Raw genomic sequence first — 115,343 nt, forward strand, 5'->3', positions numbered from 1 at the left:
GGCAAATTCATTGATATGTGGGAACGTGTTTTTGACTTTGGCAAAGCCCATACAGGGCCCTATATGTTCATGACACGGAATCTGCGCGGGACTCTTTTCGCCGAGGCAGATCTGGCTGTAGATCCGGGGAGAGGCTTTGTGCGAGATGAGTGGATGCACATAGCCATGTCCGTGTTCGGTACAAAAGGCGGTACATTAAGCAGTGCGGGTCCGGTTGTGTATGTGAACGGCGAGGTCGTAGCGGATGGCTCCATCAGCCAAACCTCCAGCGGCAACTATGCCAAGCTGCGCAGATGGTTTGAGACGTTTACAGATTCGTCCAACTACAGCAACAATTTTATCGGTCGTTCCCAGCATGCAGCGGATGTGGATTTTTCCGGTTTCCTATCGGACTTTCGCGTGTACAAAGCGGGTTTATCAGCAGACGAAGTCATTGAAGTCATGTGCGAGTCATTGACAGACGAAGAGGTTGTGAAGCTCGCCAAAGATAAATATTTGTCCTTCCCAACGACGATTGTAACCAAGGACTTGTCCCTGCCAACGGTCCTCATGGGTGGTAGAGTAGAAGTGACCTGGAAATCCAGCCATCCTGAGACACTCTCTGACAACGGTCAGGTTCAGGCAATTACCTCCGCACAGGGGGTGACCATTACAGCCTTTTTGACGAAGGGCCTAAGCCGTATTGAAAAAAGCTTTGAAGTATCCGTCCTTCCAGAACAGCTACCTCCTTACACTATGACCATTCATGGAAATAGGGAAGTCATGGATATCAGTGAAGTGATGTACGGCTTGTTCTACGAAGATATCAATAATGCAGCGGATGGCGGAATTTATGCGGAGCTTGTTCAGAATCGTTCCTTCGAGTCCTTCGTGTTTGATACCTATTCCCATGCTTCCGGTGAATGCGGCTGCTCTACGGGGCGTAACCGTAACCCTTTGTTTGCCTGGTCTGGTGATACGGACAAGATGACTCCGCAAAATAGCGGCGGATTAAATGAATTTTTAGGTGCTAAAGACAAAGATGTGAACTCTTATTATGTGACGGTAGCGGATGGTGCGACTATTCGGAATAAGGGCTTTTCGGATTCTAACCAGAATTGCGCCATGTCTATCCAAGCGGGTGACAAGTATGATTTCACCATCTGGGCGAAGGCCGAGTCGGCAGGCACGATCACGTTACAACTGCAAGATGCGAATGAGAAGGGGATTAGTGATTCGGTAAATGTACAGGTGGAAGGCGGCAACACGTGGAAGAAGTACGGCATAGATTCCAGGCTTGTGCTGACAGGCACGGCTACGGTGCTGGGGCAACTGGCGCTGACGTTTGACGGGGACATTTCGATGGATATGGTTTCCTTGTTCCCACAGGATGTGTGGGGTGCAGGGGAGGAGACGCGATCCTCATCGGCACACGCCAACTTCCAAGGGAATCCCAACTATAGACTGAGAAAAGATCTGGTGAACGCGCTGGTCGATATGCATCCAAAGTTCCTGCGTTTTCCGGGCGGTTGTATCTCTGAAGGTTCGTTTATTTGGGAAAACGTATACGACTGGAAGGAATCTATTGGTGATATCGAGCTGCGCAAGGAAAACTTTAATGTATGGGGCTATATGATGACCATGGGCCTTGGTTATATGGAGTATTTCCAGTTGGCCGAAGATCTGAATGCAGCTCCGCTTCCGGTTATGGCCTGCGGCGTTCTCTGCCAAGCTCGTTCCGATTATGCTCATCCGGCTGGAGGCGCATTAAGAGAGTACTATATCAAGAACTTCACAGACCTGATCGACTTTGCGATTAATGTGGATTTCGAGAACAATGAATGGGCCGCCATGCGTAAAAAAATGGGCCATGCAGCTCCGTTCGATCTGCACTATCTGGGTGTAGGGAACGAAAATTGGGGCGTCGAGTTCTTTGCCAACTTTGAAGTGTTCAAAACGTCTATTGATGCGTACATGGAGGAAAACTATCCAGGCTATGAGCTGCATATCATCTCCACGGTTGGCGCTCAAGCAGACGACGATGCATATCAGCAGGGCTGGAAGTTCCTGAGCGGTAATATCACCGGTTCGGCTAAGGTCGCTTTTGCAGATGGTGCCCAAGTGACCGAAGAAACCGTGACCTGGTATGAGAAGCAAAAAAATTACATGGACACCATTGCAGATGAGCACTACTACCGTTCCAACGAGTACCTGCTTCATAACGCGGACCGATATAATTATTACTATAGAGCGTATAACGCAGACGGCAGCATAGACTGGAAGGAAACGTCCAAGGTGTTCGTGGGTGAGTATGCGTCCACGGATAAAAATACATTGGCAGGTGCAGTAGCAGAGGCAGCGGTGATGACGGGCTTCGAAAATAATGCCGATGTCGTTCTGTTGGCTGCCTATGCGCCCTTGTTCAACAAGGTGCTGACGGACGGAACCTATAGATGGACCCCGGACTGCATCTGGTTCGATGACGAAACGGTGTGGTTTACGCCAAACTACTATGTACAGCAAATGTATGCTAAATATTTAGGTAATAAAGTACTGGCGACCTCTTTTTCCACTTACAAAAACGGCAAGCCAATAGACCTCATTCCGCAGGGTGGAATCGAAATTGCGACAGGCAACGCCGAGGTGATCGTTAAGCGTGTGACAGTCACGTCCAACAAGGATGGTTGCGTGCTGCTGGATCAGGACTTTTCCCAGGAGTTGAATCCAGCTTGGCAGGTCATTCCGGGCTCCGTGGGATCTACGGTGGAGGCAGGCAAGGGGCTTGTCCTCCAAGCTCAAGCCAGCGGTCTGAACGGCCTGTACATTTTGGACGACCAATGGACGGATTATAAGGTGGAGGTTGTGGCTTCCCGCATTTCTGGCACGGACGGTTTTTATGTGGGTGCGGGTCTTACGGATATTTCCGCAGAGAAAAAGGACGTGGTCGAATATGCCGTTGGCTATGGCGGCAAGGCAACGGGCGTGAAGGTGTACAAGCAAGGGGTGGAAGGCTATACCTTAGGTGACTACTCTTCCAGTACAGCGGCAGGCAACCTGAGAGCGGCCAGCTATGAAGAGCTTGCTGATCATACCGATTACACCATAACGGTGAACTACGGTGGCGAAACGGGCAACAGCCTGATCTGCTCTTACACCGACGGAGAGACTACCAGCAAAGTGCTGGACTACAAGCTGGAGGCTTACAACAGAGATGTGTTCAACTCGGTGACCAAAGATGCGGAGCATGTATATGTGAAGCTTGTGAATGCCGATAACGTGGGTAAGGCAATGCAGTTGAACCTTCAGGAATTGAGTGTGGAGTCCAGCGCCAAGCTGATTACATTAACTGGCGATGCTTCTCTGGTTCATGTACCTAATGTGAATAAAAAGAATGATGAGAAGGTTGTGCCTACTGAGCAGCAGGTTTCGCTCAGTAATAACGCGATCCTTCTGCAATTACCTGCTAATTCGGTGAATGTACTGATGCTGGATCTTAAAGCATAGGCAAACTGAGGCACGTAATCATGTGTAGAAAATTTGAAAAACCCGCTCACTGAGCGGGTTTTCTTTGGGTGAAACTAGTGTTAAAAAAGTCCTAGACCCCCGTGGTTTTAACGATGTAATCAAACGAGTTCATTATTCTAGCAGACGCTATATCCAAATATCATTGGCTGCCGTTAATTCGGACTCAGTCCCGCCAGTGTTAACTAAACCTCTAGGCTCCACCAGCATGATATGGCATTCCTTTTCGGCGAAAGGCTTGTGCTCGACTCCCCTTGGGACAATAAACATTTCGCCCTGGCAGATTTTCACCTGACCATCGCGGAAATCAATGAACATCTCCCCTTCGAGCACGATAAACACCTCGTCGGTATCTTGATGATCGTGCCATACAAAATCCCCAACAATCTTGACGAGCTTAAATTGATAGTCATTCATTTCGCCAATAACTTTCGGAGACCAATGATCGTTGAACTTAGATAATTTCTCATTCAGGTTAATAGCTTGGTAATGGATACTAATCCCTCCGATTCTTTTACCTCCATTATACCATTAACGAGGTTTAGGTATTATGAAGATAATGCAGTCAGAATGTTGTCAGAAGAAAATAAAGTCCTGGACTGTCGCTGTTTTATTGAACTAACGTTCCCCGTTAAATTAATAACTCTATCTGCAATTTCCCTTACTGTCCATCATGTATTATGATTCTATAAAAAGGGAAGGGACTCTTCTGCCATGGAATTATCGAGGTCTCAGCAATTAGCTCAAGAGTATATAACAAATTACGCAAGAAGCCGCAAAAATGAGGTGGAGCAAGCAATTAGGGAAATCCTTCAAATGTCCAGCATCGAGCTGAAGACATTTGAAGATGCTATCACTAAACTAAAATCTCATGCAAGAATTGCGCTGCACTTTCACCCAGATCGATTAGATCCGACCATGAAAAGCGTTGCTGAAGCACTACTTGAGCAGGGAATTTATAAAAGCCAGTTTGAGACTTTCCTATCGAATGGAAGTGTATCAGCATTTCCAGGTGGTGAACGTGACGTTTGGGAGAATAAAATGTTTGGCGGAGCGTACCAAATAAATGGCTCGACCAATAGCGAACGGCCCAAGTATGGGGCACTCAATGTCATGTTACATCCCGATGGACCTGCTCCACGTTTTGGATCATGCTATTTCCTTTTATCCACTGAGGTCTCTCATCGTTGCACTTATACTTATTTGGATTCTCACCAAGACCCCAAGGAAAAGGGGACGTATGAGGAATTTGACCTCATTTTGGCTGCTCTCATGAGGGATGCGTTCTATAGTGATTTTGCCATTGGTGAAAGAAATCTGACGGTTCGAAAGTTAATCGACCATATGCTCGTCAATCTTGAGAAACCATTCCAAAATCCATCAAACAAAGAGCCAAACCGAAATCTTAACCACTATATCGAAGCTCAGGTTCATGGTGACATTTTTCTTAAAGAAGACGTAACGATGCTTGTTGCCGATCCATCATTTAAGGGCACCCATACAGGACGAATCTTAGAACAGATATGTTTAAAGTATTCAGTTGATCTTTACTGGCACATGGGCTTTACACTTTTGGTTGATGAGGTTCCTATGAATTTTAGAGGTCCTTCAATGCCTTCACTAGCCAAAAGAATTGCGCAAAGTGATTTTATTGATGTAAATATGATTGGCTCTGCAGCTATGGACTTGAAACGAAATCCAAGTAATTGGAGCGATAGAGGAGCCTACAGAGAAGTTCTGCAAGAATTAAAATTACTCTGGCATGTTTTAGTGAGATATGGAAAGCCAATGGAAAAGTGAACAATTTTCCGTAAAGATGGAGCAATTCTTACCCTTCTCTGTTCACCAATTCACGCGGGTTGATGCCGTCGTCTATGGTTAGCGGGATGCGTGCACCCTTGGCGATCTGCTCCCAAGGTACCATTTTAAAATTCTGATTCAGCTTTTTGCCGTTTTGAAGATTTTCATCATCTTGTACAACGAAGATACCGTGCGGGAAATTCTTGCCTAATCCATAGCCCAGAACATCAATACCGTCTGTAACAGAAGTACCGTCGACTGTAGGGCTGGCGCTGATCGTAAAGTTGCTTATATAAGCATTGTCGCCTTGCCGTTCATAGATCGCGTAGCTGCTGTTTCCTTGGCTGGAGGCCAAAAGGTACCCCTTGCCGTCTTGGCCGTAATACAGCGTAAGTCCCTCTATATCGTCCTGGAGTCTACGTCCGTCTGCAATATCCACACGTCGCAGCGGCTCGGAAGAACCGTCTGGCTCGGCATTATACTTCCAAATCGCGTGATCCTCTTCAGCGATGTAGACTGTGCCATATTCATCATCAGCCACCATGCCCTCGGATTGGGTAGCGAGCTTGAACTGACGGACCAGCTTACCAGCTATTTTTCCATTTCCGTTGTCTGTCAGCTCATATTGTTCAAATTCCCCCTCTTTGCCCAACACGAGAGCGTAAAACTTGTCTGTCTTGAGGCTATGGTACAAGCTGAATCCGTACACTTCTTTCATAGATGATTTAATAGGCTGGCCAACCACGTTGGTTAACGTTCCTGATACCCCGTCAATAGCAAAGATATCAACGGTGTTGTTGGTGCGATTGGTTGCTCCTGCAATATCAATCTTTTTGCCGCCCAGTGTAAAACCGTACCGGATATCCACATTGTTCATTTTGCCGACCTTATAGTTCTGTAATTGCTTACCTTGCAGATCATAGACCAAAATTCCGCCGCCTTTATTGGTCGCTACAAGTCTGCTTTTCTCCGGGTCGGTCGGATTCAGCCAAATCGCAGGATCGTCGGCAGCGTCATCTCCATCCTCCACGGCTTCTGTCTCGGCAGTAGGGGTAACCTTATATGTAGGAACTGCGTCTTTGGGATCCGTATATTTGCTGTTTTCTGTCTCAAGCGTGGTAAGAAGTTTTGTAGGAAGATAAATATTTCCACCGACCATCTTAATTGCACGATCTGCTTCCCCCGTTTGGCCAGCTAGGCGATATTGCTTCTCACCGACTGTAAAGGTTCCGACGATGCCATTTTTCAGCTTTACCAAAGCAGATTTGTCGTCACTGTCCCAGGTAATGGCTGCCCCCATTTTGTCTGCCTGTGTTCGTAGCGGTGCATACCCGGATGGTTGAACCTCTGCCGCACTGGTCATTCCGGTAGGTAATACCAAACCCCCTGTCAAAATCGTCAATAAAGCTAGTTTACTTGTCTTCATATGTATACCCCTTTTCATGAAGTAGAATCTTATAACTGATTTAGTGTAAAGGAGTAACATAAGAAGAGTACGATGAAAATGTAAAGGAAATGTAATGTAATGCCTATACATTTTACGATTTAATTCGTCGGCTTCCAGTATTGTTGTCTATAGTTTTTCGGGGACATCCCAAATTTTTGTTTAAAGCATTTGGAAAAATAGCTGGCTTGGGAGAACCCCGTTTCCTCTGTAATTTGCTGGACGGACCAGTCGGTTTGCAGCAAAAGACTGCGCCCCTGATCCAGCCGGTAATCCATTAAATATTCAAGCGGCGTACGGTGAAAAGCGACCTTCATGCATCTGGCGAGATAGTTCTGATGTACGTGAAAATGAGCCTCCAGGTCTTTATTAGTGATCGTATTTTTGTAATTTTGCTTTAAGTATATTTCGATCTGTTCTGCTAACTTGGAGGAACTGCTTTTATAATTCTCATCATATTCCAAACTCTGAAAAATATTCACAAACGTCTGTTGGGCCTCCCATAGGGCCAGCTTTCTGGGTTTTAAGGTAGAGGCTAGTAAGTAGTCTAATTTAGAAAACAGCTCATGGGGATTGATTAGTTTTTGAAATTTGGGTAAATGGATAGTTGTGTGCTCGGAATGAAAATGCAGCTCGGGTATGGGTGAGCTTGGTGTAATCAGATTGGGTGAGGCTTGCGCGCACCACATACTACTGGCTTGAAAATGAAACCAGTAAAAGGAGGTTTGTTCTGTACATGCCTCAATGGGAAAATGGTGTTTATCCGGTTCAAGAATCAGTGCGTAATTTTCAGCTACCTTCCATGCTTCATCCTCTTCGCCAATGTGCAGCAGTCCTTCTTTGATGATAATAACGTCAAAATAGCCCAGGTTATAACGATTCGGGTGCCAGTCCCCTTTTTGGTATGTAGTAAAATTCCCCTCAATGAAATAAGGCAATGGAGGGACAAGGAAAGATAGAAAGTTTGTTTTGCTCATGGAAGTCAGCTCCTTTGTGTGTGAAATCGTATAACTTTTAGTTAAAGATTGCGATTTTTTTTATAAATTCAGGTTGATAAAATAAGGACTGTAGCAAGGGAAGCTCAGGTTAGCTTGGTCGGGTATGTATCATTACTTTATCCTTATTTTTTTAAAAATGAAAGCGTTCTATTTTTGGGAAGGGATGTTTATCCAATGAAAACAGCTAAGCCAGTAAAACATGTCGTCGTTGAGGATTCATTTTGGAAAAAGTATAAGCAGGTTGTGGCGGAAGAGGTCATTCCTTATCAGTGGAAAGCATTAAATGATGAGTTGCCAGATACAGAACCCAGTCATGCGATTGAAAACTTTAAAATTGCGGCTGGTGAATCCAGCGGAGAGTATTATGGAACCGTTTTCCAAGATAGTGATATTGCAAAATGGCTGGAAACGGTGGCGTTTAGTTTAAGGGATCATCCGAACCCTGCACTTGAAGAACGGGCGGATGAAGTGATTGCGCTGTTGGGAAGAGCTCAAGCTGAAGATGGCTATTTGAATACGTATTATTTGCTGAAAGAGCCCAACAATCGTTGGACCAACTTGCGCGATAACCATGAGCTATATTGTGCGGGACATTTTATAGAAGCGGCGGTTGCCTATTACGAAACGACAGGCAAAACGAAGTTTCTGCACATTATGGAGAAATACGTGGACCTGATTCAGCAGATTTTTGGTACGGAAGAGGGAAAACGAAAAGGCTACCCTGGGCATGAAGAAATCGAGTTGGCTTTGATCAAATTATACGACGTAACTGAAAAGGATCAATATCTCAAATTAGCGCAATATTTTATCGAACAGCGAGGGCAGCACCCGATTTATTTTGAAGAGGAACGAGAAAACAGAAAACAAATTCAAACAGAGCCTACCTGGAATGACGATAACAACATTAATTTTGGCTTAGGTTTCGAATACCAGCAGGCACACCAACCTGTCCGGGAACAAACGGAGGCTGTGGGTCATGCGGTAAGAGCTGTGTATTTATATATTGCGATGGCAGATTTGGCTGCGAAAACAGGAGATGCCTCCCTTTTAAAAGCCTGTGAAACGCTGTGGGATGATGTGACGAGCCGAAAAATGTACATTACCGCTGGCATCGGATCTTCTGTAAACGCGGAAGCGTTCACTTGCAACCATGATCTTCCGAATGACAGCATGTACTGTGAAACCTGTGCTTCTGTAGGGCTGGCCTTTTGGGCCAATCGTATGCTGCGCTTAGCACCAGACCGCAAATATGCCGATGTGCTGGAGCGTGCGCTGTACAATGGAACAATTAGTGGGATGGATCTGGATGGTAAACGATTTTTCTACGTCAATCCACTGGAAGTGAATCCTTTTCAAAAATCCAGAAAAGATCAGGAGCACGTGAAAACAGAACGGCAAAAATGGTTCTTCTGCGCGTGCTGTCCCCCTAATTTGGCGCGTATGATCGCATCGGTCGAAGACAATATATACACCCAAACCAAGGATACATTGTATACACATCTGTATATTGCAGGCAAAGTGAACCTTACATTGTCCGGTCAAGAGGTGGAAATTACACAGACTCATCATTATCCATGGGATGCGGACCTGAACTTTTCGCTTCATGTAGCAGAGCCGACTTCCTTTACATGGGCACTTCGGATTCCGGGGTGGTGCAAGCAGGCAGAGGTGAAGGTGAATGGCGAAACCATTTCATTACACCAGCTTGAAAAAGGCTATGTAGAGATTCAGCGTACCTGGAATGATGGTGATGTGGTAACCCTGCATCTGGCTATGCCCGTTGAACGGATTCGGAGCAATCCTCTTGTCTCCATGAATCAGCAGCAGGTCGCTCTCCAACGTGGTCCAATCGTGTTTTGTCTGGAAGAAGTGGATAACGGGGAGAACCTGGCGGGATTAAGATTGCCCAAGGACAGTCTCATTACGGAAGAGTTTAGCGAAAACCTGCTTGGTGGAATTGTAAAGCTGACGACAGAGGGTTATCGGGTGAAAAGCTCGACTGCATTATATAGCTCGGAGCCCCCAGAATTGGTTTATCAACAAATCACTGCAATTCCTTACTACGCCTGGTGCAACCGGGATAAAGGAGAAATGCGTGTGTGGGTTTATGAATCATAATTCATTCTTATGGGGAGAGAAGAGATCATGAGCACGAGAATTGTGAGTACGGAACCACCCGAGAAAATAGCCAGCACCGTTCCTTTTCATCGTAAAATCAGCTATTCATTAACGGATACAGCGGGCAATCTTTTATACTGTGTTATTTCCAGCTATCTATTGTATTTTTATACGGATGTATTCGGTCTTTCTATTGGGATTGCCGGGACGCTGCTTTTTATCACCCGCTTTATTGATGCCATTGATGCCCCGATCTGGGGCATCCTGATTGACCGGACCAAGTCAAAATACGGGCAAAGCCGACCTTATTTTCTATGGTTATGTATTCCGTTTGCGGTGTTCATGGTTCTTACGTTCACAACACCCAACTGGAGTGAGTCTGGAAAAATTGCGTACGCGGCGATCACTTATATCATAGCCGGTATCCTGTATACAGGGATCAGTACACCCATTACGTCCATTCTGCCTAACCTGAGTACGAACTCTAACGAACGCGTCGTATTGAACTCCTTCCGTATGGTCGGGGGGAATGTGGGCTTCTTCATAGCTACGACGTTTACGTTGCCTCTGGTGGCCTTCTTTGGACAGGGGAATGATCAAAAAGGTTTTTCGTTAACGCTCGTTTTATTTGGAATCATGGCCGTTATCATGTTTTTGATAGCGTTTGCCGATTTGCGTGAAAATGCAGCGGTTAAAACCAAGTCGGTTCCAATTGCCAAGAACTTTGCGGCTATTAAACGAAACTGGCCCTGGATGCTCGTCGTAGCTGCTAACCTGTGCTATTGGATTGGCTTGAATATCCGTTCAGCAACGCTTATCTTTTATCTGCAATACAACCTGGACAGCAAGGACCTGGTTCCTTTAATCAACGGACTGACCTCTTTACAATTGATCTCGATGGTTCTGATTCCGTTTTTCGCCAGAAAATTAAGTAAAAACAGCATCATGATTATTGGATTGATTTTGGCTGCACTTGGTCAGGTTGTGATTTTAATGGGCAGTACAGACTTAACCCTCATTATTATCGGTTGGATTATTGGTGCGTTAGGATCAGGCTTTGCATGTTCTATGCCGTTTGCAATGTTATCAGATACAGTCGATTACGGGGAATGGAAGAATGGCATTCGGGCAAGTGGTTTCCTGACTTCTATTGGAAGCGCATTCTGTATTAAAGCGGGTAGTGGAATCGGCGGATTATTACCAGCATGGATCATGGGCAGCACGGGCTATATCGCCGGGAAAGTTCAAACCCCTACTGCGTTGTCCGGAATTCAGTTCAGCTTTATCTGGCTACCGTTTATCATCTTCCTGATCGGCATCATTCCTATGTTCTTTTATAAAAAATTTGAAAAGAACGAAGTCTCCATTCAACAGGATTTAATTGCAAGAAGATAATTTAAATACATGTAACAAGGATTTAATAACCTTATGAAAGGGATTTAATTTCACTTAAAAACCTGTTCACTGAGCTGAGCAGGTTTTTGTGTTTTTTCTATTTTAAATGTGAGTAAAACTATTGACAGGATTTTCTTTTGGAGTGATACTTCTATGAAAGCTCTTCTGTTGAAGGGTTTTTTTCAATTTGATAAAAAGAATGTGATGATATGAGTCAACTGAGTGTAAGAACGAGAACCCATGGCTTTCTGAACAGGTATTTTTCGGGCGAGTCTATTGATTATCGACAAATTATTGCTTTATTTATTCCTCTATTGATCGATCAGGCTTTTATAGTGGGCCTTAATTTGGTAAATACGGCCATGATTAGCTCGTCGGGTATGGCGGCGGTCAGTGCGGTGAATATGATTGACTCCCTGAATATTTTTCTGATAAATGTGTTTGTTGCCGTGTCCACCGGGGGGACGGTTGTGGTTGCGCAGTATAAGGGGAGCGGTAACGACCTCATGGTCTCTAAGGCTGCATCCGGCACCATTTCCTCCGTTTCCTTGCTGGCCCTGGCTATCAGTTTGTTTATGATCGTGTTGTACAATCCGATTTTAAGTGTTCTGTTTGGCTCCGCCTCGCCGGATGTATTAGCTAACGGCAAGGTGTATCTGCTGGGAAGCTGTATGTCTTTCGTTGGGATTGCAATCGTTGAGGCGGTGTGTGGAGCGCTGAGGGGAATAGGCAAGACGAGGGCATCGCTGGCGCTTTCTCTGATCATGAACCTTTCGTACGTTCTTTTAAATGTAGTATTCATTAATGTATTGGACATGGGTGTGCTGGGCATGACTATTGCAGTCAATGTGTCCAGATACGCAGGGGCAGTTTGTGCATTAATCTATTTGGTCAGGGTAGATGATGACCTGCGTGTTCAGCTTAGAGATATGCTTTATTTTAATCTAGCCATGCTTAAAAAAATTTTGTTCATCGGGCTTCCATTTGCAGCAGAGCAGATGTTTTTCAATGGGGGTAAAATTTTAACCCAAATTTTCATTGTGAGCCTGGGAACAAATGCGTTGGCGACGAATGCCATTTGCTCATCACTGGCTAATGTGTTCCAAATTCCTGCGAATGCCCTGGCTCTTACGATTGTGACTGTAGTCGGTCAATGTATGGGGCGTCGAAATGTCGAGGATGCCCGCAGGTTTACCAAATCCTTTATTTGGCTATCGTCTTTTTCTTTTATTGTAATGGGCCTCATTCTTATGCCTTTGTTCAAGCCAATGGTGGGGCTATTTCATCCGCCTGCTGAAATCGTAGATGACATTTTCATTGTCATACTGATTAATACGTTAGCCCAGATCCCGCTCTGGTCCATTGCCTTTATCATACCCTCTGCGCTTAGAGCAGCAGGTGATTCGAAATTTACGTCTCTCACCTCGATGCTGTCCATGTGGTTGTGCAGGGTGGTGCTTGGGTATATTTTGGGCATTGTGTTCAATCTGGGGATTGTTGGTGTCTGGCTGGCTATGGATATTGAATGGGGCGTGCGGGGGATCGTTTTCCTTTGGCGCTTCCGTGGCAATAAATGGGTCCAGCATCGTTTGATCGACTGAATAGGTCCACTACCATAAAATTGACTTCTGGATGAAGGCATTTTATAGTAGTGGATTTTTTTCTTCCTGTACTTCGTTCAGGCTCTTACTTCATCCTGATCCCTATATTACCTAACTGTGCTCCCTGCTGCATACGGTGGAAGGCTTGCGCCGTGTCTTGTAAAGGGAAAACGCTATCTATAATTGGATGGAGTGCATGGCGCTCCATGAATTGAAGCATATCTGCGAATTCCTCGCCACTGCCCATGGAGGTGCCGATGATGCTGATTTGAGGGAAAAATATAGACCGCAGCGGAATCTCTATTCGATCTCCTGAGCTTGCGCCAAATGTAACGATTCGACCGTTCGGTTTGAGGATTTCCAGGTATTTATCGAACGTAGCAGGGCCGATACTGTCAAGGATCAGATCCACGGCGTCTCCGTTCACACTTTCTTTCCAATCGCCATGGCTGTCAAATGCATGATTAGCGCCATGGGCGAGGGCAGCTTGTCTTTTCGCTTCGCTACGTGATGTGACGCTGACCCGTGCGCCCGCCGCTAAAGCCATAAGCATGGCATACGTGGCTACACCGCCGCCAATGCCGGGAATGAGGACATGCTCACCCTGCTGTAATTGGCCTCTGGTAAAGAGAGCGCGGTAAGCGGTTAAAGCAGACAAAGGTAGCACCCCTGCTTCGTCCCAAGATAGGTAAGCTGGCTTGCGGACGGCATTTTGGAAGGGGATGATAACCGATTCAGCGAATGTCCCGTCTGAGGGTCCGCCCAGAATGGTTGGAACCAAGGGAATGTGGTGCGTATGCTCCCATCCGATACATGGATTAATGATTACATCGGTGCCTACCAGCGAGATTGGGACGCCATCGCCCACAGCCTCGATCACGCCTGCGCCATCCGACCCGAGAATGAGTGGGGCATCGTTGGCGGTTCGATCCGCCATGAGGAACAGATCTCGGTGGTTCAAGCCTGCGGCTTGGAGCCTTACCTTCACTTCGTCGTGCCCCGGCTGTCTGTCCGTAACTTCTTTATACATAAGGCCCTCAAGGCCGTTTTTGCTGGCATGTATCATGGCTTTCATTGTAAAACCTCCCGTGGTTCGAATTGAGATGCATTTGCATGTATATTGAATTGTACAGAGCGATAAGCATCCGGTAAAATGAACAAAATCGAACGTGAGTATCATAAATGATCATACCAAGCAGGTGACGTATATATGGAAAGCAGTGATTTGAAAATATTTCAGGCTGTCGCTCGCGAGGGCAGTATCACGAAGGCTGCGCAGGTTTTGAACTATGTACAGTCCAATGTGACCTCCCGGATTCAGCAGCTTGAGGCACAATTGAACGTACCGCTTTTTCGTCGATCTAATCGGGGAATGACGCTAACGCCGGCAGGAGAGAATCTGCTGGGATATGCGGATACAATCCTGACCTTGCTGGACGAGGCTGTAAAGTCCACTCAATATTCGGACCATCCTACGGGACCTTTGCGATTGGGCTCGATTGAGACAGCGGCGGTCACGCATTTGACTTCATTATTGGCGGAATACCACTCACAATACCCGGATGTCCAGCTATCCCTTTTGACAGGCGGAACGCATGATCTCGTACAAAAGGTATTAAATTATGAATTAGATGGAGCCTTCGTCTATGGGCCTGTCGATGATCCGCATATAGACCATGTTGCGGCCTTTGAAGAGGAATTGGTGCTTATTTCGGAACCGGGGAACAAGGAGATGGGCGAGCTACTTGCCAAGCCTATGCTGTTTTTCGACGTGGGCTGCACACACCGGGCAAGAGCGGAAGGTTTTTTGAGCGAAACAGGTATTAATGCCTATCAGATTATGGAATTTGGAACATTGGAAGTAATTCTGGGTGGTGTAGCTTCTGGTCTGGGAGTGTCCATGCTGCCACAATCCTCGATTGCGAAGGCGGAGAAAACGGGAAGTATTGCTTCACATCGTCTGCCTGAAAAATATCGGAAATTGGAGGTGTGGTTTGTTCATCGGCGGGATTCCGTTTGCTCCAGTGCGCTGTCAGGCTTGCTTCACTGGATGAAAAGGGATGCTATACTGAATGAGGATTTAATGAAACATCCATCCATCGTAGTACCGGGTGAGCATGTAGTCAATGGGAGCTATATTCGAGCAAGAATTGCGCAAGATTAGAAACAGCTTTCGTGAAGTTAAACATTAGGCTTTACCTATGATGTTAAGCTATACAGCGCGCAGTAAGCAGAAAAAGCAGACGGCTCACAGGAGCGTCTGCTTTTCTTGTATATAAGTCATTTTATCATGCAATAGAATGTCTGATCACTCGCAATCCTGCGACCTTCGCAACCTTGCCTTGTGGATGGGCTGTGAATTGAATCGTAACTTCATTCTTTTGGCTCGTCACAGACAGTGGAAGCTCATAGGCGAACGTTGCAAATTTATTCATTTCCTCCGACTCCAGCTTGCCTTCTCCTAACCTCTGACCATCTGCGGTGATAACAAAGTCATGATGAGAGCGATCCGAATCTTTCAGATAAGTCACCGCTAATTGGACAGGCTCATCCGGGAGCACCTTCATGACAAAAGAGAACCAGCCTCCAGGCCAGGTATCACGATATTTACGGTTATAGATGGACCCCAGACTCACATGTTCGCCCGTAAAGGCATGATCCCGTTCTGGCTGCATTTCAGCAGGCTGCACAGCATCCACCGTACGTCGCTCCAGCTCCAACTGGTACGCTAACGCGGTACGGTATTCCGCCTCTGTTGAGGCCCATTCTTCCTTGGAAAAGAGATCCCAATAGACGGTATAGGAACGATCATACATTTGATAAAACGGGCGAAGCTCTAAATCACCGACATAGCCTACATCGTTCATCCGGAATACATTTGGCTTGTTCCCGCCAGGAACCAGCTTCGAGGTCAGCGAATCGGTCTCCCCGATCAGAACAGACGCCAGCAGGCGCTCCTCGTTGGAATCCTGCGCGACAGGACCAAGGTCACCAGCCAGCACAAGCGGACCGTACATAAAAGCAATCCGGCGCGGGTTATCCGGCATTTCCTCGACTCTTACTGTCATGGGAATGTCGTACTCGACCGTATCCCCATCGTTCCATTCCCGTTCGATTACAACGTAGCTGGTAGGGCAAGCCTCTGCGGCAAACGCTTGCCCGTTGATTTTAATGATCATGCCTTGTTCCGCCCAATGCGGGCATCTCAGCTTGATCGTGAACCATTTGGATTCCTTGCTGATGACACGCAGCGTTCCCCGACCATTTTGCGGAAAGAGAGTCTCTTGTTTTAACTGTACGCCCATCTCATCCCACGTCACGGTCGAAGGGACATATTGATTGACATAGATTGTTTTTGGCGTGTGAAAATAAATCGCAGTGCCGTACATGGAATGGCTTTCCATCCCGGACCCGACACAGCAGGTAAAATCGTCATATTGAGAATTGAAGGACTTGTGCCCACCCATTTCCAGCGATACAAAATAGCATACTCGTCCATCGACAGGCTGCTGTGAAGCCAGAATATGATTGAACATTGCCCGTTCATAGTAGTCCGCATACGCTGCATATGCGTCCCATTCGAACATATGCCTCGTTAATTTCAGCATGTTGTAAGTGTTGCAGGTTTCGCAGGTACCTTCGCCCAAACGGTCATTCAGCTTTCCTGGTTCCCCAAAATGCTCGTTATAGCTATTGCCGCCAATAACGTAGGAATGCTTGTGAACAACCCGATCCCAGAAAAAGCGGGAGAGATCCGCATATTGCGGTTTTCCGGTCATTTCATATTGCCGTGCAGCGCCAATGATTTTGGGGATTTGGGTATTGGCATGTCGTCCTGCCAGCGTATCGTGGTTTACTGCAAGATCGTTCAGCACTTCCCCATGATAAAAGCGTTCCGCCAGCTTCAAGAAGCGCTCTTCCCCGGAATGCTCCGCCAGATCCGTCAGCACCTCGTTCATGCCGCCAAATTCGCAATGAAGTACCTGCTGTACCTGATCATCGTTCAGTTCCTGGAGTACATCCTCCAGCCAGTTGCCAAGTTTGATTTCCATTTGCAAAGCCTTGGGATGATGCGCGAGCAGATAGGCATCCCGCAAGCCTGCGAAGAGTTTATGCATGGTGTATAGCGGCACCCAGCCTCCGTTCAGATCAAAGCCTTGCGAGCGTATATCGCCAGCCTTCACTTCCTCGAAAAGCTCTTTCCCACGCGGAATACCGGAAATGTATCCGTTTCCATGATTGTTTTGGCATATTTCCAGCTCGTCGATGACATAATGTACTCGTTCAAGCAGTTTTTCGTCACCCGTTGAGGCAAACATCAGCGAGCAGCCGGACAGATAGTGACCGAGGGTATGCCCGCTGATGCCACGGGATTCCCAGCCCTCATAGTGAGCCGCTTTGGGCTCCAGTCCTGCATATTCACGAAAGCGCGATAATAGACGATCGGGTTCCAAGCTCAGCAGATAGGCCGCATTCAGCTCCATCGCATGGTAAAGTGGGCCGGAATCAATGCTTACGTTATGCAAGTCAAAAGCTTTTGCTTTCAAAATCATCGCTCCTTAGCTAAGATGAAAGTGTATATTTCTCCACTACATTAGCATTGCCATCACGGTATGTCAGTAGCTTAACCATACAATGGGTGGACAAATCCGAACATGAAGCTAAAGAGGCGATAAAATGACTTATCTGAAAGTTAATGTAGATACTCCCATTCAACTGATCTCGGCAGGCGAGTTTATTTCCGAGGTGCCCTGGAAGCATATGAGTCGTTCTATAGAGAACTTTGAGCTGATCCTTGGTGTGCGGGAGACGGTATATATACGGGAGGAACAGGAGCATTTTGAGATCGGGGAAGGAGATATTGTGTTGCTTTATCCCGGTCGTACACATGGAGGATATCAGGAATCATTGCCGGGGGTTACCTTTTACTGGTTTCACTTCGATGTTCCTACGACCCCAAATGTATTATCCTATGAAGAAATGAAGCAGGAGACCCGTGCTATGGATGCTCAATTGCAGCGCCATGGCTTTGTACGGGATATCTATATACCGCAATGCGTGCGTGCGGGCAACGGAGACCGCATTCATATTATCGTTAATCAGATTTTGCATGTAGCCAATTCGCATTATCTTACGCATCACAGTGCAAATTATCTGTTCACCTCGCTGCTGATTGAGATATCCGAGCTGGCTCTCAGCCGCTTGATCTCCAGCCCCGCCAGCCCACAGGGGAATGTGAGCTTTAACAAAATTATCGAGTGGACCCGTATTCATGCGGAAGAACCGATAACCGTGACGGATTTAGCCCGAAAATTCAACTACAACAAGGATTATATATCCCGTTTGTTCAAGCAAAATACAGGTATGCGCCCCTTGGAGTTCATTCACAGCATCCGCATCAATAAAGCCAAGGAGCTGATTTCCCGTACCGATATGAGCATTAGGCAGGTTGCGGAAGAATCGGGATATACGGATGAGAAGTACTTTATGCGTATGTTTAAAAAAATAGTGAATATGACCCCTTCCCAGTACCGGAATGCCTATCACAAAACATTTATGAACAAAGTCTGACGGCAAGCCAAAGCGCCTAGTGCGCTTTTTTTCTTTTCCATTCCCAAAAATTAACTCTAATGCATTTCCGCTTGGATCGGGAAATTTTATAGGTAAAACATTAGAGGAGAGTCGGCTAGAATGAACTTGTAAGCGTTTCACTTATAGATAGAAGGGAGGAGAGACATCCACCATGATTACTAGAGAACAGATTTATCTGGATGAGAAGCTGGAGACAAAATCGGCTGTATTTGAATTTATTGCCCAAGAGGCTGAGAAGCTGGGTGTCACCGTCCATAGAGAGCAGCTGGTGCAGGATTTGTGGGAAAGGGAGAAGGTATATTCGACGGGCCTTCAGGATCAGTTTGCCATACCTCATACGCAGAGCGAAGCAGTCACAAGACCAGCAGTTTTGGTTATCCGATTACAAGATAGTATTGATTGGGCATCTCATGACGGTAAGCCTGTCCAATATATTTTCAGTATTTTGGTGCCCAAAGGCTCCGTGGATGTATCCCATTTGCAAATTATTTCCTCACTCGCAACCTTGCTATTGGAGGATTCCTTCAAGGAAGCGGTAGCGAGCGCCAAGAGTGGCGACGATGTGTATCATTTGCTCGAACAATATACAGAAGGGTTGGTGTCATAAAATGAAAATTGTAGGCGTTACATCGTGTATAGCAGGTTTGGCTCATACCCCCATGGCGGCAAAAGCACTGGAAAAAGCAGCAGCCCAGCTCGGTCACAACATTAAAGTGGAGCAGCAGGGTGCGCTAGGCCAGGTGAACAAGCTTACGGAGGAAGAGATTGCAGCAGCAGACTTTGTACTGATTGCCTCGGACCAGACGGTGAAGGATGCGGAGCGTTTTGAGGATAAACGAATCGTTCGTGTCAAAATCGGTCATGCGGTCAATAATGCGGAAGCGGTTCTCACCAAAGCGGTGGAAGCCATCTCGGCTCAAAAATAAGGCTAAGGCAGAGGAACAGCAACATGTAGTAAAAAAGAAAAGCAGCAGCGTGGCTGCCTTGAATGACAACCGAGTAGCCTTTGGACAACAGTAGTATTCAAGATAGGAGAGAACATGATGAAAAAATGGCTGAGTGAAGCTAAAAAGCATCTGATGACAGGCATATCCTACCTTTTGCCAGTTATTATTGCAGGTTCCCTGATTGTTGCAGTATGTAAGATTATTGGGCTGACGATGGGTGTCACCGACTTTGGTCCCTATGCAGATAAAAGCGGCTTTCTTCATATTTTATACTTGATCGAAAATGTAGGCTGGCGCGGAATCGGGCTGCTGAACATGGTGCTGGCCGGATATATCGCCTACTCGATTGCCGACAAGCCTGCGCTTGCCGCGGGGTTGATCGGTGGCGTACTGGCACAGGAAACGAACGCCGGTTTTCTGGGTGCTCTCGTTGCCGGGTTCTTTGCCGGATACCTCACCTTATGGGTGAAAAACAAAGTGAAAATCACTGGACCGGCCGCAGGTTCTGTTCCACTGATTATTTTACCGCTCATTACCGTAGGCTTAACAGGCATTCTTATGTCTGTCATTCTGGGTGGACCGCTCAGTGCCATTAACGAAGGACTTGTGAACTGGATCAAGCATATGAGTGAAAGCGGAACCAGTACCCTGGTGCTTGCCCTGATTTTGGGCGCCATGATCGGGTTCGACCTTGGCGGTCCTGTCAATAAAGCGGCCTGGATGGCGGGAAATGCATTATTCCTGTCAGGTGTGTATTTGCCTAATATTTTCGTAAACATTGCCATCTGTATTCCACCATTGGGCTATGGACTTGCCACTCTGATTCTGAAACGTCGTTTTTCCAAAACGTATCGGGAAGCTGGAAAAGGCTCGGTCATCATGGGCATTATCGGAATCACCGAAGGGGCTATTCCCTTTACATTGCGCAACCCTGCCAAGCTGATTCCGTTGAACATGATTGCCTGTGCGGCAGGTGCTGCATTGACAGCCTTGCTGGGCGCACACGTCATCATGCCTCCAATCGGCGGCTTGTATGGCGCGGTATCTGTAGGTGCTCCGTTTGCTTATCTGGCTGGAGGGATTGTGGGGGCTTTAATCATTGTAGCGGGAACCCTGCTCGTCAACTTCCGTGAGGAAGAAAAGCAACAGACTGATACGAAGGAAGCGTCCGTCAAGAAAAATGGAGAAGACATCGAACTGGTATTTGACTAAATTTTTCCTAAACTTCACTAGATAAGTTGAATTCAAAAAATGCACATTAAAACGAAGTAGACGGAATGGTGCTGTACAAGCGAAGCGGTGGCGATGGGAAGCATCATCCGACTGAGCAGTGACACAATATGAAACTTTTAAGTTCAGCTTATATAAATAGAAGATAGACAACATGGAGGGAGATAGAGATATGAACCGTACGAAAGTGCATGTCATTCCACATACTCACTGGGATCGGGAGTGGTATTTTACCACTTCCAGATCCAAAGTTTACTTGGTAAAGCATGTGAAAGAAGTGCTGGATGCGTTAGAAAATGTGGCCGACTTCAAATATTACCTGCTGGATGCCCAAGGATCCCTGTTGGATGATTACATCAAATGGTGTCCCGAAGACGAGGAACGCATTCGCAGCCTTGTAACGGACAAGCGACTAATGACCGGGCCGTGGTATACGCAGACGGATCAGCTAGTCATTTCCGGTGAATCCATGGTTCGCAATCTGTATTATGGCATGGAGACAGCGCAGAAATATGGTCACGCGATGAAGGTCGGTTATGTGCCGGATGCTTTCGGTCAGTCGGCGCAGATGCCGCAGATTTATCAGGAGTTCGGCATTCGCCATTTTCTGTTCTGGCGCGGTGTATCAGACAATACGAACCCGAAAACTGAATTTTTGTGGAAGGGCTCGGATGGGAGTCAGGTATTTGCGGTTCAAATACCGTTCGGGTACTACTATGGCGGTAATATTCCGGAGGAACCCGGAGAACTTGAAGCATATCTGGACAGCCAAATCGGTGCGCTGGAGGAAAAAGCGTCCACTCGTCATGTTTATTTTCCAAACGGCTTCGACCAAGCGCCTGTACGCCTGAATCTGCCGGAGCTGATCCGCAAGTTCAATGAGCTTGACCCGGAACGAGAATATGTGATGAATGAGCCGGAGCGTTTCCTTGAAGAAATTGAAAAGGACAGCAGCGATCTTCCTGTGCTGGAGGGAGAGCTTATGGAAGCAAAGCATATGCGTATCCATAAGTCGATCTTTTCTACGCGAGCTGACCTCAAGCAGCAAAATAACTATATTGAAAATTTAATTGTAAATACGCTGGAGCCAGTCCTGTCAATCAGTCATGCGCTGGGACATGAATATCCGCATCATATCGTGAAGGATATCTGGAAGCTGATGTTTGAAAATGCTGCCCATGACAGCATCGGTGGCTGCAACAGTGACACGACGAACCGGGATGTGGCTTTTCGCTACAAACAGGCGCGCGATATCGCGGAAAATCTGTTGGAGCTGCATAAACGCATGATTGCTTCAAAGATTAAGCAGGAGGAAACTTTTGCCTTCACCATCTTTAACACATTGCCTTATCCGCGTAAGGGCGTTACAGAGATTGATGCTTATTTACCGGAAGGAAGCTTTGTCATTCGGGATACGAACGGACAGCAGCTTGCGTATACGATTACCGAAAAAGTGGAACAGACAGACTATGTGCTGGGTCAGCATATTTACCTGAATCCGAGCAAAAAGGTGTATCTGCCTGAACGTGTATTCCGTGCGAAGCTGCTGGTAGAGCTTCAGGAAGTACCTGCTATGGGATATACGCAGATTGTATTTGATTTCAGTTCGGCCGGGGATGCCACGGCAGAACGCAGTAACGGAAACCGTATTGAAAACGAATTTTATAGTGTAGCTGTTCAGGAGAACGGGGCATTGAGCATTACGGATAAAATCTCGGGACGTGTGTACGCGGATCAGATGGTGTTTGAGGAAAACGGGGATGACGGTGATTCCTACAACTATTCTCCGCCGGAACGTGACCTTACCATTTCTTCGCTCGGTGCTGATGTGGAGACGGTGACATCCAAAGGTCCGGTAGCCGAGGAATTGTCCCTTCGATTGAAGCTAAAGGTTCCGTATGACTTAAACGAACGCACCGCTGCCGTAACCTCTGCGGAATTGCCGTTACAGGCATTGGTCTCCTTGCGTAAAGGTGAGCGCCTGATTCGTTTCTCGGTAGATGTGGACAATCGCGTGCTGAGTCACCGTCTGCGGGTGCTTTTTGACACCGGAATTGCCTCCAGGCTTTCTATTGCGGATCAACCGTTCGGGGTCATTGCGCGTCCGACAACGCTGGAAGAAGTAGAGGTGTGGGAACGTGAGCAGTGGACGGAAAAACCGATCACAATTGAGGCTCTGCAAAGCTATGCTGCGCTGAACGATGGTTCCCGTGGAATAGCGGTACTGACCGGAGGAGTACGAGAATATGAGGTCATTGGCAAAGAACATGATACAATAGCGCTGACGTTATTCCGTACTTTCGGGTTTATGGGCAAGGAAAATCTGTTGTACCGCCCGGGTCGCGCTTCGGGAGAAAAGATCGTAGAAACGCCGGATGCGCAGCTCATTGGCGAGCTTTCATTCACTTTTGCCCTGCATGTGCACGAGTCCGGTTTTGATGAAGCCAATATAGCTAAAGCGGCCAAGGAATATTTAACGCCATTGACCAGCTACCAGCTGTCTGACTTCCTGAATGGTCGTTTGATTTTCGCCTTCCGTGACGAAGAAAGAATATTCGAGCAAAGCTACAGCCTGCTATCCTTTGGCGAGGATTCAAATGTGATCCTGAGTGCCTTCAAGAAAGCAGAGCATAATGATGGATATATTGTGCGTGTATTTAATCCTTATTTGGAGAAGAATGCAGTCGGACGCATCGCATTCGGTGTATCGGCTCACTATGAGCTGGCTTCGCTGGATGAGCGCTCCAAGGAAGAAGCGTTGGCCTCGTCCGATGCCGAAGGCGCACCATTGCCAGAGTTGGGGCATTGCAAGCTGTTAACGGTACTGGTTACGCCTGAATCGAAGTAACACGGAAACAAAACATGGTTTATCGGAAAGGAGGTCTTGAAGCTACATGAATTTTCCCTACAAACGCTTGAAAAAGCTGTACCAGCTCGTCAGTGGAAACGATCAGGGCTGGTCTTGGACCACTAAAGCACTGTCTGAGCGGCTGGAGGTCACAGAGCGGACGATCCGCGATGATCTCAAAAAGCTGGGCGGTATTCTGAATGAATATGGAGCGCGTCTGGAATCCAAGAGGGGTAGCGGCTATACAATCATGGTCGTTGATCCCGAAAGATACCGTTTTTTCGCTGAGGAAGGTCAGGAAGAAACGGAGGGAAGCGGGCGGCTGCCGGGAGCACCGGAAGAGCGCATACGGTATGAGCTGTTCAAGCTGCTGAATGCGGGAGAATACGTGAAGATGGAAGACCTCGCCGACGAGCTGTATATTAGCCGGGCGACCATGAATAACGATTTTAAAATCATTCGGCGGATTCTGGATGATTATGCTCTCACCCTGCGCACCAAGCCGGGATATGGGGTGAAGGTGGTTGGGGAAGAGAAAAGTATCCGTTACTGTCTCGCTGAGTATGCCGATGTACGCGATGAAGAAGGACAACGCAGCGGTATGCCTTTGGAACAGCAACAGCTATTTCAGGGGCAGGATTTACCACGAATCCGTGCAATTATTTTGAAGCATCTGCGACCCAATGGCATCAAGATGGCGGATTTGGCGTTGAAGGACCTGATCACCCATCTGGCGGTTATGGTACTGCGAGTGAAGGAAGGACATGGATTGGAGCGCTTTGAAAAGGTGGCAGGCGGTCAGCGGGATATTGAACTGGCTACTACCATTCTGAGTGAGATGGAAGAGGCTTTTGGCATCACCTGCCCTTTAGGAGAGCTGGATTATGTCCTGCTGCATATCGTCAGCAAAAAGATGGCCGAAACCGAGTGGGAGCGTCTCCAGTCTGACCGACTCTTCCTGGCTGTGCGCGAGATGCTGACATTTGTCTACGAGCGCTTCACCTATGATTTGCGTGACGATGAACGGCTGTCCCGGGATTTGTTTGTGCATCTGAAACCGATGCTGACCCGGCTGGAGCATGGCATGAACATGCGTAATCCGTTGCTTGGACATATCCGCAAATATTACCCGCTTGCTTATGAAATCACGGTTGGTGCGGTAAAAGAACTGCAAAAATCGTTCCCGTATGACATCAACGATAACGAAATCGGATATTTGGCGCTTCATATCGGAGCTGCATTGGAACGCAAATACAATATTCCCCATCGGCGTCGTAAAACTGTGTTGCTGGTGTGTGGCTCCGGCTACGGAACCGCCCGGATTTTGGAATCCAGATTGCGTTCGCTGTTCGCCGAGCTGGATGTATCCCGAGTGGTTTCACTTCGGGAATACGAGGAAATGCCTACTGTCGACGAGGATTTGATCGTATCGACCATCCACTTGCAGCAGCGTAAGGATAAACCGTCGGCGGTGATCAGCCCGATTCCTTCGGAACGGGATATGGAGACGATCACACGGATGGTGCGTGCCAGCGATGAGGAGCAGGAAATTTCGCTGCTGCGGTATTTTGACGAGGACTTGTTTATGACCCGAACCGATCAGCCGAAAAAGGATGCTCTGATTGAAGAAATGAGCGGTATTTTGAGGCAAAAAGGAGTTGTGACTGACAAGTTCCTGCCAGCAGTCATGGAGAGGGAGAAGCTGGGATCTACGGCTCTGGATCGAGGTATGGCGATTCCCCATCCTTTGGAGCTTAGCTCTAACCGGACGGTCGTAAGCGTGTGTTTGCTGGAAAAGCCGATTCAATGGGATGCCAACCATGAGGTCCATGTTGTATTCCTGCTTTCGATCTGTAAAGAGGATTACGAGCAGGCGATGGGGATTTACGATCTGTTCGTAGAACTGATCCGTCAGGAAGAAACGCTAGAACGGTTAAAGCATTGCCATTCCTTTGATGCCTTCATGCTAATCGCCCGTCAGGTGCTTTCAGTCAAGAGCAATGATCTTCATTGAGGGCTGACCATTTCATCCTACTCTCATATGAAACGAAAAAAGAGACCATAGGGTCTCTTTTTAGCATGTGGCACAGTAGGTTTGTTTTGCCCGAGCGTCGGGAATCGAACAATCCATAATAGGTGGTCCTATATAGGGCTGCCTTTTTTCGATGTAAATGAACGATTGTGCTTTATTATTAGTCTTAATAGATGAGACCACAACAAGGGAGGTGCACGTATATGACTGACAGAGAGCTGTTTGAACTATATAAGGAACAGATATATTATTTTTGTTATTATCTGATGCAAAATCAAGCAGATGCAGAAGATGTTTGCCAGGAAGTGTTTGTCAAAGCACTCTTGGCCGATAGGTCCAAAGTACAAGATCTCAAATCGTGGATTTTACGAATTGCTTCCAATGAGTGCAACAATGTACTTAGAAGGCGGAAAATTGGGCTGATGAAGGAAATACGAACTTTTTTATTGTCACGTCCTCATTCATTTAATCCGGTGGAAGAGAGTTTATATCATCGAGAAACGAAGACAGAGCTACACAAGCTATATAACAAGCTTCCAGATAAAATTCGAATGGTCGTAGTCCTTCGTTATGTAAACGAATTGACTGTGCCGGAGATCTCTAGAGTTATAAATATACCCGAAGGAACAGCTAAATCCAGATTAAATCGGGGGCTTAAACTGCTAAAAAAAATGATGGTATCCCAAGTAAAGGAGATGAGTAGCAGTGAGTCGATATTATGAAAAAGAACAGCACATTCCTCAACCTGAATATGATGCAATGTGGGTAAATATAGAACAGGAAGCAACCAAACGAAAAGCAGCTTTGCAACAGTCACAGGAAGCACCTATGCATCGAGCAAAAATTGTTCCTGCGAGTATCGTATTCTCATGTTTTCTGCTCGTTGCCATCCCTGTATTCGCTGGTGTGGCTATCAATTGGGATAGAATAGGCGGACGTAATGTAACCATTGCGCTAAATAATGGTATTGGCCAGCGGTATGATCTAAAAGCATCCAGTGCAGGCATTACGATGAATTTGAATGGTGTTGTAACGGATGGCGAAAAAATGAAAATGCTGATCTCTTTGGATCCAGGAACCGATCCAACCAGTTATATTGGGTTTGCTATAGAGAAAACTATGGTAACTAGCAATTCTGATACCAAGGAACGAGCACACGGATATTTAAATTACGATCCTAAAAGCCAGAAACTCCTCGGCATTTATGAAACGGTTGATACTTTAAAGGATCGTAAAAAAGATTACACACTTGAGGCACAGAATCTAATTTTTTATCGTAACCAGGATATTCCCTTAAAGACGGATCATCAGGCCGGGGATACCCTCGTTACCGGGAGCAAGCAGTATCCTAACATTTATATAGAATCCGTTCGACAAACCAACAACAAGACTGTTGTCCGCTTTAGAGTTGCTGCGGCTCCATCCGATTTAGGACGTGGGAACCCGCATTTGGTAATGAAAGTGGGCGACAAAGAGATAGACGCAATCCCAACCATTCTACCTAGCGACAGCCCAGACTTGCATATTGAGCAGGTATTCAACATGACTGCACAGGATTGGAAAAAGGCAAACCTTCATTTTCGTTACATTGAGGAAGCAAAACGAATTGAAGGTACTTGGAAGTTCGAATTTGAAGCGGATGGAAAAAAAGCAAGTGAAGCGATTTATTCCAAGAAGCTGCATACCAGCGCCGAATTCCAAGAAAATACAGGCACTACCTTAGACCAACTGATTGTTACCCCCTTGGATATTGAAATTCTAGTAACAGAGCGTGATTCCCTTAAAAAAGGAAATGTTCATTATAAAACTGCTCAGCTGGTTATAGGGGATAAAAAAATTAGCGGAGGATGGAATATTAAAGGAGCTGGTCCTGAAAATTATCAACACTTATATCAATTTGAATCTCCAGAGTGGTATAAGGACTGGTCTGATGTTCCAATGAAACTTATATTGAAAGATGCTGTCATCGAGAAACGTGATACGTCCAAGAATTGGATCACTCTTCATAAACCTAAAGAAGAAAAACAGTTCGCTGAGCTTAATACGGACGGTTATCAAATTGATTTCACATACTATACAGAGGGAAAAGATTTGATTGTCGAATCGAAATCCGGTTCCCCTGGCTTCAAAGGCGTCAACCAAACAACGATGCGAATTAACGGTAAAGAAGTAGTGCCTGAGATCATTGCGAAGGGTATGGTATCCACAGGAGTTAATGTTGACCGTTACAAAGATATTGAATTAGACGGAAAATTGGAACTAAATCCTGGCATCTACAAGTACAGCGATCCTAGACGTGATATTGAAGTTATTTTGAAATAGATATGGCCCTTCCAGCTTTAGCTTCTCATGAGGGAAGCAGTGGAAGGGCTTTTGTTATATCTACTTGTCTATACGGTGAACGTGCTTATTTACACCCGTTGCACGGTAAACTCAAACTCCAGCTTCTGATCGGCTGGTATTTGGTATTCCTCGTGTACGGGAGCGCCCCAGCTATCGTCGCCGCCGACACCCATTTGCTTGCCAGCCACCGTGACGACGGTGTAGTAGACGTTGGGCAGCTCATACTGATGGTATGCGCTTTCCAGCTCAAACGCTGTGTATGGTGAAATATTGCATTCCACAGGCGCGGTTGCAGGTGCAGTAATGCGAATACCTCGCTGAGAATCGTCGGTAATATCGACACGACGTACGCCTGTACGATTACCGGATTCCTGTGGCACGGCATAACCGGATACGTTGTCCGCTGCTTCGTTGTGGAATACGCCGAGTCTTGCACCGAAGGCCCGGTCGATATAGTTTTCATCCGGTCCCATGGCGTACCAGTCCAGATGGCGGTAGTCTGCCGGAACCTTGAACGAGAGCGCGAAGATCGGCAAGTTAGGCAACCCCGAGACGCCTTCATAAGTGGATTTCACTTTCAGGCTGCCGTCGGCAAAGACGGTATACGCCACTGCCACCTGTACGTCTGCATGAATGCTTAGTGTATAGCGAAATGTAACCGTTACGTGATCAGTTTGCTCTTCCCTGACTTCAATTCCCACGCATTTGCGTGTCAGACTTGCAGCAAACCAACCGCCTGCTTCAAACCCAAGCGCTACACCTCTGTCATTGTCCGTGGTTGCACGCCAGAACAATGGGGCAGGAGGAATGGCGATCATCTCGCGTCCAGCGTAGCGCAGCGAAGTCAGGCTGCCTGCTCCTTTGGAGAACATGATACTAAAATCCGCACCGTGAACGCCGATGTTTACATCGCCATGCACAACTCGAATGCTGCCAGCAGGAACAGTCTGTGGACGTGTATCCTCCACGATGAAAATATGCTGTCCAAAGGCTACTTCATATCCAGCCTCCGCCCAGAGCGTAGCTTCTTTCAAGACCAGAGACGTGTGAATGACGTATTCACCAGGCGCGTTTACTCCAACCGTGTCCGCCAGCGTCAACGGAATATGAGCTTCTGTCTGTGCCGCTACATCCACATGAATTACGTTCCGTGCGATTTCGTGGCCTTCATGAAGCAGGCTGTATACCAGCTCGTAGTCATCTGTTCCCTCGAACAGATTTTCATTGCGAATCGTCACACCGCCCCGATCCGGGATCAGCTTCAGATTTTGGTACAGGAATTTGACCTCCTGCATCTTCGGTGAAACCTTCCGGTCCGCATAGACGATCCCATCCGTACAGAAGCCATAGTCTGTGGCCCGGTCGTCAAAGTCGCCGCCGATCGCGAGGTACTCGCGTCCATAGCGATCTTTTTTCATAACCGCCTGATCAATGTAATCCCAAATAAAGCCGCCCTGATACAGCTCGTATTTGTTCTCCAGCTCTGTATATTTGTGCATACCGCCTACGGAATTACCCATCGCATGCATGTATTCACAACTGATATACGGTTTTTGCGGATTGTCGTTCAAATACTGCTCGATATCTGCGGGCTTGGCGTACATCCGGCTCTCCATATCGCTGGTATCATCGTACGTGCGGTTGTGGAATACGCCTTCGTAGTGCACCAGTCGGCTCGGGTCGGTGGCTCGGAAATAGTTGGCTACATTGCGCAGCACTTCACCCGCATAGGACTCATTACCGCAGGACCAGATCAGAATGGACGCATGGTTTTTGTCCCGCTCCAGCATGGAAATGGCGCGATCCATCACGATATCCTGCCACTCTGGAAGATTGGCTGGAATATTCCAAGAAGGCTCGACTGCGCCAAGCTTTTGCCAGGAGCCGTGTGTTTCCAGGTTCATTTCGTCGATCACATACACCCCGTACTCATCACACAGCTCATACCACAGGGTCTGATTCGGATAGTGAGAGGTGCGAACCGCGTTCATATTGTTTTGCTTGAGCGTGCGAATATCCCATAGCATATCTTCACGAGAAATCGCACGTCCAGTACGAGCGTTGAATTCATGGCGGTTCACGCCTTTGAAGACGATCCGCTTGCCGTTCAGATGCATCACCTTGTTGATCAGCTCAAATTTGCGGAAGCCGATCTTCTGCGGAATGACCTCCACCAGTGTCCCGTCCGGCTCGTGAATTTGGATGAACAACGTGTACAGGTAGGGCTTTTCGGCACTCCAGCGCTGGACTTGATCCAGTGTTGCTGACAGCGAAGCCTTGCCATCTGTAAAATCTGCCTTCAAAGAAGCTACAATCTGGCCCGCAGCATCTTTGATATCGACGGCTGCATAGGCTGCTACTGCTTTTTCCAAGGTCAGCTCCAGCTCCAGAAGGCCCTTCGTATACGAGGCGTCCAGACCGGCCTTGGCATGCAGGTCACGTACGTGAACAGATGGGATGGTGTACAGATATACGTCTCTGAAGATACCGGAAAAACGCCAGAAATCCTGATCCTCCAGCCATGCCCCTGTACTTCTCTGATATACCTCAACCGCCAGCTTGTTTTCGCCTGCTTGCAGGAACGGTGTCAATTCAAAATCAGACGGTGTAAAGCTGTCCTCACTGTACCCGACAAATTGCCCGTTCAACCACACATAGAAAGCCGACTCGACGCCCTGAAAAGAAATGAACACAGGCTGACCGTCAGAAGCCATATGTTCCGGCAAAACAAAGCTTTTGATATAGCTCCCGACCGGGTTGTGATCTTCGGGAATATGGGGCGGGCGAACGTCCGAATGTCCGTCCCACGGGTACATCGTATTCACGTACTGCATTTGGCCGAAGCCTTGCGTCTGAATATGACCCGGTACCTGAATGTCGCTCCAGCCGCCGTATTCAAAATCAGGGGCATGGAACTCAACCGGACGGCTGGATGGATTCGTAGCATAGTTGAACTTCCAGCTACCGTTCAGGCTATGACGCCAAGCCATATCGGCATAACGCTCCGCTTCCTGAAGTGTAGCGTAATATTTATGATCGGAATAGGCTGGCAGCCGATGTACTGCAAACTTGGTTACGTTGGTTAGCCAATCCAGGCTAGGGGTGTGGATGGTCAAGGCGAACACTCCTTATTGTTAAATTAAAATGAAAGGATTTCACAACAGCGAATCCGTTATTTTACCGAGCCTACCATACCCGCTACAAAATGCTTCTGCATCAGGAAAAATACCAGTGCAGTCGGCAACGTGGACAGGACGATAGCAATCATAATCACACCATAATCTGGTGCATAGCCAGAGCCGAGGTTCGAAATCAACAACGGAATCGTTTGATTTTCAGGCGTTTGCAGCACGATCAGAGGCCAGAGATAGTTATTCCAACTCGACATGAACGTGATGATCGCGGCAGCGGCATAGGTTGTTTTCATCGTAGGCATATACACCCGGAAGAACAGACCCAGCTCGGACAATCCGTCCATACGACCAGCTTCCAGCAAGTCCTTCGGAAACATCTTGGTGCTTTGACGGAAAAAGAAGATCAGAAACGCCGTAGTCACCGTCGGAATGACGACAGACGAAAGTGTATCAATACCGATCCAAGGCAGTGTATTGGAGATACTGCCGAACATCCGATAGAGCGGGATCATGATCGCCGCAAAAGGAATCATCATAGACATCAGCAGGATATTGAATACAACGTCCTTGGCTTTACTTCTGTAAATTTCAAAGCCATAGCCTGCCAGTGATGCAATCAGCATCGCCAGCAGTGTCGTGGAAATCGAGATTTTCGCTGAATTACTCAGCGCGGTAACGATATCCACTTTTTCCAGTAGATTGTGCATATTATCCATCAGATGAGAGCCAGGCAGGAGTCTGCCCTTCGTCACATCAACCGACAAGTTGGTGGCGCTGGACAGCATCCACAGGAACGGAAAAATCGAAACGAACGATATAATGATCAGAAAGGCATACGTAAATAATCTTTTCGTTTTCATCATTTTTTCTCACCTGCCACTTTGAACTGGATGATCGCCAAGATAATGATCATAATGACGATGGAGTAGGATACGGTCGCCGCATAACCAAAGTCGGATGAATACTTGAAGGACAGGTTGTAGATATATTGCGAAATAGAAGATGTCGCGTTCCCCGGCCCACCCTTGGTAATATTCATGATTTCATCAAAGAGCTGGAGTGTACCAATCGTCGATGTAATCGAGGTGAACAGGATAATCGGCTTAAGCAGTGGAACGGTAATGCTGAAAAACTGTCGAATAGGGGAAGCACCGTCAATACGGGCCGCTTCATAGATGGAGCTGTCAATATTCTGGAGACCGGACAAGTAAAAGATCATATTGTAGCCAGTCCAGCGCCATGTGATCGCAATAATAATCGTAACCTTGGCCCAGAAAGGATCTGTAATCCATTGGATCGGCGTGCCAATCACATGCAGATTCAGCAATAAGGAGTTTACCAGACCGTCAGCCGAGAACAAATACTTGAACACAACGGAATAGGCGACCAGCGATGTAATACAAGGCAAGAAGATGGCTGTGCGGAAAAAGCCCTTGAATTTAAGATTTTTATCATTGAGCAATACCGAAATGAACAGAGCCAGAATCACCATTAATGGCACCTGGAAAATCAAATAGATAAACGTGTTCTTCACGGCGGTTATAAACATGCTATCTGTGAACAGACGCTTGTAGTTATCAATGCCGTTGAAGGTCAGATTAGACCCTGTACCTGTCTTGAAGGACAAGATAAGCGCCTGAATCATCGGGTAGAAATAAAAGGCTGCAATCATGATCACTGCGATGGAAATGAACAACCATCCTGTCATACCTGCCTTAAAACGTGATGTCGTCATTTTGGGTGCGGCTGTCTTCATAACCATATCAACTCCCTATGCAGCATTAAAACCTTGAACTCGCAAGCCCAAGGTTTTAAGTGCTTATCGTTTTATTGTTTAGCCTTGGCTAGATGGACCGTCTTATTTAAGCTGTGCTTCTGCTTGTCCTTGAGCATCTTTCAGAACTGTGTCTACATCTTTGCCGTTCAGGTAGTTTTGAATTTCAACGGTCATGATGTCCTCAATGGCATAAGTGTGCATACCATAATTGACTTTTGGAACTTGTTTGGTCCATTCTGCGAATTTCTTGTAGACTTTGTCGCCACCGAAGTACGGATCTGACTCGTCATAAGCTTTACCGCTGGAAGCTGCGTTTAATGAACCGACAATTCCAATTTTGCTCAGCATATCTTGATATAGCTCTTGATCTGAACCGAATGTTTCTTTCAGGAAATCAGCAGCGGTATCTTGACCTTCTGTATTCAGCACATACCAGGAGCTGCCGCCGAGGCTGGAAGCATTCACGGATTCAGGTACATTTTTCAATTTAGGGAAAGGAACAACCGCCCATTTACCCGATTGTGAAGCTTCTGCTTTGATTGAAGGCGTAATCCAGTTACCTGTAGGAACGGAAGCAACTGCACCGCTATTGAAGGCTGCCAGGAATTGACTCCAGTCGGCATTCATTTTAACAATGTTCGCATCGAACAAGGATTTGTACGTCAAGAGCGCTTCTTTCAGAGCTGCATTACCTGCCAGGTTTGGTGTTTTACCGTCTTCTTTCAGGTACCATGAACCTGCGGATTGGATCATACCACGGATCAGACCGAGGTCGTTCGGATCTTGAGTCAGCATATCTTTACCTGTTTTTTGTTTTACGGCTTTACCAATTTCAATGAATTTGTCCCAATCAATGTTGGTCAGGTCAGCTACTTTGTAGCCAGCTTGTTCCAAATAATCTGTTCTTACATACAGACCCATAACACCGGAGTCGAATGGAACACCGTATTGCTTGCCGTTGTAGCTGGTCGGTCCGATTTTATAATCCGCGAAGTCCGATGCTTTGATCGAGCTGCTCATATCATGGAAGGAATCAGGATAGGCTTGCAGGAAATTTTGTGCCCGGTAATCCTCGATTAGAACCACGTTAGGTAATCCTTTGGTAGAACCGGAGTTAAGACCGGCATTCATTTTTTGCACGATATCATTTTGAGCATATTCAACAATGTTTACGTTTACATCAGGATGTTTGGCAACGTAGCGATCCTTTGCCAGCTTTAGGGCTGCGATATTGAAGTTCGGGTCCCAAGCCCAGACGGTGATTTCTTTCTTACCGGAATCTGTGGTAGTAGCTGCTTTCTCAGAATTGCTGGAACACGCAGATAGCAAGATTAAGCTTGCGATCAACAAAAGAAAAGACATTTTTTTCATTTCGTTCAACCCCTACTCTTTTTTTATAATCATTTAAAACTTATTGAAAGCGGTTACCTTGTTTATGAATCTAGTTTATCATCCTTGCTTTGCTGGCAGTTAGGAATATCTTTATACGGATTTGTCTTATTATTATGATTTATCAAAAAAGGTATCGCTTACATTTGTACTTTTTTTGGAATTAGGTATTTTTTATAGACTGAGTTAAAGTTGTACACGAAGCGCCACTGCGCGGTCGGATGGTGCTTCCCATCGTGACCGCTACGCTTGTACAGCACCATTCCGCCCACTCCGTTCTTGTTCCATCTTCTTTGTCTTTAGTCCAGCCTATATTTTTATTAGATAGGAGGGGCGGGTTTTACGATCAATGGCAGTGTCATTTTCACTTTGGTGCCTTCGCCTTTTTTGCTGGAGATGGTCACGCCATACTCTTCTCCATAAAGAAGGGTAATGCGGTTGTGTACATTCTGGATGCCGATGCCAGTGAACAGTTGGCGCTTGCTTTTAGGATTGGGCAGTCCGTCCTTTGCCGTATGCCCGTCCAAATCCATACCGTCTCCGTCATCGGCCACCTCACAGATTAATGTATCGTCCGTTTTGGACACCAGTATATAGATATGACCCGCAGTCTTCTCATTAAATGCATGGAAAAACGAGTTTTCGATAAAAGGCTGAATAATCAGCTTCGGCACATGGTACTCCAGACAATCCGGTGACACAAAATAATTCACCTGTACCCGCTGCCCGTAGCGCACATGGTTAATGAACACATAATTTTGCATGTTGGCCATTTCCTGCTCGATGGTGATCGTTTCGCTCACATTGCTGATTGTATTTTGCAGTAGGGAAATGAGCGCATTGATTGTCTCAGCGGCGGTTTCCTTGTTTCCTTTGAGCACCAGCATTTTAATCGAAGCCAGTGTATTGTACAGAAAATGTGGATTGATCTGTCGTTGCAGTGCAGCCAGCTCTGCATTCCGTTGTTCTTTTTGCGTCTCCAGCAGCTTGCGAATATAGTCATTCAGTTCATCCAGCATGTAATTGTAAGCATGACTCAACTGCCTGACCTCATAGCTGCCCGTTACCGGGAGATAGTTATCAAAATTTTTCTCGCGGACAGTCGACATTTGCTTGACCAGCCGAGTCAAAGAACGAATTAAACGCCGGGAAATCAGAAAAACGATCAACAAAGCAATCAGCACGATGCCAATGCAGATCAATACAACCGATTTAACGTCAATAATTTGTCCGATTGCGGTGTGCCTGTCAATCATGTTAACCAGGTAAAAATCATACGAAGGAATGTAGTTGGAAAGGAGGATACTTTCCTTGTTCATCACGTTCGCATTAATGTAATTTAGCCCTTGCTCATTGATTTTTGTGGCATAGCCCAGCAGCTCACGGGAGTGCTGCCCGATCAAGTCCTGACGGTTGCTCGACACAATGAGTCCCGATTTGTCCAAAATAAGTACATCATTGCCGTTGCTTGTGAAGTTGTTATAGAAGCGGCGGAATTCGGGCTCGCGAATGGCAATGTAGATCATGCCATACAACGTACCGCTAGTTCGCTCCATGAATGCTCTGGAGGCGATAATATAGGGTGTGGGTTTCTGTCCAGTATTATTCATTTGCTGACGAAGTAAATCAGTATCCAGTTGATACATAAGTCGTGTCGGCTGTGCCGAGCTTCGTGCTGTAATCAAATTGTTCCTGAGCTCCTCCGCAGTGACCGGCCAGTAGGACGAGTCGGAATAGAAGCTTCGGCCGTTCATGCCCGTTATGGCGACACTGACATCATAGGCGTCGACATTTGATTTAATCTGCTTCATCTGCTGTGCCATACCGAAGTAGATGCGTGCCGAGTTAATGGAATCGGATTGGCCGCCTGTCAGATAGTTTTTGACCGTCCCGTTTTCCGAGGCATGGGTTACGGCATTCACAATCGAGTCATTGAAGGACTCAAAGCTGGACTGAATTTGGCTGAGTACCTTGGCATTCGTAATACTGAATGTCTCGGCAAAGAGTCGTTCAGACATTCGAATCGTCACCAAAGAGGTCAGCAAGGACACCGCGGTGATGCTGACCACCATAACGACAAATATTTTAAAGAACAGACCTTGATATTTGATTTTATGCATATACCTTTTCATAATATTCAATCTCTTTTCTGCTGGCAGATATGCGTTTGCTCTCTAATGGAGATGCTCCCGGCGGTATTGACTGGGGGAGTAACCCGTCACCTTTTTGAACACTTTGGTAAAATAGCTGGGATCCGAATAGCCGACGATGCTGCTAATATCCGAAATGGACATCGTATCCGACCGCAGCAGCTTTGCAGCCTTTTCAACCCGAATTTTGTTCAAATACTCACTGAAGCCCTCTGTATGATGCGCTGTAAAATAGCTCGACAAGTAGGAGGGATTAAAATGAAAATATTGACCGAGTGTCGTCAAATTGAGCGTCTCAGCGTGGTGCTCCTCGATATATTCCAGCAGCTTCTTCATGCTCGCACTGCTTCCTTGCTGGGTTTTAGCCAGAATCTGCATGTTCGCTTCCTCTAAAAATGTTTCCAGCAATCCCACGGCTTCATGTACATGAGGTGCATTATTTATGGCCTTGAAATAGGAGTATTTCGCCGCATCCAGTTCTTTCATATCATACCCCTGATTCCCAAGCAAAATCGTAATGTTAAACACGATGTTTCCGAGAAGAGACTTGAATTCAAAAGCGGTGGAGGTATAGTTGCGGGACATAGCAGCTACATAGGATCTTAAGTCCTGAAAGGCCGTATCAAAATGCTCGCGCTTCATCTCTTCTGTGAACTGCTTTAAATTAAACGAGCTGTTTACCTGAACAGGCTCAGGAAGTTCGTCTTCCGTCAGCAGCGCAGTTCCCGGAAAGTAAAAGCGATAGCTCAGCAGCTTTGGCAGTTCATCCTGATAGGCCTCACTAATTTGTTTGAATTCATCAAACAGATGGCTGACCACCCAGCCTAACTGTGGATCGGCTTGCTTCGTCTCCTGTGCCACCTCCCTGACTGCGGCCATCCAGGAGTCTGACTCCTGTGGATTCAGATTGGCTAAAAAAACAGCCGCATGAGCATCGGACGGTAATAGTCGAAGTACGATTTGTTCACAGGCGGATGTCACTCGATCCGTAAGCCTGGAGAATAGGTCCGAGGCAAGGTGGGAGTGGCCTTTCCCCTGTGGTTCGGCCTGCTCCACACCTATGAGTGCAAAACGAGCATACGGAAAGTCCTGTTTCAGCAGCTCCATATCATAGTCGATGCTATAGCCGGAGATGAGCTTTTCTATCACATGATCCATCGTAATTCGATTATCCCCGGCATCTGTCTGGTACTGAATAGACGGAATTTTGAGGGCCGTTCTCTGGAGCACTTGCAGTAGCTCATCCGTGTCCAGCTTGGGCTTCAAAATATAGTCAGCAACACCTTGCTGGAAGGTGGATCGCACGTAATTAAACTCGCCGTAGCTACTGAGCACAATGACCTCGATATCAGGATAGCTCTGTCTGACAATGCGCGTCAGTTCCTCCCCATCCATGATAGGCATCACGATATCCGTAATGACAATATGCGGGTGCAAAGTTTCAATCAGCTCTAACGCTTCTTTTCCATTAGAAGCCTCGCCTACAATGCGAAATCCATACTGTTCCCAAGATAAATGATGCTTGATCCCTTGCCGTACCAATATCTCATCATCTACAATCAAAATATTGCATAGCTCTTTCATGGCAGCACTCTCCGTAATTATACCTATTCGAGGATTTTGTAAAATCCTGATTCAAAAAAGACCTCCACAAGCGGATGTCACATCATCTGAGGCACATAGTTGATAACGCTTCCAAATTAGCTCAAATATAAAGTATTTAATCTTTACATGCTAACATAAACTACAGGTGTAATCCAAAGATATCTCAAATTAAGCCTTTCTTTTCATATCGGTTGCCTGGCCATTGAATATTATATGGAGAATAAGCCGTATATATGGAAAAAAGAAACGGAAAAGCAGGTTTGCTTTTCCGTTTCTTTCTATTAATAGGCTCAATCTATCCGTTGCTCATGCATCGTCCATCGTTTACGTAGTTCGAGTAATCGGCTTTTTCAGGAATACCCCGTATGAAATCGCTCCCATAACAAGCAAGGATGCTCCCAGTAAAAATACATTATTAAAGCTTCCGGTTGTATCCAAAATGTATCCGGTTGCAATTGGGGCTAGAGCAGCACCCAGAAAACCGCCAAAGTTTTGGATGGCTCCCAGGGATGCCACCTGCTCCCCCGGAGCAATATCAGCTGCCAATGTCCAAATAACGCCTGAAGGCAACTGGGAAGCAAAGTAACCGACAGAGAGAAGTACAATGCTGACAACTGTACTGTCTATAAAAGGAATCGGCGCTACAGATGCCGCCGCCAAAATGGCACCACCAACAATCGGTATCTTGCGTGAGGTCACAGGAGCAACCCCCTTGCGGATAAAATAGTCGGAAATAAAACCACCAAGCAGTACGCCAATAATGCCGGCAACAAAAGGAATGGATGCAATCCACCCGGTTTCTTTCAGTGTGAAGCCCTGTTCCTTCTCCAGATAGCTTGGCAACCAGGTCAGGTATACCCAGATGGTGAACATGATGCCGAAATTACCGATGATCATAAACCAAGTGCTGGAATTCTTGAAAAGAGAAGACCATTTGGCTGTTGGAGCCTGTGTTTCTGATTGTACCGCATTTGATTTGTCAGCCATATCGTTCTGGGTGATGGCCTGTTTCTCAGCAAAAGTCGGATCACGGTAGACTTTCAGCCAGATCAGCATAATAATCAATCCCATTGCGCCGACGAAGATAAACATGCCTCTCCAGGTCATGGTCAGCATAAGCACAGTCAGCAGGGGCGGAGCAATAGCATTGGCAATTTGCGAGCCCGTATTAATAATAGAGGTTGGAAGGCCTCTTTCACTTTTAGCGAACCATCTTTCGGTCACTTTAAGCCCTGATGTGAAGAATGGAGATTCCGATACACCAAGCAGCATACGCATGGCATACAACAGTGAATAGGTATTCACAAAAGCACTGATAATGGTTGCAACAGACCACAGTCCAGAAGCCCATGCGAACATTTTCTTCGGACCGAAGCGGTCAACAAGCCATCCTGCGGGAAGATTAGCCAAAGCATAAGGCCAGAGAAAGGCGGACAGCAGCAGACCCATCTGTGTAGAGGATAGTCCAAATTCCGCTGCGATGGTCGTATTCGCGATACTTAAATTCGATCGGTCCAGATAGTTGACGACGGCCCCAAGCAGAAGCAGCAAAATAATGCCCCAACGCAGACCTGCCTTTTTGGGTTTTCCTGTGGATGTTACATGGTTATTCCCGATTTTGTTCATGAAAGCTCACGCTCCTTGATCTAGGCTGTTTATTAAAAAGGCTGATGCCAAATTAAAAATATGTCATTCAAATCGAGATTGTATGCGTTTACATTTATACTAATCATTAAATTCATTTCGATGATTCCTTAGCTCTGCTGATATGGGCGATTCACAACGATGAGTTCGAAGCTTTCCGGGAAATTCGAAGGTCAGCTATTGATCGTTGTGATGCCGCATATCTTGCCTAATGTGATTTATACAGGCTTAGTCAATCGAGATACTTATATGGAACGTGCCGCCGCAACGGCCTCCAGAAATTCCTTGGCAGCCGCCGTAACTTTACTGTAATCTCCGTCTTTTTGCGCAGCCTTGGTGATATAGCTTCCTACGCCAGCTCCGATGCAGCCAGCTTGTAGCCATTCATGCACATTTTGCGGAGTGACTCCACCAGTAGGAGCGATGGGAGCTTGAGAAAATGGGGCGGTAACCGACTTTACATATTGTGGGCCTAACACTTCGGCCGGGAAAAGTTTAACAATGTCCGCCCCCGCTTCCAACGTCTCCAATACTTCCGTCGGAGTAAAAGCACCACTAATGGTCACGGCCTGATAACGGTTGGCCATTTTGATCATTTCGGGGTTGAGCTGCGGACTTACCAGAAGCTCTGCTCCCGCTAGAATAGCCGCTCTTGCTGTTTCTGCATCCAATATGGTTCCAGCGCCGACAAGAACGTCTTCTTCACGATACTTTTCTGCCAGTGTCTGAATGACATGAAGCGCATTCGGCACACTCATTGTGATCTCCAGCGCCTTAATACCGCCTTTGACGGCTGCTTCTGCTACAGCCAAAGCCTCTTGCTCGTTGTCCAAACGAATGATCAACACAATGCCTGTGTCCGCTATTTTCTTGAGATTATTGAACTTCTTCCACATCATCTTATCCTCCTAATCGTTATACAGCCTTTCACCACGGTATCCCAACTGGCTGGAGAGCTTGAGCGCTGTTTCCTTGACTAGCTTGACGATTATATTCTCGCGCTCTGGTGTCATGGTAGAGTACATACTCGCTACACTAATGGCTGCCACCGGCTGATTCCATTGGTCATATATCGCAGAACCGATGCAATACATTTCCAGATTGTCTTCCCGGTCATCAATGGAGTAGCCACGCGCCCGGATTTCCGCCATATCCTGCAAAATTTCTGGGAGCGTTGTCTTCGAGTATTGTGTTTTGGCCGGAATTTCTCCGTCTCCCAGAATAAACTGGATTTTTTCCGTTGGTAACGCTGCTAAAAGCGCTTTGCCGATCCCTGTGGTGTGTATGAATCTTCGTGAGCCTAGTTTCGCTGTAGGTCTCATAACAGAGTAATTTTCCGCCTTATCCAGATACACGATCTGCCCTTTATCCTCGACTCCCAGAAAAACAGTGCTGCCCGTCTGTCTGTTCAGCTCCTGCAACAGCGGTCTGGCCAGATGAGGGATGCCCATGTTGGATAAATAAGCTATACCTGTTTCAAAGGCGCCAATGCCCAAACGATAAGTTTTCAGGCGCGGATCATCCAGCTCAATAAAGTTTTTATAGAGTAATGTCTGCACCAGTTCGAAGGCGCTGCTTTTGGGCAGCCCCAACGTCTTGCAAATTTCGTTCAGTGTCAAAGGGGAACTGCTATTAGATAATAAGACCAGAAGATCGACAACCCTTTCGGCCGATTTATTCAGCTTGAAATTTTCCATTGCAATCTCCTTTATTCAATTTAGGTTCGCATATGTGAACCGTGTTCATTATTTCGAACTTCGGGTTTATTATAGTACAGCTTGACAAGAGAGATCAATAACCTTTTCAAAATATTTTATTTCTGTCGGAAAGGGATTGAATTTCTTATGAAAACGTTATAATCTAAATAAAAAATAAATTCAATATTACGAATCTGGTTCGCATATGCGAACAATATGGAGTTTGGTGTCACACCTAATCTATATCGTACGGATGTTGCTATGACGTCAATTGGAACCGTATACATTAATGGTTTTAAATCATGAAGATGTGCAGTGCTTCTGAAATACAGATTGCAGGGTATAAGGAGGAATTACGGATGCAACCTACTGCTATATTTTTAATCGGGGCTGCCAGTTCTGGTAAATCTACGATTGGTAAGCTCATTGCTACAGAATATCATTTTGCTTATTTGGATAAAGATATCATCTGCAACAAGTTCACGGGCTTGCTGTTGGAGTCCAAAGGATATTCGCCTCATGAGCGTGACGGTAACACTTTTTATAGCGATACTGTAATGCCTCTTGAATATCAGACTCTGCTGGATATAGCCAATGATAACCTTCAATTGGGCCAATCCGTCGTTTTGGATGCGCCGTTCCTCGGTTATTTTTCTAACAAAGATTACATTAGGGGACTAAAAGAAAAATACGACTGGCATCATGTCAGACTGCTTGTATTACAGGTGGACGTGGATTTTGATACATTAAAAGAGAGGATGAAGGCCCGTGGATTGGAACGGGACGAATGGAAATTTGCCCATTGGGATGCTTTTGTGGAAGGAATCCGGGCTAGAAGGTGTCTGTGGGAAGACATTGACATCCAGCATTTTGATAATAGCCCCGCTGAGGTAGACAAGAACAGACTGTACAGTACACTTCCCTTCCAAAAGACAACAACACCTTTGTAGTTCAGGTTTGGTGAAAACAAAAGAAGCGCCCTCGGAGTGAAAGTCATAGTGGGCTTCCTCCAAAGAGCGCTTTCTCCTTTTATACAGTTCCCCACGTCCGATCTCCTGCCAAATATTTTTCAGTCAAAATAGACAGCAGTTGAATGCCAACCTCATTGTGGCCTCCCTCAGGGAGGATCAGGTCCGCGTATTTCTTGGAGGGCTCAATAAATGCTTCGTGCATAGGCTTGACCGTACTCAAATAGTGATCGTGGATCGACTGAATGGTGCGGCCTCGCTCCTCAATATCCCGAAGTACCCGGCGAAGTATGCGCACATCCGGGTCGGTGTCGACAAATACCTTGATGTCGAGCAGTTGACGGAGCTTTTCGTCAGATAGTACGTGCAGTCCTTCCAGCATGACAATATGATTCGGCAGAAGCTCTACCGTCTCGTCTGTAGAACGCGCATGAACCGTGAAGTCATACACTGGCGCGTGGGTCGCTTGTCCTTCTTTCAGACAATGAAGATGCTCAATAAGCAATTCGTTGTCAAAGGCAAACGGATGATCATAATTGACCAAAGCACGATCATCATAACTCAGATGTGAATGGTCTTTATAGTAGTTATCCTGAGATATGAAAGTCACTTTGTTTGATCCCAGACGTTCAACGACAGCGCGTGCTACCGTTGATTTACCGGAACCCGTACCGCCGGCAATACCAATAATAAGCATGGCGTTTCACTTACCCTTCCCTGAATATATCCCGATACAACTCAAGTATTGTAGCACAACATGCACTTTTTTTCATCAATGCAGAGCATTGTATTTCTTCCATTTTCGTATCTTGGCTCTGAATGTTTTAAACGGTGCCACTGAGTTGATGTGAATCCATCTAGCCATGGGCCAGTCCGGATATCCTTTTGGTTCTCGACAACCTCCTTGTATTCACTATCTAACAGTAAGTAGGAGGCATGAATTGCTTCTTTTAACTCGGTTTTGGAAGTGTATTGGTAGCTGGGCATCTAATCACTCCTAAGATTCTTTTCATTATATCCACCTCTTTATATGTACCACTTTATACATGACAACCTTATGTCCTATTCAAAAATAGAAAAATAGCGATTTTTGTGATTTTATGAAAGAGCATTTGGTATATTCACGAAAAAGGATGCAAAATTAATAGAGAATTTAAACCAAAAGATAAGTAATTCGACATATTTTAATGTTGTTTTATAAGTATATAATTATTGGAGTATAGCACTCAGGGCCCTTGTTGATTTTGGAGATCATCTCCTTTTCGATGCGCTATATTTCATTTTAACATGCCAAGTGACACGAATGGTTCTATAGTGGTGTTTGTTTTTATCAATTTATATTGGAAAAAGGAGACTGTTACATGAAGTCGAGTTTGTTGAAAAAATGTGCAATTGTAATGTTGAGCAGTACGATGGTTCTGTCTTTATCTTTACCTTTGCTCGATCAAATATCCGCAGATGGGAACTTGCAAGTAAACGATACTTTTGAACAAGGAGAGGCTCAAGGCTGGGTAGCTCAATCAGGAGACTGGTCGGTAGCCAAGAACGATAATGGCTCTACATACAAACAATCCAGTCAAAAAGAAAGCCATTCTCTAAAAGGAAACACATCATGGACGAATTATAGCGTTCAAGCAGATGTATATGTAGATGATTTTAATGGCTCCAATCGGGTATATGTTGCAGGCAGATACACAGATTCCAACAACTTTTATGCTGCATCTTTGTACAACAAGAAGGGTGGAGCACTTGAAATTCGCAAAAAGGTAAACGGTTCTATGAAGACACTGGCTACCAATAACAAATACAAACTGGACACCAATACCTGGTACAGAGTGAAGATGGAGCTGTCCGGTTCGGAAATTAAGATGTATGTCAATGATGAACTGGAGCTGACTGCAACAGATTCCAGCCTTGCTTCTGGAGCCATTGGTTTGGTAACCTCCAAGGCGGTTGCCCAGTTCGATAATGTTATCGTATCCGGCGCTTCAACTGAAGCAGATCCAGGTACAACACCTGTGAATCCAACACCAGGCACAGATAAACCAACTCCTGGGGTAGATAAAAACGCAACCTCAAATATTAACTATAATCTGGCCGGTTTCTCCTACGGTAATACAGGTGGCGGGGAAATTAAGGAAACCGATGCCAATTACAAAAAGGTTTACAACGCTGTAGATCTCAACGAGGCACTTAAAAAAGGTACTAAAGTCAAAGTTATTGAGATCATGAATGATCTCGACCTCGGCTGGAATGAACTCCCTAGTGCTGCCAAGGTAATGCCTTTTAGTGCCAACAACCCTGTGCTGACAAATCCCGTTCTGAAGAAAACAGGTGTGAGCAAAATCTATATAGAAAACTTGAATGGAATCACGATTTTCTCGGCAAATGGTGCTAAAATCAAACATGCTGGCTTTGTGATCAAAAGAAGCTCTAATTTGATTTTCCGTAACCTCGAATTTGACGAGCTTTGGGAGTGGGATGAAGCAACCAAAGGGAACTATGACAAGAATGACTGGGATTATATCACGATTGAAGGCCAAAGCTCCAAAGTATGGATTGACCATTGTACATTCAACAAAGCATATGATGGTTTGGTGGATGTGAAAAAAGGTAGCAACGGTGTTACCATTTCTTGGTCCTTGTTCAAAGGAGATGACCGCAGCTCCAATAGCTGGGTGACCCAACAAATTAACGCTATGGAAGCAGACAAAGCTTCCTACCCGATGTACGCTTACTTGAGAAGCAGTGCAGTTGGCATGAGTAAAGAAGATATCATTGATATCGCAGCAGGACAAAAGAAAGCACATCTGATCGGTGCTACTGAAATGGCTGCCGACAATGCAGATTTGGCAGTAACATTGCACCATAACTACTACAAGGATATTCAAGACCGTATGCCGCGTTTGCGTGCTGGTAATGCTCATGCCTATAACATCGTTATGGACGATGCTGGATTGGCTAGAGCCAAGAACAGAATTACTTCCGACATGGCTAAAGCAATCGCTGCTAAAGGATACCATTTTGACGTCGTAGGTAATGGCGCGATTTCAACTGAAAATGGCGCGGTATTGCTTGAAAAATCATATTTAATTGATGTATTTTCTCCAGTTCGTAATAATCAAAAAGACCCTAAAAAAGATGACTACACAGGTAAAATCAAAGCAGAAGACGTTATCTTCTCTGACAACGGAAAGGTATTCAGGGGGGGCAGCGAAGATGCGAATAGCCCGTTAGCCCCTTATCCTGCGAAGGCCAAGAGCTTCTCCTGGAATGGATTCACAACGTTGCCATACAGCTACACAGCCGAAAATCCTGAAAACCTGGTTGCTCAATTGACAGCCAAGGATGGAGCAGGTGCAGGCAAGCTGAACTGGTCGAATGAAAACTGGCTTAAAACAGTATACAAGGCAGTCGCTTCAAAGGGTACACAAACGGTGGAAGATTCCGAATAAGTATATTGGAATAATAGCATTGGAATAAGAAGCAGCCAGGACAGATATACTCTGTTCCTAGCTGCTTCTTTTCGTACACATTTTCAGGATGCGTTCGGCAAGCTCTTAACCGATAACAACATACGAGGACACACCGGCGGGTACTGATCTGACCCGGAACAATGTTCCATCGTCTCTAAAGGTGCGCAAAATATAAGGTTGTTTCGTGGGTGTGCGTACCTTATCGAATCGGACAGTGCCGAAACTGTCAAAATTGGCAGCTTGCACAAAGCTTCCGTCTGTACGCCGGAGGACTGCAAAAAATCCCGTTGTAATAAAAGGTACTCCATCATTACGAGCCCAGATGACCGTAAACCGGCTAAAGGTTTGCGTAGGACTCACATTACGATATCTCGTAGCAGGAACCTTTCTGCCCGTAGACTTCAAGGTTTGAGGAGGACGAATGGCCACTACCTATCAACTCCTTTGTTGTGATGTGATAGTAGATGCACACAAAGGAGTTTCGGACCGTGCGATAAACTACTTCTTCCAAAATAGGTTTATAGACTTCATCATGCCCAATCGCGTCGTAGCGTAAAGAGTTCTTTCAACGCATCCGTCGACAGCTCGGTAATCCAGCCCTCGGTGCTGGAAATGATCTGGTCACTAAGCTGCTGCTTGCTCTCCAGCATTTCGTCAATGCGTTCCTCCAGCGTGCCCAGCGAGATGAACTTGTGCACCTGAACATCTTTCGTTTGTCCCATCCGGTAGGCACGGTCCGTGGCCTGATTTTCCACAGCCGGATTCCACCAGCGGTCGAAGTGAAAGACGTGGTTGGCGGCTGTCAGATTCAGACCCACACCCCCGGCTTTGAGTGACAAAATAAATACGGATGGCTGCTCGTCAGGTGGCAATGTGTGAGATTGGAACTGGTCAATCATTCGGTCACGGGCGGTTTTGGACGTGCTACCGTTGAGGTAGAGCACCGGCTCTTGCAGTTCTTGAGCGAGCACCTGCTGGAGCATACGTCCCATGCCAATATACTGTGTGAAAATAAGGCAGCGCTCGCCTTCCTCCCGCAGCTCCTTGACCATGGCCAAAATACGCTCCAGCTTGGATGAACGGCTGATAACTGCTTCGAAATCGGGCTGACTATAGCCGGAAGCCGTGGCATCCGGGGCCGCCTCCTTGGTTAAGAGCGCAGGATGGTCACAAAGCTGCTTCAACTGGGTCAGGGCAGATAATATAGCACCTTTTCGCTCAATCCCCTCCAGCTTCTGCATCCGTTCCATCAGTTCTTTGACAATTTGGTCATAGAGCGCACCTTGCTCGGAGGTGAGGTGAATGTACGTTTTCATCTCATTTTTCTCGGGCAAATCAAGCTGTATAGCCGGGTCCTTCTTCTTTCGTCGCAGCATGAAGGGCTGAACCAGCTTTTGCAAATCTATCGTTCGCTGCTCGTTATGATCTTTCTCGATAGCATTGATGAACCGATTGCTGAAGGAGCGTGCGCTGCCCAGATAACCGGGATTGATAAAATCATAAATCGACCATAGCTCGGACAGCCGATTTTCAATAGGCGTCCCGGTCAGCGCTATGCGATGCCGGGCAGGGAAGCTGCGAACAGCAGTAGATTGCTTGGTCTGCGCATTTTTAATGTTTTGCGCTTCATCCAGGCAAACCGAGTCCCAGGTTATGCTTTGCAGCAGCTCTTGATCCAGGGTTGCGGTTGCAAAGGAAGTCAGTATAACATCGGCCTGCTCGACTTCTTCGCGGAACAAGTCTCCCTGATCCCGCTTGCTTCCATAGTGGAGCATGACCTTCAATGAAGGGGCGAATCGGCTAAGTTCCTTTTGCCAGTTGCCCAGTACCGAAGTCGGACAGATCAGCAGTGAACTGGAGCGGACGCCCGTCTCTGCGGAGATATCCTGTAGATGCAGCAGATAGGCAATGAACTGCACCGTTTTGCCAAGCCCCATATCATCGGCCAGGCAGGCGCCCAGTCCAAAGCGCCGTAAAAAGGCAAGCCACGCGTATCCGTCCCGCTGATACGTTCGCAGTTCGGCTTGTAGTCCGCCCGGCACGTCCAGTGCCGGCCATTCGGACTGCCGCCCGAGTTGGCTGATCAGCTTCAGCAGATGCCCGTTCAGCTCGACCTCCAGCCGGAAGCGTGCCGCATCCTCCGGCTGTTCTCCCGTAGCGTCGCTCTCCGCCTCATCAGCGTTGCCGAGCAGATGCAGTTGCAGGATGTCCTGAAAGGACAATCCCTGAGTGCTGTCGATCCCGGCCATGGCCCGACGGATTTGCGCCAGCAGCGCGGGATCGAGTGCGATCCATTGCCCGCGGAAGCGCACCAGCCGCTCGTTGCGGGCCACCAGCTCGGCGAACTCGGACTCGCTCAGATCGGCATCGCCAATGGCAACACGCCAGTCGAACTGGACAATCGAGTCCAGTCCGAACAGCGAGCTGCCCTTCGCGCGCTCGCCCCCGCCTTCGCCCGGGCGAACCTTGGCCCGCAGCTTCGGCTTCTTGCGGGTGGCTGCTTCCCACCAAGCGGGCAGCAGCACCTGCCAACCGCCCTCCAGCAAGCGATGGCTGTCGGTTGTCAGGAATTGCCACGCTGCCTCGTCGGAGAGCGGGCGATCCAGCACGTCATCGCGGCTTCCGTTACGCTGCCCGGCGGGCAAAATCGCGGTCAAGCGCTCCAGCCACCCGGCTGAGCGCTCACCTACATGGGCCGTCCACGCATCGGGCCACGGACCGGACGCATGTCCATCATCGGCAAGCTGTACAGGCACCAGCAGCGCCGGGTCCTGCTTGTCCTGCAACACAAGCTTGAGCTGCCAGGACGACTCGTCGTCCTCTGGCTCTGGCTCCAGCAGTTGCAGGAGCGGGCGGAAGGGCGCGGTATCGGCCTTCCAGCCGATAGCGATAAGCCATGACCGCGCATCCAGACCTGCCGCGGCCGAGCGGTTTTGGGCGAAGAGAATTGGATATTCTCTTCGCAAATCGGCGGCTTCCGCTTCGGTGCCGTACCAGCGTTGAAACACGGCGGCCGAGAACGCCGCAGCCAGCCCTTCGCGCTCGTTCTTTTCCAGGCTGTCAAGCAGAGCAAGCTCTGCCGCTTCGGTGCTTTCCAGCGTTTTCCTCGATTCTAACGTCGTTAACGCCTCTCGTGTTTCAGCCGCCTCCAGTACTTCCGCATCCCAAATCCATTGCAGCTTCCCAGCCTGAAATGCTGTGAAGCTGGGCGCGTAGGCTTTCGCTTCAATACAGTGCGCAAGTACAGGGATCAGCCGAAGCCACGGGGCGTTGTCCTCGTCCCAGATCCATTCGATATGCTCCAGCCATCGGCGCTCTGCCAGAAAAGGAATCACCTGCTCTGAGGGCAGGAGGATTATATCCGTGTCCTGAATGTGTTGAATTTCCAGTTCGGTGCCATAGAAGGAAGCTTCGTGCCAGGCAAACAATCGCTGCTTCAACATTTGACCGGAAATGCTGTAGTTCATGGAGGAATCGCCATAAATCAGCGCATCTCCATAGGTAGTTAACTGGATGTGTACCGTAATCGTCTCCGTATATTGGCTCATGATAACAATTTCCCTTTCCGCAATTCCTCCTGTAGCGCCCGCAGGCGGCTATGGCGGCTGGTGAAGGTTGCGAAGAACAGCTCCCAGCGCGGCTCTTGCTTCATTTTTTTGTATAGCTTGAACAGCCGCTTCAACAGCTTGACCGCTGCTTTATAGCTGGATCTGTTTTTTTCCAGCACATATCGTTCCACCGCCTGATGGTAAAAGGGCAGCAGCAACTCCGGCGCATTCTTTTCAATGGGCTGCAACACGCTCACCCGAAAATCCAAAGGCTCTCTGCGCATACTTAGCTGATAGTCGATCCATAGCCGCCATTTGTCGTGGGCAAGCAGTGCTTCTTCATACATCCTTCCGGCAAAAGGAAGCATTCCGACCAGTGTGTCCCACATTTCCTGTTCCGCTTCTGGAAGGTGCTGCAAAACCATATCCCAATCATTCATATAATCGTGCAAATGATCGTCCCGATGGCTGTGGAGCAAGGGACCGATATGCCGTAGTCCGTCCTTGAGGCGTGACCATTCCTCAGCTTCACGTAAGGCATGTAAGAACAAAAGCAGTTGGCTGGAAGAGATCTTTAGCGGAAAAGCCTTTTCGGCCTCCTCAAGCAGTGACCAGGCTCGATCATCCTGCGACTGGTAAAAATACATCCAGCTTTGGGCCAGCATCCAGGGAAGCCGGGCCAAAGCTGTGCCAAGCTCATCCTCAGCCGCCCGTAAATGCTGTAATTCCTCCGCATATATGCTGGAAGTGGAATCTTTCTGCTGGGGACGCATCCAGTTTAGCCAAAATCGGTAGTACGCGTCTGAAAAATAAGTGCCGTTACGCGATTCTGCCAGCATTTTTCGGCGTAAATAGGCCAAAGTTTCTGCCATGCGTGCTTCTTGCATCGGTTCATTGGTTAGGGCAGGTGTTAGGACGAGCTGGCTCTCAAAATCACGCTCGATCGCTTCTTTAAGCTCATCAGCGGCGATTTGCGTGTAGTATCCCATATAGGAATGGGCGGGATAGCCTGGCATAGGTGACTGAGGCACCAGCTTTTCCAGCACACGCAGATGAGCGTGCAATTCATACAACTGTTCCATGCCGGGTGAAAGCGGCGGCTTCACAGCATATATTGAGGCCAGCGCGCTTTGGGCATATTGGGAATTTTGCGTATTCATGTGGATAAGGGAGATGCACTGATCGAACAGGTCATGCCATTCCGAGACAGGCATATCCGCTATGCGGCTTGCTGTTTTGCTGAGCGTGTTCCTGGCAGCCTGCTTGCGATCCGGTGAAGGAGTGGACCGGGAAGCAGGCGCGGTGGTGCGCACGTCAGATTTGGCAGCCAGCCGGGTGAAGCCCGTTGAATGGGCGTTCACCAACGCATGTACGGAACGCTCCTGCACATTCGCATAATTCAGCAGTACGGCGATCATATGCTTGCAGTTCTTATGAACCGGACATGTACATCGGCTGGCAGCAAAAGCGCTCAAGTGGAGATCCACCTCGTAAAGCTCGCTTCCATCTACGACTGCCGCGATATGGTCGGCGTCAGGCATTGTATATTCTTTTACCTTTCCTTGCTTGAAATATTGAAAGCCGCGTTTAATCGTCACGTCATTAAAATGGTCAGCTACGTTTTGGATAAGCTGCTGCCACTGTATATCATCCATTAGATAGGTTGGTTTCATATGCATTAGTCTCCTAAGAGAGAATAGTCAATCTGATGACAGCTTAACTCTTCCATTATATCAGTTCATGACCGTAAATTGAGGTGGAGGGAGCAGATGGAAAGTTTTCATACGGGCGAATCCAATATATTTTATTTAAGTTTGACAAAAAATAATATAAATTTTGATATATGCTATAGCATATAAAAGGAGGGGTGAAATGGCTAAGTTACTTCTGGCGTTTGAACGCGAATTGCTGATTGTGGAAAAACACGAGTATGACTGGAAAGTATCTACTTTTTTTAAAGGAGCTAATCCGATATCACTTGCCGTCGATCCCCATCAACATCTACTGCGCCACCTTTGATCGCGGACTGTGGACAACATTGGATGGTGGACACTCCTGGGAAGCCATCGATGGCGGTTATCATTTTCAGATGCTGAATAATTTTTCCGGTTTTAATTTGCTCGAATCCTGGTTTTTCCCTCAGCGCCCGCATACTCATCAAAGGTCACTTTTTTGCTTTTAGTAATCAGGGGGTTTATCGTTCGATCGATCACGGCCTGACATGGAGTATCCTAAATGGATTTATACCATTTGACTGGATTTCTTGTTCACCGTACCGATGTGAAAATGACTAATTATTTTATGAAAACCTTAAAACCTTATATCATTACACCGGACCAGCTGGTTGCCATTGCCAGAGATCCGTTTGTAAAAGCCATTCCATCCCTCGTACTATTCGTACTCAATATTGTTGTTGTTTATTATCATTTCATATCTATGTAATTCGCTATGAGAAAATATAAAGCGCCGGGAAAACAATATATCCCCGGCGCTTTGGCTTTTAGATTTCCATTATAGCATTCATATTTTTAGCACCCCAGACCACGATGGACTCAATCAAGGGCACCAGTTCTTTTCCTGCATCAGTAAGCGAATATTCGACGCGTGGTGGTACTTCCATATATTGCTCGCGGTGAATAATACCATATTCTACGAGTTCTTTTAAACAATTCGTCAGTGTTGCGGCTGTAATGCCTTTTAACAGGCGTTTCAGCTCATTATAGCGGATACACTCATGCTCTGCCAGAATTGCCAGAATAGGCAGATTCCATTTGCCACTAATCACATTAAAGGCGAATGTAGCGGGGCACATTTTTTTCAATTCCAGCGAATAACTCATGTATATTCCTCCATTACTATCTTTTTTAATACTTAGTCAAAAAAATAATCGTACTTGTTATAAATAGTATACGTATTAAAATCATACTATAAGCGAATAAGTAATTCACTATATAAAAGTATATTAATGGTATGCATGTGAAACGGACTGCATAACAGATCATTCCGTTGATGCAGCCTGTACAACCAGAGGAGCTGAAATCATGAGTGACAAAAATATGATGTGCGATCTGCAAACCGGTATCTGCGGCGAAGTGGAAGAAGATGTGCAACTGGTAGATTTTAATACACCAGCAAAAAAAATCACTTTGTATTACGCAACTGATCCGATCTGTTCCCACTGCTGGGCACTGGAGCCGGTCCTGAATCGTTTTGTTCTGCAGTATGGTCAGTATTTCAATATTCAGACGATTATGGGTGGACTGCTGCAAAGCTGGCACGGGTTTGCGGATCAGGCTAATGGTATCCAAAAACCGGCCGATGTGGCGCATCACTGGCGGGAAGTAGGCGAACATTCGAGGATGCCTATCGATGGATCATTATGGACAACTAACCCGATTCAGTCCTCGTATCCCCCATCCCGTGTATTCAAAGTCGTGCAGCGCAAACATCCGGTCCATGCGGAACTGCTGCTCCGAAAATTGCGTGAAGCTGTGTTTGTGTTTAATCACAATATTGCGGAAGAGCAGGTGTTGAAGGATATTGTGAATCAAATCGGTTTGGATGGTGCCACCCTTGTGGCTGAAGCAGGTGAAGATGCAGCACAGGGCTGGCTGGAAGAAGATTTTGCTCTAGCTGCCAGTTTGGGTGTACGCGGCTTCCCTACCATCATTATGGTCAATGAAGAAAAACAAGGCGTCAAAATCGTCGGAGCACGCTCATTGCAAACGTATGTGGAAGCACTACAGAAAATTGTCGGTGGGCCACTGACAGCGGCGGAAGTACCAAAATTGACCAATATTCATAACGGGAAGCAGCATCTGTTTGCTAGAGAAATTGAAGTGATGTACGATCTGGTCCCGCAGGACGTAGAGACATTTCTTGCGAATAACCTGCCGCAAGGTACCTATGAAGTTAAACGCATTTTTAACGAACTGTATATTTAATCTTATTTAGGAAGGTGAACGTAATGAGTATTATTCTTCAGGTCGATTTCAAATTTGAAGGACCGTTCGGAAGTACAATGGCTTCCGCTTTTCAGGAACTAGCTTCAGGTATTAATCAGGAAGAAGGATTCAAAATGAAAGTCTGGACCGAAAATGAGGCGAATGGTGAAGCCGGAGGCATTTATTTTTTTGAAGATGAACGCACTGCTCAGCAATACTGGGATATGCATTCCAAACGGCTGGCGAGCTTTGGCGTACACCATGCGAATGCTAAAATATTTCATATAAATAAACAACTTTCCGAGTTGAATCATTTTCCGATCTAATGTTGTTTGTTTATGACCTGGGTAAGATCACAGATAATTAATTATTTTTTGAAAAAATGTCTTGGATAGAAATAAAGCTCTCACTGATATCAGTGAGAGCTTTATTTCTTCAACATTCTTATGCTATGTTGCGTTACCCTGTAGTCTTTTTCTCTTCTTCATCCTCTGATAAAATGTGCCTCCAACATGCTCAGAGAAAGCTCGGCTGTAGTGGCTACCACGATATCTGCACCCTGCATTTGCGAAGGCGTTCCTACACCAACCGCGAACATCCCGGCGCTCTTGATCGCTTGTATGCCCGCCTGAGCATCCTCTATACCGATACAGTCGGCAGGCTGAACGCCCAGATTTGCGGCCCCGGTGAGGAAAATTTCCGGATCAGGTTTGCCATGCCGAATGGCGGTAACATCCACCACACTGTCAAAATAGTGCGTCAGCTCCAGCCGCTCCAGGATAAACGCTGCATTTTTGCTTGCAGAGGCCAGCGCGATGCCGATTCGGGCTTCACGAAGCTCTGTCAGAAGCGAGCGGATGCCTGGTAGTACGTCTGCTGGGGTCACAGCCGAGATGAGCCGCTGGTACTCTGTGTTTTTTCGTGCAGCCAGCTCCAGCTTATCCTTGGCAGTATATGTGCCCGCTTCACCACGCGCCAATATTTTGTCGAGCGACTCCGTGCGGCTGATTCCTTTGAGCTGCTCATTAAATTCCCGATCAAAAGGAATGCCCAACGCCGCCGCCAAGCTACCCCATGCCTGAAAATGATATTCGGCGGTATCTGTAATCACGCCGTCCAGGTCAAAAATCACTGCCTTCATTTGGTTTCCCCCTGTCTGTCCGGTTTATGAAACACTGTTTGTCAGTAACGGCTGCCCATGGGTAATGTGCGTTGGCTGTCCATACAGCTCCAGCGTCAGGGGTTCTCCGTCCAACAGCGTAATAATCACTTCATTTTCCTGTACGAGAATGCTTAGCAAGCGACCGCGATAGTTGATTTTAAATGTATATTTGCTCCAGCCCTGAGGCAGGAAGGGGGCGAAGCTCAATGTTCCGTTATACGTTCTCATTCCGGCAAAGCCCTGCACAATCGCCAGCCAGCTTCCTGTCATGGAGGTAATATGCAGACCGTCCTCGGTATCGTTATTATAATTATCCAGATCCAGACGAGCTGTCCGTTTATACATCTCGACTGCTTTATCCTCCATTTTGAGCTCAGCGGCCAGCACGGCGTGAATCGATGGGGACAGACTGGATTCATGAACGGTCATCGGCTCATAAAATGCAAAATTGCGCGCTTTTTCCTCCAGTGTGAACTGATCTCCGAAGAAATACAGACCTTGCAGCACATCCGCTTGCTTAATGAAGCAGGAACGGAGGATTTTATCCCATGACCATTTCTGATTTAGCGGCAGATGACTTGGATCGAGGGAGGATACAGTCTGCAAATCCTTATCCATAAAGGTATCGTGCTGTACGAATATGCCCCGTTCCTCATCGTAAGGATAGTACATGCGGTCGATGATATCCTGCCAATGCGCAAGCTCATCCGTAGTAACAGCCAGCTTCTCCGATTTCTCTGAAGAAATTTGAGGCAAGACCGATAACGTATATTTTAAAACCCATGCAGCCAGTGTGTTGGTATACCAGTTATTATTGACGTTGTTTTCATATTCGTTCGGTCCGGTAACCCCGTGGATCATATACTGCTGATGGCGATGGGAAAAATGAACTCGATCCGCCCAGAAGCGGCTAATTTCGACGAGTACATTGATTCCATATTCCTGTAAATAGGCCAAGTCGCCCGTATAGTTGGTGTAGTTGTAAATGGCATACGCAATAGCCCCGTTACGGTGAATTTCCTCGAAGGTAATTTCCCATTCGTTGTGGCATTCCACACCTGTAAAGGTGACCATAGGGTACAGTGCGCCTCGCAGTCCTTGCTGGGCCGCGTTATGCTTGGCACCCTCCAGTTGATGGTACCGGTATAGCAGCAGGTTTTTAGTCACGTCGGGATCTGCCAGCGCCAAATACATCGGTACAGCGTAAGCTTCCGTATCCCAATACGTGGCCCCGCCATATTTTTCACCCGTAAAGCCTTTCGGTCCGATATTCAGGCGAGCGTCTTCACCGTAGTACGTAGAGAATAGCTGGAAAATGTTAAAACGTATTCCCTGCTGGGCTTCCGTATCCCCTTCGATTTCAACATCCGCTTTCTCCCAACGCCCGGCCCAAGCCGCGATATGCTCCTGCTTAAGCAGAGCGTATCCTTTGTTCACAGCTTCCACGACGAGACGTTCTGCTTGTGGAATCAGCGCATCCTTTTCTATGTCACGTGAGGTGGTGACGGCTACGATTTTTTGCAGATGAGCACTGTCACCCGGTGCGACGGTATATTGATAGTGGCGTGCAGCATACAAAAGGCTCTCTTCCGTCGTTTGTTGATCTTGTCCTGCGGTCACAATGCCCATGGTAGCGTTTACGGTAAAACGCGGAATACCAAACGGATTATCTATCGTCGTGGTGGACAGGCTGATGAATTTCTCCTGAACCTCGCGCGCTTCCTCCAGCCAGAATACCTCATCATAGTTAGTGTCCTCATTTCTCGTATTACCGTCCAAATAAGGAATAAGCTCAATCGTTAGAGGCTGGTCGCCTATATTGGTTGCCCTGTAATCAATCAGACATAGTTCACGAGTGGTGATGCTTAGAAAACGTTCCGTGGTGATACGAACCTGACCGTTCACGGTACAGGCGCGCCGCAGGATACCCTGCTTCATGTCCAGTTCCTGCACAAAATCACTGATGTGTGCCGTAAATAAATCCACTTCCTGCTGGTTTATGATCAGACCGATGCCGATAAAATTCATGGCATTGATAACCTTGCCAAAATACTCGGGATAGCCGTTTTTCCACCAGCCAACCTTTGTTTTGTCAGGGAACCAGACACCAGAGATGTAAGTTCCTTGATGATGATCACCTGAATAGGCTTCTTCAAAATTGCCGCGCATCCCCATATAACCGTTGCCTATGGACATTATGCTTTCCTGTAATCGCAGGTGTGTTGTATGTAGAGTGTGGGTTGTCAGCTTCCAGCTATCTACGTCAAATAATCGGTTATAAACCATGATTGCGTACCCCTCTCGGAAAATGAATTCGTTGTTTTAACGAAATCAGTATATGAGCGAGTTCAGTATATAGTGCAACCGATTGCCCTGTCAACGCAAAAAAACTGATTTTATGGATGTCCACAAAATCAGTTTTTGTTCATTCCTCGGAGGATGGCAGCTTCTGACTGGATTCGCGTTCTACGATCCGGTGGGGAACGATGATGTGTTTGGTCAACTCCTTGGGGTCTTCGATTTTTTCGATCAGGCTTTTGGCTGCCTGATAACCAAGGGTGAAAATATCAATATCTACGGAAGTAAGAGGGGGGTTCATCAGCTCAGCCAGCATCAGGTTGTTGAAGCTCACCATGGAAAGCTGCTCCGGCATGGATACACCCAGTTGGGATAGCATTTTCTGTACAGCCATGGCTACAAGGTCATCATTGACGATCATAGCGGTAGGCGGCGGGGAGACTTGTAATAGCGTTCGCATGTTCTCCAGGGTAAAAGGCTCCCTGACAACATACTCGTCTGAAAGAGGCAAATGGGCCTCCCGCAGCGCATCCTGATAGCCCCTGAGTCTTTCGGTATTCACAGTGCGTTCATGATCTCCGCCAACATAAGCGATACGCTGATGATTCAGACGGATCAAATAAGTGACCACGTCCTTGGCGGCCTGGTAGTTATCGTTGTCCACATGCGTGGTTTCACTGATAAATTGCTGAGGCTTGCCGATTACAGTGTAAGGTATTTTTTCTCTATGAAAATACTCCACGATTTTATCCTCTTGCTTGGAATACAGGACAATATAGCCGTCAACACGTCCGGTTCGCGTCATCAGCTTCACTCGGGACAGCAATTCATCGCTCGTTTTCCCAGTAACAATCGACAGTGTATAGTTGTGCTCATTTACCCATTCACTAATCCCGCGAAGGCTTTCCGCAAAGAACGGGTTCTGAAAGATCGCCACATCCGATTCTGGCATAATAATGCCAATCGACTGTGTGACACGGTTAGCCAGACTTTGGGCTGAATAATTGGGCTCGTAGCCAAGCGCCTTCATTTCTTTGCGAACACGTGCCTTGGTGGCCTCGCTGATTTTGGGGCTATCTTGAATGACACGGGACACGGTGGAAGTAGCAACATTGGCACGCTTTGCGACATCTTTGATGGTTACTGCCATCGTCTTCTTCTCCTTTTGCTATCTCAAGCAGGAAATATTATATTCTATCATACGATATTGCTCGAAATTCAACAAATTCGCGGGTTTTTTCCGAGAAGTACTCCGCTAATATTCGAGATATTTACAATCAGGGTATTGCCAATAGAAAGCGATATCATTATAATAATTGTGCAACCGATTGCATATATTTACGAGGTAACAAACAACGCTGTACATACTATATGGATGGAGATTGATGGAGAAATGAAAAAACTTCTATCATTTGATTTTTGGCAAAAGCTTGGGAAAGCACTGCTTGTTGTAGTCGCCGTCATGCCAGCGGCCGGAATTATGATTTCACTCGGTAAAGTGGTGGCGATGCTGGCTGGCGATGTTCATGTCTGGTTGACTGTCGGCGGGGTCATGGAAAACTTGGGTTGGGGCATCATTAACAATTTACACATTCTGTTTGCAGTGGCGATCGGCGGTTCTTGGGCCAAGGAACGAGCTGGCGGGGCTTTTGCTGCATTAATTGCTTTTATCCTGATTAATGTTTCAACAGGAACGATTTTGGGCGTATCCTCGAAGATGCTAACACAGGAGGGGGCGACGACTCATACTCTCTTTGGTGTGAGTATTCCGGTCAGTGGCTACTTTACCTCTGTTTTGGGGGCGCCTGCGCTTAATATGGGGGTGTTTGTCGGTATTATTGCCGGATTCGTCGGCGCGGTTGTCTTTAACAAGTACTATAATTACCGCAAGCTGCCGGATGCTTTGGCCTTTTTTAACGGTAAGCGGTTTGTCCCTTTTGTGGTTATTTTATGGTCTGTCATTGTCAGTGTGATCATGTCTGCCATCTGGCCATTTATCCAGGGGGGGATTAACCAGTTTGGTGTTTGGTTGGCGACTTCGGGGGAATCGGCTCCTTTTGTAGCGCCATTTGTCTATGGTACACTGGAAAGACTATTGATTCCCTTCGGGCTTCACCATATGTTGACGGTTCCTATTAACTATACTCAACTTGGTGGCGTTTACACGACGCTTACGGGTTCCGGGGCGGGCAGTGTCGTTGCCGGGCAGGACCCGTTGTGGCTGGCTTGGGCGAGTGATCTGAGTGCGCTTCGCGGTACCGATCCGGCAGCCTATAATAGCCTGTTGGAAGGCGTAACCCCTGCCCGCTTTAAGGTAGGACAAATGATCGGCGGAGCGGGAATCCTTATGGGACTGGCGGTGGCGATGTATCGCCGTGTAGACAAGGATAAGCGTAGCAAATACAAGTCGATGATTTTTTCAGCCGCTGCTGCTGTCTTTTTGACAGGGGTAACGGAGCCGCTGGAATTTATGTTTATGTTCGTAGCGCCTGTACTGTACGTCGTTTATGCTATTCTTACCGGAATTGCGTTCGGAATGGCGGACATTATACATTTGCGTTTACATTCGTTTGGTATGATTGAACTGCTGACTCGATTACCGTTGTCTATAAATGCTGGTTTGGTGCAGGACATTATCAATTTCGTGCTGACTTGTGTTGTTTTTGCGGTGGTGACTTACTTTATCGCTTATTTTATGATCGGCAAACTCCAGATGGCTACACCGGGGCGGCTGGGGAATTATACAGATGAGGAGCCTCAGGAGGCTTCCGAAGCAGGAACTACGGAAACAGAGGGTGTGGCGGCTGCTTTAACACGGAATCAACTGGCTGCTGCTTCAGCGCAAAATCAACTGGCTACGGATATCATCAAAGCGCTTGGGGGTGAGCAGAACATTGTCGAGGTCGATGCCTGCATGACCCGTCTGCGTGTGACGGTGAAGGATACAGATGCCGTCGGGGACGAAAAGACATGGAAAGCGCTAGGCGCTCTGGGCTTGATTAAAGTAGATAATGGGGTACAGGCGGTTTACGGACCGAAGGCTGATGTGCTCAAATCAGATATACAAGACATACTCAACAGGTGATTACTTTGAAATTGTTAACCTTAAATGTACATGCTTGGATGGAAGAAAATCAGCTTGAAAAGCTAAAACAACTGGCCGCTTTTATTCATGAGCAGCAGTTCGATGTCATTGCTTTGCAGGAAGTGAACCAGTCCATAGACGAGACTCCTTTATCGCCGGACGATTTGGGAGCTTACTATAGTGCTGATCCTGAGGTGGTCATTAAGCGTGATAATTACGCTTATGTGCTGAACGGATTATTGTCCGATGCCTATTATTGGACGTGGGCTCCTGCACATATTGGCTTTGCCAAATATGATGAGGGCTTGGCTATTTTGTCCAAAACACCGATTACAGATACGGTGAACGAATATGTTTCCTCGCAACGGGACTATGACAACTACCGCTCGCGTAAAATTGTGGGCGTGCAAACGTTGGTGGATGGAGTGTCGGCATGGTTTGTGAGCGGGCACTACAACTGGTGGAACGATGAGGAATCCTTCCGTGGACTATGGGACCGTACAACGGAGATATTGGCCCCTTTTGCACCGACACCTGTTTTTATGATGGGGGATTTCAACAATGCGGCCGAAGTGCGCGGGGAAGGGTATGATTATGTGCTGCAATCCGGCTGGTCGGACACCTATCCGAACGCAAAGGTACGTGATGAAGGCTACACGGTCATCAAAGCCATCGCAGGCTGGGAAAGTAACGCCGAACCGCTGCGGATTGACTATGTTTTTTCCAACAAGCCCGCACAGGTTCAATCTTCAACTGTCGTGTTGAATGGAACAACGGGATTAGTCGTATCCGATCATTTCGGGGTTGCAGTTGAATTGGAGCTGTGAACAATCGGAAAAAGGCCGCCTGCTTATGCAAGTGGCCTTTTTCTTGATTATTAGTGATTCATTAGCCGTTTACACCATGATGGGCGGGACTAATCGTTGCAATTGATGAAGGCGAGAAGGGAATCATAATACTAAGACATATTATTAACATGAATGTAGTTACTAATGTTTTCCTCACTTAAAAGCACTCCTTGTAAAATATTTTGATACTTCAATTGCTGTTCACTTGTTGCATGTGATCGTATAGCTTCGAACATGGAAATAGTCGTAATAAGTTCTTTATGTAAATTAATTGTAACTGCAATTCTCATAAATTCAAGAATGTAATCTATAGCACCACCATATCGCAAATGATTCAGATTATATATGGCAAGTTGATTTAATAATATTGTATAGTACACACGATTTCCAATGTCTTCAAGACTGGCGAATGTTTCAAACTGTTGAGTATGCTCATAAAGTAATTCATCTACATTCCATTTATTCAGATTTGCAGCCTCAAGGATATTAATTAGTCCGGGAAGCGTTTCTTCATCATTCTCCTTAATAAACTCCTTGTACTCACTTAATATTTCTTTATTGCCTGATAGCAAATCTATTGCATAAAGATTAGCTTTGGCAAAAATCTTAAAACGTTCAACTTCCTCCATATCCTCTTTAGTAGGCTCTTTATACCAGCCTAAATCAGCATATTTGGCTACATATCCCCTTGCCTGTTCGAAGAGACCTTGTCTCTGGAAGACTATAGATTTAGCCAAGTAGCTATAGCCAAAATAAAATACAAGCGGACGCTTTAGTCGCTGATTAAGCGAAACAATATCGCCCCATTTCTGTCTGCTTTTATACATGTGATCAGCCGTGACGTGTATATAATTAGCTATTCGATTCGCCTCATCCCAAGCACTCTGTCTGTAGCATAATCGAAACAACTCAAACGCTTTATCTAAAGAATGGTTTTTCTCCGACAAAAGATAAATTTCCTCATTTGTGTGAATTTGTTGTTCCACTACTAACGCCTCCATAAGATAGATTCACTACACTTTAACGGAGTCTCTAGTTGATATGATATAAAAATGTTCTCCTTTTTGTTAATAATATACTAAATATTGTTATTTAATGAATAGCCTTTACGCAAAGTTATTCGACTATAGAGCTATCTAAATTAAAGAACTATGCTTCCCTTGAATATATTTACAGTATATCTCATGAGTCTTTTAAGGACAATAATAAAATATTTTGAATCTTTTAATGGCTCCAATATATCTTTCCTTTTGTCTAGACTTCTAAATAAGAGGAGTAGATAATTAAAATGATACAAACCATTGCTGAGCGAATAGGTATTGTTGTAAGAGAATTGAGGAAAGGCCAAGGCTTAACGCAACAAGAACTTGCAGACGAGATTGGAACGTCTTTCTCCTATATTGGTCGGGTTGAGCGTGGCGAAAGCAACGTGACAATCGAAACCATTACAAAGATAACAAATGCTCTCAATATTGAATTCTTTGATTTTATGAGCTTAGGAAAGAAGCAAGAAAATGAGGTCATATTAGCGATAAACGCTTTACTCCTAAAACAAGACGAACAGAGCCATAAAAAGGCCCTGAATATTTTAAAAGAAGTATTTGATGAAAAATAGTATGTCTATAATAAGTTCTAAAAAGCAAAATCTTTCCTCAATGTAATGGCCTTTTTCTTGAGGATTTCGACTTTAACCGAATGAAGTATTGGATAGCGATAGCCATAAGCACTAATATCATATTGTAATAAAAAGGGGCATTTATGTTAAAGCGTTCAATGAGTACGCCTGCGATGATTGGAGAAACAATAGCCCCTAATTCCGAGAGGGATACAACGTTGCCGATAAATGAACTTCTGTTTTCCTCAGGAATGACATCCCCCAGTTGCGAGTAAAAAGAATCCAGATAGCTTGCTCCGCCAATGCCTCCGATGAACATCCCCAAGTATACGATCCATGGTTCCTTGAACCAAAGAAACAAGGCTATTTCCACCATGATCAGCAACAGGCCAATAATACTGAGCATTAAGCGATCTTTGAGCAGGTCCGATACCTTGCCGATAAAAGGTGCTGATACAAACGTCGATACCCCGATGATGGTAAAAGCCAGGCTGATTTCTACAGGGCTCCAGTGAAACTTGTAGGTCGCATACACAGAGAAGTACGTTAAAAATATGGCGAAGGCACTCATTTCAAGGAAATGAACGGTGGAATAGAGCAGTAGCTGCTTTGTTAAAGCGGTTTTTCTTTTTGGCTCATGAAGGGGCTCGCGCTGTGGCTGAGGTTTGGAAGGAGGACTGGGGAATGTCATTCTGGAGACGGCGACGAACGAAACCAATGAAAACATAGCAACGAAATAGAATGGAACCGATAAAGTAAAATAGGAAACAATCACTCCGCTCATGATAGGTCCTAAAATCGTACCTGCCCCTTCGCTGCTGCTGATATATCCATTGAGGATACCTCTATTCTCCGTGGTACTGATCTGGTTGATGGTGACTCTTACAAAGACGGTTAATCCTATCGCCACCAAGCCTTGAAGGAGTCTAAGGATGGATAGAATGATGAAGCTTTCTGCAATCGGGAACAAGAGCATACAAATAATCTCAGCCAAGAGTAAGCTCAGCCCCAAGCGCTTTGCGCCAATTTTTTCATAAATTCGTCCTGCCAAGCCTCCACCCAGAAATCTTCCCACATAAAATAGAGAAAATAAAATACTCATATGGAGTGCGGATATGCCGAACTGTTCTACATAAATAGCAAAGAGTGGGAGAATCATACTCCCACTCATGTTAGCAATAAGACTGATGACAATCATACAGACGATATTATGGTTTAAATGTATACGCCTCTTCATATCCTCGAAACCTCTCTTTGATTATGCATAATGGGGAACCGTTGTTCTGATTGCTCCTGATATGCATAAAGGCTTCAACAAGGGGAGCGATTCTCCCTAGGATACGCAGGTGTGTTCCTCATTGTGCCTAAATTTAAGCGGGAAAGCCCCCTCCAGGCGGTGGCCAAGCTCCATAGATACGGCGCAGCAGCACGATTTCGCCCAAATGATATGAGTTGTGGGAAGCGATATTCCGTAGCAGTCCCGCCTTCGTTTCACCTGGGAAATGGGCCAGCGAATCATCCAGCTGTGCGGTTTCAGCAATTTTTACAGCCTGATCTACGCCCTGCAAAAATTCGTTAATAACTGCCTGCCATGCTTCTTCACTTTGCGGTCCTGTTTCTTCGGGCCAGCTTTCCATCACATTGCCCGGAAGCTGGGGCTTCCGGCCTTCCAAATGCTCCAGCATAAATTGCTGCCAGTAGCTCATATGCTTCAACAGTTGATAAATGCTGTAGGGCATTTCTGCATTTTTTTTACCTGCCAGTTCAGCGTCGATATCCGGCAAAGCCCGAGCTACTCGAATATGTCCACGTTCACCGACCAGCGATTTAACCAGTGCTTGACCGAATAATTGGTTTGCATCCGACATGAATTGATCATCCCTTCTTTTTTAATGTAACAGCCTTTTGGCCTCCATATAGAACACCTGTACAAATTTCTTCGTATTGATACGGGCTTGAGACAGCGAGGGCTCCACATTGTTTTGCAGTTCCAGCATTTTTTTGCGGATTTCTGTAAAATCAAAAAATTTGGACGCATAATTTTCAAATTTAGGGTGAGTGTAATCCGTCAATCCGAGCGACACGATATGGCTTAGTGTCTGGAAAATGGCGCGGCGGACGCGCTGCTCAGAGGCCTTGATTTCCTTGCTCAGCTCTGCCGCAGAAGCTGAGCTTCCCAGCCGTTTCAAGGCTACATTCGCGAAGATATCCTTCAGCGGCGGGAACAGATAGGGCGATAGGTTACCCGTTTCTTCCTCATACTGGTCCAGATATTCCAGCATATCCAGCAAATCCATGCTGCCCGCTTCGCCGATCATTCCCATTTCGGAGAGCAGAAACTGCCCGGAAGTTGTGATGCTTTTGGTCGGTTCTACTGTTGTCGATGGTCCTCTCGATGCGAACATCGATAGCCCCTGTAGCGTGCGCTGGATATCCGTGATCGATTGCTGCATGCGCAAACGCTCGGACACCTTATGAATAACTGCAATAATCTCCAGCCGATTCAAGGGCTTGGCAATGTAGTATTCAATACCGAGCGAGTAGGCCTCTCCGATCATGTTTTTGGATTCAATACGGGAAATCATAATGATTTTTCCACTGAATTGATTACCGAGCGCACGCACCGTCTGAATACCATCACGAACTGGCATCAGCAGATCAATGAGCAATACATCAATCCGGTTAAGCTCCAATAGATCGCTGTTCACATAGGAACCGTCCTCCGCTTCGCCGATAATCTCACCGAGACCTTCATCTTCAATAATGTCTGCCAGCATAGAACGAATTCCCTGATCGTCATCCACAATATAAAAGCGCATCCGGGCTATCTTCCTTTCTCCGTCAGTTTCCGTAATGGCAATGTGACTGTAAAAGTGGTCCGTACCCTGTCTGTGTGTTCTGCTTCATCCTGTTGCAGCACAATCGTTCCTTCGAGGCTCTCCGCTACCTCACGCACATAAAACAATCCCATGCCAGTCGAAGGCTGTCCTTCATCATCATACTTGGTTGTATACCCCGGTGTGAAGACCATTTCCCGTTTGCGCTGAGGAATCCCCGGGCCGTTGTCCGTGACGCTAAAGGTCACCGTGTTCTCTTTTCCCGGTAGAAACCGAATGGAAACGTCAATCCTTCCGTGGTCCTTCATCGCTTCGACGGCATTAGCTGTCAGGTTATTAATGAGTGTCAAAACCGTATAAACATGCAGCTTGGGCAGCAAAGGGTCAACATTCAGGGTGAAATAAATAGATTTGTCCAGCGCTTGTGCATATTTGTGGTTCGTTCGGACGATCAACTCCCCAAGCTCCCGAGAAGGCATGTAATGCACTCCGCTTTCCGCATCAATCAGCTTCGACAGCCCGGCATAAATCCGTTGACTATCTTTTTTGATCTCATGAACCTGACCGGAAATACGAAGCGCCTGTCTGGCGTACCGGTCCCTGTCTTCCAAGGATTCAGCCTGCTGCAACTCCCGGTACAGCTCGTAGCTTTCACGGGTGATTTGCTCTGTGTGCGACAGGGTTTTACCGAGCTGGACGGACTCCTCATACAGATCCGATACCAGGAGTAGAATCCGCTCAGTCTGCTGTCTTTGCGCCTCTTCATGCTGAACGGACTGCTTCAGGCGAATGATATTATAGAACCCGAGCACGAAGAAGCTGCGGATCATGGCGATGAGCACCACCTTGCCCATCTTGAAGATGTCCCAGAATTCCCCGTCAATGCTCCGCCGGACGCTAAGTTCCGCCACGCTTGCCGCAACCTCTATACCCACGGAGAGGATGCCTACCCTGAGAGCGCGGTAAGGCTCGGCGTTAATGTTAAGGACCTGAAAGAGCAGGCCGTAGACCATGTAATAAAAAAAGGTAGGCCCGTGCAGGGTTACCAGCTCTTCGAAGGAAGGATCGGGAAGTGTGAAATAACTGAGTGATATGCGAAAGGCCACCACGGCTAAGCCAGTAAGCAGTCCCGATACAGCGGGCGGAATATGACGAATAGATAGCAGAAAGAAAAAAAATACTGGTGTGCCGAAGCTGAGACGAAATGTATTAGAGAATGGGTGAATATTTAGCTCGCCCGCCAGCGGTACGACCACAAGCATAAGCAGGAAAAGGAGGATATTCAGCTTCATAATTATTCACCTCCTGTGTATTCGATCAAAAAAGCAATATGAGATAAATTCACAATCCAACATTAAAATGGTGAATTAAATAAAAAAAACAAATACGGGTGTAGATAATTGTCGGTTTTTATAGATCAGACTGTAGTATAAATAACACCATTTGAATATTAAGAACAGTATACTGAAAAAAAATACAAATTAGCCAGGGGGGAGACACGAAATGAAAAAGATTAATTTGACGATCCAAATCTTTATTGGACTGGCTTTTGGTATTATAATTGGTGCCTTATTTTACGGCAATTCAGGGGTGGAAGTCTACTTAAAGCCGATCGGCGATATTTTTATTCGGTTGATTAAGATGATTGTCGTGCCTATTGTGATCTCAACTCTCATTATTGGCGTAGCCGGCGTCGGAGATATGAAAAAATTGGGTAAGCTCGGCGGAAAGTCTATACTCTATTTTGAAATCGTAACCACGATCGCCATCCTTTTCGGACTGCTTGTGGCCAATCTGGTTCGGCCTGGTGACGGTGTGGATATGTCTCATCTGGCCAAGACCGATATCCATAGCTATGTGGAGACAGCAGAAAAGACAGGCCACAGCTTCATGGATACGATTGTGCATATTGTACCTACCAATATTATTCAATCGCTGGGTGAAGGGGATATGCTGGCCATTATCTTTTTCTCCGTATTGTTCGGACTGGGGGTAGCAGCGATTGGTGACAAGGGCAAGCCTGTATTGGGCTTCTTCGAAGGTGTAGCCGACGCCATGTTCTGGGTAACCAATCAGGTGATGCGCCTGGCTCCTTTTGGTGTATTTGCATTGATCGGAACGACAGTAGCCAAGTTTGGACTGGCTTCGCTGTGGCCGTTGCTCAAGCTCGTCTTGTCCGTGTACGGCTCCATGCTGTTATTCATTGTGATTGTTTTTGGAATCATTGCAAGGCTTTGCGGTACTCGTCTCTGGACTATGGTTAAAATTTTGAAAAGCGAGTTGCTGCTGGCTTACTCGACCGCCAGTTCGGAAAGTGTTCTGCCCAAGATCATGGAGAAGATGGAAAAGTTCGGCTGTCCTAAGGGAATTACTTCCTTCGTCATTCCGATTGGATACTCCTTTAATCTGGATGGCTCTACTTTGTATCAGGCACTGGCTGCGATTTTCATTGCCCAAATGTATGGAATTGACTTGCCAATCACTACCCAAATCACGTTGGTACTGGTTCTGATTATTTCCTCCAAGGGCATTGCAGGCGTGCCGGGCGCTTCCTTTGTGGTTTTGCTAGCTACGCTCGGAGCAGTTAACCTTCCGTTGGAGGGACTGGCCTTTATCGCTGGTATAGACCGTATTCTGGATATGGCGCGTACAGTAGTAAATGTATTGGGCAACTCGCTTGCCGCCGTGGTCATGTCCAAATGGGAAGGCGAATACGATAAGGAAAAAGGCGAGGAATATGCTGCTTCTTTGAAATAAGAACGGATGAACTGAATATTTGCAGAAAAGAACACTCTTGCAGAGTAAATGCGAGGGTGTTCTTTTCATTTCCACAACTGCTATACTTCTCCATAGTTCGATATTTTATTTATGAATATATGCGCATATGGATCTAAAAAATGGTTCTTTATACCTAATTATTTTCAATTTTATTTATAATGATTATTGATAATAATCCGATATAAAGTATACCGTTTCAAACATTGGTTCAGAAGGGAAGATCCTATCATGTTTCTCAAAAAAAACGAGGCTTATTCACTTACCCCTTTAGTAGAAGAAAGCCGCAAATTGTCGCAAAAAATACAGCAGAAGGATTATTCTGCCGCAATGCAACTACCCTCTGCATCTTCTGAGGTTCAGGAAATCGCAAACAATGTCAACCAAGCGCTTGAATCCATCAAAAATGATGCTCGACACACTGACATTCGTCTAAAGCTCGTCACCAAGGCGATTGAAGTCGGCTTATGGGATATGGAGGTCGTTGCAGGTGATCCTGTAAATCCGAACAATACATTCACATGGACAGATGAATTCCGTTCCATGCTGGGGTATCAAAGCGAAAAGGATTTCCCAAATGTATTGGATAGTTGGGCATCGCGGTTACATCCGGAGGATTATGACTGGGTATTGGCAGCGTTGGCTGATCATTTGCTAGATCATACCGGAAAAACTCCTTATGACATTCAGTATCGCTTAAAGCTGAAGCATGGTGAGTATCGTTGGTTCCGTGCCACGGGAACGACGATTCGTGATGAGCAGGGTATGCCGCTTCGTATTGCGGGGGCATTATTGGATGTACATGACCAAAAGATCAAGTCTGACGAACTGGAGGCCTTAGTTACAAGATATGATCTCATCAATCGTGTGTTGGTTGAGGCTCCATACGACATCATCCTGGTTGACGGAGATGTAGAGCATCCCGATAGTGAATTTTGGTGGTCACCCCAATTTCGCAAAACGCTGGGTTTCAATGATGAAAAAGACTTCCCGAGTGTGCTTAGCAGCTGGGGTTCACGCTTGCATCCAGATGACGTTGAAATCGCGCTTAAAGCGTTGCACGACCATTTGAATGATTTTTCAGATCGCACTCCCTATGAAGTAACTTGCCGCTTGCAGAATAAAAATGGCGAATACCGCTGGTATTATAATAGTGGGGGATGCATACGTGACAGTAAGGGAGTGCCAATTCGCATGGCAGGTACCATCCGTGATGTAACGTTGGAAAAACAAAAGCAGTCCGTTGCGGACGAGCTCACGCTCAAAATACAGCATCTTTCGGATTCCATCGCAGAAATGGTGAACGGTGTCAACTCGGTTAGTAATCAGGCGCAGGAGCTGGCTACGGCTCAAGAGCAATCGACTGAGGCGGCGAATCAGGCCAAAGTCAGCGCGGAAGAGACGCAGAACATCTCCAATTTCATTAAAGAGATTGCCAATCAAACGAATCTGCTTGGGCTGAATGCGGCGATCGAGGCATCCCGTGCAGGTGAACAGGGACGCGGCTTTGCCGTAGTTGCGGATGAAGTAAGGAAGCTTGCCATTCACAGTGCCGATGCGACCGGAAATATTGAGACCAGTCTGGACGAAATGAAGACGCTCATCGAGCGGATTTTGTATAACATCGGCAACATGTCTACGTTGACGCAGACACAGGCCGCGCTCACGCAGCAGGTGAATGCATCTACGGACGAGATCAACAGCATGTCCAAAGCATTGCTTGATTTTGCAAGAACGATGTAAGCAACATTCTTCTAAGATTATGCAAGAACTAGACCGGGCTTAGTTCCGGTCTCTTTACTGATTTTGGAAAATGGATTATAATCCTCAAGAGTGAATCCGAAAGTTACAACTTACAACGATTTTGCGTGGAAAAGAGGAATACGCTTGAACTTGATAAGTTCAATTTTGGTCGGAATTGTTGCTCTGGAGCATGTGTACATTTTAATATTGGAGATGTTCCTGTGGACGACTCCACGGGCGATGCGCACGTTCGGCACCTCCAAGGAGCTGGCGGGAGTGACCAAGTCACTGGCTGCGAATCAAGGGTTGTACAACGGGTTTCTGGCTGCCGGGCTGGTATGGGGGCTGCTGTACCCGGATGCTGTGATAGGCTGGCAAATTCAGCTGTTCTTTGTCATTTGCGTGGTGGTGGCGGCGGTGTATGGCGCATTGACATCCAACAAGTCCATTTTATTAAAACAAGGACTACCCGCTATCCTGGCACTAATCAGTTTATGGATACTCTGAAGACGCCCTTAGCGGGTGTCTTTTTGCTATATTCGATCACATAATGTCTGGAATTCTAAACTCAAGGGAAAAAGGTAGTTTTTGATTGATTGTAAATCCGATTATTCCGATTTATAATGATTTTTATTACATACTTAGAGAACTCGGAGGCTGGAGACATGCGTCGTAATTGGACTGGTGTATTTGTATTGATTATATTAATGTTGGTGGTAAGTGCCTGCTCTGGCGGGAATTCCGGTTCTTCGTCTGCGACAAAGGATAGTGCAGCGAATACGAATGCTACAACAGCGGATAACGGGCAACCCAAGGATGGCGGCAGTCTGATCATCGGTGTACAAGCCGATCCGGTGGTGCTGAACCCGAACTATGCGGGTGATCGGGTGAGTCTGACGATAGATCAGGCGATATTCGCACCTTTGTTTCAGGTGAACAACGGCAAGAAGACATTCTATCTGGCAGATAGCCTGACTCCTTCGGCGGACAAGCTGACGTACACGCTGAAGCTGAAAAAGAATCTGACTTGGCATGATGGCGAGAAGCTGACGGCTGACGATGTGGTTTTCACGATTAATAAAATTTTGGACGAGAAGCAGCACAGCTTTTTGAGAAGTAATTTCATGATTAACGGCAAGCCGGTTCAGGTGAGCAAGGTTGATGATACAACAGTGGATTTCAAGCTTCCACAGGCAGCTCCTGCTTTTGAGGCGGCACTGGTACAGGTATCTCCGATTCCGAAGCATATTTTCGAGAACGAAGCCGATATTGAGAAAAGCACAAAAAACAACACTCCAGTTGGATCAGGTCCGTTCAAGTTTAAAGAATACAAAACCGGCGAGTACGTTTCGCTGGAACGGTTCGATAACTATTTTGGCGGCAAGCCGCATCTGGATTCTGTAACGTATCGAATTGTGAAGGATTCGAATGCTGCGAGCTTGGCGCTCCAGAATGGCGAAATCAATGTTAACTATGTAGATCCGCAAAATGTGGAGACGATTAAAGCAACCGGGAAGTTTGACATTTTCCCATACAGCGAAGGCCGTTTGGCTTACCTGATGTTTAATGAAAACAGCGACACCAAGCAGTTGAACAAAAAAGAAGTGCGTCAGGCGCTTTCATATGCGCTGAACCAGGATGAGTTGATTCAAGTATCTTATGGCTCCAAGGATTACGCGGATACCGCGAAGTCTGCTTTGACACAGGACGTGCTGTATCACACGAACGATGTTCCATTTTTCAATAATGATGTGAATAAGGCGAAAGAACTGCTGAAATCGGCTGGAGCTGAAGGACTGAAGCTGCGCATTATTATCCCAGGTGGTAATAAGGTGCAAGAGGCACAGGCGCTGTACATTCAGCAGAAGTTGAAGGATATCGGCGTTCAGTTGGATGTAAACAGCATGGATTCCTCGGCTTGGTCACAAAAATTCGTCGACACGAATGCCAAGGACTTCGATCTGGCGATCAGCGGCTATATCATGGGTTACGACCCGGATGCGTACCGTATCTTGTACAGCACCGGATCTTCCTCCAACTATTCGCATTATTCCAACAAGGAAGTGGATAAGCTGATGGAAGAGGGCGCGGGAGAGTCGGATACGACCAAGCGTGGAGAAATCTATAAAAAGGTACAGGAGCTTTTGGCTGATGATGCCGTTATCTATCCGATTGCTTATACCAAAACAATTGTAGCATTCGACAAGCAGTATGGCGGCATTGATCAGGCTGTGCTGAAACCGGTCGTAATTTTCGAAGATTTGTCCAAAATTTATCACAAATAAGACAGGGTTTTCAAAAATAAGCTGGGAGAACCAGCTTATTTTTTTCGAGAACAGCAAGGGGAAGAGAAACGTATGAGACAACTCATCGCCAGAAGATTGCTGCAAGTTATACCGATGCTATTTTTCGTATCCATCGTCTGCTTCGGCTTGATCAAGCTGGCTCCAGGTGATCCGGTTCTCTCTTTTGTTACACCGAATATGCATCTGGAAGATATCGAACGTATGAGGCACAGCTTGGGGCTGGATCAGCCTGCTTATGTGCAGTACATGTTATGGCTCAAAAAAAGTCTCACAGGTGATTTGGGCTACTCGCTTATTAATCACCAGCCTGTACTGGATCAGATTCTGGATCGCCTCCCGGCTACCGCCGGATTAATGGGTGCATCCATTGTACTGGCTGTCCTGATTGCGATTCCACTCGGCTTGACGGCTGCGGCCAATCGGAATCGCTGGATCGACAAGCTGATTAACCTGATGTCGTACATCGGGATTTCTGTACCGCTGTTTTGGCTCGGCATTTTACTTATTTATTTGTTTGCTATTTATCTGCATTGGCTTCCAAGTACGGGGATGCGGACCATTGGAACGGACTCGGCGCTTGATGTGATCAAGCATGGGATTTTACCGTGTTTTGTACTGGCCTTCGGGTTTTTATCTGTGTATGTGAGGTATATCCGTTCCAGTACAATAACGCAGCTCAAGGAAGAATACGTACAGATTCAATATGCGTTCGGGTCTGGAAAACGACTGGTTTTATTTCGGCATGTGCTCAAGCATGTGCTGTTGCCTATCATTACGCTGCTCGGTATGTCGGTTGCAGATCTGGTAGCCGGAGCCATCGTGACCGAGACGGTATTTTCCTGGCCGGGCATTGGCTCGCTAGGCATGACGGCGGTAAAAGGGATGGATTATCCCGTTATCATGGGCATTACACTGTTTTCCGCCCTGCTGCTGATCCTGGGCAATCTGCTTGCGGATATTTTGTACAGCATCGCAGACCCGAGAATTAAATCAACGAGGTGAACTCATGAATCGGAGCAAATGGCGCAACATCGGGATCGAGCTGATGACGAGCAAAATGGGCGCCACAGCCCTCATACTATTGATCGTATTCTCTCTAGGGGCAATCTTCGCCTTTTTGTCGCCGCAGGACCCGAACAAGCTGAACGTGCTGGAGCGACTCCAATCGCCGGGAGCGGCACACTGGTTTGGAACGGATGACTACGGCCGGGACTATTTTACAAGGGCGCTGTACGGCGGTCGTGTATCTTTGCTGGTGGGCTTCGCGTCCATGATTATTGCGACGAGTATTGGCGCAGTAGTAGGCATTGTAAGCGGCTATTTCGGTGGATGGATTGATAATTTACTTATGCGGATTTTGGAGCTGATCATGTCGATTCCGTCTTTTTTGGTTATTTTGCTGTTGAGTGTGTTTTTGAAGCCGGGCGTCGGCAATATTATTGTCATTATCGCCCTGCTGATGTGGATGAATATTGCCCGGGTGGTTCGGGCAGAGACGATGACGCTGCGGGAACGGGAATATGTGCTGTATGCCAAAGCTTCGGGACAAAGCACATTCGGGATCATCCTGAAGCATATCGTCCCGAACCTGATTCCGGTGATTATCGTGGGGGCGACGAACAATATCGCCTCGGCGATTATGATGGAATCGTCACTGAGCTTCCTCGGTTTTGGTGTGCAACTGCCGAACGCGACATGGGGAAGTATGCTGAATAATGCCCAAGGATATATTGCACAGGCTCCATATATGGCGTTATTTCCGGGGCTGCTTATTTTACTGACCGTGCTGAGCTTTAATGTTTTGGGGGATGTGCTGCGTGTAGGTTTTGAACCCAAGCTGGTGAAACGATGATTCACAGCTGCAAGACCCATGACCAATGGCTCCAGGAGCGACAGAAAGGAGCGAAAACACGATGACTGAACATCTGCTGTCTGTCGAACAACTGGAGGTTTCCTTTTTCACACGTGAGGGGGAGAATCAGGCGGTTCGAGGGGTTAGCTTTCATATTGATGCTGGAGAAACGGTAGGAATCGTAGGAGAATCTGGTAGCGGTAAAAGTGTTACAGCCAAAGCCATCATGTCTATGATTGCCCCGCCGGGCAAGCGGCTGAATGGCGATATTCGTTACCGGGGAGAAAGTCTGACGGCTCTGACGGAAAAGCAATGGCGCAAAATACGCGGGAACCAGATTGCGATGGTCTTTCAGGACCCGATGACCTCGCTGAACCCGGTCAAGAAGGTCGGCTATCATCTGGTGGAGGTGATTCGCAGACACCGGGGACTGAGCAAGGAAGCGGCTACGAAAGCCGCTGTGGAGCTGCTGCGGCAAGTGGGGATTACCGAGCCGGAGCGACGGATGAACCAATACCCGCACCAATTCAGCGGGGGGATGCGTCAGCGGGTGATGATCGCGATGGCGCTCTCGTGCAGCCCGGAGCTGCTGATTGCTGACGAACCGACCACAGCGCTGGATGTGACGATCCAGGCGCAAATTCTGGAGCTGCTCAAGACGTTGAAGCAGCAATCCGACATGGCGATTGCCCTGATCACTCATGATCTGGGCGTCGTCGCCCAGGTGTGCAGCCGTGTTATCGTGATGTACGGCGGCATGGTGATGGAGGAGGGTCGCGTGGACGATATCTTTTATCGTCCGGCCCACCCGTATACGCAGGGCCTGCTGCGCTCTGTGCCGCAGCGCACGAACGGCTTCCGCGAGCGGCTGGTGCCGATCGAGGGCACGCCGCCGGACCTGCTGGACCCGCCGTCCGGCTGTCCGTTCATGGACCGGTGCCCGCACGCGTTTGCCCGCTGTGTAGAGCGGCCACCGATGGTGGAGATTCGCCCGGATCAGCGGGCGGCCTGCTGGCTGAACGAGCCGGACGCTGTGCCTGCCGGAGTTTACGAGACATCCGAAGCGGGCCATTCGGAAGGGAGGGTTTAACGTGAGTGAAGCGAGTAATGCAGTGGGTGAAAGCCAGCCCTTGGTGGAGGTACATCGGCTTAAGAAGCATTTTGTAACAGCCAAGGATTTGTTGGGACGCAGCTCAGAGGTACTCAAGGCGGTTGACGGCGTGAGCTTCCAGATCAAGCGTGGTGAGACGTTCGGATTGGTCGGCGAGTCGGGCAGCGGCAAATCGACGGTTGGACGCTGCCTGACGCGGTTATACGATTATACGGAAGGCACGGTGCGCTTTGACGGTCAGGATATTTCCAAACTGAACGATAAGCAGCTCAAGCCGCTGCGTCGGCGCATTCAGAGCATTTTTCAGGACCCGTATTCCTCGCTTAATCCGGGTATGAACGTGCTTGACCTGATTGGCGAGCCGATGGACATTCACAGATTGCATCAGGGCAGTGAGCGTAAGGATGCCGTTGTGGCTTTACTTGAAAAGGTCGGGCTGAAGCGGGAGCATTTGTACCGCTACTCGCATGAGTTCAGCGGCGGGCAACGCCAGCGGATTTCTATCGCGCGTGCTTTGTCCGTGAATCCGGAGTTCATTGTCTGTGACGAGCCGATTTCGGCGCTGGACGTGTCTATTCAGGCGCAGGTGATTAATACGCTGGAGGATCTCCAGCAGGAATTCGGACTGACGTATCTGTTCATCGCCCATGATTTGTCGATGGTGCGGCATATTTCAGACCGGATCGGTGTGATGTACCATGGACGATTGGTGGAGGTAGCCGATGCAGATGAGCTGTATGAGCAGCCAGCCCATCCATATACACAGGCGCTGCTGTCCTCTATCCCGGTGCCTGATCCGAGAGCAGTCGGAGAGCGGGACGGTTTTGGGGCGGGCTTTGCCCAATCAGACGGTTCCTTGGCATGGGACAAGGACGGTGAGAGTGCCACTGAGCTGCGGGAAATCAGCCCCGGCCATTATGTAGCGTACCCGGTTAACCGTTAGGTTAAGGCTGGTGTACGATGTACGTGATCAATAAGGAGGCAAAAAACGATGACTGAATCGACGAACAGAGTACGTATTTCACAATGGGATGCGCTCATGCTGGAATCTTTACGCAGATTAGGCTGGTCCGATGAGGAGCTAATCCGTCGGGTGCAGCACAATGAACTGCCGTCGGACGGACAGTCCGATTTTGATTATGCAGAGCTTGCCACCGGGCTGGCGTCCAGGGAGCCAGAGGTTTTTGCCAGCGCGGTAACAGACGGATACCAGATCAAGTACAACACGATACGGGGTATTCGTTCCTGGATTTCCGCTGCGTTCGGGCGTGAGCCTGAGCTGTCACTGGTGGAAGGAAGCGAAGCCGTTACATCCGAGCTGACGAAGGTTGAGTATGATCGACTAGAGCAGGTGCTGTCGTTCGGCTGGTCGATACAGGAAGATCGGCCCGCGACTGGTGATGTTGCGGGATTGTACCGAATTGTGCCTGCTGTGCAGACGGTATAAGTTGTGGGTTCTGTTCTGAGTAGGACACAACCTTCCCATCTTTTCTCATACGGTTATCATCGGTTGGAATAGATAGAATGGTTATATTTTCCACCATAAAAGTATAAAATCAAACTCTCTTTTTTATGATATAGTTTTCATACATACTGACATAAGAGAGTTGAGGTGCGGCATGACAACACTACAAATTGTCGATCCATTCGTGAATCCGGAATTACGCGTTTTTCAGGCAGGCGCTGAGGATCAGGAGCAGGTGCAGGAGTTAATTTTACAAACTGCCAGATGGCTGCACAGCAGAGGCTCCACGCAATGGGGCAACCTACTCCAAGGGAAAGATGATCACAACCTGGGAGGGGCAATTGCACGTGGAGAAGTCATTACTTTCCGCACATCAGAGGATCATGCATTAGCAGGTGCTGTGATTTTGCAACAGCAGCCCAGTGCGTGGGATCGTAAGCTTTGGGGGCTAGATGATGCTGATTCCGACGGAGGAACCTCAGTATATTTGCATCGCCTGGTTGTGGATCGGGATAGAACCGGGAAGGGCTTAGGCCGTGAACTGGTGCAATGGATTGAAAAGGGAATTCGTTTCACAGGCAAAGACCGAATCCGATTAGACTGTATTGCGGGGAATGACAAGCTAAGCCAGTTTTACCAACAATGTGGCTATACCTATATAGGTGAAACGGGCGGCTATAATATTTTTGAAAAGATGCTAACAGAGGTAAAGGAAAAATAAAGCCTGAACTGAGTTAAGGGGCTGTCCTAGACGTCATGAAAGATGACGGTGGGATAGCTCCTTTTGTTTTAGTCTTTATTCTTTATTCTATTCGAATATACGTCTAACCACGAATTAGAGTGTTTTATAAATAAGTTTATTCGCTATTTAAAACGTCATAAATAATTATTATAAATATATATTACGTATTATATATTGAAATAACTGATTACTTTGTGTTACAACTTTAAGTAAACCTATAGATCAGTTCAGGCATGTATCTTGATAAGTGGAGGGAATGAATATAATGCTGAAAAGAGTGTACTCATTTAACGAAGGTAAGTTGGGGATGAAAGCGCTACTAGGAGGAAAAGGCGCCAATCTCGCGGAAATGACGACACTGGGTCTTCCGATCCCTCCCGGCTTTACTGTGACTACCGATGCGTGTCGAGCCTATTTTGCTTCCGGCGGCAAGCTCCCGGAGGGTTTGTTGGGAGAAGTCGTCATTGCCCTGCACGACGTTGAGGAAGCCCAGTCAGCTATATTCGGAGATATGGAGCGGCCTTTGCTGGTCTCTGTCCGCTCAGGCTCGGTAGCCTCCATGCCCGGTATGATGGACACGATACTGAATCTGGGACTGAATGATGAAACCGTGCGTGGGTTGACAGAGCAGACGGGAAATGAAACCTTCGCCTATGACTGTTACCGCAGATTTATTCAAATGTTTGGGGAAGTGGTGCTGGGTATCGAATCCAATCATTTTCACCAGCTTCAGGAGCAGAACAAGCAGACCCATGGGCGTGGCAGTGACCAGGAGGTTAGCGCAGAAGAATGGAAGGAACTGATCGAACATTATAAAGAGCTTGTCACGCAGCAGAGCGGACAGCCGTTTCCGCAGGATGTGTATCAGCAATTGCAACTAGCGGTGGAAGCTGTATTTCGCAGTTGGAACAATATGCGTGCCAAGGTGTACCGGAAGGCTTACGGCATTCCAGATGAACAAGGGACAGCAGTGAATATTCAGGCTATGGTGTTTGGCAATCTCGATAACGACAGTGGAACCGGGGTACTGTTCACCCGTAATCCCTCCACAGGTGCTAATGAATTGTACGGCGAGTATATGGTGAACGCCCAAGGCGAGGATGTCGTAGCCGGAATACGCACTCCTAGCCCTATTGCCCAGCTTCTGGAGGAGCAGCCGCTGGTCTATGAACGTTTGGAAGAGCTAGCTTCCTTGCTGGAGCGTCATCACCGGGATATGCAGGATATCGAATTCACGATTGAAAAAGGTAATTTGTATCTGCTACAGACACGTAGCGGCAAAAGAACAGCGCAGGCGGCTGTAAAAATAGCTGTGGATCTAGTAGAGGAAGGGATTATCAGCCAAGAGGAGGCTATCCAACGGATCGAACCGTCCCACATGGAACAATTGCTGCATCGCTCCGTTGACGCTTCCACACCTCTGGTTGCGATTGCCCAAGGTCTGCCTGCATCGCCCGGCGCAGCAAGTGGGCGTATTGTATTCGACGCAGATACGGCAGAGAATTGGACGAAGGATGGGCAGAAAGTCATCCTGGTCAGTGTGGAGACCTCACCTGACGATCTTCACGGGATTATTGCCGCCGAAGGCGTGCTGACGAGTCGAGGGGGGATGACCAGCCATGCGGCGGTGGTTGCGAGAGGCATGGGTAAACCCTGCATTTGCGGTTGTGAGGCGCTGAGCATTGACCTGGACAGTCGGAGCGTCAGCATCGGTGCCCTGACCTTTCAGGAAGGGGAGGATATTTCGATTGATTCGACCTCCGGGCAGGTGTATCAAGGCAGTCTGTCGCTGAACGAGCCAGTCATTACACCGGAGCTGCTGAAGCTGCTGGAGATTGCGGATGAAATTCGGACGTTGAAGGTCTACACCAATGCGGATACGCCACTCGACGCCGCCAAAGCTCGGAAATTTGGAGCCGAGGGCATCGGGCTTTGTCGTACAGAGCATATGTTTTTCTCAGGCAATCGTCTGCCTATCATTCAGGCGATGATTTTGGCCGAGGATCAGGAGGCGCGGGTTCTTCATTTGAATCGTCTGCTCCAAATGCAACAATCCGACTTTGAGGCTATGTTCAGTGCGATGGACGGTTTACCGATGACCATCCGCTTGCTGGACCCCCCGTTGCACGAGTTCCTACCGAACCTGGAGCAGCTTCAGGAACAACAGCGGGAGCTTGAGCTTTCCGGCGGCCATGTGGAGGAGCTTCAACGTCTTAAAAGTACCATCTCCAAGGTGCACGACCTGCGGGAGATTAACCCTATGCTGGGATTGCGCGGTGTTCGGCTGGGCATTCTGTTTCCGGAAATATACGATATGCAGGTTGAAGCGATCTTTAAGGCCGCGGAAGCAGCACTGCGCAAGGGCGTGGATGTGAGACCAGGGATTATGATTCCGTTGGTCGGACATTCGAATGAACTCAAGCAGATGAGAGAACTGGTCGATGGGGTGGCGACTCAGGTACTTAGCGAAGAGTTTAAGTGGTTCAGGTATCGGGTGGGCACCATGATTGAGGTTCCAAGAGCCGCCCTGCTGGCAGACAGCGTGGCCCAGTACGCCGACTTTTTCTCCTTTGGAACCAATGATCTCACACAAATGACCTTTGGTTACAGTCGGGATGATGCCGAAGGTAAATTCCTCGGCTCCTATATGGAAAAAAACATCTTGGAAGCGAACCCTTTCCAGGTGTTGGATCAGGATGGCGTAGGCAAGCTGATTGAATGGGCTGTTGCCAAAGGCAGGGCAAAAAAGCCTTTTCTGGAGACAGGTATCTGTGGGGAGCATGGCGGGGATAGTGAGTCTATTCTCTTTTGTCACCGCAGCGGACTGGATTATGTCAGTTGTTCACCGTACCGGGTACCATTTGCCCGCATTGCCGCCGCTCAAGCAGCCTTGCTTGTTAGAGTGGAGCAGCCTGAGGGAGCGTTGTCTGTTTTGTAGCTGAAAGTAGTCTCTACATTTCAATAACACATTTAAGGCAGCCTTGATCCAAAGGCTGCCTTCCTCGTTTTACACTATAGTTACCACAATATAGGGGAAAGTTCCGTCAGGAAGTAAAAAATTTAGTTATACATGAAAAATGGGGATATCGCGTCTCCCTCTTTTACATATGATGATAAGAGAAGTTTTGTAAGCGCTTCAGATCAGGGTGACATACAACTATGCGAAGCTACAGGAGGCGGTTAAGATGGACAATTACATGAGCTGGATAAAAATTGGTTTTTTTCTCAGCGTTCTGTTTTTACTTGCAGCGGCATGCACTACCTCTCCCAAGCTGGAAAACACGGAAGGGAAAAAAGTCCGGCTGACCATGCAAGTCTGGGGGAATCCTGCGGAGGTGAAGGTGTACCAGCGGGCGCTCGATGCATTTGAAAAGGAAAACCCGAATATTGAGGTTAAGCTGGTGCCTGTACCGGGAGACCAATATGAGCAAAAGCTGCTGACACAGCTTCAGGGAAGTCGCGGACCGGACGTGTTTTATTCGTATGAGCCGACGATTGCACGTTTAATTGGGGCGAAGCAGGTACAGCCGTTAGGTGAGTTTTTAAAAAGTGATGCCAGTGATGTAAAAGCCGAGGATTTCCCGGAAGGATTGTGGGGTCCGGCGAAGCGTGATGGGGAAATCTACGGAGTCACTCCCGATTCCAATCCGATGGTGATGTATTACAACAAAAAGGTTTTTAAGGATGCCAGTGTGAAGACACCGCAAGAATATTATGACGAGGGCAAGTGGAACTGGGACGCTTTTGAGGAAGTCACATCGAAGCTGAAAGCTGCCGGAAAGCAGGGCTATATTGCAGAAAACTGGTGGGCGCACTGGTATTCATGGGTGTGGTCGAATGGTGGCCGGATTTTTGATGAACAAGGCAAGTATGTACTGGATCACAATGAAAAGGGCAAGGAAGCCTTCCGCTTCATGTACGATATGGTGAACAAGGGAAATGCGGTATATCTCGGTTCGCTTCCCAAGGGGCAGGGAGCAGATGCGATGTTCATGTCCAACCAGGTCGGTATGCTGGCGGCCGGAAGATGGCTGGAGCCCTTGTTCAGTCAAAATAAAAGCCTCGACTTTGATTATATTTACTGGCCCTCCAACACGGGCAAAAATGAACCTGTCGCCATTCCGGTTGCTTACGTAGCCGTAAACAAAAACAGTCCACATCTGCAAGAGGCTATGAAGATGGCCGCATTCTACGTCTCGGTGAAGGGGCAGGAGGCGCGACTGGTTGAAGGTGGGAATGCCATGGGTACGCTTGCCGCAGCAGATGAGAGCATTATGAAAAAGGCGACGATTGAGCATTCCAGCTATTTGACCGAAGGACGTGACAAAGGGCATGCGCATGGCTCTGCACTGGCCTACGACGCGCAGGTACCGGGATTAAACTCGGATATCACGGAGACGATTGACCTGATGTTCCTTGGCAAGCAGGATGCGGCGGCAACGATTGAGAAGCTGAATCAGATCATATCCAAGGCGGTCAAGTAGGCACGGAATAAGGCCGTGACCGGGGAGGAAGGTGACAAGATGCAGAAAAAGCATCAAGCGCTATGGGGCTATCTATTCATTAGCCCCCAGTTTCTGGGCCTGCTATGTTTTTCGCTATTGCCGTTGCTATATGCGTTTTATTTGAGCTTTGTGAATTGGGACGGCTTTGGCGTGCCTTTGTTTGTCGGCTTGGACAATTTCAGGGGCCAGCTATCTGATCCTGATTTTTGGAAGGCACTTTTCAATACGATGTACTATATGGTGCTGGTGATTCCGGCAGGGATTGTATTGGCTCTGCTCGTGGCGATTGTCCTGAACAAAGTGAAGGGCAAGGAAATATACCGTTTGTTCTTTTTCATGCCTGTTGTGACCAGCTCGGTATCGGTCGGGGTCATCTGGATGTGGATACTGAACGGCGAATTTGGCATTTTAAATCATCTGCTGCGAGCGATTGGGATTACAGGCCCGATGTGGCTTACGGATACGCAATGGGTAATTCCGTCGATTGCGCTTTTGAGCATATGGCTGGGGCTGGGATATAATATGGTCATTTTTCTGGCAGGACTACAGGGCATCTCCAAAAGCTATTACGAGGCAGCGGAGATTGACGGAGCCAGCAAGCTTCAGCAGCTAAGGTATATTACCCTGCCGCTATTGTCACCAACGACCTTTTTTGTCACCATCATGATGGTCATTAGCTCTTTTCAGGTGTTCGATCAGGCGTTCGTCATGACGAATGGGGGGCCAGCCAAGGCAAGCTATACGCTTGTGTACCATATTTACGATCAGGCATTCATTGATTTTACGATGGGGGAAAGTGCTGCGGCAGCAATGATTTTGTTCGCAATTATTCTTGTCTTTACCCTGCTGCAATTTAAAATGCAAAAGAGGTGGGTGCACTATGGAGACTAGGCAAAACAGCAGGGATTTCCTGCGCCATGTGCTGCTCGCTGTCGGCTCTCTGATGATGTTTTTTCCCTTCCTGTGGACGGTTCTCAGTTCTCTGAAGGATATTTCGCAAATTTTTGTCGTCCCACCCCAATGGATTCCCGATCCGTTTGTATGGAGTAATTATCCAGCTTCACTGGAGGCTATGCCCTTCGTGCAGGCGTACATGAACAGCTTTTATATTACGGTCATTATCGTGACAGCGACGCTGATTAGCGCGTCCATGGCGGCGTATGCTTTTGCCAAAATCCGCTTTCCGGGGTCGAATGTCCTGTTTATCCTGTTCCTTGCTACGATGATGGTGCCCAAACAGGTAACGATGATCCCGCTGTATTTGGTGATGGACCGCATCGGGTGGCTGGATACGCATTGGTCGCTGATTGTACCCGGAGCGTTGTTTAACGCGTTTGCGGTGTTCCTGCTGCGCCAGTTCGTGATGGGGATTCCGCGCGATCTGGAGGAAGCGGCGGTCATGGACGGGGCGGGGTACATTCGTATTTACTGGAGTGTCATTCTGCCACTGATTCGCCCAGCGTTAGCCGCGATTGGGATTTTTACCTTTTTGGGCGCCTGGAACAGCTTTCTCGATCCGCTGATTTACCTCAATACACCAGAGAAATTCACGGTTCCACTGCTGCTCAACAATTTTAAAGGGCTGTATACCGCGGATTGGTCGCTGATGATGGCGGGTACTACCATTTCCGTCGTTCCGGTGCTGCTCGTCTATATGATTGCTCAGAAGCAAATTATCGAAGGCATAACCTTGACGGGCATCAAGGGGTAGGGGCGTTTCCCTGCTCCTTTTTCTGTTCTTTTCGATACTGTAACGGGGTATACCCGGTGCATTGCTTGAACACACGGCCAAAATGGGCAATGCTGTCAAAGCCCGTTTTTTCAGCGATCGTTGTCACTTTCCAGCTCGTTTCACTCAAATACGCCCGGGCCTGTTGGACTCGAACATCCTGAAGATATTCAACCAGGGTGAAGCCTGTCGTCTGTTTGAAAATACGACACAAATACGTGCTGCTGATATAAAAATGCCTTGCCAGTTGATCCAGAGTCAGCCTCTCCGCATAGTGGGCATGCAGGTATTCGATGACCGCATACACTCGCTGCTGCTTCTCGCTGCGTTCCGGCGCAATGGTATCGGGGGTGGAGGATTGTATGCGGCCGATTCGGATAAGCAGTTGGAGCAGCAAGCTTTGGAGGTACATATGGCGGTATGCATGATCTTGATGATACTCATCCAGCATTTGCTGGAACAGATGCTCCAGCTCGCACTGTTCCTCCGCCGAAGGGCGAAGCAAAAAGCTTTTCTCCGGCAGGAGGGGCTGCTTCTGACCCCCGTAAGGCACGGTGTTTGTTAATGTGGAGACAAATTGCTCATCAAAGTTGATCAAAATTCGTTCATGACTACCGCTGCCTTTATTACTCGTACGGTGGAAATCATGCTTGCTGATCCAAATCAGATCGCCCTTCTGTAGAGCGTATACCCGCTGATTAATGTAATAGTAGCGCTCTCCTGCCAGCAGATAATAGATTTCATGTGCTTGGTGAACATGGTCGGCGGACATACTGAACGGCTCCGTCCGTAGCGCTTGCTCGATGGCAAAACGGGGTGTGGCGATCACATCAACGGTCTCCTTTACGAGAGAATTCAAGAGGATAATATATGTATACTTTAAGGATAAATTCACAATAAATGCGAAGAATTCGCTCTTTCTTATACTATAAAATAAAAGTAATTCATGCAAAGGGTGTGAGCCAATTGGCTAAAATCAAATATGCACTTGTGGGTACTGGAGGAAGAGCCGAATTTTTTTACGGTGAAGTTGTTACCGTTTTCAAGGATACTTCGGAGCTGATCGCGTTCTGTGACGTCAATCAGACGAGAATGGACTATGCCAATCGGTTGTTGCAGGAGAAATATGAGCACAAGCCGATTCCAACCTATAAAGCTCATGAATTTGAACGAATGATCGCAGAAACACAACCCGATATCGTGATCGTCACGACCATTGACCGTGTGCATCATCATTATATTATCCGGGCGATGGAGCTGGGCTGTGATGTTATTTCCGAGAAGCCGATGACGGTGGATGAGGACAAATGTCAAGATATTCTAGATGCCATAGATCGCACGGGACGGAAGCTGCGCGTCACCTTTAATTATCGTTATGCGCCCCATAATACGAAAATACGCGAGGTGATTATGGACGGGTCGCTTGGTGATATCTTGTCGGTCAACTTCGAATGGCTGCTGAACACACAGCATGGTGCGGATTATTTCCGTCGCTGGCACCGGGATAAGCGCAACAGTGGCGGTCTGCTGGTGCATAAATCGACGCATCATTTCGATCTAATGAACTTTTGGCTCGGCTCAAAGCCGGAAACGGTGTATGCGATGGGCGATCTGAAATTTTATGGCCGGGAAAATGCGGAACAGCGTGGTGTGACTGAGTTCTATCAACGGGCTTACGGCAGCAAGGCAGCGGAAAATGACCCGTTTGCGCTGCATCTGGACCGTAACGAGCACCTGAAAAGCATGTATTTGGATGCCGAGCATGAGGATGGCTATGTGCGGGATCAAAGCGTATTTGGCGACAATATTAGCATTGAGGACACGCTGAGTGTCATGGTGAAGTACAAGAACAAGACAGTCATGAACTACTCGCTGAATGCTTACATGCCTTGGGAGGGATTTATCATCGTGTTCAACGGCACCAAGGGTCGGATGGAGGTACGGGTATCCGAGCAATCCTACGTTAATTCCGGGGGCAGTAAGGCAGACGAGGGGGCGTTAAAAGAAAAAACCATTACGATCTATCCCCACTTTGCAGCACCTTATGAGGTGGAGGTAGAGGAAGGCGTGGGTGGTCATGGCGGTGGTGATCCGGTCATGCTGCGGGATATTTTTGATCAGCCGGCAGATGATCGGTTTCATCGCGCAGCCTCGCATATAGATGGAGCTTGGTCTATTTTAACGGGCATTGCCGCCAATCGCTCCATCCGTACGGGCCAGCCAGTGAAGGTGGAGGAACTGGTTCATTTGTAAAGACGGGCAACCACTAAAATAACCAAGAAGCCCCCCTGTTTATCTTATGAACAGAGGGGCTTCTTGGTATTTTGCTGTCAGCGGCGGCAGAGTTTCTGTTAGCTGTCGTAGGGTACTTATTTCATTATTGATCAGCAGTCAGTTCACGGGCTCCCAGTTGTTGTACAGGACGATGGTTATCGGGAAAAATAGTAGCAAACCGGCTGATTTGGTCTGCCGACATTTCAATGGGTTTTTCCAGTACTGTCCAGTTCACATGCTCTGTGCAAGGCGGAGTGGTCAGAGATCCGTTATAGCGAATCGAGTGCAGATCCTTCGGCAGAAGAGTAGCGAGATTCAGTTCTCCCTCCAGAGCCTCTTCCTGAGAAACATCTTTTGGCAGTTTGGACCAAATACGGCTGAAAGCCTTATTCTCCTTGCCGCCTTGAATGAGTACGCCTAAGACGGCGGTGCTGCCGTTGTCACTTTGATGAACAAAATGAAGCTCCATATCGGCATTTTTACCATCTATTTGGTGTTCACTGGGATGATGAAAGTGAAACTGCTTTAAAGTGAATTTGGTACCGTCCAGTACAATATAATTACTGGGGTTGGCTGCATTGATTTGAACGGTGTGTCCATTATTCAGAATGGATACTTTCGTATTGGTGTAGTGAACCTGTATCGGCTGCTGCGTTTGCGAGGCTTCCATTCGAGTATGTTCTATGTTGACAGGGGATTGTTCGAGGCCATTACCACAAGCGGCGAAATCCTTTTCCAACTCTCCCCAATGCTCCGGTCCCTCCTCTCCTTCATAGGACCAGTGTGTTTTCTGAACAACCGCATGGGCGGCGCTACCAGTCGGTGAAGACGAAGTATTCGTAGATTTGGAAGTGGCGGGCTGAGCATTACATCCAGTTGCGGACACAACCAGGAAAATAGCAAACATGCTGGACAAGCAAACTCTCCAGTTTTTTTTCATTGTGCATGATCCTTCTTCCCAAAGTAGAGTGTGTGAAACTTTTTACATTGTAAATTATTGTACAAAGTTATCAAGGGTACAAGGACTTAGGAAGAAGGAATGGGTGTACTCTTTTTTTACAGCTTATTCAGAATGTTATCCTCCAGTACAACGGATTTATCCCCGTACTCCTTAATAATATGCTTTTCTCCCCAGGCGCACAGAGAATCCAAAATGCTCTTCAGACTACATCCATATTCACTAAGCTCGTACTCCACTTTGGGAGGTACCTGATTGTAGCTAATTCGATTGACGATGCCGTCTTCCTCTAATTCCCGAAGCTGCTGCGTCAGCATTTTTTGTGTAATCGAAGGCATGATGCGTTTCAATTCGCTTGTCCGCATTTTCCCATGTGTCAAATGACACAGGATCACACACTTCCACTTCCCACCGATCACCTCTAAAGTCGCCTCAACCGAGATGTTGTATTTTTTCTGACCCAATGTCGATCCCTCCGTGTGCTTTACTTTTGGTTTAGGGTACTTTTTGGTACCTATATTACTAAAAAGTACGTACTGTTCATAATTGTTTGAATAACTCATAATAACATCTGCTGGTCGAAGATTTCTATAGATTAGGAGTGAACCACATGTCGTCAGACTCAAAACGAAGTATTTGGCCATTACTGGCTTTAGCCGTAAGCGCCTTTGCCATTGGGACAACCGAGTTCATCAGCGTGGGGCTGCTTCCCCTGATCGCTGAGGACTTGCACATATCCGTAACCATGTCTGCCTTAACCGTTACTTTGTACGCATTAGGGGTAACCATCGGAGCGCCGGTCCTGACCTCGTTAACATCAAGTGTTCCCCGTAAAACGCTGCTGCTGTGGATCATGATTGTATTTATTGCAGGCAACAGCCTCGCTGCGTTCTCCGGTGGAATTGTCATGCTGCTGATTGCACGCGTGATCTCGGCGTTCTCCCATGGGGTGTTCATGTCCATTGGCTCCACTATCGCAGCCGACCTTGTACCCAATGACCGCCGAGCCAGTGCCATTTCCATTATGTTCTCCGGGCTAACCGTAGCCACGGTCACGGGTGTACCCTTGGGAACCTTTATCGGACAGCAATGGGGCTGGCGAGCGGCCTTCATGGCGATTGTGATCGTCGGTGTGGTGGCACTCATTGCGAATCTAATTTTGCTGCCGTCCACTCTGCGAAAGGGGAACAGAACCCCTTTCCGCGAGCAAGTCAAACTGGTTACCAATGGCCGCTTGCTGCTTGCATTTATCATTACAGCCTTGGGGTATGGAGGCACGTTTGTGGTGTTTACTTATTTATCTCCATTGCTTCACGACATAACCGGATTTAAGCAAAGTACGGTAACGTTTATTCTTTTGCTGTATGGAATTGCGATTGCTATTGGGAATGTTATGGGTGGAAAAGCTGCAAACCGCAAGCCGCTTTCAGCTTTATTTTACATGTTTTTGATTCAAGCGATTGTCCTGCTCGTCCTGCTGTTCACTGCTCCTTTTAAAACCGCCGGACTGATTACGATCTTTTTTATGGGATTGCTTGCGTTCATGAACGTGCCCGGCCTACAGGTATATGTGGTGATGTTGGCTGAACGTTTTGCCCCCAAAGCTGTAGATGTCGCTTCCGCCGTCAATATCGCTGCTTTCAACGCGGGAATTGCGATTGGAGCATACGTGGGTGGAAGGGTGACTGATTCCTTGGGTCTTATTCATACGACCTGGATCGGGGCGATTATGGTTTTCGCTGCGGTTCTACTTACAGGCTGGAGTCGCGCGCTAGAAAAAAGGGATATAATCACCGCTATAGGTTCACAATCTTAAAAAATGCAGAGAGGAAGATAAACAATGACTCAAAACTTACACAGCACAACAACATTGCACAACGGAGTTCACATGCCTTGGTTCGGAATCGGGGTATTTAAGGTGGAGGAAGGCTCAGAGCTGGTCGATGCCATCAAGGCGGCTGTGAAGCATGGTTATCGCAGTATAGATACAGCCGCAGCTTATGCTAACGAAAGTAGTGTAGGACAAGCCATCCGGGAAGCTCTTCAGGAAAATAACCTGTCTAGAGAAGACCTTTTCGTAACGTCCAAAGTGTGGAATGCCGATTTGGGGTATGAAGAGACACGGGCAGCCTATGAAGTAAGTCTGGACAAGCTGGGTCTGGAGTATCTGGATCTGTATCTGATTCATTGGCCGGTTCAAGGCAAGTATAAAGAAGCCTGGAGAGCGTTGGAGTCCTTGTATAAGGAAGGGCGGATCAAGGCAATCGGAGTCAGCAACTTCCAGACTCATCATTTGGAGGACCTTATGAAGGATGCTGAAATCACGCCAATGGTGAATCAGGTGGAATTTCATCCACAATTAACACAAACCGAGCTACTGCAATTCTGTCAAAAGAACAACATTCAAATGGAAGCCTGGTCCCCATTAATGCAAGGCCAACTGCTCGATCATGCGGTACTGCAAGACATAGCGACCAAGTATGGTAAATCGGTGGCGCAAGTGATTTTGCGCTGGGATGTGCAGCAGGGAGTTGTCACCATTCCCAAGTCTACCAAGGCGCATCGGATTGTCGAAAATGCCGACATTTTTGATTTTGAATTGACGCAAGAGGATATGGAACGAATTCAGGCATTAAATGCGAATCATCGGGTAGGTCCTGATCCGGATAACTTTGATTTTTAAACTCTATTTCCAAGATACGCCGTTCCTTTCTTCAATGAAAGGAGCGGTGTTTTTTGTCCTTGATGGGTCTGGAGCCACAGCATTCCAACCCCGCCATATGGTATTATAGGGTATGATAAAAGAGATGTTTTGGAAGCTTGTGAAAATGAAGACAATCCGGGGGACCTCATGAATAAGACGATTGCAGATATAGCCCAAATGGCTGGTGTGGCCAAGAGCACGGTATCCCGTTTTTTGAACGGCGGGGCTGTCAGTGTGGATACGAGACGAAAAATTGAAAAGGTGGTCAAGGACACAGGTTATGTACCTAATACCTTTGCCCAGAGCTTGAAAGCGAAGCGGACTAACATTATCGGAACCGTTGTGCCGCGTCTGGATTCCTTTGCCACATCCCATACGCTGATGGGTATAGATGAAGAGCTGCGGGCGCAGCATTATCAGATGCTGATCTCGAATACGAGTCAGGATGTGAAGCGCGAAATCGAAGCCATTTACGAGCTGGGTCGGCAAAAGATTTCCGGTATTATTTTACTGGCTGCCGAAATTACCGATGAGCATCTGACCGCGATCCGCGACATTGCGATTCCGGTTTTGCTGGTGGGACAGCAGCACACACAGCTTCACAGCCTTATCCATGATGACTACCGGGCGGGATATGATATCGGCGCGTATGTTCTGTCACAGGGCCACCGTGAAATTGCCTACGTCGGCGTTACGGAAAAGGATGTCGCTGTCGGTGTACGGCGCAAGGAGGGCTTTAAGCAGGCTGTTCAGGATGCATTGCTCGATCAAGCTCATAGGGACGATGTGAAGCAACTGGAGCGAGCCGCCGGGTACGATATCAGATACTATGAAACCGGCTTTAAAATGTCCGATGCACGGGTGGCTGCGTCTGCGATTTTAGATGGCTTTAAGCCGTCATTAATGGTGTGTGCTACGGATAATATTGCGCTTGGCGTGATTAATGCGGCGTATTCCAGAGGAATTGCTATTCCGTCGGAATTGTCGGTGACTGGCTTCGGGGGATACGATATTACAGAGGTGATCCATCCTGCACTAACAACCGTGCAATATCCGTACATGGAAGCAGGACGCGTAGCGGCGCAAAATATTGTACGGCTGGTAGAACACAAACCAGTAGAGAAAGTGACTGTTATGAATTATTCCCTTATAGAGAGAGAAAGCGTTGACAAACGCTGAACAGGTGGATTATAATTTCTTCGAAACCGGTTCCATAGCACTCGGGCACAAGTGGAATCGGTTGCAAATCCATGGATGAGTATATTTTTTTAATCGCATAGGAACCGGTTCCTATATTATTTTTTTCATTTACATTGGAACCGGTTCCTGAGGCGAAAGTTTTTAATAAGAATGAGGTACACCTATGAAAATGACAAAAGAACAAAAGTATCGACTGATTGAGCAGGCAGAGCCCGGTGAAATAGCCAGCTTGGAGAAAAAGGTGGAGCAATGTCACTGGCGCCAGGAGTTTCATATTCAGCCATCGACAGGCTTGCTCAATGATCCCAATGGCTTTTCATATTATCAGGGTGAATACCATTTGTTCTATCAGTGGTTCCCGTTTGGAACCGATCATGGAATGAAATACTGGTATCATTTGAAGTCCAGAGATTTGGTCGCATGGGACGACGCAGGCATCGGGATCGCACCGGGTGATTACTTTGATTCACATGGTGCTTATTCAGGTAGCGCGATGGAGCATGAGGGCAAGTTGTATATGCTGTATACGGGAAATACACGTGACGGGGACTGGATTAGACATCCTTATCAATGTATGGCAGTGATGGATGAGAGCGGTCTCATAACAAAATGGGAGCATCCCGTTATTCCGAACGTGCCGGAAGGCTATACGGATCATTTTCGTGATCCCAAGCTGTGGAAGGACGGAGACAGCTTTTACTGTGTGATCGGTGCCCAGAGAGCGAATTTAACAGGCTGCGCCGTCCTTTATCGGTCAACCGACCTCCATACGTGGCAGTTTGAGGGGGAACTGCGCACAGGGCTGGAAATGTTTGGCTACATGTGGGAATGCCCCGATTATTTTGAACTGGACGGCTCGGGTGTATTGGTATTTTCTCCTCAGGGCCTGGAGCCTTCCGGGGATGAGAATCACAATATTTATCAGTCGGGCTATGTGATCGGCAAGCCGCTGGATACCGGGACCAGAATATTGGAGCATGGGGCATTCCACGAGCTGGACCGTGGCTTTGACTTTTATGCACCGCAGACGATGATCGACCCGCAAGGGCGGCGTATTATGGTGGCGTGGATGGGATTACCGGATATCGATTGTCCGACAGATCCGAACGGCTGGGCGCATTGCCTGACGCTGCCGAGGGAGCTTACCCTTCATGAGGGTAAGCTCATACAAAGGCCGATACCTGAGCTGTCTACGCTGCGTAGAAAGCGTGAGAATCGGGTGGCTGACGTATTATCGTCAGAGAGCAAAACCTATACGGGCTTCAAGGGTACGGCCTATGAGCTGATTTGTGAGTTTGATCTTTTGAGCGCCAAGGCGTGCGGTATTGAATTTCGTGCAAGTGCGACCGAGAAAACGGTGATCCGATATGATGCCGTTAGCCGCAAGCTAGTGCTGGACCGTTCGCAATCGGGTGAGCCAGTCGCTGCTTCGTATGGTGAGATAAGACAGTGCGCCATGAATGGGGATCGTATCAAGCTTCATCTGTTCGTGGATACGTCTTCGGTGGAAATTTTCGTCAATGATGGGGAAGAAGTGTTCACCAGTCGTATTTTTCCGCACCCAGAGAGTGACGAAATACACTTTTTTGCCGACAAGGGAGAGGCTCTCTTCCAAGCGGTAAAATGGGATTTTACATGAATATTCAAATCATCAAGTGGATCGTTAATCATCAATAACATAACGGAATGAACGAGAGGATGAACATCATGGCGGAGAACTGGGAAATAGCCAAAGAAGTGATCCAAGCAATCGGTGGGAAGGATAATATTGAGTCCTTTGCTCACTGTGCAACACGCCTGCGGATTATGGTGCATGACAAGGAGAAGATTGACCAGAAAAAGGTCGAAGAAATCGACAAGGTCAAAGGAGCTTTTTTCAACTCGGGTCAGTATCAGATTATTTTTGGTACAGGTACGGTCAATCGGATTTTCGAAGAGGTCGAGAAACTCGGAGTGACCGGATCCTCTAAAGAAGAAGTGAAGAGCCAGGCGAAAAAGGAAGGCAACGTCTTCCAACGCTCCATTCGTACCTTTGGCGACGTATTTGTACCGATCATTCCGGTGCTGGTTGCTACGGGGCTGTTCATGGGATTGCGGGGCTTGCTTACCCAGCCGCAAATTCTGGCCCTGTTCGGCATGACGCCGCAGGATATTTCACCGAATTTTCTATTGTTTACCCAAGTATTGACGGATACGGCTTTTGCTTTTCTACCTGCGCTGGTCGCGTGGTCAGCCTTTAGAGTATTCGGCGGCAGCCCGGTGCTCGGTATCGTCCTCGGTTTGATGCTGGTGAACCCGGCCTTGCCCAATGCCTATGCTGTTGCGGACGGCTCAGCTCATCCCTTGACGATGTTCGGCTTCATCCCTGTGGTCGGTTATCAGGGCTCAGTATTGCCAGCCTTCTTCGTGGGTTTAATCGGAGCCAAGCTGGAACGGGGACTGCGCAAACGGGTACCCGAAGCGCTGGATCTGATTCTTACGCCATTTTTAACACTGTTGATCATGATTATACTGGGGCTGTTTGCCATCGGTCCGGTTTTCCATTCTCTTGAAGAATGGGTACTGCAAGGAACTACGTTGGTATTGGATTTGCCTTTCGGTATCGCAGGGATTGTCATTGGTTTTCTGCATCAGATTATCGTAGTTACGGGTGTGCATCATATATTTAATTTTCTGGAAATTCAACTGCTCGAAAAGAATGGCGTAAACGCCTTCAACGCGATTATTACTTGCGCTATGGCTGCCCAAGGCGCGGCTTGTCTGGCGGTTGGACTGAAAACGAAGAACAGCAAGCTGAAAGCATTAGCGCTTCCTTCCTCGTTGTCCGCTTTTCTGGGAATTACGGAGCCGGCTATTTTCGGTGTTAACCTGAGATATATGAAGCCTTTTGTTATGGGTCTGATCGGTGGGGCAGTTGGTGGTTTTATCGCCTCCATCTTCCATTTGGCGGCAACAGGTATGGCCATTACAGTCATTCCGGGTACACTGCTCTACATGAATCATCAGCTTCCGCTTTATATTTTGGCAAACGTGGCTGCTATGGCAGTAGCCTTTGTCCTGACCTGGATGTTTGGCTATAACGATAAAATGCTGGAGGAAGTCAAAACAGCAGGTTCCTCCAATTAGCATCACCTAGATGGTATGAATAAGTAAGCACACGCTTAGGAATTAAATGTAACGGTCGTTCTACTCTGGAGCGCTCTCGCCCCTTGTTAAAAAGGGCTGCTAGAGAAAGCATCCAAGTGGGGCGGCCATTTTTCTTTAAACTTTAGCATTTCGTATCCGGTTACGCATCATGACTTTGATCGCCAGTCAGTTCGGAACGCAACGGGTTGCCAGAGTATTTACCATGGCATGGATTTGGGTCGTAGAATGGTTTCCTTCCTTTAATGCGGTATTCCTTGACAAACTGTAGCGATTTTTATCAAATCCCGAAAACAAAATTTTATGTCAATAATGAAAAAAATTCAAAAAATATATACGATGGTTATTTTGTGTGTTATTATATAAATGTTGTTAAAATTTAGTATTTGGAAGCGATTATCTGCGAAAAACTTCTTGTAACAATGCTAATTGTTATGTTGGTAGCCATTGGGTTGAATCCTGCAAGCTCTTATGCAGATTCATCTTCATTGGCTAAAGACGCTTCTAACCAGTCCCTATTCCCACCCTACTCCTCAATTGTTAATTCGGATACGCTCTTGAGCGGCTTGACGCTAGAGGAGTATAATGAAGCTATAGCTAATGCAGTTCCACTGGAGTCAGTAATTGTAAAAAGTGATGAAACTCAATCCATTGAAAAAATTTCCCCTATGGCTGTGCCATCTTGGTCATTTAGCCACCTAAGTCGTAACGATGGATTTTGGTCAGATAAGTTTTCAATTGGTTATGCAGGGTATGTGCCTGTAAGTGTGGTACAGTGGGGAGATGATAGTTCTTGGTCTCAACCCGATGTTGGTTATACACTTGTGAGTAGAGATTATTTGGGCAAGGTTCGCATGGTTTCCGGAAGATATACAGGCACGAATGCAAAATTTGAAATCAAGGTACCAGAAGCTGGACAATACCAAATGTTAGTAAATAATTTAAATGACTATACCATTTCCGGAAATGGATTCATGGGTTATTAAATCTTTTTTAATGGATTACTTTTGGAAGGGAGGAAGTGAGTGTGAATAAGCGACTCAGAACAGTTGTTATTATTTCAAGTCTAATTGTCGTTGTCGGAGGGGCGGTGGCTGTTATCAAAAGTCAGACCTTTGCGAACAGCAGTAAGCCTCAAACCCAAACTACCAATGATCCTGACTGGCTCACACCTGAGAAAAAGAAGGAGATAAACGAGAAAGTGTTATCTTCACAAGCAGAAATTATACACACAAAATATGGAGATTTTTTCCCTGTTGAAGTTCCGAATGAGTATCCAAGCGATCAGGTTGCAAATCGGGACAATAAAGAGGAGATAACAGCTCAGACAAAGCAAGTTATCAAGAATAATTTTGTTTACGAAAAAAAAGAGAAAAAAAACTAATTTTTCCGGAACGCTTGTAAAAATGAGCGTTCTTTTTTGTGCGCCATGCATGGGCGCGTAATTAGTCGGTGAAAGTCCGCTATGGGGGCTGACAGTTGCCAACCATTAGCCAAGAGCAAGGGTGTCCGCCGTGAGGGGGAATCTGGGGGCAAAATTCCGACCTGAGGAACACGAACCGCATCAGGTATCCAAAGTGGGATGAGCCTGCAAAACAAGGCATAAAAAAGCATGTATTTATACTGATAGCTAAAAAAGCTCTGCCGACCCATTAAGGTTAGCAGAGCTTTATTGTTCCTATCCGTTTAAGCACCTCCAATGGTAACGTAAGGCTGAATACTATGGTGGTGATTAAGTGCTTGATCCGGCACAGTTACAATAAACAAAAAGCTAGCCGCAATGATTAGCAGCACCATTTTTTTCAACATTGTTCATCCACACCTTTTCAATAAGATTTAAAAATGCTGTTTTAGTTTCTGGAACCGCATAATCCTGAAAGTGTAAAAAAAGACCCATACAATTTATAAAATAAGTCTCATTATTTAGTTTATGATAACTTATCATTGAATACATCAAATGTTTAAAACCATCAATGTAAGAACCTCGATGTAAATCATAATATGCTAATTCGTAACCAAACCACGCGATATAGTCCGGTATCACCTGTTGAGTATACATATCATCGGATGGGGGCTGTTCAGAAAAAGAATTATTCTCCGTTTCAAACTGTTGAAGTATATCATCCACGTCCAATTCAAATCGGTTTGCTGCAATGATAACATTCAACAATTTGGAGAGTTCCTCTTGTTCATTAGAGCCTGATGTCGCTGCAATATATTCAACATAATCTTGAAGCACGCTTATATCTCCAGACAAAAGCTTATATACGTAAGTATTACCTTCCGCCCAATGTTGAAACAAACCGATCCAGTGTCGGGTATCCTCGTCCTTCTCTTTGACCCAATCTAAATTAGCGTAGGCATATGTATAATCTAGAGCTTGTTGAAAATCGCCTTGGGCTTCACAGACACTTGCACACAACAGGTCAGCATAGGTGATGTACACAAACATAGGACGACTTAGCTTTTTTTCGGATTCATTATGCTCTCGCTTCTTCTGTTGATGTTTCATCGAATATTGAATTTCCGCTTTATTTCTCATTTTCCTTGCCATTTCGTAAACATTGTCCCATTTACGCAAAGACCTATACACGTTAGCCAAATCCTTCAATGCGTCGAGCTGGTCTATTTCATCCAGGCGCTCAACAAAAGCTTCAAATATCGTAGCTGCCTTGAGATTGCGACTTTGATCATCTCCAATCTGAATCGTGAATATACGATATTGACAGACTGCCAAGCGTTCAGAATGTTGGTACTTCTCCACTTCTGCTACATTCTCATAGAGCAGCAGCGCAGCAGCATGTCGTCCTTGTGCTAATAGCGCTTCTGCAATTTCAAATAGTTTAGGTGAATAGAGTAGATTGTCCATGATTTGTCCAACGATTCGACGGATCGCATCCAGCTTGTCCAGCTCTGCACAACGATATAGCAACCGCTCAATTCGACGCATATTGGGAGAGCGTTCGATGATGTAGTCATCTATGAACCGTTCGTAAAAAAAGCCTTCCGGTAAACCCATAGCCTCAGTGATTAGATCAAGCTGGTTAACAGATATAGGACTATTACCAGTTACAATGCCACTTACTATTCCTCTGTTAATGCCTGCAATATTCCCGAATTGCGTTAGGCTCAAACCCTCTTGTTTTAGGTATTTGTCTAATTCCGCCCGAATCGTAGGTGTATGCTTCAAGTCATAACCACCCTTCACATAAAAATTCCATAATTTTATATTCTTGCATTCTATTTTTCTCCAAAATTAACCATATGTCAATATATTTTTTACTAATGTAATCCACAAAGCAGATTCTTCTGTCATTCGGGATATCACCTGCCAGTTGGGGACACCGCAGCGTCGTTCCAAGCAACGTCATCGTGTGGTGATATTTCGAGATTTTGAAGGTCGAGTCACCCGAGTCGTTACCGATTTAATGCAGGTCACAGCGGAACAAATCGCACAGATGTATAAAGCTCGATGGCAGATTGAGGTCTTTTTCCGTTGGATCAAGCAACATTTGAATATTCCAACGCTGTTTGGGACAACCGAAAATGCGGTCTATGGGCAACTCTTTTGTGCGCTCATCGTTTATGTCCTGCTTAAATGGTTATTTGATGCCGCTGAAGGGACGTGGTCCCATGGGGATTTGCGAAACTCGCAAATCAGAAGAAGGAGCCATACACCACAGCACAAAGTGGTGTATGGCTCCTTCTTCAAGCATATTTCACTTGCTAACATGCTATTTCCGAATCGACTTGAATGACTCTGTCTGCTGAGTAATGCCCTTCTCCGCTGCAAAGCGCTCGATGCTGGAAGCGCCAAAGAATCCATCAATGCCCTTCGTTCTCTCAATGACATAAGCCGTATCCTTCGGCTCTGCAATTGGTCCGCCGTGGCAAATAATCATGATATCCGGGTTCACAGCCCGACCGGCTTCAATAATCGCCTCGATTCGTTCTACACAGTCGTCCAGGGTCAGCGCTGTTTTTGCACCAATCGTGCCCTTGGTCGTCAAGCCCATATGCGCAACCAAAATGTCGGCTCTCGCCTCCGCCATAGCCTTCGCCTGAGCGGGATCAAAAACATACGGAGTGGTCAGCAAATCCAACTCATGGGCGATACGGATCATTTCAACCTCAAGGTCGTACCCCATACCGGTTTCCTCCAGGTTTTGTCTAAACACCCCATCAATCAAGCCTACTGTAGGGAAGTTCTGAACACCGCTGAAGCCCTGCTCCTTCAGCTGCTTCAGATATACCTCCATCACTCGAAACGGGTCGGTGCCGCATACCCCTGCCAGAACAGGCGTATGCTTGATGACGGGCAGCACCTCGGCTCCCATCTCAACGACGATTTGATTGGCATCTCCATAGGAAAGCAAGCCCGCAAGTGAGCCGCGGCCCGCCATTCTGTACCGACCGGAATTGTATACGATCAGCATATCCGCTCCGCCCGCTTCACTGCTTTTGGCCGTAATGCCTGTGCCTGCCCCGACACCGAGGAGAATTTTCCCCTTCTTTACCTCTTCCCTGAATTTGGCCATAATTTCTGATCTGGTCAGCTTATTCATTTCGTATATCCTCCTTATTAGATTCTTAGGAATTTGATGCTTGCATGAGAGCGATCAGCTTTTGGGCTGCGGCCTCTGCAAAGGCCGGGTCGTTGATGGCGCAATCCAATTCAATCACTTCAATAACCGAGATGTCGACATGCTTACGCAGGGTATCGAACAGCATTCGGTCCTCCTCCAGGCCGTAGAAAGGCTGCCCCTCCACATCAATTGCGGAAATGCCTCTAAGCGGCAGCATTAGCACGGTGCTTTCCTTTGCCATGTTCAGCTTCTCCGCAAGCTTCCTGCCAATCTGTTCATTTTCTGCCACCGTGGTTCTCATCAGGGTTACGGTCGGATTATGCTGATAAAACTTATGATCCTTGAATTTCTCCGGCACGGTATCTCTCGGCCCAAAATTGCACATATCCAAGGCGCCCACCGAGACCACCTGCGGAATGCGATTGCGGCCTGCAGCTTCCAAGCGATGCGGCCCTGCGTTCAAGACACCGCCGATGATCTCATCCGCCCACTCCGTCGTCGTCAAGTCCAATACCCCTTCAATGAAGCCCGCTTCGATCAACGCCTCCATCGACTGCCCTCCGATACCCGTGGCGTGGAACACAAGCACCTCGTAGCCCCTTTCCTCCAAATATTTTCTTGCCGCTGTCACACAGGGCGTGGTTACTCCGAACATCGTGGCTGCAACTAGCGGCTTCTTCTCCGGTTTATGCGTATGCTCAAATTTGAGCATTCCCGCTATCGCAAATAACGCATTTGTGAAGATTTTCGTAGAAATCGAGTTCAATCCTGCTACATCCACCACAGACGGAATCATGACGATATCACTCGTGCCTACGTATGGAGCTGTATTTCCAGACGCAACGGTCGATACCATCACCTTCGGAACGCCAATTGGCAGGGCTCTCATGGCCGGTGCGACCAGTGAGGTTCCGCCAGTACCCCCAAAGGAAATGATTCCGTCAAATTTGCCCTGCTTGTACAGCTGTGGTACCAGCTTCTTCAGGCCTTTGGACAAAACTTCTGTAGCCGAAGCCCGATCCTTCCTTGCCGCAAGCTCCTCCATGTCCATGCCTGCGGCGCGGGCGACTTCCCGATTGGACACATCTGGAATAAAGGCCGGTTCGAATACGCCTGTATGAATCATCAAGGTCCCCATCCCAAGCTGCTCTGCAATCCTCTTGATGTAAAGGTACTCATCGCCTTTCGTATCAAACGTTCCAGCTATTGCGATAGTCTTCATTCTGCTGCCTCCTCGTATGATCATTTAGAACAATGCTCAATCGCAGGTAGCATACTGATTTTTTCGCTAACAGAAAAACCAGTACGATCGCTATAGCTTCATCATACTGGTCCTGTTTATTTGTGAAAACGCTTTTATGTTCATGTTTTTGTGTTTAGGTTAGATCTGTACTTCCGCAAATTGAGTCAATGTCATGTTATTTTGTTTTAGATAGTCCTCGAACTCCGCCAAAATCGTAGTATACAGAGTGCGACTTGTGATCGAAGCGCTGGGGCATAGATAATTGATTTCAATCCACGCACTCACATGGAGTGCGACTATAGACGGTTCATACGTGCTTGAAGATTTGGACGATTTCAATCCACGCACTCACATGGAGTGCGACTGCAAAGTCGTCCGTTCCCGGTGCCGCTGAACATCGAATTTCAATCCACGCACTCACATGGAGTGCGACGTGGCATGACAAGTACCAGCAGCTTCTATTGGAGCAATTTCAATCCACGCACTCACATGGAGTGCGACTATATCAAAATTTTAGGAGGATGTAAATATGTCTGATATTTCAATCCACGCACTCACATGGAGTGCGACCATACTGCCCGCATTAAGGAGCTGGAAGCCGAACTATTTCAATCCACGCACTCACATGGAGTGCGACTCAACATGCAGCAATACTATTTGGAAATGTTGCAATTTCAATCCACGCACTCACATGGAGTGCGACGACCTCTTCCAAGCGCCGCGCCCATTCTACCCGTTCTATTTCAATCCACGCACTCACATGGAGTGCGACAGCGAAAATGCAGTGATTTATACCCTAATGGTATCAATATCATACATTTTCGCAATAAACGATGCCGAAAAGGCTTGAATCAAGCATTGACATTCACCCATTCTAACCCATCCAAGCCTTTTTCGACAAATTTCGAGGTGCGAAGGAACCGGGGTTTTTATGTGAGCTTCACATTCGCACTTTATAAAATGTGGTAACTGTTGTCTATCCAGTTGCATCCAACTTACATTTAAATACGGAGTTTCGCAACCTTATCCATCCTTTTACCGCCTTCTCTTTTCGCCGTACAAGACAAGCTAGACAATCGAAGACCGTTCATCCAGAAATTCGGATGGGGAGCAGCCTGTAAGCCGTTTGAATATTCGATGAAAATAGGAAACATCACTATACCCCACATACTCTGAAATTTCACGAATCGTCAGTCGGGACTCGGTCAGCATGTAGATAGCGGTTTTAATACGTTGATTATGTACATGCTCGCTGATCGTTTGGCGTGTTACCTCGCGCAGCAGTGTGGCTGCGTAGTTGGGCGTTTTGCGGATGGCGTCGCCAAGCTCCTCCTTCGTCACCTTTTCCCGATAATGATTCTGAATATACTGCTTCATATGCTCTACATGCTTCTCTTTATCGCAAGAAATGTCACCTTTGTCCCATTCCTGATTGATATAAATCATCGCTTCGGTCAGCAAGCAATCAGCCATCATGGCATAGTAGCTCGGTCGCTCCGTCCATTGGTAGTACACCGACTTGATCCGTTCGTGCAGCATATCGTAGCATCCGAGCTTGATCAGCAACGGCTGGTCTGTATTCAGTAGGGGAAGTGCGTAGTTCGTACATGTTTTGTGGCAATGTATCACATACTTGGTATGAAAAAGTGTAGGAATGCTCTTGCCGTAGTAAGGCAAATGTCCGGGCAGAATCAGCGCTTCTCCCTTGCCGAGAATAAACTTGCAACCGTTCACCCAATATACACATTTTCCAAAGGTAACTAGGATGAACAGTAAGTCATCGTCGCTGCTATTCGGGCCAGCCTTTTCGTACCAGTCTATACCATGGTCCTGCCGCATGTCCGTCATTGTAATCACGAGGATCACTCTCCGATGTCTTAAAAATGTATTGTACTATAGTGCATTCATCATACTATAGTTCATAGTCTTGACGCACGGGTACAGGTAAAATAGAACCATAGAAGTTTATAGATAGAGAACTGAGGATTTGCAAAAATCCTGAAGTGAAAGTGGAAAAATGGATAAGAAACCAAACAGTAAAGACATTCAGGAGGATGACATTACTATGCTTAAAACGAAAATTATCTGTACGATGGGACCTGCCTGCGACTCCATTCATTTGTTAAAAGAAATGATCCAGGCAGGTATGACAGTAGCCCGATTGAACATGGCCCATGGGGAGCTGGAAGATCACGTTAAACGTATTGAAAATGTGCGGCAGGCTGCAAAGGAACTGAACACCTTTATTCCTGTCATGATGGATATCAAGGGACCGGAAATACGGATTGGCAAGCTGAGAGAGGCATCCTGTCTGCTGAAGCCAGGTAGCCAGCTTATTTTGACCACGGAAGAAATTTTGGGGGACGAGCACCGTATTTCGGTCAATTACCCGGATATGCCGAAGGATATCAAAGCAGGTGACCGTATTCTCATTGATGATGGCTTGGTCGATCTGACGGTAACCTCTATTGAAGGAACTGAAATGATATGTAATATCGTAAGTGGCGGTATTTTAAAACCGAGAAAAGGTGTGAATCTGCCAGGGATTCATACGACCCTTCCGGGCGTGACAGAGCGCGATGTGAAGCACATCCAATTCGGGGTGGAGCAGCGTATTGAGCTTATTGCGGCTTCTTTTGTGCGTAAAGGCGACGATATTCGTGAGATCCGTGAGATTTTGAAGGGACATAACGCCGAGCATGTACAAATTTATTCTAAAATTGAAAATGCCGAAGGTATGGAAAACCTCGATGATATTATCAAGGCTTCGGACGGTATTATGGTAGCCCGTGGGGATTTGGGCGTCGAAGTGCCTATCCAGGACGTACCTGTGATGCAAAAAGAAATGATCGACAAGTGTAACCTGGTCGGCAAGCCGGTGATCGTGGCTACACACATGCTGGAATCGATGCAGGTCAACCCTCGTCCGACGAGAGCCGAAGTCAGTGACGTGTTTAACGCCGTTATGCAAGGAGCCGATGTGGTGATGCTGTCGGGTGAATCTGCTGCCGGTAAATACCCTGTCGAGTCCGTCCGGACCATGGCTGCTGTAGCTGCGAGAGCCGAATCGCAATTTGACTATCAGGAGCAGTTCGACAAGCGCAGAGCGCGTCAAAGCACCAACATTACCGAGGTTATCAGTCAAGGTGCGGTTAGTTCGTCCCTGGAGTTGGATGCCAAAGCAATCATTACGTCTACGGCCAGTGGCTTCACGGCCCGTATGGTGTCCAAATATCGTCCGAAGGCTCCGATTATTGCAGTTACCCCGAACAATACGGTGTTCGCTAAAATTTGTCTGTTATCCGGGGTATTCCCGGTCAAAGGCGATAAGGTAGTGACGACGGATGAAATGTTCGAATCCTCCATCCGCAACGCCCTGAATGCAGGGTATATTCACAAAGGCGACACCGTTATCGTGTCGGCAGGCGTTCCTGTCGCCGAGGCTGGCGCCACCAACCTGATTCGAGTACATCAAGTGTAAGAGTAGATACAGACAGCAGAAAGGCGCTGATCCCCAACGGGCTCAGCGCCTTTTTTACATACTATTGTGTTGCAGGCTTACAGTCCAAACACACTCTTGGCAACGACCTGCGTCAACTCTGCCTTATGGGCTTGGTACTGTGCAGGCGTAATGCTCTTGCTGGCCAGCCGTTGATCTAGCTGCTCTGTCAACTGAGCCACCTGCAAATCAACGACAGCTTGAGCGTTCCGTTCATTATATTGTGCAATATCTGCCAAGGTTTGACCGTTATACAACGCATCATACAATTGCTCGTCCGAGGATACACCCAGTGTTTCCAGCAGCTCATCATCTTTGGAAGCCTCACTATCCTGTAGCTGAAGGGCTCTCTCTGGAGCCAGTGCAGAAGCATTGGCCCGACTTCCCCATGTAGAGGACTGCCCAATAGACAACGCCAGCAACAAGGTGCAGATAACCATGATTCGTTTTCGATTCATAAGAGTAAAGTCTCCTTTTGATTTCTTTAAAATTCTGACAGGGTGGAACGGTATATGGATATCCAACGGGAGTAATATTCTTGCTTTTAGCCCATCTGGCTTTTATGTAGTTACCAGATTCTTAAATACATCATACACGCCCAATCTTAGCGTCAGCTTAATACTCGTTTAAAATAAACTAAAAGTTCACATTGTAAACAGGTAACAGCAAAAAAATTTCACTGATGCTCGGTAGGGTAGCTCGTACGATGGATGCGATCTATCCTTCGGTCCCTGTTTTTTTCTTTGACCAGACTTTTTGTATCCCATGCATACAGAGCAGCAGAAGAGGCAGAAAGAGGCCCATAGATAAGACATAAGGTGTCCATATTTTTGCATCCCAGGATTGCTGGTACGGGACATTCGGGTAAATGATCACCGACATAACGATCAGAATCATCCCGATAGGGAAGATAAGCGGACGCTCATCTTTCAGATTAAAGATTTGGCTTATCGAGATCATAATTGAGTGCATATACAGAGCCAGCCTGAAAAAGAGCGAAATAAACCACATGGCGGCCATGATCGCTTCAATACGCTGAAGAAAATTTCCAATATTTATTTTTTGGGCTAATGAATAGCTCGGATACATACTTCTTGCTGTTAAATCATGCCCGAGAACCAAAACGGCCAACGTAATGACCACAAGCAGAATCAACCCGCCGATCAGTCCCCCTGTTAAAAAAGCCCTGCGTGCTTGATCGGGCTGATCTACAGACGGAAAAATCATGAGCAAAACAATATGGCTCAGAAATGAAATACTAATAAAGGACAAGGCAGCAGACCAAATGGGTCCAACTCCCTTCTCCAGCACCGGTTGGATGTTCTCCAGCTTGATATTGGACACGACTAAAACGACAAAAGCCGTATACAGCAGAATGAACAACGGAAACAATAGTTCAGCAGAACGAGCTAACGTTTCCAGTCCAAGGCGTACGCCCATTAATACAATGAGCGCAAAAAGGATATTGACCGCTTGAATCGGTGTTTCCGGCATCATTTGAGTAGTCAAAAAACTCCCCAAATCATACAACACCGCAGCAGGCCCCCCTAGAAAAAATGTAACCATAAACAGTAGAGCAACAGACTTCCCTAACCACTTGCCCAAAAGGGTCTCCATGATTTCGACCAGGGTCATCTGTGGATACAGGATGGTAATCGTGTTGTACAGCCATATCAACAGCAGCCCGGCGCCCACTCCGACGAGTGCTGCGATCCATGCATCCTGTTTAGCTGTAGCGGCCATGACGGAAGGGATGACGAGAATTGCAGTGCCGATTGTAAATAATATCGTTAAGATCAACAATTGATATGTGGAGATTTTGACTTGCTTATGCACCATCTTCACCTCTATCTTCACGTTTATCTGCCGGCTTGTTATTCTTGTTTGTCCCCAGCCTTTTCAAAGCATGTATACAGAGCAGCAGTAAGGGGAAAAACACCCCGAACGATAGTGTAAGAGGAATCCACGTCTTGGTATCATAGGATTGTTGATAAGGCACATTGGGATATACGATGGTCGACAGGGCTACTAAAAGAATGCCGAGAGGAAGCACTAGCTGGCGGTCATTTTTCAAGCGAAAGATTTGGGCTATGGCTATCACAATGGAGTGCATATACACCGTGATCCTGAAAAAGAGTGAAATAAACCACATCGTAGCCATGACCGCTTCGATACGTTGTAGAAAATTGCCGATGTTAATTTTTTTGGCTAACGCATAGCTTGGATATATATTTCTTGCGGTTAGATCAGGACCTAGTACTAATATAGCCAATGAAACGACCACGACCAACATCAATCCGCCAATCAGGCTTCCTGTGAAAATAGCTTTACGTGCTTGGTCGAAACGATTGACAGAAGCCGGGAAGATCATGAGCAGAATGATATGAGGCAGAAACGCTGTGCTGACAAAGGACAGGGCAGCAGAGCAAATAGGCCCCATCCCCGTCTCCAGTACAGGTTGAACGTTTTCCAATTTAATATTGGATATCACCAAACCCGTAAACAAAATGTAGAGCAGGATAAATAACGGAAACATCAATTCGGCAGAACGAGCCAATACTTCCAGTCCCAGGCGGACAGCCAACAATATAATAAGCGCAAAAAGGATGTTGACAGCTTGTATTGGTGTTTCCGGGATCATTTGAGTGGTCATAAAATTCCCCAGATAAAATAAAACGGGAACGGGAGCATTGATGAAAAATATGGCGAAAAACAGAAGACCGACGGCCTTGCCTAGCCACTTTCCGAGCAGGGCTTCCAGGATTCCAATCAGGGTCATCTGCGGATACAGCGACGCGAGCTTGATGTACAAATACAAGATGAGAAGTCCGGCTGTGACCCCAACAAGCACGGCAATCCACGCATCCTGCTTGGCTATCTGCGCCACGCTTGATGGGATGATGAGGATTGCGCTCCCAACCGTATATAAAGTCGTCAGGATCATAAGCTGACGTGCTGAGATTCTGATCTGCCCGGGCACCAAATTCACCTCATCTTATTTTATTAGACCGATATGAGTTAAGAAATCGCTGAATGGTCTATACACGGCTGCGATCCAATCCAGAGGAGTAGGAATAAACCAACTTAATGCCTTGGCGATGCTGATTCCGACCCCAAGAAGAAGCAGAATGGAAAACAGCCAAAGCTCTTTTTTTAACCTCTTTTTCCGCATGTACGGGACCTCTAACATGCTGATTGCAACAGCGACCAGCAGTATGCCCAGAATGTTCAGTATTTTAGGTAGCATCTTTAACACCTTCTTTTGGTAGGTTACTCCTTCATATCATTCAGGAATGAGCTGCCAATCGTGCCCACGCGCCGAAGTTTGAAATCGACCTTGATGTCTACGGGCAATTCTACAAAATGCTCACGATCCCAATTTTTTTTCAGCGAATTCCAGGTTTTCGGATCAGCGCGGTGAATGGCTTCACCGAAACCGAAAATGTCGGCTTTGTACAATTTTTGAGCTTTTCTGACGGCTGATTTCATAATTTCTTCGATTTTCTCTTCCTCTTTTTTCTCTATCTCATAAATCGTGCTCACCTTGGTCAAATCCAGGCCCTGACACTCGACTTCTCCTACGTTGGCCTCAACCTGCATTTTAACATTGATCCGGGGTTCTCCCCTGTTAACGCTCCCTTTTATGGCGGTTTGGGTCCGAATGATTTCTGTAACAACTTTGCCGCCTTCGGGACAGGCTACAAAGCCGACAGAGCTTTGCACTTTGCCGAGAATGAAGTTGTAGCCCCTGCTTTCCGTTTCGTTTAACCATCCGATTAACTTGTCTTTTCTGAATACAGCAAGTCCCGAATACTGTAAACGGACAGGCGGGTCAATCTTTTGGACATTGTCGTTCGATTCTCCCATTTCTGTATTGCCGACGATCCGAAGTCCTGTCAAGATAGGCTGCATTCCTTCGCTGGTGAGAGCTGCAATCAATTCGTCCAGGGTCACTGTCATACTGGGCGACCAGTTTTTCTCTGATGTTTCTAGGGCGGAGAAAAGATCATTCGCCGGAATCGGGTCCAGGGGCGTCATAATTTTCAGAGTGTTCTCTGCACTGGTGCCCTTTGACACCACAATATAAAAATCGGTGCGGAACTGATGATCCCTGGAGAGTAAATCCAGAGCCTTTGCCATCCCCTCCCTCGCTATCGACTCACCGATTACGCATATGCGCAGGTGAGAGAAATACATTTTCCGGGGACTAAGCGTCGTTATTTTACGGATGGCTTCAAACACGGTATCCGCTTCCTCTGTGTACAACGTGGCTGGAGCCCTAACCCCTGATCCTTTTTTGGCTGCTGCTTCTCCGGGGTCCACAACCTGAACAGAGACACGAAATTGATCTCCATGTTTATCGATCCCCATACCGACGGCGATAGCAAGCTCATTCAGCTCCCTGCGGTTCCAACAGCCTGTCAGAAGCAAGACGAGTGTAAGCATCAGGAACAGAAATGCCGTCTTCCGTTTCATGCTTGTCTACCCCTTTCCGTCTGTTCCTGTCTTCTCCGATTTATTCCCGTGGTTTCCGGGGTGGGGTGCTGTTTCGGCGATTCACATTCTTCTGATTGATTAGTCGGGGACGTGTAATCATCATCCAGTGAGGAAGCCGAAAGATGGTATCCTTAGTGTCCGACGGTATTAAAGGGGCAAAAGGAGCCATATAGGGAACGCCAAACGAACGAAGGCTGCACATATGCAGGATGAGAGCAATGCCGCCGACGATAATCCCGAATAGTCCGAATGAGGCGGCAAGCCCCATCAAGGGGAAGCGCAGCATTCGAAAAGCAATGGACATATTATAGGCAGGCAGAACGAAGCTGGAAATCGCAGTGATGGATACGACTATAACCATCGCAGCAGATATGATGCCCGCCTCTACAGCCGCTTGTCCGATGACGAGCGTGCCCACGATCGAGACGGCTGCCCCGATGTACTTTGGCATGCGGACGCCAGCTTCCCGCAATATTTCAAAAGTCAGCTCCATCATGAGCGCTTCGATAAAGGCGGGAAAAGGAACGGACTCCCGCTGTGCCGCCAATCCGATCAGCAGTGAGGTCGGCAGCATTTCCTGATGAAAGGTAGTGATGGCAACATATAAGGACGGACCAAGCAGGGAAATGAAAACCCCGGTGTAACGAAGAACCCGGATGAAGCTGCTGATGTCGGCACGCTGATAATAATCCTCCGCCGCATGCAGGAAGGAAGCAAACAGCGCAGGTACGACAAGCACAAACGGGGTTCCATCTATCAGGATTGCGACCTTTCCTTCCAACAGCTCGGCGGCGATGACGTCCGGGCGTTCGGAGTTGTATACCGTCGGAAAAGGAGTAAATGTTTCATCCTGGATTAACTCCTCGATATACCCGCTTTCAAGAATGCCGTCTACATCAATGCAATTCAGCCGTTCATGCACTTCTTCGACCAATTTATGGTCCACGATGCCCTCGATATACATGACTGCGACATCGGTTTGGGTCACGCGGCCGATTTGTTGTGTTTCCAGCCACAAATTCGGATCTTTAATCTTGCGACGGATCAAGGCCGTATTCGTGCGCAGTGTTTCCGAAAATCCCTCGCGCGGCCCACGGACAACATTTTCCGAGGCAGGCTCGGTGACCCCGCGATCCTTCCATCCTCGTGCGCTGGCCGCGATTCCCTGCGTCTCACCGTCAACCAAAATGATCGCATCCCCGGACAACAAAGCATTATATAAGGTTTCAAAGTCGGCAACATCCCGGATGTCACCGATGGTCAGCGCGTAATCTTTTAAAATCTGCAATACATGGGAGGAGGTTTGGATGCTACGCTCCATGTCACTGGACAAGCTACTATCCAGCATCATCGACTCCATAATGAAGTCAGAGACTATATTTTTATCCGCCAAACCGTCGGTATAGAGAATAGCAATGGTCTGGTCACCATCTTTGCCAATACGAACCTCTCTGATGATGATGTCGGTACTGTTACCGAGTGTTTGTCGGATCTGTTGAAGATTGGGTCCAATATTTGCACTAAGCTGCTCCTCTGAATGTGCAGAATGACTATTGCTGTGCTGGACAGGTGGCTTTTTAAACTTGTTGTGGATGTTTCTTTTCCGAAAACGCATGAACGTTCTCCCTCTCCTTGCGGATGCTTTTTAATCCAGTATGGACGCAGGAGGCTTCTGATAAACTTATTGTTGGAATTTTGATGGGTAGAAGGGGAATATGAAAAGAACCTCTTTCACAAGAATGAAAGAGGTTTTCAGGCATCTGCACCAATTACAATTTAGGATTTTTTCCATATTTGTTCTCAGCGGGTTGACTGTCTTGGCATAAGAATACAATCAGGATAATAGAACCGACAAGAGGGATTAAACCGATCAAAATCCACCATCCGGTTCTGCCTGTGTCGTGCAGTCTACGGGCTATAACGGCCAGAGACGGCAACAGGACAGCCAAAGAATAAAGGTACATCAAGATCGGAGTTAAGCCTACAATACCATCGATCAAACCAATTATAAAAGTTGCGATCGTACTGAACAGAACAAACATCCAGTATTCTGTACGTCGTGCTCTACCTTGGAATCCTACATAATTTTGTAACACTTTTAAATACCATTGCATATTTTTTCACCTCCCCATAAAAGTTAAAGGTTTACTTTAAGGTAATTCAAAATTGTTCTTTCAAGTATATCGGCAGGAAGGATATAGAATTTTACTTGTGAAATTATGGTTTTAAAAAGGTGCATGCGCAACTAATCTATTAACGTTAATGATTTAATGAATAATTTATAAAAATATAAAATTAAATATTGAATTTTCCACATTCATTGAATAATATAAAGGTACGGTTAACCGTCAGGTTTGAATCCGCCTTCTTAACAGAAGGTACTTTTATTTTTCAAATTAATTGTAAGCGCTTTAATATAAGAAAGGGGGATGAGCAACATTTAATTCGAGGGTGAAGAAGCTAATAAAAACATAATCCTGACCGCCTTACTTAATATCATCTTATGTTTAACAATCGAGCATTTTGCATAAATCCCAAGAGCGATTTCAAATCAGCAATATATAGATCAAAACGGTCTAGTTTGTCTATATATTGTACCTCTAAGCGTTGGGAATCGAATTATGCAAAATGCTGAATCAGGTATGTTCAAAAAAGAGAGGAGATTAGTTTATGAAGCAATTATTTTTTCGTAAAGTAACAGCAACTTCTTTGGCGGCTGCGTTGCTGTTGCCTGCCTCCTTTGCAGGAGCCGAACAAACACTCAATCTGGACACAGATGGGATTCAAGCTGCGGGGCAGGTTACCCTTCAGGGTCAAAGCCAGGGGGACATTTCCATTCAAAACAAAAAGACCGTATCATTTAAAGAAACTTCCGTACATGATCCATCCATTCTGAAAGTGAACGATACATTTTATATTTTTGGCTCTCATTTGGCGGCTGCCAAGTCCAAGGACCTCATGAATTGGGATACGATTGCCACAGGAGTAGCGAATGGTAATGTATTGATTCCCAACGTCAAAGAGGAATTAAAAGAAGCGCTGGATTGGGCCCAGACAGACACGCTGTGGGCAGCGGATGTTATTCAACTGGCCGATGGGAAGTTTTACATGTACTACAACGCCTGCAAGGGGGACTCCCCGCGTTCAGCAATGGGTCTAGCAGTTGCAGATAAAATTGAAGGTCCTTATAAGAATAAAGGCATTTTCCTGAAATCCGGCATGTGGGGCCAACCGGGTGAGGATGGGCTGATCTATGACGCAACCAAGCATCCGAATGTCGTAGACCCGGACACTTTTTATGATAAGAACGGCAAGCTGTGGATGGTATACGGTTCCTACTCAGGAGGTATTTTTATTTTAGAAATGGATGGGAAAACGGGCAAACCACTGCCCGGACAAGGATATGGGAAAAAGCTGACAGGCGGTAACCATGCCCGTATGGAGGGGCCGTACATACAGTACAGTCCGCAAACCGATTATTACTATTTGTTCCTGTCCTATGGTGGATTATCGGCAGATGGGGGATACAACCTTCGTGTGGCTCGATCCAAAACACCGGATGGTCCTTTTTACGATGCTGAGGGTAACGACATGATCAAAGTCAAGGCGAACCCTGACAAGCCTCTTTTTGATGACGCTTCCATTGAGCCATACGGTGTCAAGCTGATAGGTAACTATCTGATTCCAAGGGAAGTCGGCGATCCGGGTACAGGACTGGGTACAGGCTATGTTTCACCGGGACATAACTCGGCTTATTATGATCCCAAGACGAAGAGGCATTTTCTGATTTTCCACTCCCGTTTTCCTGGCAGAGGCGAGCAGTTTGAAGTGCGGGTACATGAAATGTTCATGAACGCTGACGGTTGGCCCGTAGTTGCTCCTTATCGTTATTCGGGAGATGAGGATTCACTGAAAAAGTTATCGGAAAAGGATGTCCTCGGTACGTATTCGTATGTAAATCACGGGAAAGAAATTTCGGCCAATATTAAGCAAGCCCTGACCGTCAGTTTGGATAGCGGCGGCAAACTGTCCGGCGGAGCGAACGGTACATGGAAGCTTGGCACAGGTAACCAACTGGAGATTACGGCGAATGGTACGAAGTACAAAGGTGTGTTCCTGCGGCATCTTGATCCAGATACGGGCACCAAGACGCTTGCTTTCACTGCGCTATCCTCCAAGGGTGTTGCGGTATGGGGTACGCTAAAGCCTGAACTAAAGGCGAGCAAGATTGTGGCTGCTGTGCAGAAGGATCTGAGTCTGGGCGATTTGAGCAACGTTTTTTATAATCTGACGCTGCCTACTCAAGCTACACAAGATACCACCATTTCGTGGGAGTCCTCACGTCCCGAGAACATTTCCGTGACAGGTGAAGTGTACCGTCCGGAGGTGGGTTCCCAGCCTGCAACGGTCACATTGACAGCGACCATTAAAAAAGACAGAGCAACAGCGAAGAAAAGCTTTATAGCCACGGTTCCCGAGCAGGCTCAGGGTCCGCAGCTCGCGCACTATTCATGGAGTGAGGATCAAGGGACAACGGTCGTGGACAGCACATACAACAACTATGATGGCAAGACATTTGGGGGAGCCACATGGAACAAGGAAGGGAAGTCCGGAGGAGCTCTTGTTTTGAACGGCAAGGATGGTTACGTGCTGCTACCGGGTATGGTAACGGATGCCGAGGACTTTACGTTTTCCGCGTGGGTAAACTGGAAGGGTGGTGCAGCCTGGCAGCGGATTTTTGACTTTGGAAATGGGCAGATCCGACATATGTTTCTGACTCCATCCCAAGGAAGCGGAGTGCTACAGTTTACGATCCATGAAGGTACGGATCAAAGCCTGCTTTCCAAAGCACCGCTGCCATTGAACCAATGGACGCATGTAGCGGTTACACTGGAGGGGAATACCGGGAAGCTGTATGTAAACGGTGAAGAGGTAGCTGTTAATGATAGCGTTACCTTTAACCCGAGAGAGCTGTTGACGAGTGAGGCTTATCTCGGTAAAAGCCGCTTTACTGCCGATGCTAACTTTAATGGCAGTCTGGATGAGGTTCAATTGTATAATAAAGCGCTAACAAAAGAAGAAATTAAAGCATTATCGGAGCTGTGATTTTGATGGAGTGATATGGGCACATAAGACGCAGGAGACGAATTTTTTTAGAAAGTTCGTCTCCTGCTCAATGTGTTGTATATTTATTTTTCGTTTACTGGTATAATAAGAAGTAACTGTGGATATAATGATTGAAGTAGGCGTTGATGACTGACTTTCGCCTAACGAATAACAGCATAGACGCATAAGATTGAGGACAAGAGCATCCTTCATAATTTAAATTCACCAGTGCTTGCGTTTTCAATACACTTATGGTAATATGAGTATATTGAAATTGTGACCCGAGATTCGCATATTGTAGAGGGTTATTGTTTTAGGTTGAAATAACCTTGTGCAATATGTGAATTTTTATTTGTAAAAAATAAAGGTCATATAAATATATTTTGGAGGTAATTCCATGCAAACAGGTACAGTTAAATGGTTTAACGCAGAAAAAGGTTTCGGTTTCATCGAGGTTGAAGGTGGAAGCGACGTATTCGTACACTTCTCCGCAATCCAAGGCGACGGCTTCAAATCTTTGGACGAAGGCCAACGCGTAGAATTCAACGTAGTTGAAGGAAACCGTGGACCACAAGCTGAGAACGTTGTAAAACTGTAATTTAAAATTACAGCCTACTTCAGATGCCCCGAACATAGCGTTTGGGGCATTTGTTTTTATCTGTTCACAAGGCCGTTTTTGAACTGATTACATCTTATCGCTTTATAAATCATGAAGAAAGAGGGATGTTTATGTACAATTCACGGAAAAAGCCAATGGATGAGATTCCTGAGGAAATTACAACTGTCTGGAATTGCGCCAGCGATACGTGCAACGGATGGATGCGGGATAACTTCGCTTTTTCTGTCGAGCCGACATGCCCCATTTGCGGTTCTGCCATGGTAAAGGGCGAGAAAAAGCTGGCCGTTTTGAATAATACGAGCTTTAATCATACCAAGCAATCCTAATTGGATATATGTTTGTAGTGAAGGATGCCCCATAGCCGCTAACGGCGCTGAGGCGTCTTTTTTGTTTTTTGGAGTTGCTCCAATGAATGTCCTAGGTCTTCGATTATGGCATGGGGGAAGGTTGAGATAGTATGCTCAGTAAGGTGGAATTAAATTCGGGGAGTGCATCGTAGAATACAGCATGACCGCTTCGTTCAAAAGGAATAAGCCTCGATCCTGCAATTCCTTTTTGGGTTTCCACAGCCAGCGGGAAAGGGCAGACCTGATCAAGCTTCCCGTGTAAAATCCAGGTAGGTACACGGATATGCGTAAGTTCCTTGCGTAAATCAGAATCACGTAGTGAATATAAAGTGAAGGCCATACGGTGTACAGAGGATGCAAAGCCTTGGTCACGTATCCAGTCTCCAAAGCTCTGGCTGACGGGGTTGGCAAACAATAGTTCGCCAAATGAAGTGACCAATTGTGGTCGATCTGTATAGGCTTGCTTGATGAGCTTATCCACCTCCGTGACCGGAGTGCCTTGAGGAAAGTCGCTGGATGGAGTGAAACGGGGCGTAGCTGCTCCAAGAAGAATAAGCTGAGTAACTCCAAATTCCCGAAGATCTACCTGAATACAGCGATACCCGTAGGAAGGCAGCAGAGCTACCTGATATTCATACATTCGATGATCCAGCGGCCAGCCATGCACCATCAGAACGGGGATGCCCTCCCCTGTATCTTCTACATACAGCTTGATGCCACGTTCCGCCTCAACATAATATCCCATTGCGATCACCCCTTTAGAGTCACGAAAATTCGTTCCTTCTCACATATATGTAGCTGGTGCTTAGCTCATTCGAAAAAGGGATGTAGCAGTCACGATCTGTACATATTGATTTGTTAAAAAATGTATGTCATCCCGCATAGCGATAAGATATAATGATGGGATGAAATAGCAACGGGAGAGTGGAACCATGACAGCATCAAAAACTTTAAAATGGATTACAGGCGGTTTAGAGCTATTTTTAGCTATTCCTGTTTTGGGCGGATTCATCGTCTTAAACTCTGCGTATACCGTATTGTTTTCTATGATGATTTTCCATATCGTTACGTTAGTGCTATCGGTGGTAAACAAGGAGGCCTATTATGGATCTATCTTAGGGATCGTGACCTCTGTCGTCGGATGGATTCCATTCGTGGGTTGGCTGATGCATTTGCTTTCAGGTATATTTTTGATGATTACAGCAGCTCAACAGCCGCGTTATCAAGATCGCAACTCCTATGATGACTATTATCGTTACTAAGTTTCGTGTGACGATCCAATGAACCAAGATCCTGATGAACAAGGATCTTTTTTTGGTTTTTTTATTTAGTAAATCTACCCATGATGACGGTGTTGTAGTACCTGCCATCCGAAAGAAGCTTATCGTTTTTTAATATACCTTCGACTTCAAATCCATGCTTTTTATAGAGTTCAATGGCTTTGATATTTGTTTCCAAAACTTGAAGGGTCATTTTCTTGATATGATTGGAGTCAGCCCAGGAAATGGACGTTCTTAAAAGGTTGGCTCCTATTCCATATCCCCAGTAATCTTTTAATATGCAGACGCCAAATTCTACTTTATGAGCAAATCTGCTGAGAGCATAACCTTCACACCTGGAAAAACCGACAATTTTATCATGAACTACCGCAACTAAAAACAGGTTTCTGTTGTTTTGTGTATCCGTTTCAATGAGCTTCTCAAAGCCCGGTGTATCTATGTACGCCTCTCCCTTTTCCCGGTCTAAATTCTCCGTCTCCCCATCAATCAGCAATCGAATTTCAGACAAATTTCCGGCATCCTGTTTTAAGGCAGCTCTGATCGTATAGGTCATGCCCTTCACATTAAACTCCTGTGGATTCATTTTCATTGTAGACTCCTTGTGTTGAAACCGGATTTTGGACATTCTCCAC

General features: G+C 46.9%; 92 protein-coding genes, 2 pseudogenes and 1 CRISPR repeat array (1 of these 95 only partly in view). Of the genes and pseudogenes, 51 read left to right on the forward strand and 43 right to left on the reverse strand.

Annotation, left to right across the window (positions count from 1 at the left end):
* Window positions 1-3,483: the 3' portion of an alpha-L-arabinofuranosidase C-terminal domain-containing protein gene (locus NST83_RS01315; protein WP_342416291.1), read on the forward strand. 258 nt of this gene lie to the left of the window's left edge; 3,483 of the gene's 3,741 nt are visible here — the last part of the coding sequence; its start codon lies beyond the left edge, outside the window; the stop codon is at window positions 3,481-3,483.
* Between the two features lie 147 nt (window positions 3,484-3,630).
* Here the strand turns inward: NST83_RS01315 and NST83_RS01320 are convergent, their stop codons facing one another.
* Window positions 3,631-3,996 (reverse strand): cupin domain-containing protein, encoded by a 366-nt coding sequence (locus NST83_RS01320; protein ID WP_137061219.1) that lies wholly within the window; start codon window positions 3,994-3,996, stop codon window positions 3,631-3,633.
* A gap of 219 nt (window positions 3,997-4,215) precedes the next feature.
* On the opposite strand from NST83_RS01320, the gene NST83_RS01325 reads away from it, so the two are divergent.
* A complete protein-coding gene (locus tag NST83_RS01325) occupies window positions 4,216-5,301 on the forward strand; it encodes a DUF3626 domain-containing protein (protein ID WP_342416292.1) in 1,086 nt (361 codons plus the stop codon).
* Between the two features lie 28 nt (window positions 5,302-5,329).
* On the opposite strand, the gene NST83_RS01330 is transcribed toward NST83_RS01325, so the two are convergent.
* Together NST83_RS01330 and NST83_RS01335 are read right to left on the reverse strand one after the other, a co-directional pair.
* Window positions 5,330-6,727 carry a phytase gene (locus NST83_RS01330; RefSeq protein ID WP_342416293.1) on the reverse strand — a complete coding sequence of 466 codons (1,398 nt, stop codon included), beginning with the start codon at window positions 6,725-6,727 and terminating at the stop codon, window positions 5,330-5,332.
* 119 nt (window positions 6,728-6,846) lie between these two features.
* Entirely contained in the window at window positions 6,847-7,722 is an 876-nt protein-coding gene (locus tag NST83_RS01335) for a helix-turn-helix domain-containing protein (protein WP_137061222.1), read from the reverse strand.
* A 195-nt stretch (window positions 7,723-7,917) separates the two neighbouring features.
* On the opposite strand from NST83_RS01335, the gene NST83_RS01340 reads away from it, so the two are divergent.
* The 3 genes from NST83_RS01340 to NST83_RS01350 all read left to right on the forward strand — a co-directional run bounded on the left by NST83_RS01340 (window position 7,918) and on the right by NST83_RS01350 (window position 12,857).
* Window positions 7,918-9,861: a beta-L-arabinofuranosidase domain-containing protein gene (locus NST83_RS01340; protein ID WP_342416294.1), complete on the forward strand. Its 1,944-nt coding sequence runs from the start codon at window positions 7,918-7,920 to the stop codon at window positions 9,859-9,861.
* 27 nt (window positions 9,862-9,888) lie between these two features.
* Window positions 9,889-11,256, forward strand: a complete 1,368-nt coding sequence (locus tag NST83_RS01345; RefSeq protein WP_342416295.1) for an MFS transporter — start codon at window positions 9,889-9,891, stop codon at window positions 11,254-11,256.
* A 209-nt stretch (window positions 11,257-11,465) separates the two neighbouring features.
* Window positions 11,466-12,857 carry an MATE family efflux transporter gene (locus NST83_RS01350; protein WP_342416296.1) on the forward strand — a complete coding sequence of 464 codons (1,392 nt, stop codon included), beginning with the start codon at window positions 11,466-11,468 and terminating at the stop codon, window positions 12,855-12,857.
* Window positions 12,858-12,942: 85 nt separating this feature from the next.
* On the opposite strand, the gene NST83_RS01355 is transcribed toward NST83_RS01350, so the two are convergent.
* Window positions 12,943-13,932 (reverse strand): zinc-binding dehydrogenase, encoded by a 990-nt coding sequence (locus NST83_RS01355; protein WP_342416297.1) that lies wholly within the window; start codon window positions 13,930-13,932, stop codon window positions 12,943-12,945.
* A gap of 135 nt (window positions 13,933-14,067) precedes the next feature.
* Here NST83_RS01355 and NST83_RS01360 point away from each other — a divergent pair, with 135 nt between their 5' ends.
* Window positions 14,068-15,021 carry a LysR family transcriptional regulator gene (locus tag NST83_RS01360; RefSeq protein WP_342416298.1) on the forward strand — a complete coding sequence of 318 codons (954 nt, stop codon included), beginning with the start codon at window positions 14,068-14,070 and terminating at the stop codon, window positions 15,019-15,021.
* A gap of 124 nt (window positions 15,022-15,145) precedes the next feature.
* Here the strand turns inward: NST83_RS01360 and NST83_RS01365 are convergent, their stop codons facing one another.
* On the reverse strand, window positions 15,146-17,404 hold the full coding sequence (locus NST83_RS01365) for a beta-L-arabinofuranosidase domain-containing protein (RefSeq protein WP_342416299.1): 2,259 nt from the start codon (window positions 17,402-17,404) through the stop codon (window positions 15,146-15,148).
* A 130-nt stretch (window positions 17,405-17,534) separates the two neighbouring features.
* Here NST83_RS01365 and NST83_RS01370 point away from each other — a divergent pair, with 130 nt between their 5' ends.
* The 8 genes from NST83_RS01370 (at window position 17,535) to NST83_RS01405 (ending at window position 27,828) form a co-directional block, all read left to right on the forward strand.
* On the forward strand, window positions 17,535-18,428 hold the full coding sequence (locus NST83_RS01370; protein ID WP_342416300.1) for an AraC family transcriptional regulator: 894 nt from the start codon (window positions 17,535-17,537) through the stop codon (window positions 18,426-18,428).
* Between the two features lie 172 nt (window positions 18,429-18,600).
* Window positions 18,601-19,056, forward strand: a complete 456-nt coding sequence (locus NST83_RS01375) for a PTS sugar transporter subunit IIA (protein ID WP_342416301.1) — start codon at window positions 18,601-18,603, stop codon at window positions 19,054-19,056.
* Window position 19,057: 1 nt separating this feature from the next.
* A complete protein-coding gene (locus NST83_RS01380; protein WP_137061234.1) occupies window positions 19,058-19,375 on the forward strand; it encodes a fructose PTS transporter subunit IIB in 318 nt (105 codons plus the stop codon).
* 117 nt (window positions 19,376-19,492) lie between these two features.
* Complete coding sequence (locus NST83_RS01385) at window positions 19,493-20,608, forward strand: PTS fructose transporter subunit IIC (RefSeq protein ID WP_342417849.1); 1,116 nt, start codon at window positions 19,493-19,495, stop codon at window positions 20,606-20,608.
* 190 nt (window positions 20,609-20,798) lie between these two features.
* Window positions 20,799-23,474 carry a mannosylglycerate hydrolase gene (gene mngB / locus NST83_RS01390; RefSeq protein ID WP_342416302.1) on the forward strand — a complete coding sequence of 892 codons (2,676 nt, stop codon included), beginning with the start codon at window positions 20,799-20,801 and terminating at the stop codon, window positions 23,472-23,474.
* Between the two features lie 46 nt (window positions 23,475-23,520).
* Window positions 23,521-25,488: a BglG family transcription antiterminator gene (locus NST83_RS01395; RefSeq protein WP_342416303.1), complete on the forward strand. Its 1,968-nt coding sequence runs from the start codon at window positions 23,521-23,523 to the stop codon at window positions 25,486-25,488.
* Window positions 25,489-25,709: 221 nt separating this feature from the next.
* A complete protein-coding gene (locus tag NST83_RS01400) occupies window positions 25,710-26,228 on the forward strand; it encodes an RNA polymerase sigma factor (RefSeq protein ID WP_137061238.1) in 519 nt (172 codons plus the stop codon).
* Entirely contained in the window at window positions 26,212-27,828 is a 1,617-nt protein-coding gene (locus NST83_RS01405; protein ID WP_342416304.1) for a DUF4179 domain-containing protein, read from the forward strand. The genes NST83_RS01400 and NST83_RS01405 overlap by 17 nt, the downstream gene beginning before the upstream one ends.
* 89 nt (window positions 27,829-27,917) lie before the next feature.
* Here the strand turns inward: NST83_RS01405 and NST83_RS01410 are convergent, their stop codons facing one another.
* From NST83_RS01410 to NST83_RS01450, 9 genes are all read right to left on the reverse strand, one after another.
* Window positions 27,918-30,965: a glycoside hydrolase family 2 TIM barrel-domain containing protein gene (locus NST83_RS01410; protein ID WP_342416305.1), complete on the reverse strand. Its 3,048-nt coding sequence runs from the start codon at window positions 30,963-30,965 to the stop codon at window positions 27,918-27,920.
* Between the two features lie 56 nt (window positions 30,966-31,021).
* Window positions 31,022-31,846, reverse strand: coding sequence for a carbohydrate ABC transporter permease (locus tag NST83_RS01415; protein WP_342416306.1), 825 nt, complete (start codon window positions 31,844-31,846; stop codon window positions 31,022-31,024).
* Window positions 31,843-32,739, reverse strand: coding sequence for a sugar ABC transporter permease (locus NST83_RS01420; protein WP_137061242.1), 897 nt, complete (start codon window positions 32,737-32,739; stop codon window positions 31,843-31,845). The genes NST83_RS01415 and NST83_RS01420 overlap by 4 nt, the downstream gene beginning before the upstream one ends.
* 102 nt (window positions 32,740-32,841) lie before the next feature.
* Complete coding sequence (locus NST83_RS01425) at window positions 32,842-34,131, reverse strand: extracellular solute-binding protein (RefSeq protein WP_137061243.1); 1,290 nt, start codon at window positions 34,129-34,131, stop codon at window positions 32,842-32,844.
* A gap of 338 nt (window positions 34,132-34,469) precedes the next feature.
* Entirely contained in the window at window positions 34,470-36,281 is a 1,812-nt protein-coding gene (locus NST83_RS01430; RefSeq protein WP_342416307.1) for a sensor histidine kinase, read from the reverse strand.
* A 42-nt stretch (window positions 36,282-36,323) separates the two neighbouring features.
* Window positions 36,324-37,883 (reverse strand): response regulator transcription factor, encoded by a 1,560-nt coding sequence (locus NST83_RS01435; protein ID WP_137061244.1) that lies wholly within the window; start codon window positions 37,881-37,883, stop codon window positions 36,324-36,326.
* Between the two features lie 345 nt (window positions 37,884-38,228).
* Window positions 38,229-39,530 carry an MFS transporter gene (locus NST83_RS01440; protein WP_342416308.1) on the reverse strand — a complete coding sequence of 434 codons (1,302 nt, stop codon included), beginning with the start codon at window positions 39,528-39,530 and terminating at the stop codon, window positions 38,229-38,231.
* Between the two features lie 263 nt (window positions 39,531-39,793).
* Window positions 39,794-40,447 carry a bifunctional 2-keto-4-hydroxyglutarate aldolase/2-keto-3-deoxy-6-phosphogluconate aldolase gene (locus NST83_RS01445; protein WP_252361628.1) on the reverse strand — a complete coding sequence of 218 codons (654 nt, stop codon included), beginning with the start codon at window positions 40,445-40,447 and terminating at the stop codon, window positions 39,794-39,796.
* Window positions 40,448-40,456: 9 nt separating this feature from the next.
* Entirely contained in the window at window positions 40,457-41,245 is a 789-nt protein-coding gene (locus tag NST83_RS01450) for an IclR family transcriptional regulator (protein ID WP_137061246.1), read from the reverse strand.
* 359 nt (window positions 41,246-41,604) lie between these two features.
* Between NST83_RS01450 and NST83_RS01455 the strand changes: the two genes are divergently transcribed.
* Window positions 41,605-42,195, forward strand: coding sequence for an AAA family ATPase (locus NST83_RS01455; RefSeq protein WP_342416309.1), 591 nt, complete (start codon window positions 41,605-41,607; stop codon window positions 42,193-42,195).
* 79 nt (window positions 42,196-42,274) lie between these two features.
* Here NST83_RS01455 and udk read toward each other — a convergent pair whose 3' ends face one another.
* Complete coding sequence (udk, locus tag NST83_RS01460; RefSeq protein WP_044644986.1) at window positions 42,275-42,910, reverse strand: uridine kinase; 636 nt, start codon at window positions 42,908-42,910, stop codon at window positions 42,275-42,277.
* A gap of 664 nt (window positions 42,911-43,574) precedes the next feature.
* On the opposite strand from udk, the gene NST83_RS01465 reads away from it, so the two are divergent.
* On the forward strand, window positions 43,575-45,668 hold the full coding sequence (locus NST83_RS01465) for a family 16 glycoside hydrolase (protein ID WP_342416310.1): 2,094 nt from the start codon (window positions 43,575-43,577) through the stop codon (window positions 45,666-45,668).
* Window positions 45,669-45,773: 105 nt separating this feature from the next.
* Here NST83_RS01465 and NST83_RS01470 read toward each other — a convergent pair whose 3' ends face one another.
* The 3 genes from NST83_RS01470 to NST83_RS01480 all read right to left on the reverse strand — a co-directional run bounded on the left by NST83_RS01470 (window position 45,774) and on the right by NST83_RS01480 (window position 50,910).
* Window positions 45,774-46,118, reverse strand: a complete 345-nt coding sequence (locus tag NST83_RS01470) for a hypothetical protein (protein WP_137061250.1) — start codon at window positions 46,116-46,118, stop codon at window positions 45,774-45,776.
* A gap of 101 nt (window positions 46,119-46,219) precedes the next feature.
* Window positions 46,220-49,237, reverse strand: a complete 3,018-nt coding sequence (locus tag NST83_RS01475) for a DEAD/DEAH box helicase (RefSeq protein WP_342416311.1) — start codon at window positions 49,235-49,237, stop codon at window positions 46,220-46,222.
* The gene (locus tag NST83_RS01480; RefSeq protein ID WP_342416312.1) at window positions 49,234-50,910 is read right to left on the reverse strand and encodes an SWIM zinc finger family protein; all 1,677 of its coding nucleotides are present in this window, start codon (window positions 50,908-50,910) and stop codon (window positions 49,234-49,236) included. The genes NST83_RS01475 and NST83_RS01480 overlap by 4 nt, the downstream gene beginning before the upstream one ends.
* A 199-nt stretch (window positions 50,911-51,109) precedes the next feature.
* Between NST83_RS01480 and NST83_RS01485 the strand changes: the two genes are divergently transcribed.
* Complete coding sequence (locus NST83_RS01485; RefSeq protein WP_342416313.1) at window positions 51,110-51,256, forward strand: hypothetical protein; 147 nt, start codon at window positions 51,110-51,112, stop codon at window positions 51,254-51,256.
* A gap of 216 nt (window positions 51,257-51,472) precedes the next feature.
* Window positions 51,473-51,577, forward strand: a pseudogene (locus NST83_RS01490) (MarR family transcriptional regulator); the annotation flags it as partial.
* 160 nt (window positions 51,578-51,737) lie between these two features.
* Here the strand turns inward: NST83_RS01490 and NST83_RS01495 are convergent.
* Complete coding sequence (locus tag NST83_RS01495; RefSeq protein WP_342416314.1) at window positions 51,738-52,076, reverse strand: helix-turn-helix domain-containing protein; 339 nt, start codon at window positions 52,074-52,076, stop codon at window positions 51,738-51,740.
* Between the two features lie 202 nt (window positions 52,077-52,278).
* On the opposite strand from NST83_RS01495, the gene NST83_RS01500 reads away from it, so the two are divergent.
* Both NST83_RS01500 and NST83_RS01505 read left to right on the forward strand, forming a co-directional pair.
* Window positions 52,279-53,181: a DsbA family protein gene (locus NST83_RS01500; protein WP_137061254.1), complete on the forward strand. Its 903-nt coding sequence runs from the start codon at window positions 52,279-52,281 to the stop codon at window positions 53,179-53,181.
* A 23-nt stretch (window positions 53,182-53,204) separates the two neighbouring features.
* The gene (locus tag NST83_RS01505) at window positions 53,205-53,507 is read left to right on the forward strand and encodes a monooxygenase (protein WP_137061255.1); all 303 of its coding nucleotides are present in this window, start codon (window positions 53,205-53,207) and stop codon (window positions 53,505-53,507) included.
* A gap of 158 nt (window positions 53,508-53,665) precedes the next feature.
* On the opposite strand, the gene pgmB is transcribed toward NST83_RS01505, so the two are convergent.
* From pgmB to NST83_RS01520, 3 genes are all read right to left on the reverse strand, one after another.
* The gene (pgmB, locus tag NST83_RS01510) at window positions 53,666-54,322 is read right to left on the reverse strand and encodes a beta-phosphoglucomutase (RefSeq protein WP_137061256.1); all 657 of its coding nucleotides are present in this window, start codon (window positions 54,320-54,322) and stop codon (window positions 53,666-53,668) included.
* A 24-nt stretch (window positions 54,323-54,346) separates the two neighbouring features.
* Window positions 54,347-56,629 (reverse strand): glycoside hydrolase family 65 protein, encoded by a 2,283-nt coding sequence (locus NST83_RS01515; protein ID WP_342416315.1) that lies wholly within the window; start codon window positions 56,627-56,629, stop codon window positions 54,347-54,349.
* A gap of 139 nt (window positions 56,630-56,768) precedes the next feature.
* Window positions 56,769-57,791: a LacI family DNA-binding transcriptional regulator gene (locus NST83_RS01520; protein WP_137061258.1), complete on the reverse strand. Its 1,023-nt coding sequence runs from the start codon at window positions 57,789-57,791 to the stop codon at window positions 56,769-56,771.
* Window positions 57,792-58,034: 243 nt separating this feature from the next.
* Between NST83_RS01520 and NST83_RS01525 the strand changes: the two genes are divergently transcribed.
* Together NST83_RS01525 and NST83_RS01530 are read left to right on the forward strand one after the other, a co-directional pair.
* Window positions 58,035-59,726 (forward strand): PTS transporter subunit IIBC, encoded by a 1,692-nt coding sequence (locus NST83_RS01525; protein WP_342416316.1) that lies wholly within the window; start codon window positions 58,035-58,037, stop codon window positions 59,724-59,726.
* Between the two features lie 5 nt (window positions 59,727-59,731).
* Window positions 59,732-60,553, forward strand: a complete 822-nt coding sequence (locus NST83_RS01530; protein ID WP_342416317.1) for an endonuclease/exonuclease/phosphatase family protein — start codon at window positions 59,732-59,734, stop codon at window positions 60,551-60,553.
* 131 nt (window positions 60,554-60,684) lie between these two features.
* Here NST83_RS01530 and NST83_RS01535 read toward each other — a convergent pair whose 3' ends face one another.
* A complete protein-coding gene (locus NST83_RS01535) occupies window positions 60,685-61,560 on the reverse strand; it encodes a DNA-binding protein (RefSeq protein WP_342416318.1) in 876 nt (291 codons plus the stop codon).
* Between the two features lie 302 nt (window positions 61,561-61,862).
* Between NST83_RS01535 and NST83_RS01540 the strand changes: the two genes are divergently transcribed.
* Window positions 61,863-62,189 (forward strand): helix-turn-helix transcriptional regulator, encoded by a 327-nt coding sequence (locus tag NST83_RS01540; RefSeq protein ID WP_137061262.1) that lies wholly within the window; start codon window positions 61,863-61,865, stop codon window positions 62,187-62,189.
* A 37-nt stretch (window positions 62,190-62,226) separates the two neighbouring features.
* On the opposite strand, the gene NST83_RS01545 is transcribed toward NST83_RS01540, so the two are convergent.
* The 4 genes from NST83_RS01545 to NST83_RS01560 all read right to left on the reverse strand — a co-directional run bounded on the left by NST83_RS01545 (window position 62,227) and on the right by NST83_RS01560 (window position 66,318).
* Window positions 62,227-63,426 (reverse strand): MFS transporter, encoded by a 1,200-nt coding sequence (locus NST83_RS01545; protein ID WP_342416319.1) that lies wholly within the window; start codon window positions 63,424-63,426, stop codon window positions 62,227-62,229.
* A gap of 133 nt (window positions 63,427-63,559) precedes the next feature.
* The gene (locus NST83_RS01550; RefSeq protein ID WP_342416320.1) at window positions 63,560-64,057 is read right to left on the reverse strand and encodes a DinB family protein; all 498 of its coding nucleotides are present in this window, start codon (window positions 64,055-64,057) and stop codon (window positions 63,560-63,562) included.
* Between the two features lie 21 nt (window positions 64,058-64,078).
* On the reverse strand, window positions 64,079-65,008 hold the full coding sequence (locus tag NST83_RS01555) for a response regulator (RefSeq protein WP_342416321.1): 930 nt from the start codon (window positions 65,006-65,008) through the stop codon (window positions 64,079-64,081).
* A gap of 5 nt (window positions 65,009-65,013) precedes the next feature.
* Entirely contained in the window at window positions 65,014-66,318 is a 1,305-nt protein-coding gene (locus NST83_RS01560; RefSeq protein WP_342416322.1) for a sensor histidine kinase, read from the reverse strand.
* Window positions 66,319-66,529: 211 nt separating this feature from the next.
* Between NST83_RS01560 and NST83_RS01565 the strand changes: the two genes are divergently transcribed.
* From NST83_RS01565 to NST83_RS01630, 14 genes are all read left to right on the forward strand, one after another.
* Window positions 66,530-67,783, forward strand: coding sequence for a cation:dicarboxylase symporter family transporter (locus NST83_RS01565; protein WP_342416323.1), 1,254 nt, complete (start codon window positions 66,530-66,532; stop codon window positions 67,781-67,783).
* 249 nt (window positions 67,784-68,032) lie between these two features.
* Window positions 68,033-69,544 carry a PAS domain-containing protein gene (locus NST83_RS01570; protein WP_342416324.1) on the forward strand — a complete coding sequence of 504 codons (1,512 nt, stop codon included), beginning with the start codon at window positions 68,033-68,035 and terminating at the stop codon, window positions 69,542-69,544.
* Window positions 69,545-69,688: 144 nt separating this feature from the next.
* On the forward strand, window positions 69,689-70,051 hold the full coding sequence (locus NST83_RS01575) for a DUF1304 domain-containing protein (RefSeq protein ID WP_137061269.1): 363 nt from the start codon (window positions 69,689-69,691) through the stop codon (window positions 70,049-70,051).
* Window positions 70,052-70,209: 158 nt separating this feature from the next.
* Entirely contained in the window at window positions 70,210-71,829 is a 1,620-nt protein-coding gene (locus NST83_RS01580; protein WP_342416325.1) for an ABC transporter substrate-binding protein, read from the forward strand.
* A gap of 72 nt (window positions 71,830-71,901) precedes the next feature.
* Entirely contained in the window at window positions 71,902-72,852 is a 951-nt protein-coding gene (locus NST83_RS01585; RefSeq protein WP_149095462.1) for an ABC transporter permease, read from the forward strand.
* A 4-nt stretch (window positions 72,853-72,856) separates the two neighbouring features.
* Window positions 72,857-73,702, forward strand: a complete 846-nt coding sequence (locus NST83_RS01590; protein ID WP_137061271.1) for an ABC transporter permease — start codon at window positions 72,857-72,859, stop codon at window positions 73,700-73,702.
* Between the two features lie 61 nt (window positions 73,703-73,763).
* Complete coding sequence (locus NST83_RS01595; RefSeq protein ID WP_342416326.1) at window positions 73,764-74,792, forward strand: ABC transporter ATP-binding protein; 1,029 nt, start codon at window positions 73,764-73,766, stop codon at window positions 74,790-74,792.
* 1 nt (window position 74,793) lies between these two features.
* Window positions 74,794-75,756 (forward strand): ATP-binding cassette domain-containing protein, encoded by a 963-nt coding sequence (locus tag NST83_RS01600; protein WP_342416327.1) that lies wholly within the window; start codon window positions 74,794-74,796, stop codon window positions 75,754-75,756.
* Between the two features lie 48 nt (window positions 75,757-75,804).
* Window positions 75,805-76,260: a hypothetical protein gene (locus tag NST83_RS01605; protein WP_342416328.1), complete on the forward strand. Its 456-nt coding sequence runs from the start codon at window positions 75,805-75,807 to the stop codon at window positions 76,258-76,260.
* Between the two features lie 172 nt (window positions 76,261-76,432).
* Window positions 76,433-76,999: a GNAT family N-acetyltransferase gene (locus tag NST83_RS01610; RefSeq protein ID WP_342416329.1), complete on the forward strand. Its 567-nt coding sequence runs from the start codon at window positions 76,433-76,435 to the stop codon at window positions 76,997-76,999.
* Window positions 77,000-77,285: 286 nt separating this feature from the next.
* The gene (ppdK, locus tag NST83_RS01615; protein WP_342416330.1) at window positions 77,286-79,958 is read left to right on the forward strand and encodes a pyruvate, phosphate dikinase; all 2,673 of its coding nucleotides are present in this window, start codon (window positions 77,286-77,288) and stop codon (window positions 79,956-79,958) included.
* Window positions 79,959-80,205: 247 nt separating this feature from the next.
* On the forward strand, window positions 80,206-81,504 hold the full coding sequence (locus NST83_RS01620; protein WP_342416331.1) for a sugar ABC transporter substrate-binding protein: 1,299 nt from the start codon (window positions 80,206-80,208) through the stop codon (window positions 81,502-81,504).
* Window positions 81,505-81,543: 39 nt separating this feature from the next.
* Window positions 81,544-82,416: a sugar ABC transporter permease gene (locus NST83_RS01625; protein WP_342416332.1), complete on the forward strand. Its 873-nt coding sequence runs from the start codon at window positions 81,544-81,546 to the stop codon at window positions 82,414-82,416.
* Window positions 82,406-83,236 (forward strand): carbohydrate ABC transporter permease, encoded by an 831-nt coding sequence (locus NST83_RS01630; RefSeq protein ID WP_342416333.1) that lies wholly within the window; start codon window positions 82,406-82,408, stop codon window positions 83,234-83,236. The genes NST83_RS01625 and NST83_RS01630 overlap by 11 nt, the downstream gene beginning before the upstream one ends.
* Here the strand turns inward: NST83_RS01630 and NST83_RS01635 are convergent.
* A complete protein-coding gene (locus NST83_RS01635) occupies window positions 83,226-84,083 on the reverse strand; it encodes an AraC family transcriptional regulator (RefSeq protein WP_342416334.1) in 858 nt (285 codons plus the stop codon). The two genes, NST83_RS01630 and NST83_RS01635, sit on opposite strands and share 11 nt — an antisense overlap.
* A 137-nt stretch (window positions 84,084-84,220) precedes the next feature.
* On the opposite strand from NST83_RS01635, the gene NST83_RS01640 reads away from it, so the two are divergent.
* Window positions 84,221-85,507, forward strand: a complete 1,287-nt coding sequence (locus NST83_RS01640; RefSeq protein WP_342416335.1) for a Gfo/Idh/MocA family oxidoreductase — start codon at window positions 84,221-84,223, stop codon at window positions 85,505-85,507.
* A 124-nt stretch (window positions 85,508-85,631) separates the two neighbouring features.
* Here the strand turns inward: NST83_RS01640 and NST83_RS01645 are convergent, their stop codons facing one another.
* Entirely contained in the window at window positions 85,632-86,468 is an 837-nt protein-coding gene (locus NST83_RS01645; protein WP_342416336.1) for a carbonic anhydrase, read from the reverse strand.
* A 116-nt stretch (window positions 86,469-86,584) separates the two neighbouring features.
* Window positions 86,585-86,950: a helix-turn-helix domain-containing protein gene (locus NST83_RS01650; protein ID WP_137061282.1), complete on the reverse strand. Its 366-nt coding sequence runs from the start codon at window positions 86,948-86,950 to the stop codon at window positions 86,585-86,587.
* 146 nt (window positions 86,951-87,096) lie between these two features.
* On the opposite strand from NST83_RS01650, the gene NST83_RS01655 reads away from it, so the two are divergent.
* From NST83_RS01655 to NST83_RS01685, 7 genes are all read left to right on the forward strand, one after another.
* Window positions 87,097-88,302, forward strand: a complete 1,206-nt coding sequence (locus NST83_RS01655) for an MFS transporter (protein WP_342416337.1) — start codon at window positions 87,097-87,099, stop codon at window positions 88,300-88,302.
* A 24-nt stretch (window positions 88,303-88,326) separates the two neighbouring features.
* Window positions 88,327-89,169 (forward strand): aldo/keto reductase, encoded by an 843-nt coding sequence (locus NST83_RS01660; RefSeq protein WP_342416338.1) that lies wholly within the window; start codon window positions 88,327-88,329, stop codon window positions 89,167-89,169.
* 168 nt (window positions 89,170-89,337) lie between these two features.
* Entirely contained in the window at window positions 89,338-90,369 is a 1,032-nt protein-coding gene (locus tag NST83_RS01665; RefSeq protein WP_342416339.1) for a LacI family DNA-binding transcriptional regulator, read from the forward strand.
* Between the two features lie 184 nt (window positions 90,370-90,553).
* Window positions 90,554-92,029: a sucrose-6-phosphate hydrolase gene (locus NST83_RS01670; RefSeq protein WP_342416340.1), complete on the forward strand. Its 1,476-nt coding sequence runs from the start codon at window positions 90,554-90,556 to the stop codon at window positions 92,027-92,029.
* A gap of 68 nt (window positions 92,030-92,097) precedes the next feature.
* Window positions 92,098-93,516, forward strand: coding sequence for a sucrose-specific PTS transporter subunit IIBC (locus NST83_RS01675; protein WP_342416341.1), 1,419 nt, complete (start codon window positions 92,098-92,100; stop codon window positions 93,514-93,516).
* Between the two features lie 404 nt (window positions 93,517-93,920).
* Window positions 93,921-94,520 (forward strand): hypothetical protein, encoded by a 600-nt coding sequence (locus tag NST83_RS01680; protein WP_342416342.1) that lies wholly within the window; start codon window positions 93,921-93,923, stop codon window positions 94,518-94,520.
* A 41-nt stretch (window positions 94,521-94,561) separates the two neighbouring features.
* Window positions 94,562-94,918 (forward strand): hypothetical protein, encoded by a 357-nt coding sequence (locus NST83_RS01685; RefSeq protein WP_342416343.1) that lies wholly within the window; start codon window positions 94,562-94,564, stop codon window positions 94,916-94,918.
* A 387-nt stretch (window positions 94,919-95,305) separates the two neighbouring features.
* On the opposite strand, the gene NST83_RS01690 is transcribed toward NST83_RS01685, so the two are convergent.
* On the reverse strand, window positions 95,306-96,724 hold the full coding sequence (locus tag NST83_RS01690) for a helix-turn-helix transcriptional regulator (RefSeq protein ID WP_342416344.1): 1,419 nt from the start codon (window positions 96,722-96,724) through the stop codon (window positions 95,306-95,308).
* Window positions 96,725-96,839: 115 nt separating this feature from the next.
* On the opposite strand from NST83_RS01690, the pseudogene NST83_RS01695 reads away from it, so the two are divergent.
* Window positions 96,840-97,145: pseudogene (locus NST83_RS01695) on the forward strand (transposase); the annotation flags it as partial.
* 123 nt (window positions 97,146-97,268) lie between these two features.
* On the opposite strand, the gene NST83_RS01700 reads toward NST83_RS01695, so the two are convergent.
* From NST83_RS01700 to NST83_RS01710, 3 genes are all read right to left on the reverse strand, one after another.
* Window positions 97,269-98,099: a phosphoenolpyruvate hydrolase family protein gene (locus NST83_RS01700; RefSeq protein ID WP_342416345.1), complete on the reverse strand. Its 831-nt coding sequence runs from the start codon at window positions 98,097-98,099 to the stop codon at window positions 97,269-97,271.
* 25 nt (window positions 98,100-98,124) lie between these two features.
* A complete protein-coding gene (locus tag NST83_RS01705) occupies window positions 98,125-99,342 on the reverse strand; it encodes a Tm-1-like ATP-binding domain-containing protein (RefSeq protein WP_342416346.1) in 1,218 nt (405 codons plus the stop codon).
* A 286-nt stretch (window positions 99,343-99,628) separates the two neighbouring features.
* Window positions 99,629-100,135: a CRISPR direct-repeat array (repeat unit 32 nt; unit sequence ATTTCAATCCACGCACTCACATGGAGTGCGAC).
* Window positions 100,136-100,431: 296 nt separating this feature from the next.
* Entirely contained in the window at window positions 100,432-101,220 is a 789-nt protein-coding gene (locus NST83_RS01710) for an AraC family transcriptional regulator (RefSeq protein ID WP_342416347.1), read from the reverse strand.
* Between the two features lie 208 nt (window positions 101,221-101,428).
* Here NST83_RS01710 and pyk point away from each other — a divergent pair, with 208 nt between their 5' ends.
* On the forward strand, window positions 101,429-102,844 hold the full coding sequence (gene pyk, locus NST83_RS01715; RefSeq protein ID WP_342416348.1) for a pyruvate kinase: 1,416 nt from the start codon (window positions 101,429-101,431) through the stop codon (window positions 102,842-102,844).
* 77 nt (window positions 102,845-102,921) lie between these two features.
* On the opposite strand, the gene NST83_RS01720 is transcribed toward pyk, so the two are convergent.
* The 7 genes from NST83_RS01720 to NST83_RS01750 all read right to left on the reverse strand — a co-directional run bounded on the left by NST83_RS01720 (window position 102,922) and on the right by NST83_RS01750 (window position 109,473).
* Window positions 102,922-103,320 (reverse strand): hypothetical protein, encoded by a 399-nt coding sequence (locus NST83_RS01720; protein ID WP_342416349.1) that lies wholly within the window; start codon window positions 103,318-103,320, stop codon window positions 102,922-102,924.
* 259 nt (window positions 103,321-103,579) lie between these two features.
* Complete coding sequence (locus NST83_RS01725) at window positions 103,580-104,701, reverse strand: endospore germination permease (RefSeq protein WP_342416350.1); 1,122 nt, start codon at window positions 104,699-104,701, stop codon at window positions 103,580-103,582.
* Window positions 104,691-105,842 (reverse strand): endospore germination permease, encoded by a 1,152-nt coding sequence (locus NST83_RS01730; protein ID WP_342416351.1) that lies wholly within the window; start codon window positions 105,840-105,842, stop codon window positions 104,691-104,693. Before NST83_RS01730 ends, NST83_RS01725 begins: the two co-directional genes overlap by 11 nt.
* Window positions 105,843-105,857: 15 nt before the next feature.
* Entirely contained in the window at window positions 105,858-106,109 is a 252-nt protein-coding gene (locus NST83_RS01735; protein WP_137061295.1) for a hypothetical protein, read from the reverse strand.
* A gap of 23 nt (window positions 106,110-106,132) precedes the next feature.
* Window positions 106,133-107,338, reverse strand: a complete 1,206-nt coding sequence (locus NST83_RS01740; protein WP_342416352.1) for a Ger(x)C family spore germination protein — start codon at window positions 107,336-107,338, stop codon at window positions 106,133-106,135.
* 40 nt (window positions 107,339-107,378) lie between these two features.
* Complete coding sequence (locus NST83_RS01745; protein ID WP_342416353.1) at window positions 107,379-108,974, reverse strand: spore germination protein; 1,596 nt, start codon at window positions 108,972-108,974, stop codon at window positions 107,379-107,381.
* 154 nt (window positions 108,975-109,128) lie between these two features.
* The gene (locus tag NST83_RS01750; protein ID WP_342416354.1) at window positions 109,129-109,473 is read right to left on the reverse strand and encodes a DUF805 domain-containing protein; all 345 of its coding nucleotides are present in this window, start codon (window positions 109,471-109,473) and stop codon (window positions 109,129-109,131) included.
* Window positions 109,474-110,029: 556 nt separating this feature from the next.
* Between NST83_RS01750 and NST83_RS01755 the strand changes: the two genes are divergently transcribed.
* The 3 genes from NST83_RS01755 (at window position 110,030) to NST83_RS01765 (ending at window position 113,410) form a co-directional block, all read left to right on the forward strand.
* The gene (locus NST83_RS01755) at window positions 110,030-112,465 is read left to right on the forward strand and encodes a LamG-like jellyroll fold domain-containing protein (protein ID WP_342416355.1); all 2,436 of its coding nucleotides are present in this window, start codon (window positions 110,030-110,032) and stop codon (window positions 112,463-112,465) included.
* A 397-nt stretch (window positions 112,466-112,862) separates the two neighbouring features.
* Complete coding sequence (cspD, locus tag NST83_RS01760; protein WP_013308356.1) at window positions 112,863-113,063, forward strand: cold-shock protein CspD; 201 nt, start codon at window positions 112,863-112,865, stop codon at window positions 113,061-113,063.
* A 131-nt stretch (window positions 113,064-113,194) separates the two neighbouring features.
* Window positions 113,195-113,410, forward strand: a complete 216-nt coding sequence (locus NST83_RS01765) for a cold-shock protein (RefSeq protein WP_013308357.1) — start codon at window positions 113,195-113,197, stop codon at window positions 113,408-113,410.
* Window positions 113,411-113,513: 103 nt separating this feature from the next.
* Here NST83_RS01765 and NST83_RS01770 read toward each other — a convergent pair whose 3' ends face one another.
* Complete coding sequence (locus NST83_RS01770; RefSeq protein ID WP_342416356.1) at window positions 113,514-114,176, reverse strand: alpha/beta hydrolase; 663 nt, start codon at window positions 114,174-114,176, stop codon at window positions 113,514-113,516.
* Between the two features lie 187 nt (window positions 114,177-114,363).
* Here NST83_RS01770 and NST83_RS01775 point away from each other — a divergent pair, with 187 nt between their 5' ends.
* Entirely contained in the window at window positions 114,364-114,693 is a 330-nt protein-coding gene (locus NST83_RS01775; protein WP_137061301.1) for a hypothetical protein, read from the forward strand.
* A 61-nt stretch (window positions 114,694-114,754) separates the two neighbouring features.
* Here the strand turns inward: NST83_RS01775 and NST83_RS01780 are convergent, their stop codons facing one another.
* Entirely contained in the window at window positions 114,755-115,300 is a 546-nt protein-coding gene (locus tag NST83_RS01780; RefSeq protein ID WP_342416357.1) for a GNAT family N-acetyltransferase, read from the reverse strand.
* Between the last annotated feature and the right edge of the window lie 43 nt (window positions 115,301-115,343).

The sequence above is a fragment of the Paenibacillus sp. FSL R10-2782 genome, assembly GCF_038592985.1.
GTDB lineage: Bacteria > Bacillota > Bacilli > Paenibacillales > Paenibacillaceae > Paenibacillus > Paenibacillus terrae_C.

Bases quoted from the DNA above. Each gene is read 5' to 3' on its own strand.
- NST83_RS01325 (WP_342416292.1), top strand. From the start codon at position 4,216: ATGGAATTATCGAGGTCTCAGCAATTAGCTCAAGAGTATATAACAAAT.
- NST83_RS01330 (WP_342416293.1), bottom strand. From the start codon at position 6,727: ATGAAGACAAGTAAACTAGCTTTATTGACGATTTTGACAGGGGGTTTG.
- NST83_RS01335 (WP_137061222.1), bottom strand. From the start codon at position 7,722: ATGAGCAAAACAAACTTTCTATCTTTCCTTGTCCCTCCATTGCCTTAT.
- NST83_RS01340 (WP_342416294.1), top strand. From the start codon at position 7,918: ATGAAAACAGCTAAGCCAGTAAAACATGTCGTCGTTGAGGATTCATTT.
- NST83_RS01345 (WP_342416295.1), top strand. From the start codon at position 9,889: ATGAGCACGAGAATTGTGAGTACGGAACCACCCGAGAAAATAGCCAGC.
- NST83_RS01350 (WP_342416296.1), top strand. From the start codon at position 11,466: ATGAGTCAACTGAGTGTAAGAACGAGAACCCATGGCTTTCTGAACAGG.
- NST83_RS01355 (WP_342416297.1), bottom strand. From the start codon at position 13,932: ATGAAAGCCATGATACATGCCAGCAAAAACGGCCTTGAGGGCCTTATG.
- NST83_RS01360 (WP_342416298.1), top strand. From the start codon at position 14,068: ATGGAAAGCAGTGATTTGAAAATATTTCAGGCTGTCGCTCGCGAGGGC.
- NST83_RS01370 (WP_342416300.1), top strand. From the start codon at position 17,535: ATGACTTATCTGAAAGTTAATGTAGATACTCCCATTCAACTGATCTCG.
- NST83_RS01375 (WP_342416301.1), top strand. From the start codon at position 18,601: ATGATTACTAGAGAACAGATTTATCTGGATGAGAAGCTGGAGACAAAA.
- NST83_RS01380 (WP_137061234.1), top strand. From the start codon at position 19,058: ATGAAAATTGTAGGCGTTACATCGTGTATAGCAGGTTTGGCTCATACC.
- NST83_RS01385 (WP_342417849.1), top strand. From the start codon at position 19,493: ATGAAAAAATGGCTGAGTGAAGCTAAAAAGCATCTGATGACAGGCATA.
- mngB (WP_342416302.1), top strand. From the start codon at position 20,799: ATGAACCGTACGAAAGTGCATGTCATTCCACATACTCACTGGGATCGG.
- NST83_RS01395 (WP_342416303.1), top strand. From the start codon at position 23,521: ATGAATTTTCCCTACAAACGCTTGAAAAAGCTGTACCAGCTCGTCAGT.
- NST83_RS01400 (WP_137061238.1), top strand. From the start codon at position 25,710: ATGACTGACAGAGAGCTGTTTGAACTATATAAGGAACAGATATATTAT.
- NST83_RS01415 (WP_342416306.1), bottom strand. From the start codon at position 31,846: ATGATGAAAACGAAAAGATTATTTACGTATGCCTTTCTGATCATTATA.
- NST83_RS01420 (WP_137061242.1), bottom strand. From the start codon at position 32,739: ATGAAGACAGCCGCACCCAAAATGACGACATCACGTTTTAAGGCAGGT.
- NST83_RS01425 (WP_137061243.1), bottom strand. From the start codon at position 34,131: ATGAAAAAAATGTCTTTTCTTTTGTTGATCGCAAGCTTAATCTTGCTA.
- NST83_RS01430 (WP_342416307.1), bottom strand. From the start codon at position 36,281: ATGAAAAGGTATATGCATAAAATCAAATATCAAGGTCTGTTCTTTAAA.
- NST83_RS01435 (WP_137061244.1), bottom strand. From the start codon at position 37,883: ATGAAAGAGCTATGCAATATTTTGATTGTAGATGATGAGATATTGGTA.
- NST83_RS01440 (WP_342416308.1), bottom strand. From the start codon at position 39,530: ATGAACAAAATCGGGAATAACCATGTAACATCCACAGGAAAACCCAAA.
- NST83_RS01445 (WP_252361628.1), bottom strand. From the start codon at position 40,447: ATGATGTGGAAGAAGTTCAATAATCTCAAGAAAATAGCGGACACAGGC.
- NST83_RS01450 (WP_137061246.1), bottom strand. From the start codon at position 41,245: ATGGAAAATTTCAAGCTGAATAAATCGGCCGAAAGGGTTGTCGATCTT.
- NST83_RS01455 (WP_342416309.1), top strand. From the start codon at position 41,605: ATGCAACCTACTGCTATATTTTTAATCGGGGCTGCCAGTTCTGGTAAA.
- udk (WP_044644986.1), bottom strand. From the start codon at position 42,910: ATGCTTATTATTGGTATTGCCGGCGGTACGGGTTCCGGTAAATCAACG.
- NST83_RS01465 (WP_342416310.1), top strand. From the start codon at position 43,575: ATGAAGTCGAGTTTGTTGAAAAAATGTGCAATTGTAATGTTGAGCAGT.
- NST83_RS01475 (WP_342416311.1), bottom strand. From the start codon at position 49,237: ATGAGCCAATATACGGAGACGATTACGGTACACATCCAGTTAACTACC.
- NST83_RS01480 (WP_342416312.1), bottom strand. From the start codon at position 50,910: ATGAAACCAACCTATCTAATGGATGATATACAGTGGCAGCAGCTTATC.
- NST83_RS01485 (WP_342416313.1), top strand. From the start codon at position 51,110: ATGGCTAAGTTACTTCTGGCGTTTGAACGCGAATTGCTGATTGTGGAA.
- NST83_RS01495 (WP_342416314.1), bottom strand. From the start codon at position 52,076: ATGAGTTATTCGCTGGAATTGAAAAAAATGTGCCCCGCTACATTCGCC.
- NST83_RS01500 (WP_137061254.1), top strand. From the start codon at position 52,279: ATGAGTGACAAAAATATGATGTGCGATCTGCAAACCGGTATCTGCGGC.
- NST83_RS01505 (WP_137061255.1), top strand. From the start codon at position 53,205: ATGAGTATTATTCTTCAGGTCGATTTCAAATTTGAAGGACCGTTCGGA.
- pgmB (WP_137061256.1), bottom strand. From the start codon at position 54,322: ATGAAGGCAGTGATTTTTGACCTGGACGGCGTGATTACAGATACCGCC.
- NST83_RS01515 (WP_342416315.1), bottom strand. From the start codon at position 56,629: ATGGTTTATAACCGATTATTTGACGTAGATAGCTGGAAGCTGACAACC.
- NST83_RS01520 (WP_137061258.1), bottom strand. From the start codon at position 57,791: ATGGCAGTAACCATCAAAGATGTCGCAAAGCGTGCCAATGTTGCTACT.
- NST83_RS01525 (WP_342416316.1), top strand. From the start codon at position 58,035: ATGAAAAAACTTCTATCATTTGATTTTTGGCAAAAGCTTGGGAAAGCA.
- NST83_RS01540 (WP_137061262.1), top strand. From the start codon at position 61,863: ATGATACAAACCATTGCTGAGCGAATAGGTATTGTTGTAAGAGAATTG.
- NST83_RS01545 (WP_342416319.1), bottom strand. From the start codon at position 63,426: ATGAAGAGGCGTATACATTTAAACCATAATATCGTCTGTATGATTGTC.
- NST83_RS01550 (WP_342416320.1), bottom strand. From the start codon at position 64,057: ATGTCGGATGCAAACCAATTATTCGGTCAAGCACTGGTTAAATCGCTG.
- NST83_RS01555 (WP_342416321.1), bottom strand. From the start codon at position 65,008: ATGCGCTTTTATATTGTGGATGACGATCAGGGAATTCGTTCTATGCTG.
- NST83_RS01560 (WP_342416322.1), bottom strand. From the start codon at position 66,318: ATGAAGCTGAATATCCTCCTTTTCCTGCTTATGCTTGTGGTCGTACCG.
- NST83_RS01565 (WP_342416323.1), top strand. From the start codon at position 66,530: ATGAAAAAGATTAATTTGACGATCCAAATCTTTATTGGACTGGCTTTT.
- NST83_RS01570 (WP_342416324.1), top strand. From the start codon at position 68,033: ATGTTTCTCAAAAAAAACGAGGCTTATTCACTTACCCCTTTAGTAGAA.
- NST83_RS01580 (WP_342416325.1), top strand. From the start codon at position 70,210: ATGCGTCGTAATTGGACTGGTGTATTTGTATTGATTATATTAATGTTG.
- NST83_RS01585 (WP_149095462.1), top strand. From the start codon at position 71,902: ATGAGACAACTCATCGCCAGAAGATTGCTGCAAGTTATACCGATGCTA.
- NST83_RS01590 (WP_137061271.1), top strand. From the start codon at position 72,857: ATGAATCGGAGCAAATGGCGCAACATCGGGATCGAGCTGATGACGAGC.
- NST83_RS01595 (WP_342416326.1), top strand. From the start codon at position 73,764: ATGACTGAACATCTGCTGTCTGTCGAACAACTGGAGGTTTCCTTTTTC.
- NST83_RS01605 (WP_342416328.1), top strand. From the start codon at position 75,805: ATGACTGAATCGACGAACAGAGTACGTATTTCACAATGGGATGCGCTC.
- NST83_RS01610 (WP_342416329.1), top strand. From the start codon at position 76,433: ATGACAACACTACAAATTGTCGATCCATTCGTGAATCCGGAATTACGC.
- ppdK (WP_342416330.1), top strand. From the start codon at position 77,286: ATGCTGAAAAGAGTGTACTCATTTAACGAAGGTAAGTTGGGGATGAAA.
- NST83_RS01620 (WP_342416331.1), top strand. From the start codon at position 80,206: ATGGACAATTACATGAGCTGGATAAAAATTGGTTTTTTTCTCAGCGTT.
- NST83_RS01625 (WP_342416332.1), top strand. From the start codon at position 81,544: ATGCAGAAAAAGCATCAAGCGCTATGGGGCTATCTATTCATTAGCCCC.
- NST83_RS01630 (WP_342416333.1), top strand. From the start codon at position 82,406: ATGGAGACTAGGCAAAACAGCAGGGATTTCCTGCGCCATGTGCTGCTC.
- NST83_RS01645 (WP_342416336.1), bottom strand. From the start codon at position 86,468: ATGAAAAAAAACTGGAGAGTTTGCTTGTCCAGCATGTTTGCTATTTTC.
- NST83_RS01655 (WP_342416337.1), top strand. From the start codon at position 87,097: ATGTCGTCAGACTCAAAACGAAGTATTTGGCCATTACTGGCTTTAGCC.
- NST83_RS01660 (WP_342416338.1), top strand. From the start codon at position 88,327: ATGACTCAAAACTTACACAGCACAACAACATTGCACAACGGAGTTCAC.
- NST83_RS01665 (WP_342416339.1), top strand. From the start codon at position 89,338: ATGAATAAGACGATTGCAGATATAGCCCAAATGGCTGGTGTGGCCAAG.
- NST83_RS01670 (WP_342416340.1), top strand. From the start codon at position 90,554: ATGAAAATGACAAAAGAACAAAAGTATCGACTGATTGAGCAGGCAGAG.
- NST83_RS01675 (WP_342416341.1), top strand. From the start codon at position 92,098: ATGGCGGAGAACTGGGAAATAGCCAAAGAAGTGATCCAAGCAATCGGT.
- NST83_RS01700 (WP_342416345.1), bottom strand. From the start codon at position 98,099: ATGAATAAGCTGACCAGATCAGAAATTATGGCCAAATTCAGGGAAGAG.
- NST83_RS01705 (WP_342416346.1), bottom strand. From the start codon at position 99,342: ATGAAGACTATCGCAATAGCTGGAACGTTTGATACGAAAGGCGATGAG.
- pyk (WP_342416348.1), top strand. From the start codon at position 101,429: ATGCTTAAAACGAAAATTATCTGTACGATGGGACCTGCCTGCGACTCC.
- NST83_RS01720 (WP_342416349.1), bottom strand. From the start codon at position 103,320: ATGAATCGAAAACGAATCATGGTTATCTGCACCTTGTTGCTGGCGTTG.
- NST83_RS01725 (WP_342416350.1), bottom strand. From the start codon at position 104,701: ATGGTGCATAAGCAAGTCAAAATCTCCACATATCAATTGTTGATCTTA.
- NST83_RS01735 (WP_137061295.1), bottom strand. From the start codon at position 106,109: ATGCTACCTAAAATACTGAACATTCTGGGCATACTGCTGGTCGCTGTT.
- NST83_RS01740 (WP_342416352.1), bottom strand. From the start codon at position 107,338: ATGAAACGGAAGACGGCATTTCTGTTCCTGATGCTTACACTCGTCTTG.
- NST83_RS01745 (WP_342416353.1), bottom strand. From the start codon at position 108,974: ATGCGTTTTCGGAAAAGAAACATCCACAACAAGTTTAAAAAGCCACCT.
- NST83_RS01750 (WP_342416354.1), bottom strand. From the start codon at position 109,473: ATGCAATGGTATTTAAAAGTGTTACAAAATTATGTAGGATTCCAAGGT.
- NST83_RS01755 (WP_342416355.1), top strand. From the start codon at position 110,030: ATGAAGCAATTATTTTTTCGTAAAGTAACAGCAACTTCTTTGGCGGCT.
- cspD (WP_013308356.1), top strand. From the start codon at position 112,863: ATGCAAACAGGTACAGTTAAATGGTTTAACGCAGAAAAAGGTTTCGGT.
- NST83_RS01765 (WP_013308357.1), top strand. From the start codon at position 113,195: ATGTACAATTCACGGAAAAAGCCAATGGATGAGATTCCTGAGGAAATT.
- NST83_RS01770 (WP_342416356.1), bottom strand. From the start codon at position 114,176: ATGGGATATTATGTTGAGGCGGAACGTGGCATCAAGCTGTATGTAGAA.
- NST83_RS01775 (WP_137061301.1), top strand. From the start codon at position 114,364: ATGACAGCATCAAAAACTTTAAAATGGATTACAGGCGGTTTAGAGCTA.
- NST83_RS01780 (WP_342416357.1), bottom strand. From the start codon at position 115,300: ATGAAAATGAATCCACAGGAGTTTAATGTGAAGGGCATGACCTATACG.